This is a genomic window from Burkholderia sp. BCC0322 (genome assembly GCF_902833045.1).
In the GTDB taxonomy this organism is placed as follows: domain Bacteria; phylum Pseudomonadota; class Gammaproteobacteria; order Burkholderiales; family Burkholderiaceae; genus Burkholderia.
In genome coordinates this window covers 286758-399024 of record NZ_CADFDU010000004.1, presented here as the reverse complement: position 1 = coordinate 399024, position 112267 = coordinate 286758, and the positions used below count along the sequence as shown (strand labels likewise).

Here is a 112267-nt window from a genome sequence, read left to right as displayed (position 1 = left end):
ACGTGCTGGCGGCCTCGTCGACGAACTGGGTGCCCCCGTCCTTGTCCTTGACCTTGAACATCGCGGTCGTCTGCATGCCGGCGTCCTTCGCCGCATACACGATCGGCAGCACGTTGATCTGCGTGGCCGCGCCGCCGCCGATCTTCAGCAGCTTGTCGCGCACGCCGTCGATCGTCGACAGTTTGTCCTTGTTGGTGAAATGCGTCTGCGTGTCGGTGGCGATGGACGGGTTCGACGACGGGGCGCCGGCGACGTCCGGCTCCATGCCGAGCGCGACGCCGATCAGGTTGCGCTGCTGTGTGTCGCTCAGCTTGCCGAAGTCGATGGTCGCGCCGTTGCCGGTGCTCGCGCTCGCCGCGTCGAGCAGCGTGTTCGACAGTTCGCTGCGATGCGCCTCGTAGAAGTCGTGCTGCGCCTTCTGGTAGTCCTTGTACGCGTCCGAATCCGGCGCGGCATAGCGCAGCCGCTCGTCGAGCCCCGCATCGAACTGGTCCAGCAACACCTGCTGGTGTGCCGACTCGCTCAGCAACTGCAGCCGCTGCACGGTGTTGTCGGCGTTCTGCGCGTCCTTTTTGGCCTGATCGAGCTGGCTCTGGTTCGGGTTCGGCAGCGGCGGCGTATACGCGGGCAGGATGTCGCCGTCGGCGAGTTTCCGAATGCGCAGCGGCGCCGGATGCGCGGCCTGCCAGTCGTCGTATTGCTGCTGGATCGTCGCGAGCGTCGCGTGTTTCTGCGATTGCTGGTTGCGCGCTTCGGTGAGCGCCGCGCCGGTCGCGCGCTCGTTGACCAGATTCGACAGCCGGTTGTCGGCGGCGCGGATGGCGCCCGCGGCGACGCGCAGGCGCTTCGCATCGAGCAGCGTCGGGCCGGACGGCGTGGCCGGGTTCGCGCCCGCATTCGCCGGCGGGAACGGGAGCGGGCCGTTCAGTAGCGGCGACGTGTTCCACAACGGCTGGCTGCCGTTCGGGGCGCCTGCGGCGTTCGTCGTCGGCAGCGGCGACGAAAACAGCGGCGCCGCGCCGGGCAGCTTCGACGTGCCGTTCGCGGGCGTGCCGGTGGTGTTCCACGGCGGCGGCGCGAACAGCTGCGACGGGTTCGCCGTGCCGAACGGCGAGGTTCGCGCGGGCGGCTTGACGGTGGCCTCGATCTGCGCGGCCTGGTCGTCGTACTGCTGCGCCAGCGATGTGCCGTACGCGACGACGAACGCGTCGTGCGCGATGCTCGCCTGCTGCTTCGCGAGCTGGAGCTGCCGGTACGGGTCGCTCGGATCGTCAGAGAGGCGCGCGAGCTTGCCGTTGTAGTTCGCCTGCAACGTGTCGGCCTGCTGTTGCGCGGCCAGCATCTGCAGATAGCTGCTGCTCGTGCCTGCCGCGACCTGCGCGTGATCGAGCGCCGTCTTGTCCTTCTCGATCGCGCCGGGCACGATCACCGTCGGGCCGTCCTTGCCGTTGTCGGCATCGGACTGCTGCTGCGCCTGCGAGAGCGTCACGTTGTCGTTCGCCGCCGCAAGCGCGGCATTCGCGTAGTTCGCATCCTTGGCGGCGGCCGTGACGGCTTTTTGTGCGGCATCCGCGGAATCCGGCGGGTCGGGCATCGACACCTGCAGGTCGAACGGCTGCAACGCATCGTTGAGCCGGCCGACGCCGGCGTCGAGCGCCGCCTTGTAGTCGGGGTCGGCGAGGGTCGACTGGAACTGCGCGTACGCGAGATTCGAGTTCGCGACGTCCGCGAAATATTTCGCCGAGCCGGCCGACGCATGCGCCTGCGCGGTCTGCCAGTCGTCGTATGCGCGGATCTGCAGCGGGTTCTTGCAGTCGCTCGCCTGCGGCACCCAGTTCGGATCATCCGGATGATCGGGGAACGCCGCGAGCAGCGTCTTGAGCTGCTGGTCGGCCGCATGCTGCGCGTCGCCCGGGTCCGTCACGTTGCCGGAATCGTCGATCTTCATCCCGGCCGGCATGTCGGCGTTTGCCTGTTCGCCGTACAGGATCATGTAGCCGGCGTCGGTCGTCACGTTGAGTTCGCGCTGCGCGGTATCGGCGGCCGTGCGTGCCTTCGCATAGTCGGCCTGCGCGGTCTTGCGCTCGTCGGCTGTCGTCTCCGGGTCGCGGTTCGCCAGGTGCAGCACGTTCTGCGCGCCCTGCAGCTCCTGTGACGCGTTGTCGTACTTTGTCTGCGCGTCCTGGATCGCCTTTTGCACGGCGGTCGTCTTGTCGTTCTCCACCGTGATGTCGGGCGGTGGCGGCGTGTACTGCGCGGCCATGCTCTGGATCAACGCCGTGGCCGACTGGATTTCCGCGTTGGTCGGCTTGGACGGATCGGTCGACGGCGTCGCGGTGACCGGAATCGGCGGCGTGACGGTCGGGTTCGCGGGCCCGGCCGCGGGATCGTCCTTCTTCGGCGGCGGGGGAGGCGGCGGCGCGACGACCGGATCCAGCGTTTCCGACAGGAAGCGCTGCCAGTTGACACCCAGTCCCAATCCGTCGATCAACAGCATGCTCGTCTCCGATGAACCGCGCGATGCGCGGCACCCACGGCGCGCTGCACGCCGCGCCGCGATCGTTCGAGTGTACGGACGCGTCCGGCGGCGGGAGCGCCGCTGTTTCGTAGCGACGACGGGCGGCCGGCGAACCGGCGCCGCGCCCGCTACGAGACGGGCGCGGCGTCGTTCGGGCCCCTGAAAGCAGTACGGGCGCGAGCCGATGGCGCCGCGCGCGATCTCGCGCTCACTGATCGAGACAGCGCACGCACAGCCGCTTCGCCTGGCTCGCCGGCAGCCCGCGACACATCATCACGACCGGGCGCGCATGGCACGACGGCGCGTCCGCGGAGGCGGCCGGCGCTGCCAGCCGGCGGGCGCGTTCGGGCGGCGTGACGGCCGCCGCGTCCATGCGCCGCTGCCGCGCGGGCGGCGGCACGTCGCGCACCACCGGAATCGGCTCGATGCCGCCTTCGCGCGCGTTGCGCTGCGCGCTGGCGACGACGCGGCTCACGTAGCCGGTCGAGAAACCGGTCGTGAAGTTGCCGCTGTAGTAGCACGACAGCGCCGCGCGCAACGCGGCCTGCGCGGCACGCCCGGTATTCGCGGAACGCGCGAAGCATTCGGTCAGGATCGCGCCGCCGGCCCGCAGGTTGCGGCACGGCTCGAACATCGTCGCCTCGTCGAGCCCGTATTTCGTGAAATTGCGCTCGTTCACCTGCGCGAGCCCGACGCTGTAGCTGAAGCCGCGTGCGGCCAACTCGCGCGCGGTCGCGCGCGCTTCGTCGAGCGACGCGGGCTGGCGTGCCAGATGGCCGCCGACCACGCCGATCGCATACGGATTGAAGCCGGATTCGGTGCGCACGAGCGCGGCGAGCGTATCGGGATCGACGTTCGGCGCGCACGCGCGCGCGAGCTGCGCGAAGCCTGCACCGCCGGCCGCATGCGCGACGCGCGGCTGCCAGCACGCGAACGCGAGCGCGACCAGCGCGCACAGGCACGCGGCGGCGTGGCGCAGGCGGTGCGCGTCCATCATCCGGCTCCCGTCACCCGGTACGACATCACGAGCCCGTGCACGAGCAGCGACCAGCCGTCGAGCGCGACGAACAGCAACAGCTTGAACGGCACCGAGATCGTGGTCGGCGAAATCATCTGCATGCCGAGCGCGAGCAGGATGTTCGCGACCAGCAGGTCGACGACGATGAACACGATATAGATCACGAAGCCGATCTGGAACGCCTTCGTCAGCTCGGCGAGCGTAAAGCTCGGCACCAGCACCAGCAGGTCGTCGTCCTTGATGCCGTCCGCACGGTTCTTCGGCCACACCGAGGTCGCGGTGCGCACGAAGAATTCGCGATCGCGCTGCCGCGTGTGCGACACGAGGAAATCCTTGATCGGCGGCAGCGCGGCATCGGCGAGCGCGCCGACGTCGGCGGTCGACAGTTGCCCCGACGCATCGAAGTGGCGCGCCTGCAGCGCGTCGCGGATCGACATCCCGACGGGCGCCATGATGAACAGCGACAGGATCAGCGCGATGCCGTTCAGCACGAGGTTCGGCGGCACCTGCTGGATCCCGAGCGCGGAGCGCAACAGGCCGAGCACGACGACGAGCTTCGTGTAGCTCGTGACCATCAGCGCGGCGAACGGCGCGATGCCGAGCGCGGCGATCACCGCGATCAGCGCGACCGGGTTCGGCAGGTTGCCCATCGTTCAGCGCTCGCGCGGCGCGGGCTGGGTCAGCGTGACGACCCGCACGCCGAGCTTCTGGCCGACCGCGATCAGGTGCCCCGTGCCGATCAGCATCCCGTTCGCGACGAGATGGATCACGCTCTGGTTGATCCCTTGCTGCAGCTCGATCACGGCGCCGGGTTGCAGCGCGCTCAGCTCGCCGAGCGGCATCGACGTGGGCGGCAGCTCGAAGCGCAGGTCGACCGCGAGGCCGTCGAGCGGGCGCGGCGCATCGGCGGGCGGCGCGTCGGGCGTCGTCGCGGACGCGATGTCGGTGCGGGTCGGTTCCAAGGGCATCTCCCTGATTCGTTCGACGGTCAGCCGGTTGCCCGATGGCCGTCCGGTAATCTCCCACGCCGGCGCGGCCGGCAGCCGTGCGACGCACAGCAGGTTCTGCTCGTGCGCGTGCCAGTGCTCGATCGCGATGATGTCGCCGCCGACGACGTCGGCCAGCTCGGCCGTCGTCAGCTCGGTGCGGCCGATCTCGAACACGAGCGGCACGGGCAGGTTCGCGTAGGCTGCGCGCGCGTCGGCGGCCGCGGCGGGCGCAGCCGCGAAGAACACGGCGAGCGCATCCGGCGCGTCGAACAGCAGCGCGCCATGGCAGCGCCATGCGGCGTCGGCGCGCCGCAGTTCGAAGCGCAGCGCGGCCGGCGACGCGCGCCAGGCGGGCACGTTGTCTGGCGGCGGCAGCAATTCCACGCGCTGCCGCGTCGCGGACTGCAGCACGGTCGCGAGCGGCGCGCCCAGATCGGCGAGCAGCGCCGCGCGGATCACGGCCGGCACGGCCGGATCGGCCGCGTCGCCCAGCCATGCCGCTTCCGCGACCGGGTCGATCCACAGCGTGCCGGCGGCCGGGCCGACGACGAAGCGGTATGCGTGCGCATCGGCGGCCGGCTCGGCGTCGACGCGCCAGCGCACGTCGTACGCGTGTTCGCCGAGCGTGACCGGAACGGCGCCGGGCGCGCAGTAGGCGTGCGACAGCCCGCGCGCGGCGGCAGCGGACAGGCGCGGCAGATGGGGCGACGCGTCGAGCGCGACCGCGGTCGGCGATGCGGCGGGTGGCGCGCAAGCGTCGGGCGTCTCCCGGTTCGCGGCATCGCCGGCGTCGGCATTCGTCAGGAACAGCGCAGGCACGGCGGGATCGGGGCGGATTCGGCGTAGGTTCGACGGGTTGTTCCGGGGCCCGCGGCACTCAGGGGCGCGCGCGGCTGCTGCGTCGATTGTAGGGACGGCCATGGCCGTGTGCCGCGCCGGAATCCGTAGTCGCGCGCATCGCGACACGGGCGCCGAAGCGGGGTGCTACGAAGCGTGGCGAAGCCGGCCGGCTGCATGCGCCGCCCAAAAGCAACCGCCGCCCGGAGGCGGCGGTCGGGTCGCGACTGGCTGGCGGGCCGGGCGGCGGGGAGGCCGCGCCCGACGGGCGGGCCGCGACGCGCTGCGGATCGGCCGCAGCGCGGTGGGGGGAGCGTGGCACGCGCGCCGCGAGCCGGCGGCGCGCGGGTGAGTCGTCAGGCGTAGTCGGCGGCCATCACGGCCTGCGGCGCCGTGCGCAGGATCGGCGCCGCGTCGTGACGCTCGACGTGCGTCATCGCCGCACCGAACAGCACCAGACGATAGCCGACCGCGTAGATCGGGATGATCCGCAGGTTCTTGTCGTGATCGAGTTGCAGCTTCGAGCGGATACGCGAGATATGGGTGTCGAGCGTGCGCGACGACACGCCGAGTTCACGGCCCCACACAGCTTCCTGGATTGCCTGCCGCGGCACGATCTTGTTCATGTTGTCGAGCAGGAATTCGACGACGTCGAATTCACGCGGCGTGACATCAATGATCTTGTTGTCGATTTCGATCGTGCGGCGCACGAAGTTGATTTTTATGTTGTCGATGTACAGGTATTTGCAATCCATGGTGGCCCTCGCATGTCCATAAAGGAGTGTTTGCGAGTCCTGTGCTGCAACTTCCGGGCCAGGGACAGGGTCGTCGGGGATCGGCAGGGGGAGGCATCGCTGCAGGCGGCGCGGCAGCCTTGAATTTAAAAGAATTTTTAACGGGAGACGCGAGCCAGACAGAAAAGGGGGCGGGACAACCGTGAAGGATTGTTACGTAGCATCGGCGGCTGACGTTACGGGCGTTACGTCCGCCGTAACGTGTGGGGCCAGGCGGGGAGCCGGGCGGGTGGCGCGCCGCCGCGGCCGGGTGGAGAACCCTGCATCGAACCCTGCGGGAATCGACGGGGTCTCCATACGGATCGATGGGTGACAGGCGATTTTTGCCGACATCGAACCCTGCATAGGCGCGTCCGGCCAAAAAACGCCAGCCGCAAGGCGTCTGCGCCCCGCGGCCGACGTTCCGGCTCCCATTAAGCCTTCGCGCTATCCGCCGAATCGAACGGCAGCACGTAATGCCGCTTGCCCGTCGCCGCGAAGATCGCGTTCGCGACCGCCGGCCCGATCGGCGCGACGCCCGGCTCGCCGACCCCGGTCGGTGCCTCGGCCGACGGCACGATATGCACCTCGACTTTCGGCATCTCGGCCATCCGCAGCACGTGGTAGCCGTCGAAGTTGCGCTGCTCGACCTGGCCGTCCTTCAGCGTGATCGCGCTGTGCATCGCCGCGCCGAGCCCGAAGCCGATGCCGCCCTCCATCTGCGCGGCGACGATGTCCGGATTGATCGCGATGCCACAGTCGACCGCGCACACCACGCGCTCGACCTTCACCTTGCCGTCCGCGTCGACCGACACCTCGGCGACCTGCGCCACATAGCTCTTGAACGCCTCGGCGACCGCGATCCCGCGCCCGCGCCCCTTCGGCAGCGGCTTGGCCGGATCCCAGCCGGCCTGCTGCGCGGCCAGGTCCAGCACCGCGCGCATGCGCGGCTCGTTCGCGAGCAGGTCGCGGCGGAACGCGTACGGATCCTTGCCTGCCGTGTGCGCGGCTTCGTCGATGAACGCCTCGACCGCGTAGGCCGTATGCGAACTGCCGACCACGCGCCACCACAGCACGGGCAGGCCGACCTTGGTGGTGGTGAGCTCGACCGACACGTTCGGCACCGCGTACGGCAGGTTCGCCGCGCCCTCGACCGAGGTGGCATCCACGCCGTTCTTCACCATGAATGCCTCGAACGGCGTGCCGGCGAGGATCGACTGGCCGACGATCCGGTGGCGCCAGCCGACCAGCTTGCCGTCCGCGGTCAGCCCCGCATCGAGCTTGTGAAAGTACATCGGCCGGTAGAAGCCGCCCTGGATGTCGTCCTCGCGCGTCCATTGCAGCTTGACGGGCTTGCCGTCCGCGCCGAGTGCCTTCGCGATCGACACGGCCTCGACCACATAGTCCGACCATGCGTTCGCGCGCCGGCCGAAGCTGCCGCCGGCGTACAGCGTGTGGATCTGCACCTGCTCGGGCTTCAGGCCTGCCGTCCGGGCCGCGTTGGCCTGGTCGACCGTCTGGAACTGGTCGCCGGCCCAGATTTCGCAGCTGTTCGCCGTCAGCTTGACGACCGCGTCGAGCGGCTCCATCGGCGCGTGCGCGAGATACGGGAATTCGTACGTCGCGCTGATCTTGCGCGACGCGCCCGTGATTGCCGCATCGGCATCGCCGTCCTTGCGCGCCGACGTGCCCGGCTTGTCGGCGAGCTGCCGGTATTCGCGCATGATCTCGTCCGAGCTGCGCTTTTCGGCGTTCGTTTCGTCCCATTCGATCTTCAGCGCGTCGCGGCCCTGCTTCGCGGCCCAGAAACCGGTCCCGACGACCGCGACGCCGCCGGGCACCTGTACGACCGAGACGACGCCGGGCACGGCCTTGGCCGCCGTCGCGTCGAACGACTTCACCGTCGCGCCGAAGCGCGGCGGGCGCTGCAGCAGTGCGACGCGCATGCCGGGGAAGGTGGTGTCGAGCGTGAAATGCGCGGTGCCGTTCGATTTGGCCGACGCATCGACGCGCGGAATCCGGTGACCGATGAGCTTGAAATCGGCCGGCTGCTTCAGCGCGACCTTGTCGGGCACCGGCAGCTTCGACGCATCGGCGACGAGCGTGCCGTATGCGGCCGTCTTGCCGCTCTTCGCATGCGTGACGAAGCCATTGGCCGTCGTCAGCTCGCCGGCCGGCACCTTCCAGCGGGCCGCCGCGGCCGATACCAGCATCGCGCGCGCCTTGCCGCCCGCTTCGCGCAGTTGCTGCCACGAGTTCGCCATCGCCGAGCTGCCGCCCGTGCCCTGCATCGTGCCGAACGCGAGGTTCGCGTAGCGTTTCGCATCGGCCGGCGCGCTTTCGACCCGCACGTGCGACCAGTCGGCGTCGAGCTCCTCGGCGACGATCGTCGCGATGCCCGTATAGGCGCCCTGGCCCATTTCGACGTGTTTTGCAATGACCGTGACGGCGCCGTCGGGCGTGATGCGCAGGAACGCGTTCGGCGCGAAGTCGGCGGCAGGTGCCGTCGCCGCAAGCGCGCGGCGGCCGAGGCCGGCCCATTCGAAGCCGATGGTCAGGCTGACGGCGGCCGCGGTGCCGGCGGCTTTCAGGAACGTGCGGCGCGACGGACGCATCGAACCGGGGTTGTCGAGTTCGATCGTCATGGTCAGGCTCCCAGCGTCGCGGCCGCGTCGTGGATCGCCGCCCGGATACGGGCGTAGGTCGCACAGCGGCACAGGTTGCCGTTCATCGCGGCGTCGATGTCCGCGTCGGTCGGCTTCGGGTTCTGTTCGAGCAGCGCGGTGGCCGACATGATCTGGCCGGACTGGCAGTAGCCGCATTGCGGCACCTGCAGCTTGACCCAGGCGGCCTGCACGGCCTGCGCGGGCTTGCTCTGCAGGCCTTCGATCGTCGTGACGTGCTTGCCCGCGATGCCGGCGAGCGGCAGCACGCACGAGCGGACGGCCTGTCCTTCGAGATGCACGGTGCACGCGCCGCACTGCGCCATGCCGCAGCCGAACTTCGTGCCGGTCAGTCCCGCGTGTTCGCGAATGGCCCAGAGGACGGGCATCGACGGATCGGCGTCGAGCGTGACGCTCTTGCCGTTCAGGACAAACGAGGTAGGCATTTTGATTGTCTCCGTGGGGAAAACCCGGCATGCGCCCGGTTAGCGGGGAGTGTGCGCGAGCGGCCGGTTTTTGCGTCTACCCAATCCTGCAAATTTATTGAACAATCCTGCAAATCCCCGGCACGTTCCGGGTGGTTTCGCTATGCTCCCGCGACATGCGGAAATCTACCGAGGAAGCGTCATGGACATGACCGATATCGTGGCGTCGCGCGAATCCGGGCGGCGCGAACTGGCGATGCTGATCAGCCGTTTCGCGCCGGCGGACGGCTCCCATTCGACGGCCGTGCCGGGCCTGATGCTGCATCGGCATACGCGTCCGGTCGATCTCGGCTGCGCCGTGTCGTGTGCCGCGCTCGTGATCGCGGGCCAGGGCGCGAAGCGCGTGATCGTGGCCGGCCACGCTTACGAATACGACACGCAGAATTGCCTGATTACGTCGATCGACTTGCCGATCCTCTCGCGCGTGACGCGCGCGTCGCCGGAGGAACCGTACCTGTGCCTGTCGCTGAGGCTCGATCCGCAGCGCATCGTCGAGCTCGCGGCCGAGATGCGGCTGCCCGAGCCCGACGCGGGCCCCGAAGGCGAGGGGATCGCGCTTGCCGAGCTGACGCCGCCGCTGCTCGACGCCGCGCTGCGGCTGCTGCGGCTGCTCGATACGCCGGCCGACATTCCGGTCGTCGCGCCGCTGATCGAAAAGGAATTGCTGTACCGGCTGATGACGAGCGGGCAGGGCACGCGGCTGCGGCACATGGCGATCGCGGGCAGCCAGACGCACCGGATCGCGCGCGCGATCGAATGGATCCGCGATCACTACGCGGAGCCGATGCGCGTCGAGTCGCTCGCGCAGGCGGTCAACATGAGCGTGTCGTCGCTGCACCACCATTTCAAGCACGTGACGACGCTGAGCCCGCTGCAGTACCAGAAGCAGCTGCGGCTGCACGAGGCGCGCCGGCTGCTGCTGCGGCAGGGCGGCGATGTCGGGTCGGTGGCCGCCGTCGTCGGCTACGAAAGCGCGTCGCAGTTCAGCCGCGAGTACAGCCGGCTGTTCGGCGCGCCGCCGATGCGCGACGTCGTGCAGTTGCGCAAGAAGGAGATGCTCGGCTGACGGCGCACGGTTGACGCGCCGTCGCTCCCGGCGCGTTTCACCTGGCGACCACCGTCGACTGCAGGAATGCGGGGGCGATCCGCCAGTCCGGCACGTAATGCGCCGGCCACGCGCCGGGCGTATCGACCGCGTTGAAATACACCACGGCCTTCAATAGCGGATAGCGCCACAGCGATCGCTGGAATTCGTCGAGTGCCTCGCGCTTGCGCGCATTCGACCCGTCGATGCCGAGCTCCGTGACCATCACCGGCAGCCCGTAGTCGGTTACCCGCTCGTACTTGGTCCGCAGGATGCTCGCGGCGGAGGCGTGGCCGCCGGCCGGCCAGATCGCGCAGCGCGGGCAGTCGAACACGGACAGGCCGACGTCGTCCACATAGCCGCGGCCCGGGAAATAGTCGTCCAGGTTCCGGTTGCCGGCCGGCGACCACACGAAGCGGATCTGGTCGGTCATCGTGCGGCAGGTGGTCACGACCCGCCGGTACGCATCCACGTAGGCGGACGGATCGCCGATGGCCCACGGATAGCGTCCGGTGTCGGCCTCCATCTCGTGACCCCAACGCACGAACACCGGGCCCTTCAACGCGGCGAGTGCCGAGCAGGTGGCCGCGATCTGCGCATCGTAGCGCCCGTGCACGATATCCTCGAGCAGCGCGCCCGGCCGCGTGTTGCCGGCCGCCCAGGGCTCGACGGTCAGCATCAGCGAGCGGTTGCGCGCCTGCGCGCTCCGGTACGCAGCGTCGATTTCCGCGCGGACATCGGGCGCGTTCCACGACACGAACACATGGTCGAAAGCGAGATCCCGCTCGCTCGCGAGCGTGTTTTCGGGATCGTATGCGCCGAGTTCGGGCTGCTTCACCGGTTCGCCCGGCACGGGCGCGACCACGGCCGGCAAACCCGAGCGCCACATCATCGCCTGCCAGCCTTTCGGCGTGCGCAGCCCGATGCCCGCCAGCAGCATCGCGAGCGCGATCACGAACAGCGCGTTGCGCACGGGCAGGCGGCTGAAGAACATCTGCCTGAACGCCGACCACTCGAGCCCTTGCTCTCTGCCGTGATTCACCGTGACGACGGCGGCGATCACGAGATACAGGATGCTCGTCAGCGTCGAGAACAGATAGAAGCCGGCGGCGTTGCGCGGATTCTCGACCGTGACGACGGGCAGGCTGCAGAACAGCGAGATCAGCAGATATGGGGCGACCACGCGCAGCGGCGCGTCCTGTTCGATCGTGCCGCCCTTCGGCGTGACCTTGAACGGAAATTCCTTGCCGCGCACGCAGTCGAACACCGCCGACGCGCAGCCGAGCACGACCCACGGCCAACGCGCGAACACGAACGACAGCCCTTCCCACGACAGCAGCTTCGTGTTCAGCGGGCGGCACGACCGGGTCGAACGCGTGACCCAGGTCACCACGCACAGGATCAGCACGGACAGCGGCAGTGCGTAGGTGAGATACGTGAGGAAGTCGACGTGCGCCCACACGCGGCCGGTGAGCAGCGCGACGACCGGAATCACGACGCTGCCGGCCATCGCGAGCGCGCACAGCGGATACCACAGCTGGCAGAACAGGAACTGCGCCTTCAGCTTCAGCGGCAGCCCCATGAAATAGTGGCGCGTGTAGCGCAGCATGATGATCATCACGCTCTTGGACCACTGGAATTCCTGCGTGGCCAGGTCGCCGAACGTGCGCGGCCCCTCGCCGTGCGCGATCGCGTTCAGCGCATGCATGCCGCGCCAGCCCTTCGAGTTGAAGATCATGGTGGTCGAGTGATCCTCGGCGAGCTCGGGCCCGAGCCCGCCGATCTCGCGCAGCGCGCGGCAGCGCACTGCGTAGTGCGAGCCGATGCACAGCGGCGCGAGGCCGCCCGCATAGCCGGCCTGCATCGTGCCGTGCAGCGGCCCCTCGACGTTCACGCGCCCGCGTGCGCTCCAGCTCTCGGCCGCGTTGCTGTCGCAGATGCTCGGCGCCGACACGTAGCCGACTTCCGGATCGACGAACGGCCGCAGCATCTCCTCGAGATAGGTGCGGGTCGGCACGTGGTCGGCGTCGAGCTGCGACACGAAATCGTAGTGGTCGTAGCCGACCATGTCATAGAAGTACGCGAGATTGCCTTCCTTGCACTTGGTCCGGCGCGGCCAGCTCGCCCGGTGGTATGCGGCAATGCCGCGCCGCGTCGACACGAATACACCGTGCTCGCGGCACCAGTCGAGCGTCTCGGGCGACGGGTCTTCATCGGCGAGCCACGTATCGTGCGGGTAGGTCTGGTCGAGCATCGCGAGCAGCGTCGTGCGGACGATGTCGAACGGCTCGGACGGCGCCTTGGTGACGACCATCGCGACGCGCCAGTCGCGCGGCACCGCCAGCGCGGGATTCGGCATGACCGCCGAGCGGATGATGAAGATGAAGTAGCCCGGGATGAAGGTGGTCCAGAACAGCACGAAGCAGTTGACGCCGAAGCGGAATGCGTCGACGTAGTGCTCGTCGCGCAACCACCAGCGCCAGAAGATGCCCAGCGCGACGAACCAGCCCAGCGCGAGGAGGTGGAAGACGATCCGGGTCCCGCCGTCCATCAACGGGACGAGGAGCGGGACTTCCGCATGCAGCGATGCGGTGCGATCCGCGCCGGCGTCGGCGGTGTCGGCGGTATCCGGCTCAGGGCCGCCCGCAAGCGACGCAACCAGCTTCTTCATGGTGTTCTCCCGTCGAGGTCAGACCATCAGTCTTGAAGCAGGCCGCGCTGCGGCCGGGGGTCCTCGCTGGCGTGCTGGTGTTCCGGGGCCGGGTCGGCCGGCGTGCGTTCGCCGCACGAGCGGCCCACGCGTTCGTAGCGGCGAAAGCCGCTGTCGACGGCCAGCCGTTCGCTGAACAGGTTGCGCATGTCGAGCATCACGGGATCGGCCATGTGATCCGCGAGGTCGGCGAGATCGAGCGCCTCGAACGCTTTCCATTCGGTCATCACGACCACGGCGTCCGCGCTGCGCACCGCGTCGATCGCGGAGCCCTCCATGAACACCTGCGGCAGCAGCCGCGATGCTTCGTGCGGACGCGCCGGGTCGTATGCGCGGATATGCGCGCCCGCGCCCACGAGCAACTGGATCACGTCGATGCTCGGGCTTTCGCGCACGTCGTCGGTCTGGCCTTTGAACGTGAGGCCGAGCACCGCGATGCGCTTGTCCTTGATCGAGCCGCCGCAGGCTTTCTCGATGCGGCGCAGGATCTGTTCCTTGCGCAGCGTGTTCGATTCGATCGCCGCACTGACGATGCGCAGCGGCACCGCATGCTCGGACGCCGTCGCCTTCAGTGCGCGCGTGTCCTTCGGAAAGCACGAGCCGCCCCAGCCGGGGCCGGCCTTCAGGAACGACGCGCCGATGCGGTGGTCGAGGCCCATGCCGTTCGCGACCAGTTCGACATCGGCGCCGACGGCTTCGCACAGGTCCGAGATCTCGTTGATGTAACTGATCTTCACCGCGAGGAATGCATTCGCCGCGTACTTCACGAGTTCGGCCGTTTCGATCTCGGTTGCGAGCACCAGATGGCCGGCCGCTTCAAGCGGCGCATAGATGGCCTTCATGATCTCGATCGCACGCGGGTGTTCGGCGCCGAACACGACGCGGTCCGGGTGCATGAAATCGTCGATCGCCGAGCCTTCGCGCAGGAACTCCGGATTCGATGCGATGGCCGCGTCGATGCCGTCCGGCGCGCAGCGTTCGATGATCTGCTTGACGATCCGGTTGGTGCCGACCGGCACCGTCGACTTCGTCACGACGACCGCGAAACCGGTGAGGTTCGACGCGATTGCGCGCGCGGCCGCTTCGACGTACTGCAGGTCCGCCTGGTCGGTGCCCGGCAGCGTCGGCGTGCCGACCGCGATGAATATCGCGTCGCGATCGCGCACGCTCGCCGCGAGGTCGCTGCTGAAGCGCAGCGTGCCGCGTTCGACGTTGCGTGCGACGACGGCGTCGAGGCCCGGTTCGTAGATCGGCATGCGGCCGTCGTTCAGCGCGTCGATCTTGCCGCGATTGTTGTCGATGCAGACGACCTCATGCCCGAGGTCCGCAAAGCACGCGCCGCTGACCAGCCCGACGTAGCCCGTGCCAACGATGGCGATCCGTACCTTCATGATGATTCCCCTGAGTGGCGTACAAGGAAACTGGCTCACTTGCCGGATGCGAATTGCAGTTCTTTCTGAAACCACGCCACCGCGTGTTCGACCATCGGTTCGATCGCGGTGAAACGCGGCCGCCAGCCGAGTACGAGCGCGGCTTTCGTGGCGTCGGCGTACAGCTCGGGTGGATCGCCCGGGCGGCGCGCGGCCGTGACCGTCGGTACGCGGCGGCCCGTCACGGCTTCGACGGCGTGCAGCGCGTCGAGCACCGACGTTCCTTGGCCGGTACCGAGATTCAGTGCGACGCTGTGGCCGCCGCCGCACAGATAGGCGGTCGCTTGCAGATGCGCGTCGGCGAGGTCGCTGACGTGCACGTAGTCGCGAATCGCCGAACCGTCGGGCGTCGGGTAGTCGGTGCCCATCACCTGGAACGCGTGACCGGTGCCGAGTGCCGCGCGGATCGCGAGCGGCAGCGCGTGCGTTTCCGGTTCGTGGCATTCGCCGATCTCGCCGTCAGGATCCGCTCCCGCCGCGTTGAAGTAGCGCAGCGCGACCCACTTCAGCCCGTATGCGCGCTCGAAATCGGCGGCCATCCGTTCCATCGCGTACTTCGTGAAGCCGTACGGATTGATCGGCCGTTGCGGCGTGCGCTCCGAGATCGGCAGTGCGTCCGGAATGCCGAACGTCGCGCACGACGACGACATCACGATCCGGCCGATGCCGGCCGCGTGCATCGCGCTCAGCAGCGTGCAGGTGCCCGTGACGTTGACCGTGTAATAGCGCTCGGGCGCGAGCACCGAATCGCCGACGTAGGCGAGGGCGGCGAAATGGATCACGACCTCGGGCCGATGCGCGGCGAGCGCCTTCGACAGCGCATCGCGGTCGAGAATGTCGGCCGTGACGAGCGGTCCCCATCGAACCGCGTCGCGATGGCCGGTCGACAGGTTGTCATAGGCGACGGGTTCGTGTCCCGCTGCCGCGAGTGCCTTGCAGGTATGGCTGCCGATATAGCCTGCTCCGCCGGTCACGAGCACTTTCATGTCGTGGCCCCGGTCAGGCGCAGCACGGGCTCGAGCCACAGTTCGCGGCTGAAATAGTCGACGGTCCGGCGCAGGCCTTCGTCGAGATCGACGGCCGGCCGCCAGCCGAGTTCGGCCGACGCGACCGAGATGTCGGGCTTGCGCTGGTGCGGATCGTCGATCGGCAGCGGCCGGAACACGATGGCCGATTTCGAGCCCGTCATCGTGAGCACTTTTTCTGCGAGCTCGATCATCGTGAATTCGCCGGGATTGCCGAGGTTGACCGGCGTGCCGATATTGCGCTCGGCGCTCATCAGGCAGAAGAAGCCGTCGATCAGGTCGCTGGCGAAGCAGAACGAGCGCGTCTGCCTGCCGTCGCCGTAGATCTCGAGCGGTGTGCCGTTGAGTGCGCTGACGATGAAGTTCGACACGACGCGGCCATCGCGCGGCGACATCCGCGGGCCGTAGGTATTGAAGATGCGCGCGACACGCACGTCGATGCCGTGCGTGCGGTAGTAGTCGTAGCACAGCGCCTCGGCCGCGCGCTTGCCTTCGTCGTAGCACGCGCGCGGGCCGATCGTGTTCACGTTGCCGCGATAGGTTTCCGTCTGCGGATGCACGTCCGGGTCGCCGTAGATCTCGCTGGTCGACGCCTGGAACACGCGTGCGCCGGTCTTGCGCGCGAGCGCGAGGCAGTGGTTCATGCCGAGCACGTTGGTCATCATCGTATGGACGGGATCGATCTGGTAAGTGGGCGGCGATGCCGCGCACGCGAGATTCCAGATCTCGTCCACCTGCAGTTGCGGCAGGCCGAGCGAGACGTCGCCCTTCACGAACGCGAAGCGGCCGGACGCTTTCAGGTCGGCGACGTTGAGCTTGCGCCCCGTCAGCAGGTTGTCGATGCACGTGACGGACGCGCCTTCCATGACCAGGCGTTCGCAGACGTAGCTGCCGAGAAAGCCGGCGCCGCCCGTCACCAGGACGCGCTGACCGGCGCGCGTCTCGAGCGCGACCCTGTCATTCATGGCTTTCTCCGTCGTCGTTCAGCTCCGGGAACCCCACGTCGATCAGTTCGACGGCGGCGCGCACGCGTTCCATCCCGCTGCACGGGTAGCGTTTCGGCAAGCGCCGGTTCGCACGGGCTGAGGTCGACGAAGCGCCGCGACAGGCGCTCCGGTTTCGCTGACTACCCCGTTGATGCTTGAACGACGCACGCGTCGATCGATCGGTGGTGATCTTCATCGCCTGTTCCCCGACATGCTGACTGACGAGCAGGCCGCCGCCGTGATCTTGTGCCCTGGCGTGCCGCTCGGTGAGAGTCGGACATCAGGCAATCGGCATGCCATGAACGATGCCGTCACGATGCGCACGGGCGCGATGGCGCGATAGCCGCGCGATTCACGCGCTTCTGTTTCATGTGTGTATCGTGGGGACAGGAAAGCGGGCGGACCCGTTGCCGGATCGATGCGATTCGATACGACGAAACGCACGATAAATCAGGCTTTTGCGGCAGTGGCTTCATCAAAAAGGTGTTGAGCGAAAATGTTTCATCAATGAGAAATGCATCGATAAAGGATTGAAAATGCCTCGCGAATGTGCTGCTTGTCGGGCGATTCGGTGCATGAAAGGCGCGGCGAATGAAAATGAAAAAGTGATGTGCCGGATCCGGAGCGGCGCGAGTTTTCATTTGTTTTAATTATTACGCTCGCATGCAAGTTTTCATTTTTATGGCCCATTTCGATGCTTGGGCGGCGTCTGATCCTGTCGATATTTTCACGGATGAATCAAATTCGTCCGGGTCGTCGGAGGAAATGCGCGCAGACGGCTTGCCGGACGTTGCGGTGTCGGGCTCCCGTGGCCCGGTGTCGGGCGAATCGATTCTCGTTTGTGATGGCGCGGGAAGGGGGCCCACACGCGGCGATCCGCGGTTGGCAAGCGGAAATGCCCGCGCGGCCGGCCCTGCGCGGATGTGTGCTTCTCAAGTTTGAAACACGCGTTCATCCGGCCGTTCCGCGCAGGCCTGCGGGCCGGATTCGTCCGTCTAATCCGGCAATTGCATCGCGGCGCTTGACGATCGCCGTGGGTGTCAAACTGTTATTACGATACATTCCTGAAACAAAAAATGTCGTTCCAGGCGCTGCATGCCGCCGTGGCGGCCGTTTGCCGAGCCCAATATGCGGTGGAATATCACGTGGCACGCTGCTTGCGGTACTGGACGCACCGGCGGGCGGTCGACACGAAGCAACGAAGAGGTGGGGCGGCCAACTCGTCAATAAGCAGTCGGGGAAACGGCGATGAAGACCATAAGCAGTAGCTCGATCAGCGCATACTTTGCGCTTCAGTGGGGTAGTCGGAAAGGCCGGGGTGACGCTCGCGACGCCGTGCCAGCTTCGCGGGTTGCTTTGTCCCGGTTTCTTGCCCTCCGCGCGCTTCGCGTGCTGGCGCGGTTGTCGCGCCGCACGACCGTCGGGCGACAGCGGTACTCGCTTTCATTCAGTTCACCCGGATGGATCAGGCTGTTCGTGCCGGACAGCTTGATGCCGATTCGTCTTCGGCCGCGCAGGGTCGCTTCGATCGCGCCTGGCCCATGCCGGCGCCGGCCGGATTAGATCGAACGTCGAACGCCCGTCGGCCGGATTATCCGGAAGACCTTTCGTCGATAGCTCAGGGAGAAGACATGCCACCTGGCTGCAATGCGGGCCCGTTGTCGCCCCGGTAACAGGGGTATTTTCAACGGCACTGCATTTGCGGTGGTTAATATATTCGCGAATTTCGATTCCGGAATGGAGTGTCGGTTGCCGGCATGCCGTCCGGCGAGGTATCGAATATCGCAAGCCTGAAATATGTGCGCATCGCTTTGGCATTTCAGGCAATGGTGTTTTTTGTATAAGGTGAATGTTCATAAAAATAATAGAAAACACCTACAAAAAAATTGGGATAACTAAAAATCTCGAAGCTAAGCTTCGTATTGCAAAAATATCGAGAAGTTAAGTTAAAAAAGGCATCTTGATTTATTGATTGAATAGTGATCCTTAATTTGTAGGATTGCTCAAGTCAGGAAGGTTGATGGCGTGCGATCTTCCTGACTCATTCCGTCCACGCCGTTTTGGAGTCGACCATGAAGAAGCTTCTGATTGCAGCAGCAGTTCTGGCGGTTTCGGGTGCAGCGTTCGCTGGCAGCGGCACTGTTTCGAGCAGCAGCTCGTCGAGCGGCGGCCAGACGATGGCAGGCGTTGCCGGCTTCGGCCATTTCACCGCAACGGATTCCGGCTCGGCACTCGGTGCAGCCGGCGCACTTGCCGGTGGCCCGGGCAGCGGCTCGATCTCGTACACGAGCCACACCCAATCGTCGTCGGTTGGCGGCTTCGGCTTCGGTGGCGCGCAAGCAGGCGGCACCAGCGGCGCGAATGCCGGTTCGATCGGCTGGACGACGCACCACTAAGCCGCGACGCGTAGCGTTCGTCATTGGCTGGCGGTACGGATGCCGGGTTCCGCTCGATGGGGGTTGACCCGGCTCCGCCACCGCCGAACTTACTCACAGCAAGGAATTGCTATGAAAGCCAAAGTCATTTTCGCGACAGCGCTCACCGTCTTATCGTCGGCTGCATTGGCAGCGGGTTCCTCCACGACCAACCAGACGCAATCCGTTGCGGCGGGTGTTTCCGGTTCGGTCCTGGTCGGCTCCGGCAGCTATACCAGCAATTCGACTTCGACGGCGGGCGCGAACGCGGGCAGTACGGTGACACCCGCTGGTTCCGCCGGCACGGCATCCGCCTTCCACAACACGACCTCGACGGCCAGCGGTTCGGGCACGAACGGGGGCGCGTTCGCGGCAGGCGGCGGTATCGGTGCCGCAGGCTCGTACGGTGGAAACAGCAGCACGAACGAGAACGCGAATGCGCTGTCGGGCGGGGTGAGCGCCACGATCGTCCTTGGTGCCAATCATTACACGGCTTCGAGCGCGAACGATCAGGGCGTTGCCAACGCGGGTGCCGCTGGGCTGACCGGCAGTGGCGGGTCAGGCGCGATCACGGGTTCGAATCACTACAACTCGTCGACCGTTTGGAGTACCGGTCCGGCTGGCTCACCGTCCGCATCGGGCGGAAGCCAGGGCAGTGCAAGTGCGACCGGAAGCAGTCATTAGTCAGGTGTGGGGGGGACCAGTTTCACAGCGACGCTGGTCTCTTTTCCCCACATTGTTGTCACGTAAGGAGTTGGCATGAAGCAGAAACTGATTGCCGCCGCTCTGATGCTCGCGTCTCTGACGGCGTATGGCGCTGACCGTATTGCCAACGACGTGCAATCGAATTTGCAGACGTCAAACAACCCTGACCAGACAACCAAACCGTCAGAACAACAAACGCTTTCTTCGGGCAGTGCCATCGGCGGACCCGATGCCCAGCAGTGGCAGGGCATGTCGGCCGGCTCATGGTCCCAGCTGGGTAACGGCTGGAAGCAGTTCGGGGAAGCAGGCAAAGCTGAAGGGAATCAGGGGAATTAGTACGGTTGCCTGGGTGGGAGGTCAAACCTCGTCCGGAGAGTGAAATGAACAGCAACAAGATCAAGGTGGCATGCGCGGCGATGTTCGCGATGACCACGATCGGCGCCCAAGCGCAAACCGCCGATTCGACTTCGAGCGCACAGTCCTCGACGTCGTCGACGGCAGTCAGCCAGGGGGGCGGCTCGAGCATGAACACGAACACCACGAGCTCGCGCGGCGGCAACGCGACCAGCGCCAGCGGGGTTCGCAGCAGCGGCAATTCGAGCGTGAACGTGAACGTGACGATGCCGTCGAGCACGAGTGGCGGCACGAACGTGACGCCGCAGTCGCTGCAGTCATCCGGCTCGCCAGGCACCAACCCGTACAACACCCAGTCATCGGAAAACGTCAATTACTCGGGTACGCAGACGATCAAGACCAACCCCGCGATCCAGGCGCCGGGCCTCACGACCACGCTGTCCGATACCTGCATGGGGTCGGTGAGCGTCGGCGTGTCGTTCCCGGGGTTCGGCGCGACGGGCGGCACGACGCTGGTCGACCAGGCCTGCGTCCGGCGTCTCGATGCGCGTGAATTCCGTGCGATGGGCCTGACCGACGTGGCGCTCGCGCTGCTCTGCCAGAGCGACGCGAACCGGCGCGCGGTGGAAGCGACCGGCCACCTGTGCCCGGGCACGACCGCGCCGCTCGCCCGCTCGAACGTGGCGCCGAGCGTAGAAGCAACGGTTGCCGACGACGTGAAGTATCGCGATCCGATCGTGCGCGACCGCATGGGCTTGCCGCCGCTGGGCGCTGCCGCGCCGGCACCGGCGCAACCCCGTCCGGTGGCGACGACCTCGGTGCAGGCGGCACCCGTGTCGGTGCCGGTACCGGTGCCCGTGCCGTCGATGGCACCGGTTGCCGCAGCACCGGCCGTCGCAGCACCGGCTGTGGCAGCACCGGCTGTTGCAGCTGCCGCACCGGCAGTAGCGGCGCCGGCTGTCGCAGCCGCATCGGCCGTCGCAGCCCCCGCCGTCGCAGCCGCGGCACCCGCCGCAGCAGCAGCGCCCGCAGTGGCTGCCGCGCCTGCTGTCGCCGCCGCGCCCGCGGCATCGGTCGTACCGGCGGCTGCGATCGCGGCCGTACCGGCTGCCGCCGTGATCGCCGCACCGGCAGTTGCGGACAAGGCATCGTCCGCCCCTGCCGTGCCGGTCGCCGACACGAAGGCGCCGGAGCCTGCACCGGCAGTCGCCGACAAGGCGCCGGAACCTGCACCGGCAGTCGCCGACAAGGCGCCGGAGCCTGCACCGGCAGTCGCCGACAAGGCGCCGGAACCTGCGCCGGCAATGGCCGACAAGGCGCCGGAGCCTGTACCGGCAGTCGCCGACAAGGCCCCCGAGCCCGTGCAGCCCGTCGCCGACAAGGCGCCGGAGCCGATGCCGGCCGCGACCGACAACGCAGCGCAGGCCGCTGCCGCGCCGGCTGCGGACACGACGCCGGCCGCTGCCGTCGTCGCGGTGCCCGCGGCCGAGACCGCGATGCCCGCACCGGCAGCCGATGCGAAGGCTGTCGAGCCGGCTCCGGTCGCTGCCGAAGCGCCCGCGCCGGAAGCCGCGCAGCCTGCCGCAGCCGCAGCCGCGGCGCCTGCCGACATGCCGGCTGCCGACGCGAAGGTGCCGGACGAAGCCGCTGCGCAGCCCGCCGCCATGCCGGACTTGTCCGATCCGGCGCAAGGATTGCCGCCGGCACCGGTCGACCAGCAGGCTGCCCCGGCTGCACCGGTCGTGCCGACGCCGGCTGTCATTTCGACGAGCACGTCGTCGTAAGCAAGCGGGTCGGACGCCCGTGCGATCGGAACGCAGGTCGCACGGGCGTCGTTCGAACCCGAAGCCCGACGGTCGTTTCCTGTTTGACGGGTGTTGATCCCATCCCCGAGGTCAACACCTCTTTTTGCCTGACGAGGATGCAAGGAGGCCTCAATCATGAGGATCTTTTTCGTCGCTCTGTTGTTGTACAGCGCGCAAGCCGCCGCGCAGGCGGTATTCCAGAACCCGGCGGTCTTCGTGATCCTGGGCGAGCAGACCGCCGCGAACGCGGTGAGCGTCGAGCAGGCGCTGACGACACTCGGTCGCGCCGACAACACGGCGTGCGCGCCGATGGTGATGATCGGCGATCCTCAGATGATCTACATGATGCCGGAGGAAGGTCACGCACCGTCGTGGCGATCGCCGGTGTACGGCCGCGGCGCGCCGTTCGAAGCGCAGAAAGGGCCGACGCCGACCGGCAAGACGATCGGCGCGATGCAGCATGCCGAGGATATGCAGACGCAGCCATGGAGCGACGGCAGCGCGATCACGCAGAAGATCGCCGGCGAGTCGACCGTGACCGCGGCGAGCCAGGTGAGCGGGTGGCAGCGCAACGGCCTCGACTCGATCGAGACGGCCCGTGCGGCGGAAGTGACGGTGAACGGCAAGACCTACCGGGCCTATCGTGACGACCTCAACGCTTCCACGAAGCCGGTCGCCGAACCGCAAATCTACACGCAGCGCGTCGTTTTCTGCCGATAACGAAACGTCAATCAGAGGGACGGCCCGGCACTGCGCGGCGGGACCACGATGCCCCGCCCTGCGCGATCAGGCAACGGCCGTTTCGACCACCCATCCAAGCGACGAGGCCATCGTGAACTATTGCTGCCAGATCAGGGTGTCGGGCCCGCAGGATCTCGAACGCGAGGCGGGTATGGCGCCGTTCGTTGCCGTCCGGCGCAACCCTGTCGTACCGTCGCGGCCAATCGTCTATCTGTCGCAGCAGCACGATGCGGCGCTCGTCGACTGTCTCGCGTCGCGCGGCTGGGACGTGTGGCGCGCGAAAACCGTTGCGGACGCACTGAATCTCGTCCGGGCGAACCGTCCGCATGCGGGCATCGTCGATTTCGGCAGCTTCGCGTCGCCCGACGTCACGTCGTTCGAGACGCTGCTGCGCGATCCGCGCGTGAGCTGGGTCGCGCTAGCCGACCATGAGCGGCTGCGGGATCTCACCATCGCGCGCCTGATTCGCCACTGCTGCTTCGACTACGTGCGCAATGCGAGCGCCTATACGACGATCGGCTATCTGGTCGGCCATGCATACGGGATGTTGAAACTCGCGGACGGCTGTCCGGACGGCGATGCGGCGCCCCTCGGCGGCACGATGATCGGCTCGTGCGACGCCATGCGCCGGCTGTTCGCGACGATCCGCAAGGTTGCGAACACGGACGCCACCGTATTCATCGCCGGCGAATCCGGCACCGGCAAGGAGCTGACGGCGGCGGCGATCCACCAGCAGTCGTCGCGCGCCGAGGCGCCATTCGTCGCCGTGAACTGCGCGGCCATTCCGTCGACGCTGCTGCAGGCCGAGCTGTTCGGCCACGAGCGCGGCGCGTTCACGGGCGCGCACCAGCGCAAGATCGGCCGGATCGAGGCCGCGCACGGCGGCACGCTGTTTCTCGACGAGATCGGCGACATGCCGTTCGAGAGCCAGGCGAGCCTGCTGCGCTTCCTGCAGGAAGGCGCGATCGAGCGGCTCGGCGGGCACACGTCGATCCCGGTGGACGTGCGGATCGTGTCGGCGACCCACGTCGATCTCGAGGCCGCGATGCAGGCGGGGCGGTTCCGTGCCGACCTGTACTACCGCCTGTGCGTGCTGCGCATCGACGAGCCGCCGTTGCGCGTGCGCGGCCGCGACATCATGCTGCTCGCCGACCACGTGCTGCAGCGCTATCGCGGTGACAGTTCGCACCGGATTCGCGGTTTCATGCCGTGCGCGGTCGAAGCGATCTACAACTATCCGTGGCCCGGCAACGTGCGCGAGCTGATCAACCGGATCCGGTTCGCGGTCGTGATGACGAACGGCCCGATGATCTCGGCCGCCGATCTCGAACTGCACGCGTACACGTCGCGGCGGCCGCCGACGCTCGCGGAAGCGCGCCGGCAGGCCGAGCGGCACGCGATCGAGGAAACGCTGATGCGCCACCGCCACCAGCATGCGGACGTGGCGGCCGAGCTGGGCATCTCGCGCGCGACGCTGTATCGGCTGATGACCGCGCACGGGCTGCACGGCTGACGCGCCGCGGCGCACAGCCGCTCAAGACCGCGCGACGTCGGCCGTTAAGACAGGAAACAGCCCGTCCGGATCGCCGGTGCAGCAATGCGCGCGCGGCCGGCACGCGGCGCATCACGCTTATCCGAGGTTACCGTGGCAGAGTGCAGTCACTGCGGCAGGACGTTCCTGGTCGGCGGTCGGTCGATCGACGGCCACCGCTATTGCCGTCCGGCATGCGCGCAAGCGCATCCGATCGTCGTCGAGGCGCAACGGGTGCCCGACGCGAAGGTCTGGGAGTATGTGCACGACTGGCGTTACGGGCCGTGCCCGATCTGCCGTCGCGACGACCAGCCGGTCGATGTCCATGCGTCGCATCGCGTCGTGTCGCTGCTGTTCGTCACGCGCTGGGCAACGCGGCGCCATGTGTGCTGCCGGCGTTGCGGCCGCAGGAAGCAGGCGGTCGCGCTGCTTGCGTCGGCCGCGTTCGGCTGGTGGGGCGTGCCGTGGGGCCTCGTGCTGACGCCGATCCAGCTTGTGCGCAACGCGCTCGGGCTGGCCGCGCGCGATCCGGCGGTCGCGACGCAGCAATTCGAGCAGCTCGTGCGGCGCAAGCTGGCGGCGCGCCGGCTGCGGCGCGCACGGCAGGGCGCCGGCGCCTGAGCGCGCGGCCCGGCGCGCCGTGCGCGATCAGGAGGCCGGCCGCTCGAAGCCCGATGCGACCCAGCGCTCGGCGCTGGCCTTGCTGAGCTTGAATCCGGCCGACACCTTCGCTTCGGCCAGCAGCTCGCCATACGGATCGAATGCCTTGAGCTGCGCATACGGCTCGAACTCGTCCGGCACGATGTCGAGCGTCACCGACACATCCTGGCCGTCGTCGCCCTGAACCGTCACTTCCTTGTGCAGCATCGCGCGCCGCTGCTGCTCGTGCCGCATCAGCACTTCGGTCGCGGTCTTCACGAGCGTGCGGAACGCGTTCGCGTCCATCGGCTTCGGGTTCTTCTTGTCGCGGCCCATGGTCCACGGCCCGACGAGCGCGGGCTCGGACTCGCCGTCCTTGATCATCTCGACGGCCCAGCCGTCGTCGTCTTCGTTCTTGATGATGCGGGCCGTCCAGCCGCTGTCGCGCCAGAGGCCGTCTTCGTGGATGGAGGTGTCGTCGGATTGCAGGTCGGAGTCGGTCATGAGGAAAGCGGGGGAGGTCGGGCAGCCGGCAAACGGGCGGTGGCGCGAGGCCGGCGTCGGCGCGTCGCTCGCCGACGGTGGCCCGGCGCAGTATGCAAAGGCGTCGATTTTACCTGCTGACCGGCCGCTTGGCCCGCATGGCCCGCCACGCTGGCCATCCGGCCGATGTCCGCAGAGGTCGTCCGCCCGGTGTCGAGCGCTCGAACTGGCGCAAATATCAAACTCGTATTACGTCCCGGACGGCCGATCCCGATGCCGTCCGATATCCCGTCCGTGCGCGGCTTCATAGAATCGACGTTCGGGCTAAAAATAGCCTGAACGTTCTTTCAACGCCAAACCGGCCGTGCGCGTTCCGCGTCGCGCGGCCGATGAACCACCTGGAACTGCGCATGAGGAAATTCAATGTTCGCGTCGTTGTCGCGTACGACTGGCCGTTGACGCTGGCCGGCATCGAGCAGGTCGCGGGCAGCGGCTGCTCGATCGAGATCGTCGCGGTCTACCGGAGCGTGGCCGAACTGGTCGCGACGCTCGGCGGCGTCGACTGCGATGTCGTACTGGTCGACTATGCGATCCGTGGAGACGAGCAGATGGACAGCCTCGCGCTGTTCGGCTGGCTGCGGCGCACGCGTCCGAACGTCGGGATCGTCGCGCTGGTCGCGAACGAGAACCCGCTGATCTTCGGATCGATCCTCGCGATCGGCGGCGTGAGCATCGTCAGCAAGTTCGACGAGGTCGGCCACATCGTCACGGCCATTCATTCGAGCTACAGCGGCGGGCGCTACCTGTCGCCGCTCGTCAGGCGCGCGGTCGACGCATTCGGCGAGCGCGGCGACGCGCCCGTGCGGCTGTCGGCGCGCGAGATCGAGGTCATTCGCCTGTACCTGGCGGGGGTGCCGATCAAGACGATCGCGCAGCGCCTGAGCAAGGGCAAGCAGACGGTCAGCGCGCAGAAGATCAGTGCGATGAAGAAGCTCGGCGTGAGCAACGACGTCGAGCTGATCCAGCGAGCGGCGGGGCTGGGGCTCGGTGGAGTGTCGGGCATGTCGACGGACGCTTTCTGAACATCTCGTGATCATGTATTGAGTCGGAGTGCGAATAAATATCGTATTAATCCTATAGACAAGAAAATTCTTACCGGTGAATGTCTACGGTCAATCGACGCCTAAGGTATCCGAGCCTATGACCCAAAGAGAACATGCCGAATGTCCGTACTTCCTTCATTCATCGATCAAGCTCTATACGGTGGTGCAGCAGCTATACACGTCACCGATCGATTCACCTGAGGTGATCGATCGAACGTACAACGGCAACATGCGGATGATCTGTACGCGTGATCCGTTCATTTGCACCTACCTTTCTCCACTTGATGCGGTCATGGGTTCCCGAGCGCTCACGCGCAACGACGGCCATTTTTGGCCGATCGACTTTCGGCACGTCGATACCCGTCATTTCATCGAGCAGCAAGGCCGATTGTCAGTCGCCGTGAACTATGCCTATGCGGCGACCGGAGGGCGTCTGGTCGTGTCCGATGCCGGCCCCCTGATGGTCTACTTTGCTTCTTCTTTCGACGTGCCGCTCGATCAGCGCGACCATTTCACGATCCAATTTCCGGATGACGTGGTCGAGCGAATCGAAATTGCCTATCGGCGCGCCGGGTTATCCGGCTTCGGCGCAACGCTTGACGCAATGCGCAAGTGGACGGCCGAGCAGATAGCCGACGCAGAGGCCGAAGCACTGACATGCAAGCCACCGACGATTGCAATCACCGGGGCCACAGTCGATCAATACGCGATCTACGATCCCGATTCCGGCGAATGGATCGTTACCGATTTCGATTGAGGACACACCATGAGCAAACGAGTAATCAGAGTTGGCGACATGACGACGACGGGTGGAATCGTTGTCGAAGGCACGTCGTCCATCGTCGTTAGCGACAGGCTCGCCGCATTAAACGGCGATAGGGCGACGTGCGGAAATTGCGAAGGTCTGTTCCCCATCGCCGGGAGTGCTGTCAGCGTTATCTCATCTAACCGATGCGTTGCGGTTGAAGGCGACCCGGTACTTTGTCCGTGCGGGAAAAACCGACTAATCGCAGGTGCCGACTGCACGTTTTTCATTGGCGGGGACGGCGGCCGCAATGACGCGATGCCGTACTTCGGTAGCGTCGCATACTCCCCCGAGCGGTTCGCGCCCGCTCGCGGCACCCACGACGATCAATTCGTCATCCGTGACGTTCGAACGAAGGAACCGTTAAGTAATGTGCGCTATTGGATCAAAGATCGATCTGGAAACGTGCTTGCATCCGGTGTGAGCGATGGGCGGGGTTGTACCGAGCGTGTGCGAACCGAGCGCGCGCAGACGTTGACGCTTGTAATCGAGGATTAAGAGGATGGGGAACCAAACCACCGTCGCTGAGACGACGACGAACACCATTGCAGGATCGCAGACGTTCGCGGATGTCGACCTACGACCGATCTGCGAGAACATGACCAACTCAGAATTTCGGGCCGTCTTTGCGACGGCGCAGGTTACGGCCGTTGAGAAGCTAGGCGCACGCATTACCGCATTGCAAAGATGGTCGCAGGCTGAAAGAAATCGCGTGTCCAAGTGGTTCGGTCGTAATGACGAAACCACGCGCATGCGCCTACTTACCGGCCTAACAAAAGTGCTTGCCGTGGTACGTGGGTTCAACGAACACAATGTCGTCCGTAGCGGCAGCGCGGGCGATCTGGCGACAGGCTGCACTCCTCACCCGCGAGGGACGGCAAACGAAGCCGCTCACGTATGCGCGCCGGACACGGCAACGCATACGATTGCAATCAGCGCGCGATTTTGCACGATGCGCCCGTGGACGGACGGCGCTGATTCTCACGTATCAACTATCATCCACGAAGCGACGCATTTTCACGACACCATGTCTTCCACTGACGACAAATACACCATCACACCGCTTCTAGCGCTTTGGGGCTGGTCGAATCCTGACTTGGCAATTAACAACGCCGATAGCATTGCGGGGTACGTTGTCGATGGCGATGACTAAATTCGCAGTTGCCGCCGTGCTCGCGTTGACCTGCGTACACGCATCTGCCGCATGTGACGGCGCATCGAACATGCCCGCCCACTACATCGATATTGTGTTCGATACGGATTCGAGCGCAATTTCGCCGGCCGAGCTATCACGGTTGTCCGAATGGTCGATCGACATGCACAAGCGCTTTCCGATCATCGATACCGTGTGGTTGAACGGGTTGGCCGAACGGACCGAACATGACGCACAACAGCTTGCGACGCGACGAGCCGAAAGCGTGATGTCGGTCTTGGATCAATATTCGGTCCACGGCGAGAATCGCGCCTTAGCTGGCAAAATCTTCAAGCCGGACAAGTTTGGTCAATCCGGGCGACGCGTCGAGGTCAACGTTAGTCCGGGGTGCCCGAATCACTGCTGCCCGAACCTGAACCCCGTACCGAAGGAGCAGTGACCTACCACGGGACACCAACACAAGCTCGCGCAATGCGGGCTTTCTTGTTCCTGCTTTTCCAGTGCCACCGACCACGATTGAGAGAATGCGCGGATGGTGTTCCCCAAACATCCAGACATCGGAACCCGTCACCCAGCACCGAACATCGTTACCGAGAGGGCCGAACAATGAAGCGACGCATTGCAGTTGTGGGCGACACGTTGTCAACAGGTGGACAGGTTCTGGCAGGCTGTTGAAATTGGGAACGATGTAAACGGGCTTTGCGGGCGGTGCGTTAGAGATAGCGTGTTCATGGTCTTGGTCGGAAGGGGGCGATGCGTGGAATGGACGAGATGCAAGAGCCGCTGTTCACGACGGTGAAGCTGGAGGACTTCGTGCCGGCCGATCACCCGTTGCGGCCACTGCGGCTGCTGGTCAATCAAGCTGAAGCGACTCGACGGACTGTTCGGCAAGCACACGCGTTTATTTGCGTGGCGACTTCGATAACGGGTGGCGCGTGGAAATTTCCTTCCTGCCCGATTGCCCCAACAAGTGCTGCACAGCGAATTGATATTGCGGGGCGCTGATAGATGCGATCGACGTGCAGACAAGAGGACATCCCGATCGATGCCGATCGAGCGTGCGGGCCACGCACAGGAAAACCGGGCCCGCACGCTTTCAAGTCCTACGCCGGCAACGCAAACCGCGTCACCGCATCCCGCAACGCCTCGGCCTGATCGCGCAGCGAATGCGCGGCGGCCGCGGCTTGCTCGACGAGCGCCGCGTTCTGCTGCGTCACCTGGTCCATCTCGCCCACCGCGCGATTGACCTGCTCGATCCCGGCGCTCTGTTCGCGCGATGCATGGCTGATCTCGTCGAGGATCTCGTTCACGCGCCGCACCGACTGCACGATCTCGGCCATCGTCTCGCCCGCGTGCGTGACGAGCGCCGCGCCTTGCTCGACGGTCTCGTTCGACGACACGATCAGCGACTTGATCTCCTTCGCGGCCGTCGCCGAGCGTTGCGCGAGCGAGCGCACCTCGGCCGCGACCACCGCGAAGCCGCGGCCCTGTTCGCCCGCCCGCGCGGCTTCGACCGCCGCATTCAGCGCGAGGATGTTGGTCTGGAACGCGATCCCGTCGATCACGCCGATGATGTCGCCGATCTTGTGCGAGCGGCCGGTGATCTCGTTCATCGTGCGCACGACGTCGTCGACCACCGCGCTGCCGCGCGTCGCGACCTGCGCCGCCTGGCCGGCGAGCGACGCGGCCTGCGCGGCGCTGTCCGCGTTCTGCTTCACGTTCGCGGTCATCTGGTCCATGCTCGACGCGGTCTGCACGAGCGCGGCGGCCTGTTCCTCGGTGCGCTGCGACAGGTCCGTGTTGCCGGACGCGATCTCGCTCGCGCCGACGTTGATGTTCTCGGTGCCCATCCGCACACGCGACACCATGTCGATCAGCCCGACCTGCATCGTGTGCAGCGCGTGCAGCAGGCTGCCGCGATCGTCTTGCTTCACGATGACGCGCGCGGTGAGGTCGCCCTGCGCGATGCGTTGCGCGGCGTCGAGCGCCACTTCCAGTTCGCCGCCGAGGTTCGCGCGCACGCTTTTCAGCACCAGCACCATCACGGCGGTCGCGATCCCGCCGAGCACGGTCGTCATCGCGAGCCAGCGGCCGACGCTTTCGAGCACGGCCGAGCGCACGTCGTTCATGTACATGCCGGTCACGAGATACCAGTCCCACGGCGCGAAGCGCTGCACCGCGCTGGTTTTCTCCTGCGGCTTGTCGGCGCCCGGCTTCGGCCACAGATACTCGACGAAGCCCTTGCCGCCTTCCATGTTGCCGGCCTTCACGATCTCGACGAACAGGTGCTTGCCGTTCGGATCGGTGAAATTCGACACGTCCTTGCCGTTGAGCTCGGACTTGATCGGATGCATCACGATCACCGGCTTCGAGTCGTTGACCGAGATGTAGCCGTCGGCGCTGGAGCGCATCGCGGCGATCGCTTCGAGCGCCTTCTGCTTCGCGTCGGCTTCCGGCAGCGCGTTCTGCTGCGACAGCTTGTAGTAATGGTCGGCCACGCTCGCGGCCTGCGCGACCAGCGACGCGAGCTGGTCACGGCGGTCCGTGATCATCGATGCGCGCGTCTGCCATGCGCCGAGCCCGGCGATCACGAGCAAGCCGAGCCAGAGGATGACGATCATCGAGGCGAGTTTCTGATTCAGGGAAAGGTTGCGCATGGTGTGTGGTCGGTCGGTCGTGGAAGCTCGCCTTGACGGCGTGACGGGATAAGTGTCTTGTCGGCGCCCGACCTGCGTTGCCGTAGGCGGGTTATCCCTAGGAACCGGTACCGTGGACGCATGCCTTTGATGCCGACACGGGTATCTATGCATATGCATAACGGGTGTCGCTATACTCACGGGGCAATGGCGCGTGCGCCGCACGTCCGGCTCGGCGGTTCGGCGGCTCGGCGGCTCGGCGGCGAATGAAACCGAAAGGAGGCAACGATGCGAATTCTGGTGGTAGGGGCCGGCGCGGTCGGCGGATATTTCGGCGGCCGGCTGGCCGCGGCGGGGCGCGACGTGACGTTCCTGGTGCGGGACGGCCGCGCGGCCGCGCTGGCGCGCGACGGGTTGCTGATCCGCAGCCCGCGCGGCGACCTGACCCTCGCGAACGTGCAGACCGTGCGCGCGGGCGATGCGGGCGCCGGCGTCGCGCCGTTCGACCTCGTGCTGCTGAGCTGCAAGGCGTACAGCCTCGACGACGCGATTCTGTCGTTCGCGCCGTTCGTCGGCCCGCAGACGCAGATCCTGCCGATGCTCAACGGGATGCGTCATCTCGACGTGCTGCGCGACCGGTTCGGCGCCGCGCAGGTGCTCGGCGGGCTGTGCGTGATCGCGGCGACGCTCGATCGCGAGCAGCGCATCGTGCACCTCAACGACACGCACGGGGTCACCTTCGGCGAACTCGCGGGCGGCGAGTCGCCGCGCGTGCGGGCGCTGGCCGAGGTGCTCGGCGGCGCGGGTTTCGACGCGACGCTCAGCGACAACGTGGTTGCGCGGATGTGGGAAAAGTGGGTGTTCCTCGCGACGCTCGCCGCGAGCACGTCGCTGTTCCGCGGCTCGGTGGGCGACATTCTCGCCGCGCCGGACGGCCGCCGCCTGCTCGAGACGATGCTCGGCGAATGCAGCGCGATTGCCGAGCACAACGGCCACCGGCCCGACCCGGCCGCCATCGAGCGGATGCAGCGGATGGTGCTGACGCCGTCGCCGCTGACCGCGTCGATGCTGCGCGACGTCGAGAACCATGCGCGCGTCGAAGCCGATCACGTGATCGGCGACCTGCTCGCGCGCCGCGACCCGCAGGCGGCCGATGCGCTGTCGCTGCTGCGGATCGCGTACAACCACCTGAAGGCATACGAAGTGCGCATGGCGCGCGAGCACGCGGCCGCGTAAGCCACGGAGCGGGCGGTCGCCCAGCCGTTCCGCGCTGCACAAATTTGCCGTCCGGCGCCGTAACTGGCCGGAACGCGCAAAAAAGTATCGGAAATCAGGCGTAAAGTTGGTGGAGCCGCGCGCTCGATCGACCTACATTGCTTCCCATGTGACCGGTCGCGTCGCCGCCTGGAATACGCGGCGCACGCGCGCAACGAACCGGCCAGCGAGACATGGGAATGGAGACGCCAGCAATGATGCACCCCGATCTGGAAGTGGTCGACGTGCGACGCGACGAGTCGTTCAAGGCCTGGTCGCACGGCTATCCGTATCGCACGATCCGCTGGCACTTCCATCCCGAATTCGAACTGCACCTGATCGTCGCGACGCGCGGCAAGTACTTCGTCGGCGACCACATCGGCTCGTTCGGCCCCGGCCATCTCGTGCTGCTCGGCCCGAACCTGCCGCACAACTGGGTCAGCGACATGGCCGAAGGCGAAACCGTCGAGCGCCGCAATCTCGTGATCCAGTTCGACCCGGCGTTCGTGCGCCGCTGCATGGACGCGTTTCCCGAATGCCGCGACGCCCAGGCGCTGCTCGACGATGCGCGGCGCGGGGTCGGCTTCGACGCGGCGACCAGCGCCGCGATCGCGCCGCTGTTCGACGAACTGCTGACCGCGCGCGGCATGCGCCGCATCGCGCTGTTCATGACGATCCTCGAACGGCTTTGCGGGGCGGCCGAACGCACGCTGCTCGCGAGCCCCGCGTACGACCAGGCCGACGTCACGCCGACGCGGCTCAGCCATGCGCTGTCGTACATCGGCAAGCACCTCGCGTCCGAGCTGCGGGAATCCGATCTCGCGCAACTGACCGGGCAGAGCGTCAGCGCGTTCTCGCGTGCGTTCCACCGCCAGACGGGCATGCCGTTCGTGCAGTACGTGAATCGCCTGCGGATTGAGTCCGCGTGCCAGATGCTGCTCGCCGACGACGCGAGCATCACCGACATCTGCTTCCAGGCCGGCTTCAACAACGTGTCGAACTTCAACCGCCAGTTCCGCGCGGTGAAGGGGATGGCGCCGTCCGAATTCCGCGCGCTGCAGCGCCTGAATGCGCGCAGCCGCGAGCTCGCGCTGCACGCGGCGCCCACCGGCAATCCGCTGCCGCCGCGTGTCGTCACGCCCGGCGTCCCCGCGCGCGCGCCGCAGCCCGGATGACCGCCGGGCCGTTGCCCGCCCGAGTTTCCCCCGCCGTTTTACCCAGCCGATCGCGCCGCTCACGTCGCGAGGGGCTCGTTCAACCACGAAAAAGCTGCACCGATAACCGGAGACACCGTCATGACGCACGCATCGCCCGCTTCGTCCACCCGCCGCGCCGCCCGCATGGCGGCGGTTGCCGCGCTCGCCGTCGCGGCCTGGCTGCCCGCCGCCGTGCGCGCTGCACCGCTGCGGATCGGCATGACGTTCCAGGAGCTGAACAACCCGTATTTCGTGACGATGCAGAAAGCGCTGAACGATGCGGCTGCGTCGATCGGCGCGCAGGTCGTCGTCACCGACGCGCATCACGACGTCAGCAAGCAGGTGAGCGACGTCGAGGACATGCTGCAGAAGAAGATCGACATCCTGCTCGTGAACCCGACCGATTCGACCGGCATCCAGTCGGCGATCACGCAGGCGAAGAAGGCCGGCGCGGTGGTGGTGGCCGTCGATGCGAACGCGAACGGCCCGGTCGATTCGTTCGTCGGCTCGAAGAACTACGACGCGGGCCTGATGTCGTGCGACTACCTCGCGAAGGCGATCGGCGGCAGCGGCGAAGTCGCGATCCTCGACGGCATTCCGGTCGTGCCGATTCTCGAACGCGTGCGCGGCTGCAAGGCCGGGCTCGCGAAATACCCGAACGTGAAGCTGGTCGATACGCAGAACGGCAAGCAGGAGCGGGCGACCGCGCTGTCGGTCACGGAGAACCTGATCTCCGCGCATCCGAACCTGAAGGGCATCTTCAGCGTGAACGACGGCGGTTCGATGGGTGCGCTCGCGGCCATCGAGGGATCCGGCAAGGACATCAAGCTGACGAGCGTCGACGGCGCTCCCGAGGCGATCGCCGCGATCCAGAAGCCGAATTCGAAGTTCATCGAGACGACCGCGCAGTTCCCGGCCGACCAGGTGCGCATCGCGCTCGGCATCGCGATCGCGCGCAAGTGGGGCGCGACGGTACCGAAGGCGATCCCGGTCGACGTGAGGGTGGTCGATCGCGGCAACGCGAAGGGCTTCAGCTGGTGAACGACGTGCGATGCGACGCGAAGGGCGGCGGTACAGCCGGCGCGCTTCGAACGGAGAAGCCGATGGACACGATACTCAGGCTCAGCCATATCACGAAAAGCTTTCCGGGCGTGAAGGCGCTGTCCGGCATTGATCTGGAGATCGCGCGCGGCGAGATCCACGCGCTGCTCGGCGAGAACGGCGCGGGCAAGTCGACGCTGATGAAGATCCTGTGCGGCATTCATCAGCCGGATGCCGGCACGATCGAGATCGACGGCACCGCGCGCCGTTTTTCCGACTATCGCGACGCGGTCGCGGCGGGCGTCGGCATCGTGTTCCAGGAATTCAGCCTGATCCCGCACCTCGACGCCGTCGACAACCTGTTCCTCGGCCGCGAATGGCGCACCCGCTGGGGCGCGCGCGACCGCAAGCGGATGCGCCGCGCGGCGGCCGGCATCTTCGCGCGGCTCGGCGTGGCGATCGATCTCGATGCGCCGATCCGCGCGCTGTCGGTCGCGCAGCAACAGTTCGTCGAGATCGGCAAGGCGCTGTCGCTCGACGCGCGCATCCTGATCCTCGACGAGCCGACCGCCACGCTCACGCCGGCCGAGGCCGAGCACCTGTTCGCGATCATGCGCGAGCTGAAGCGGCAGGGCGTCGCGATGATCTTCATCTCTCATCACCTCGACGAGATTTTCGCGGTGTGCGACCGCATCACGGTGCTGCGCGACGGCCAGTACGTGGCGACGACCGACGTCGCGCGCACGGACGTCGAACAGCTCGTGCGGATGATGGTCGGCCGCCGGATCGAAAGCAGCTTTCCGCCGAAGCCGGCGCGCGCGGCCGATGCGCCGAGGGTGCTGGAAGTCGATGCACTGCAGATCGAGCGCGGCGGCCCGGTGAACCGCTTCACGCTGCATGCCGGCGAGATCCTCGGCTTCGCGGGGCTGGTCGGCTCGGGCCGCACGGAAACCGCGCTCGCGGTGATCGGCGCGACGCGTGCGCATCGCAAGGACGTGCGGGTGCGCGGTACGGCGGCGAAGCTCGCCGATCCGGCCGACGCGCTGCGCGCGGGTATCGGCATCCTGCCGGAAAGCCGCAAGACGGAAGGGCTCGTCACGTCGTTCTCGATCCGCGACAACATCTCGCTGAACAACCTCGGCAAGTACCGGTCGATGCGCTGGTTGATCGACCGTCGCGGCGAGGCGCGCGCGACGCATGACGTGATGCGGCGCGTCGGCGTGAAGGCGCCGTCGATCCACACCGAGGTCGCGACGCTGTCCGGCGGCAATCAGCAGAAGGTCGTGATCGCGCGCTGGCTGAACCATCACACGTCGGTGCTGATCTTCGACGAGCCGACGCGCGGCATCGACGTCGGCGCGAAAGCCGAAATCTACGGGCTGATGCGCGAACTCACCGCGCGCGGCTACGCCATCATCATGATCTCGTCCGAGTTGCCGGAAATCGTCGGCATGTGCGATCGCGTCGCCGTGTTCCGGCAGGGCCGCATCGAGGCGACGCTGGAAGGCGGCGAGATCGATCCCGACACGGTCATGACCTATGCCACGGCCGGCACGCGAGGAGCGATCCATGAACCTGCCTGATTCTTCTTCCACGCCTTCCACGACGCTCGCGGCGACCGCCGGAAACGGCGACGCACCGCCGCCGCGCGCGATGTGGGCGCAGCTGCGGCGCTCGACGCTGTTCTATCCGCTCGTCGGCCTGATCGTCGTGTGCATCGCGATGATGATCGCGAGCCCGAGCTTCCTGTCTGCCGCGAACCTGGAAAACGTGCTGCGACAGGTGTCGATCAACGCGATCATCGCGGTCGGCATGACCTGCGTGATCCTGACCGGCGGCATCGACCTGTCGGTCGGCTCGGTGATGGCGCTGTCGGGCACGCTGGCGGCCGGGTTGATGGTGGCGGGCGTGAGCGCGGTTGCCGCGCTCGCGATCGGTATCGCGGTCGGCCTTGGTTTCGGCATCCTGAACGGTGTGTTCGTCGCGTTCGCGGGCATGCCGCCGATCATCGTCACGCTCGCGACGATGGGCATCGGGCGCGGCCTGGCATTGATCTACACGGGCGGCTATCCGATCGACGGCTTGCCCGACTGGGTCGCGTTCTTCGGCAGCGGCAAGGTGCTCGGCATCCAGGCGCCGGTGCTGATCATGCTGGTGGTGTACGCAATCGCATGGCTGCTGCTCGACCGGATGCCGTTCGGCCGCTACGTGTATGCGATCGGCGGCAACGAACAGGCGACGCGGCTCACCGGCGTGCGTGTCGCACGCGTGAAGCTGATCGTCTACACGCTGGCCGGGCTCACGTCGGCGCTCGCCGCGATCGTGCTGACCGGGCGGCTGATGAGCGGTCAGCCGAACGCGGGCGTGGGCTTCGAGCTCGATGCGATCGCCGCCGTCGTGATGGGCGGCACGTCGATCTCCGGCGGGCGCGGCGCGATCCTCGGCACGCTGGTCGGCGCGCTGCTGCTCGGCGTGCTCAACAACGGGCTGAACATGATCGGCGTGAACCCGTATGTGCAGAACGTGATCAAGGGCGGAATCATCCTGCTTGCGATCTATATCAGCCGAGAACGGTCACGGTAACGACCGATTCATCAGGTATCCGGATCATCAACGAAAGAGGCAACCCATGACGACACCCGAAGCCCCGCCGCGGATGACCGCGGTCGTTTGCCACGGCCCCGAGGACTATCGCGTCGAACAGGTCGCGAAGCCGCGCCCCGGCGCGAACGAACTCGTGATCCGCATCGCCGCTTGCGGGATCTGCGCGAGCGACTGCAAGTGCTATACGGGCGCGAAGATGTTCTGGGGCGGCCCGAGCCCGTGGGTAAAGGCGCCCGTGATTCCCGGCCACGAATTCTTCGGCCATGTCGAAGCGCTCGGCGACGGCGCGGCCGGGCACTTCGGCGTGGCGTTGGGCGACCGCGTGATCGCCGAGCAGATCGTGCCGTGCGGCAAGTGCCGCTATTGCAAGTCGGGGCAGTACTGGATGTGCGAGGTGCACAACATCTTCGGCTTCCAGCGCGAGGTCGCCGACGGCGGGATGGCCGAATACATGCGCATTCCGCCGACCGCGATCGTCCACAAGATTCCGCTCGGCGTGTCGCTCGAGGACGCCGCGATCATCGAGCCGCTGTCGTGCGCGATCCATACGGTGAACCGCGGCGACGTCCAGCTCGACGACGTCGTCGTGATCGCGGGCGCGGGCCCGCTCGGGCTGATGATGACCCAGGTCGCGCACCTGAAGACGCCGAAGAAGCTCGTCGTGATCGACCTGATCGACGAACGGCTCGAACTCGCGCGCGAGTACGGCGCCGACGTGACGATCAACCCGAAACGCGACGACGCGCGCGAGATCGTCGGGTCGCTCACCGACGGCTACGGCTGCGACGTCTACATCGAGACGACCGGCGCGCCGGTCGGCGTTAGCCAGGGGCTCGACCTGATCCGCAAGCTCGGCCGCTTCGTCGAATTCAGCGTGTTCGGCGAGGATGCAACGGTCGACTGGTCGATCATCGGCGATCGCAAGGAACTCGACGTGCGCGGTGCGCACCTGGGACCGTACTGCTATCCGATCGCGATCGACCTGCTCGCGCGCGGGCTCGTCACGTCGAAAGGCATCGTCACGCACGATTTCGCGCTCGAGGACTGGGACGATGCGATCCGCGTCGCGAAATCGCCCGAATCGATCAAGGTGCTGCTGAAGCCGGCCCGCTGACGGCCGGCGTGCGCCTCACCGGAGACATCATGGAATACGTCATAGGCGTCGATATCGGCACGCAGAGCACCAAGGCGCTGCTCGTCGACCGGCACGGCACGATCGTCGCGCGGCGTTCGGCCGGCTACCAGCCCGATACGCCGCGCCCGCTGTGGGCCGAGCAGTGGCCGCAGGTGTGGTTTGACGCGGTGCTCGAATGCATCGCCGGCTGCGTGAGCGATGCGCGTGCGCAGGGCGTGCCGGCCGATGCGATTCGCACGGTGTGCGTGAGCAGCCTCTACGGAGGCTCGGGCATTCCGGTCGACAGCGACATGCGGCCGCTCCATCCGTGCCTGATCTGGATGGACCGGCGCGCGACCGCGGAAGTCGACTGGGTCAACGCGAACCTGAACGTCGAGCGGCTGCGCGTGATCACGGGCAATGGCGTCGACAGCTATTACGGCTTCACGAAGATGCTGTGGCTGCGCGACCAGCGGCCGGACGTGTGGGCGAACGTGCGTTACTTCCTGCCGCCGAACGCGTACGTGATCTATCTGCTGACCGGCGAGGTCGCGGTCGATCACAGTTCGGCCGGCAATATCGGTGGCGTGTACGACGTCGCGCGCCGCGAGTGGTCCGACGACGCGCTCGACATGCTCGGCATTCCGGCGACGATGATGCCCGAGCGGCTCGTCGAATCGACGGACGTCGTCGGCGGGCTGCTGTCGCAATGGACGCAGCCACTCGGGTTGCCGGCCGGCACGCCCGTCGTCGCGGGCGGCGTCGATGCGGCCGTCGCGACCTTCGCGGCCGGCGCGACGCGCGCGGGGCAGCATGTCGCGATGATCGGCACCAGCATGTGCTGGGGCTACGTGAGCCGGCACGTCGATGCGCGTCACGGGCTCGTCAGCATGCCGCATGTGTTCGACGGGCAGCGCGACCTGTACGTGTTCGGCGGCGCGATCACGGCCGGCGCATCGGTCGCCTGGTTTCGCGACCAGTTCTGTCATGCGGAAATCGATGCCGCGCGGCTGCTGCCGCACGGCGATCCGCACGTGTTGCTCGAGGAAGCGGCCGAAAGCGTGCCCCCGGGCGCCGACGGCGTGCTGTTCCTGCCGTACCTGATGGGCGAGCGCAGCCCCGTGTGGGACGCGAAGGCGAGCGGTGCGTTCGTCGGGCTGAGTCTCGCGCATACGCGCGCGCACCTGTATCGCGCGGTACTCGAAGGCGTCGCGTTCGCGTTGCGGCACAACATCGAGGCCGGCCGGCGGGGTGCGGCGGCGCTCGACGACCGGCTGATCGTCGTGGGCGGGGCCGCGCATTCGGCGCTATGGATGCAGATCATCGCGGACGTGACGGGCTTCCCGGTGTGGACGATCGAGCAGGACGTCGAAGCCGCGATGGGGGCGGCCTTGCTCGCGGGCGTCGGGGCGGGGCTCGTGTCGCACGACGATGCGCAAGGCGGATGGGTCACGCTCGTCGAGCGCGCACGGCCCGATGCTGGACGTGCGCAAGCGTATGCGGCGCGCTTTGCGCGCTACACGGCGCTGTACCCGGCGCTCAAGCCGATCATGCACGGGTTGCAGACGCCATCATGAAGACACGATTCGATTTCGGCGGTACGCGGGTGCTCGTCACGGGGGCGTCGAGCGGGATCGGGCGCGCGTGCGCGGTCGCGCTGGCGCAGGCGGGCGCGCAGGTCGTCGCGGCCGGGCGCGACAGGGCCGCGCTCGATGCGCTGGCCGGCGAGACCGCGTGCGAGACGTTGCGCGTCGATGTCGGCGGTGACGAGCAGGCGATCGACGCGGCGCTCGCCGCGCACGATGCGTTCGACGGCCTCGTGAATTGCGCGGGGATTGCGTCGCTCGAACCGGCGCTCGACGTGAGCGCCGCGCATTTCGATCGCGTGATGGCCGTCAATGCGCGCGGCGCGGCGCTCGTCGCACGGGCCGTCGCACGGAGCATGATCGCGCGTGACGGACGCGGCGCCGCGCATGCGCGGGGCAGCATCGTCAACGTATCGAGCCAGGCCGCGCTCGTCGGGTTGCCCGCGCATCTGAGTTACTGCGCGTCGAAGGCGGCAATGGACGCGATTACGCGCGTGCTGTGCATCGAACTCGGACCGCACGGCATTCGTGTGAACAGTGTGAACCCGACCGTCACGCTCACGCCGATGGCGCAGTTCGCGTGGAGCGAACCGGAAAAGCGTGCGCCGATGCTGGCCGCGATTCCGCTCGGGCGATTTGCGGAGCCGGATGAGGTCGTCGAACCGATCCTGTTTTTGCTGAGCGATGCGGCGTCGATGATCAGCGGCGTGTCGCTGCCGATCGACGGCGGGTATACGGCGCGATAGGTCGCGTCATGCGGTAACGAGCGACGGGCGGCCGGCTGCCGTCGACCGCGCATGACGGGAAATGGGGGCGAATGCGCGGAGCGGCCGACGCGCAACTAGACCGGGTCTTTGCTCGGCGGTCCGTCCGGTTGCTGCGGGTTGTCGTGGTGGTGACCCGGAGGCGGCGACAGCGGGTCTTCTTCCGGATCGCGGTTCGGGTCGGCCGGTGGCTCGGGCGTCGGGGTCGTGTGATCGGTCATGGGGGGCTCGCGCAATGCGTGACGGCGGCGCGGAGGGCGCGCCTCGTCTTCGTTATAGCCAATCGGGCGAGCGTTTGCAGCGGGATTCTTGCGGCGGGTTGTCGGTCGTCGGAGAAATCCGTGAATCGACGATTGTCGATCGTCTGGCGGGATCCTGCAATGCAATGCAATGCAATGCAATGCGTGGCGTGGCGTGGCGTGGCGTGGCGTGGCGTGGCGTGGCGTGGCGTGGCGTGGCGTGGCGTGGTCCGCGCGATTGCGCTCAGCGCAGATCCTGCGGCGTGTCGATGTCGCGCAGGATGCCGGGATCGTTCACGTCGAGCAGTTTCACCGGCGCGCTGGCGAACAGCGCGCGGGCGCCCGTGTCGCCGTCGAGGGCGGCGAGCGCATCGAAATGGTGCGCGGCGAAGCCGACCGGATGGCCGCGCACGCCGCGATGCGCGGGCGCGACGATCGACGCATCGTCGCCGTCGAGCACGCGCGTGACGGCTTCGTAGGTCGATGCCGCGATCCACGGCATGTCGCCGAGCGCGACGAGCCAGCCGTTCGAATCGGGCGTGGCGCGCACGCCGGCCGCGAGGCTCGCGCCCATTCCGCGCGACGCGTCGGGCGCGTAGACGACCTGGCAACCGGCTTCGTTCAGCAGGATCGCGAGTTTTTCGGCGCCCGGACGGACGACGGCGATCACGTCGGCCGTGGCCGCCGCGAGGTGGCGGGCGGCCGCAACCGCGACCGGCGTGCCGTCGGGAAGCAGCGCGAGCAGCTTGCTTTGCAGACCACTTGGGTCGAAGCGTTGACCGAGACCGCCGGCGAGCAGGACGCCGGTGACGAGTGATGCATAGGACATCGGCGCGGGGGAGAGTGACGCAGGTGCTGCGATTGTGCGGGAGCCAGGGGGGATCGGCAAGTGAGGATGTTACCGGGTCGCGCCCGTCAGACCGGAAAGACTGTCATCACGCACCTTCGTCGAGCATGTTTTCCTCGACGGGGCCGTAAATCGCGTGCGATTCCCGCTGCATGACGGCCCAATAGCGGTCGCCGAACGACCAATGCCACCATTCGGACGGGTAATTCGTGAAGCCGGCGCCGGTCAGCGCGGCGATCAGCACGTGGCGGTTGCGCGCGGCAGTGCGGGCGTGCCCGGTTGTACCTGCAAGTGATAATCGATCTGGTCAGACGAATTACCAACATGTCGGAGTTGGCGTGGGCGTGCGGTTTGGATTGGCCGGCGGCTGCGCGACGCTTACCAGAGCGTCTTCACGTGCGCGTAAGCGCGGATTTTTTCGTCGCGAGTGACGAGCGGTGCACCGAGCCGCCGCGCGGTAGCGACGATCATGCGGTCGGCCGGATCCTTGTGGAACGTGCCGGGCAGCGCGGTGGACTTCGCGGCGATGTCGGCATCGATGGGCAAGAAGCGCATGCCGTCGATCTGCGCGACCGTGGCGAGCCACGCGTCGACATCCATCGTCAGCGCGAGGCGGTCGTTGCGCACCAGCATCGCAATCTCCCACGCGGAGATCGCCGATGCGGCGAGCGCGCCTTCGTTGCGCGCGCGATCGATCGCGCTTCGCGCTTTCTTGCTGAGCGACGGATCGCCCGCCACCCACCACACCAATGCATGCGTATCCAGCACGATCACCGCGACGCCTCCCAATCATCTTCCGCAATCGGATCGAGAGGATTGTCGTAGCGCATGACCGAGCCGCGCAATATGTCCAACGGCTGAGCCTCGCGTGCGTGATACGGCCGGATCTCGAGCGTCGGCTTGCCGTGATCGGTGACGATCAGGCTTTCGCCCGACGACTCGACGAGCCGGAAGTATTCGAGTGCGCGTGCCTTGAACTCGGATTTCGAAACGGGATCGTGCGGCATCATGATAAGGACCTGGTCATGTGACGATAGTCATTTTATGGCGGTGCGGCGGCGGGAGGCAAGTCGCGACGGTCAGGCGTCACCGGATGCATGCAAAGCGCGACAAGGTGCGTCGATGCCGGGGGGCGGACGACGCTGCCAGCCTTGCTCGCGTGCTTGCCGTGACCTAGATTTTTTCTATCGGGGTTCTCGGGCGGGAGGGACTGCCATGGAACTGAGCGTAGAACGTGTCGATGTCTGGGCGGCGAACATCGACGACAAGCCGGGTGGCCTCGCGACAGTATTAGGCGCCCTGCGGACTGCCGGTGCAGATTTGCAGTTCATCGTCGCACGCCGCACATCGGAGGCGCCGGGCAAGGGCGTCGTGTTCGTCGCGCCGCTGCAGGGAGACGCGGTGATTCGCGCGGCCACGCAGGTGGGGTTCAGCGTCACCCCGAGCGTTCACTCCGTCCGCGTAATGGGTCTGGATCAAATGGGCATCATCGGGCAACTGACCCAGATGCTCGCGGACGGCGCGATCAATCTCCGTGGCGTCTCGGCCGCCGTGCTGGGTTCCCAGTTCATCGCGTATTTCGCGGTCGATTCGGTGGACGATGCAGACAAGGCGATCGATATCCTGCAGCGGGCATGAGGCGGCCGCGTTGGGCGGTGGACTGGCTTGGCCGGAAGTGGGCCGCGTTTCAGGACGGTGCGGAGCCCGCCGCATGGCTCAGGTATCGGCCCACCGTCTCAGCAGGTTGTGATAGATCCCGGTGAGCGCGATCACGCCCGGGTCGTGCGCGCCTTTGTCCGCGGAGAGCTGCTGAATCTGCGTATCCAGCTGAAACAGCAGCGTGCGGTCGCCGTCGTCGCGCACCATGCTCTGGATCCAGAAAAACGACGCGACGCGCTCGCCGCGCGTCACGGGCGTGACGTGATGCAGGCTCGATGCCGGATACAACACGAGGTCGCCCGCCGGCAGCTTCGCGCGATGCGTGCCGTACGTATCGTCGACGCACAGCTCGCCGCCGTCGTACGCATCGGGTTCTTCGAGGAACAGCGTTGCCGACAGATCGCTGCGCACGCGGAAATCCGTGCCGCGCAGCAGCCGGATCGCGTTGTCGACATGCGTGCCGAACGTCTCGCCGCCTTCGTAGCGATTGAACAGCGGCGGAAATACCTTGAGTGGCAGCGCCGCCGAAAAGAACAGCGGATTGCGTGCGAGCGCGTCCTGGATCGCGTCGCCCACCGCGCGTGCGGCCGGCGAGCCTTCCGGCAATTGCCGGTTGCGTTTCGCGAGCGCCGACTGCGTGCCGGACGTCGCATTGCCGTCGACCCATTCGGCTGCATCGAGCCGTTCGCGACATTGCGCGACCTGCGCCTTCGTCAGCACGCCGGGGATATGAAGCATCATGATGTGGATTCCATGCAGTGCGGTTGCAGTTCCGGTTGCATCTGCAGCGCCGCCGCGCGAAACGCGTCGATCGGCGACGACGCGAGATACGCGTGCATCTTCGCGACGAATGCGGGGGTCGCGGTGGCCGGCACGCGCGCGAGCCATGCGAGCGCTTCGTCGATGCGCCCGCGCTCGGCGAGCAGCCGCGCAAGGTTGAACTGGCCGCGAAAATCGCCGGCCTCGGCGGCGCGGCGATAGTGGTCGAACGCGGCGTCGCGATCGACCGGTACGACCCAGCCGTCCTCGTAGAAGCCGCCGATCAGGTTGATCGATTTCGCGTGGCCGAGTGCGGCCGCGCGCTGGAACCAGGCGAGCGCATCGGCGCGATGCTCGTCGATGCCGTTGCCGAGCGCGAGCACCGTCGCGTAGTTGTACATGCCCCAGTCGAGCCCCGCCTGCGCGGCGAGCCGGTACCAGTACACGGCGACCGGCGCGCACGTGGCCGTGCCCCAGCCGAATTCGTAGCAGCGGCCGAGCATGTTCATCGCCATCGCGTGGCCGGCGCGCGCGGCGTGCCGGAACCAGTTGAACGCGGCCGCCGTATCGCGCGCGACGCCATGCCCGTCGAGCAGGTATTGCCCGTAGACGGCCTGCGCATCGACGATGCCGTGGTCGGCCGCCGCCGCGACCCACGCGGCGGCGCGCTCGGGCGGCCCGGCCAGGATGTCGGCGAACTCGCGCGGCGAAACCGACGCGAGCGCCTTCAGCGACACGGCCTCCATCGATCAGTAGCGCGCGTTCAGCGTGACGAACGCCGAGCGGCCCGGTGCGATCGACGCGTAGTGCGCCGGATACGCCTGGTCGAAGTAGGTGCGGTTGAACAGGTTGTTCACGTTCAGCTGCAGGTCGAGCTTCTTGTTGATCCGGTACTGCGCCATCGCATCGAAGCGCCAGTACGACGGCACCGCGTGCTGGTTCGCGGTATCGCCGAACACCTGCGACATGTAGAACGCACCGCCGCCGACGGTGAACTTCGGCGTCACGTCGTAGTTCGACCACATCGTGAAGCTGTGCTTCGGCGTGTTCGGGAACTGGTTGCCGTTGTTCGCCGTGTCCTTGCCGTTGTCGCGCAGCTCGCTCTTCATGTACGTATAGCCGCCGAACAGCTGCCACTGCTTCGTGATCTGGCCTGCGACGCCGAGTTCGAGCCCCTGCACGCGCTTGTTGCCGACCATCGCGTACTGGTTGTTCGGCAGCGTCACGCGCGCGTTCGTCGTGTCGATCTGGAACAGCGCGGCGGTCAGTGCGAGCTTGTCGTTCAGCACGTTCCACTTCGTGCCGAGCTCGATGCTGCGGTTTTTCTCCGGCGACAGCTGATCGGCGTTCGAGCCGACGCCGCCGCGGCCCGGCGTGAGCGACTGCGTTTCGCTGCCTTCGCCGAGCAACATCCCGGCCGGCGTCGACGACGTCGCGTAAGACGCATAGATGCTGCCGTTCTGCGCGGGCTTGAACACGAGGCCGGCCTGCCAGTTCACGAGCGTGTCGTCACGCGTGGTGGTCTTGCCGCCGTTGGCCCGGGTGTCGGTGAAGCGGGTCGAGTAGTCGTCGATGCGTACGCCGCCGTTGACCTGCCAGCGCGGCGTGATCTCGATCGTGTCGAAGCCGTAGATCGACTTCGTCACGGTGCGGGCACGCGAATAGTCGTTGTTGGGCGTGATCGAGCCGGCCCACGGGTCGTTCGGGTTCGGCGACCACAGGCTCGTGCAGTTGTAGCCCGACGCCGCGCCGATGCCGTTCTGGCAGATCTTGCCGTTCGCGGCGGCGACGTTGTACGTGTCGCGCTTGCCCCATTCGCGCGACAGCTCGATGCCGGTCGTGAAGCTGTGCTTGAACGGGCCGGTGCGGAATTCGCCGAACAGCTCGGTCTGGTTCGCGATGCTGTTGATCGCGCTGTTGCGCGTGTTCGCGCGCCGCCAGACCTTGCCGTTGACCACGTTGCCCTGGCTGTCGTCGGGCTGCGTCCAGATGTAGTCCTGCGTCGATTCCGTGTAGCGCGTGGTGTTGCGGATCGTCAGCGACGACGTGATGTCGTGCTCGATCCTGAGGGTGCTGATGTCCGACGTCGTCTTGCGGAAGTCGCGGTTGGTCAGGCCGTAGAAGTTGTGGCGGTCGACGGGCGCCGGGCCGTCGGTGGCGACGCCTTTCGGGAGATTGAAGCCGTAGTAGTACGGAATGCCGCCGTCGGGCAGGTCGTCGGTGGACAGGTGGTAGTAGCTCGCGACGACGCGCGTCGACGTGCCGAGGCCGAACGCGATCGACGGCGCGACGCCCCAGCGCTCGTTGTTGACCGCGTCGCGGCCGGCCACGTCGTTGTTGTGGCTCATCAGGTTCAGGCGGAACGCAGCGTGATCGGCGAACTGCCAGTTGCCGTCGGCGGTGAAGCGGCGATAGCGGTCGGTGCCGAGGCCCGCGCTCGCGGCGGCGGTGGTGCCGAGGTGCGGGGCCTTCGTGATCAGGTTGATGCTGCCGCCCGCGCCGCCGCGGCCGCCGTACGCGCCGTCGGAACCCTTGGTGATCTCGATGCGCTCGGTGTTGAAGATCTCGCGGGTCGTGGCGCCCGTGTCGCGCATGCCGTCGACGAACATGCTGCCCTGCGTGTCGTAGCCGCGGATGAACGGACGATCGCCGAGCGGGTTGCCGCCTTCGCCGGCGCCGAACGTGATGCCCGGCACGGTGCGCAGCGCTTCGGTCAGTGTCGACGCGCCGCTGTTCTGGATCAGTTCCTGCGGGATCACGGTGACGGATTTCGGCGTGTCGACGAGCGGCGCGGTGAATTTCGCGGAAGCGGAGAAGTCGGCCTTGTAGCTGTGCTCGGCCTTGCCGTGGACCTCGATCGGTGCGAGATGGCCTTCGGTGCCGGCCGGGGCAGGCGGCGGCGTGCCGTCCGCCGCGAACGCCGGGCTCGCGGCGAGCACGCCGCACAGGGTGGTGAATTTGCCGAGCTTCAGCTCGTCGGGACGTGACTTCATGGTGCGCTTCGACCTCGCGGTATGGCCCCGGGGGCGGTGCGCTGCGGGAATGTGCATGCCGCCGGGAATTATTACGATTTGTTTTCAGGCGGCATTCTATGTAATTTCTGAGTAAATGAGAAGCGTTCTTGTTTGTGTTTGTAAGGGGATTGTTGACGAATGTTGCGGGGTGGTTGTAGCGCGGTTGAGGCGTGGGAGACGGCCGAATGGCCGAGTATGGCGGGCCCGGCGGGCGGGTTAGAGTGATCGCGTCGTGGTGCCATCCGTGTGACAGCAAAATGCTAATATGACTGCATTGGAAGCATATTAATGGAGTGCATCATGCCGGTGATCACCGTTCGAAATTTGCCCGACGAGGTCCATCGTGCCCTTCGGATCCGCGCGGCCCAGCATGGGCGCAGCACCGAAGCCGAGGTGCGCGACATCCTCGAGCAGGCCGTTCTGCCGGGTGGGCGTCTCAAGCTTGGCACGCTGCTGGCGGAAATCGGGCAGGAGGCAGGCGGTGTCGATCTCGACGTCCCGCGCGACAAGACGCCAACCGATCCGATGAGCTTCGAATGATCCTTGTTGATACCAACGTCATTTCCGAGCCGCTGCGGCGCGAGCCGAGCGCGGCCGTCATCACGTGGCTCGACGCCCAGAATGTTGAAACACTGTTTCTGGCCGCGATCAGCCTCGCCGAAATGCGGTTCGGTGTCGCGATGTTGCCGGCAGGGCGCAGGCGGGACTGGCTGCATCAAAGCATCGAGCATCGTGTCATGCCGGTGTTTCGAAGCCGGATCCTGCCGTTCGACGATGCGGCAAGCAAAGCGTACGCGAGCATTCGCGCGCGGGCCCGCGCCGCGGGCAACGCGATTGCGCCGGCCGACGGCTACATTGCCGCGACCGCGGAGGCGAACGGCTTGATCGTCGCGACGCGCGACGTCGCGCCGTTCGAGGCGATGGGGCTTCGGGTGATCGATCCGTGGGCGGCGTAACCGTCGGTCGCCAAATCGTTCGGCGCACATGAAAAAAAACGCGCCGGGCAAGCGGCGCGCTTTTTGTCGGGCGAGACGCCCAGCCGGGGGCGCCCGACGGGCAGCGCCTCGATTACTCGGTCTTAATCGACCCCGTGAAACACCGCGTCCTCCGGCCCGAGATACGCCGGCGGGCGCCACGTCGCGTCGCGCATCGAATGCTGGACGAGGTTCTCGACGCCGAGCAGTACCGCGAAGATCGCCATCCGCACCGGAATGCCGTTGTCGGTCTGGCGGAAGATCGCGAGGCGCGGGTCGCGGTTCAGGTCGACCGACAGGTCGTTCGCGCCGGGCCGGCTGTCGCGCGGCAGCGGGTGCATGATCAGCGTGTCCGGTTTGCACACCGTATCGACGAGCGCCTGGTTGATCTGGAAATCCGGCGTGTAGCCTTCGAACGACTCGTCGGTGAAGCGCTCCTTCTGGATCCGCGTCGCATACACGACGTCCGCGCCGCGCAGGCCGGCCGCGAGGTCGGTCGTCTGCTCGATCACGTGGCCGTTCGTCGCGATCTGATCGACGATGTAGGCCGGCATCTCGAGCGTCGGCGGCGACACGAGCGTGAACTTGAGCCCGCGGTACAGCGCGAGCAGTTTGACGAGCGAGTGCACGGTGCGGCCGTATTTGAGGTCGCCGACCAGCGCGATGTGCGCGCCGTCGACGATCTTGCCGAGCCGCGAGAACTCGCGCTGGATCGTGTAGAGATCGAGCAGCGCCTGGCTCGGGTGCTCGCCGGGGCCGTCGCCGCCGTTGATCACGGGCAGGTTGGTCGCGCGCGCGAACTCGGCCACCGAGCCTTTCTCCGGATGGCGGATCACGAGTGCGTCGACGTAGCCGGCCATCACGCGGCTCGTGTCGTAGATCGATTCGCCCTTGGCCATCGACGAGAACGTGAAGCCCGTCGTGTCGCACACCGAACCGCCGAGCCGGCAGAAGGCGGCACCGAACGACACGCGCGTACGCGTGCTGGCCTCGAAGAACAGGTTGCCGAGCACCGCGCCTTCCAGCACGCGCGAAATCTTGTGGCGGCGCGCGATCGGCTGCATCACGTCGGCCACGCGAAACAGCGCTTCGACCGATTCCCGCGAGAACTGGTCGACCGACAGCAGTTGCGGCTTGCCTTCGAAAAAGAACTGCTTGGCGAGACCCTGGTTATCTACGCTTTGCGTATAGCCTCCACCTTCCGGTACCGAGCGCTCGACGATTTCCGACACGAAGCGCTCGACGATCTCCGGCATCCCGCGCGATTCCTGCGAGTCGTCAGGCAGCAGCCAGGTGTCGAGCGCGCGCCGGCTGACGCCGATGCGATTGGCGAACGCTTCACGCGTCATGTTGAGGCGGCGCATGGCGTCGCGGAGGAAGGCTTGCTGGGGAACGGTCATCGGCGGCTCCTGACGGAAAATATACGCGGTGCGTATATTAGTTCGTGGCGCAGTGAAGTCAAGGAAAATCTGCCCGATTGGGCAGTGTGGCGCACGTGACACTCGACGGATTCGTACTGGCGTGCCGCGTTCGTCTCCGTATAATCTGGTCAGGCCCCGTGCCCTGCATCTTGCCGGGCACCACGCCGCAAACGATTCGCCCGTCGGGCTTGTTGATTTCAAGGAGAATGAGAATGACGCGTACGATTGCTGCAATGCTGCTGCTGGTAACCGCCGCGCTTGCCGGTTGCAACACGGTCGCCGGCGTGGGACAGGACATTTCGAAGGGCGGCCAGGCGATCAGCGACACGGCTGAAAAAGCCAAGTAAGCCGGCCGGTTCCGGAATGCAGAAAGCGCCGGGCCGCCCCGCGATTGCGGGGCGGCCCGGCGCTTTTTTTGCGGCCGACGCTCGATGCCGGCGGCGTCAGGCGCGCTCGACGAACGCGTAACGGCCTTCGACCTTGCGCGGCGTAAGCCAGCCGTAGTCGGGGAACAGGCGGTTGCGGACGAACCAGACATAGCCCACCAGCAGGACCGTGATCGCGAGGCTCGGCAGTGCGGTCGACGGATCGCGTCCGAGCTCGGCGATGGTCTTCGGCAACTGCAGCAGCGACAGCAGGATGAACGCGTGGTACGCGCCGACACGATGGGTCGCAAAGCCCCAGATGAACAGCAGCGACAGCGGGACGGTCAACGCAAGGAACACCAGCACGAGGCCGTTGGCGGCGCCCGTTGCGAAGAAGTAGTACGCGAGCATGAGGCTGATCGCGAGCTGGGCGATACCGAGCGCGACCAGGATCCGGATATGCAGCTTGTTCTGGCGGCAGCGTTCGGGATCGGGGCGCGACGCGATCAGGTGCGCGAGCACGCGATCCTTGAGTCCCTGTCCGGACAGTTCGGCCAGTGCGTCGGCCTTCCTCGTTCCCGCGGACAGCAGCACCGCGATTCTTGTTTTGGCTTCCTTCCTGTTCATTGCGTGGCGGATTGTCGTTCGATGGTTGTCAAAGATCCCGGCCACGCGAATATTGCATCTTGCGGGGTGGTGCGCAACGGTTTTGCGGTGCGCGGACACATTCCTACAGTCGCCGGCTGCATGGCGTGATCGCGAGGATCGACGAGCTAGGCGGCGCGCAGCCGCGCGGTTTCCGCCACGACGCGATGAGCGCGAGTCAGTCGGTGGCGGCCTGCGCGGCGGGCGCGGGGCCGGCCGGCCGACCCGGATTCGCCGGGTGCGTATCGCGTGCTTCGACTGGCGGTTCGCGCCGCCGCGTCGCGCCGACGAGCATGCCGGCGACAACGAGCGCGATCCCCGCGATCCGCGTGCCGTTGAGCGTTTCGCCGAACAGCGCGACCGCGAACAGCACCGCCGAAACCGGCGCGACAGCCGTGAACAGCGCGGCCTCGGTGCCGCTCGTGCGCGCCGAACCCGCGTACCAGCACAGGTAGCCGAGCACGGTCGGCACCAGCGCGTAGTAGGCGATCGCCGACACGGCACCCACGGTCCAGCCGCTCGCCACCGCGTGCCATTCGAACGCGGCTGGTACGAGTGCGAGCACGAAGCCGAGGCCGGACATCGCGGTGGACAGCGCCAGCGGCGGCAACGGTGCGGCCAGCCGCCGGTTGAGCAGGATGAATACGGCTTCGCACGCGACGGCGGCCAGCACCAGCGCATCGCCGGCAAGCGTCTGGAGCGACGGCAGCGCCTGAGCGGGCGCAAACGTGACGAACAGCACGCCGGCCGTGGCCAGCGCGGCGGCCACCCAGTCACGCGGCGTCTGCCGCTCGCGCAGCACGACGGCCGCGATCAGCGTCGACATCGCGGGCAGCGTGCCGAGCATCACACCCGCATCGAGCGGCGACGACAGCTTCGTGCCGCAGATCAGCAGCACCGTATAACCGACACCGCCCGCCGCCGCCTGGATGACGAGCAGTACGGCGTCGCGCGTGGACAGGCGCGGCCAGCGCATTCGCTGCGCGCGCATCAGCGCGAACAGCAGCGGCGTCGCGATCAGGAAGCGCAGCGCCGTGGCCGCGAACGGCGGCAGGCCGCCCGCCGCGAGGCGGCTCGCGATGACGGTGCTGCCGACGCCGGCCATCGCGGCGGCGAGATAGAGATAGCCAATCAGTCGTGTCTTCATGCGCCGCATCGTCGCGTACGGCGGCCGTGCGCGTCTTGAACGAAATTGCAGCGTGCAGGCGGGGTGTCGAATCCGGCGTGCGCGCAACTCGGCATGCCCGGCATGCTTGTGCCAAGGGAGTGGGCGACAGTTGCCGCTGCTGTCGATGGGGCCGCTGCCTTCGAAGTCGGTGCGCCTGGCGGCGCGTCCCGCCGGATGGCGGCGGCGTCAAACGGCCTGCGTGAACCGCCCGGGCGTGATCCCGAACTGGCGCGCGAACGCACGTGTCAGATGGCTCTGGTCGGCAAAGCCGGCTTCGGCTGCGGCATCGGCGATCGGCAGGCCACTGGCGAGCAGCGCGCGCGCCAGCCGCGCACGCGACTGGATCAGGTAGGCGTGCGGCGTGATGCCGAGTTCGCGGGCAAACCCGCGCAGCAGCTGGAAGCGGCTGACGCCGCTCAGGTCGGCCAGCTCGGCGAGCGAAACGGGGGCGGCCGGCGCCGCGTCGAGCCGTTCCCGGGCGATGCGGATCGCCGGTGCGACGCCCGCCGGCGGCAGCGTGCGGCTCGCGTGCCGGGCGAGTAGCCCGGCGACGAGCATCACGAGCGCTTCGTCGCGTGCGAGCGGCTGGGATTCCCCCGCGACGATACGTGCATGCAGCCGGCCGACGGCGGCCGCGAGCCGCGCATCGCGCACGGCCGGGTGCGCCAGTTCGACCCCGCCGAGCCCTTCTTCGGCCGCGACGCCCGCGACCAGCGCGGGCGCGAGGTACAGCATCCGCCAGCGCCGGCCCGTGCCGGCCTCGATCGGCGAGCCGTCGTGCATCTCGCCCGGGTTGACCATGATCGCGTCGCCGGCCAGTGCGTCGACCTGCCCGCGGCCGCTCCACGACCGGTGCGCGCCGCTGACGATCACGCCGACCCCGAATTCGTCGTGCGCGTGGCGCGGAAACGCGCGATCGGATTCGAGGCTGATTGCCTCGATGCCTTCGCCGGTTCGTCGGTAATGGGTGACGCGGTGCATGTGCGCTCCTCGCGCCGGTCGCGGCGCGGATTTCGTGCACTTTAGCGTGTTCCGGCGCCGTGCGCCCTTCATCCTTTTGGCCGATACCGCGCGGCGCGCGCAGCCCGCACCATGTGCACATGAGCAGCGTACACGGCCCGCCGGGCCTGAAGCTGCGCGGGAGGCGGCAGGTGGAACGACAGGATCCGGTATTCATTCAGGTTGGCGCGCTCGCGGACGGCTTTGCGCCGGACGCGAACATCCTCGCATCCGTCGACGCGCTCGCCGGGCGTACGCTGGCGCTCGGCGATGCATCGGGCGCGTGGCGCGTCTATACGTTCGAGCCCGGCGCGCTGCAGTGGCGCGACGCGGCGACCGACACGGGCGGCCGCGAGCCGTGCCGCGTGACGCGGCTGCGCGACGGGCTGTACTTCGTCGACTACATCGATTCGGCCGCCCGCGCGACGTCGGTCAGTCTCGTGATCGATCTCGACAACGGGGTATGGACCTCGGTCGTCGGCGTGCTGCCGACCGAAGCCGACACGCGCATCGACGCGTTCACACGGGTGGCGCGCGGGCTGCCGCTGACGGGCGTCGAGGCCGGGTTCCGGCACGGCACGCTCGGCGGCCACACGCAGCCGGGGCCGCTGCACGGGCCCACGCGCGAGCTGATCGGCAAGCGGACGATGTATCGCTACAGCCCGACCGAATGCTACGAGCACATCTACCTGAACGAGAATTTCTACGCGTGGCAATGCCTGCAGGGTGTCGAAGGCGGGCTGGCCGACGTCGACCGCTGCCATTACTTCAGGATTGCAGATGGACTGTATCTGTTCGTGTGGCGCGAAAAGGTGGTGCCCACGCTCGGCGTCGTGCTGATCGACCTCGCGCAGCGCAAGACCGACGGCAAGATCTTCGGCTACCAGGGTGGCGATTTCGGCACGCTGTCGAACTTCCCGATCGGCGCCCACGCGCAGGTGCTGAACGACACCGTGCATCCGTTCGGCGGCGAGGCGCGGCGATGAATGCCGCGCCGGGCAGCGGCCGCTTGCGCGCGGATTTCAGCGGGCGTGTCGTGCTCGTCACGGGCGCCGCGCAGGGGATCGGCGCGGCGATCGCACGCCGATTCGCGGAATCCGGCGCGTTCGTCGCGCTTGCCGACCTGAACGGCGAGGCCGCCGCCGCGCAGGCCGATGCACTCGCGAGCACGGGCGGCGAGGCGCGCGCCTATCGGGTGGATGCCGCCAGTCGCGATGAACTGGGCGCACTGGTCGCGGCGGTCGAGCGTGACGGCGGCCGGCTCGATGTCGTCGTCCACAATGCCGCGTATTTTCCGCTGACGCCGTTCACGCAGATCGACGAGCCGACACTCGACCGGACGCTGTCGGTCAACCTGTCGGCGCTGTTCTGGCTCGCGCAGGCCGCGTTGCCGCCGTTCGAGCGCGCGGGAGCGGGCCGGCTGCTCGTCACGTCGTCGGTAACGGGGCCGCGCGTCGTCTATCCGGGGCTCGCGCATTACGCGGCGTCGAAGGCCGGCGTGAACGGCTTCATTCGTGCGGCGGCGCTGGAGCTCGCGCGCCGCAACGTGACGGTCAACGGCGTCGAGCCGGGCATGATCCGCACGCCGGCGGCCGGCAATCTCGGCGACGCGTCGGTCGCGGCGCAGATCGCGCGCGACATTCCACTCGCGCGGATGGGCGAGCCGGAAGATATCGCGAACGCGATGCTGTTTCTCGCCTCGGTGGATGCCGCATACATCACGGGGCAGACGATCGTCGTCGATGGCGGAGCGACGTTGCCCGAGAGCGGGGCGGTGCTTGGCGGTGAGTGACGGTGGCGCGGGCATTGGCCGGCGGAACCGGGCGGCGTCGGCGGTCCGCTGCGAGTTCGCGCAGCGGGCTCGGCGTGTCCCGTCGGGAGCCTCGTCGCGTGCGTCAGTCCGGCATTCCGTCATGGCCCCCGAGCGGCCTGTCGGGCCAGTCCACCCAGCGGTCCGCGCGCGTCAGCTCATACGCCTCGTTCATCGGGTAGCGGATGCGGTTGTCGTCGCGCGGACGCTCACCGATCACCATCAGCCTGACTTCGTCCTTCGTGTTGTTGATGAAGGTGTGGCAGATGCCGGTGCCCGCCGGAAACGCGACGGAATCGCCTTCGACAACGGGGTAAAGCACGCCGTCGATCCAGACGTCGGGCTTGCCTTCGAGCACGTACACAAACTCCTGCTCGGTGCTTTCGGCATGCGGGTAGGAGGTTCGCCGGCCCGGCAGAAGCCTCACGTGATGAATCCCGATACGCGTGATGCCGAGCTTGGCGGACAGCGGTGCGTCCAGCCCCATCGGCTCGGTATCGCCGCGATAGCAACCCGCTTCCGGTTCTTCGAGTTCGGTCCAGTGCTTGATGAAATCGGGGCGGGTCATCGGTTGCTCTCCTGTCGGGGGATGTCGAGGGTAGCGGTTCAGGCGCCGACGCTGGCGGTGACGCGCGCCCCATCTCGGCGAATGAACCTCGGTCAACAACTTACCAGCGAATGGGGACGGACGATTGCGCGTTGAATCTCTCGACCGGCGAATTGGCGCCCCCCGGGCAGGCCGGCGTGATCCTGACCGCCGGCCATGCGGCACGTCGGGTGCCGATCGGCGCGATTCAGGGCGGCCCGGATATTGCCGATCGGCCGGTCGACGACATCCACGGAAATCAGCACCGAACCGCTTCATGCGTTGCGCAAAAAAACGTCTGCTACGCGGCGCACCGGTGCCGCCCGCCGCGTAGCGCCGCGACTACAGCCAGCCGTTGCGGATGAACTCGACGATCGAATAGCGGCGGTGCTCGAGATCGTTCTGCCGAACGGCGTCGACGATGCGAGACACACCGTCCGCGTAAGGTGTCGCGCCCACCACGCGCGATTCGAACTGCAGGCTGCACGCACCGTCGTCGATGCGGATCCGGTGAATCGCGTGGCGGCCGAGCTGATCGTCGGCGACCGCGAATTCGCTGCGCTGCACGTTCGGGTCGCGCACGGAGCGGATATCTTCCGGCCGCACGCCGAGCGACTGGCCGATCCCGACGGCCGTGCCGGGGACGGACGTCTTGCCGGCCTGGTGCGACTCCGTCAGGCTGATCCGGCAGTCGTGAAACAGATGGCCGCTGGTTTCCAGCATGCTCATGAACTTGAGCATCAGGATGTTCGTGTTCGGACACAGCACGACCGGGAAAGCGTGCGAGCCGGTTTCGAGCTCGGAGCCGGTCGATAGCTCGACGAGCGGCGATCCGGTGGCCTCGCAGAACGCGATTACAGCGGGGAGTTCGCGGCCGGAGCCGGCATGCACGACGATCGTTCTTGCGTCGCTACGCTGCGCATCGTTGCGCGCGCTGTCGGACCACGGGATCACGCGACAGGTTGCCGGGTCGAGCCGGTGTGCGTCGAGCAACTCGCTGGCCAGCTTGCCGGTTCCTACGACGAGTACTTGCATGGAATTGACGGGTTGAGGTTCAGGATTCGGAACGGGAGCGGCGTCGGCCGTCGGGTGGCACGGCACGGTCGCCGCGCGGGGCGCCGGAGCGGCCCCGAGCATTATGCCCGGCCGCCCGCGTGCGTGCCCGCCGGGCTTCGCAGGTGGGCAGCCCGGTGCGTCAGCTGGCCGACACGGTCGGCAGCCACGCATTCGCCGCGTTCTGCGTCGCGAGTTGCTTTGCGATCGAGCGCGCGAGGCGGTCCGTATCGGACGCCACCGTGTCGTGCTTCACTTCCGATACGCCATGCAGGCCGGCGCCAACCGCTGCCGACGTCGCGAGGCGGCCGGCCGCCGCGCCGACCCCGGCGGTTTCCACCATGCCGGGCAGGTGGCCGCTGTTCGCGCTGGACGAGAACGTGCCGAGCGGCTGCGGTGCGCCATGCGCCGGCTGGAACAGCACGGTGACCGATGCCTTCACTTCGCTCTTGCCCGCGCCGAGCCCGATCAGCGTGCGGCGGCGATTGCCGGCGTCGATCGACTCGAACCGGCCTTCGACGACCAGCGCGTCGCGTCCGTCGGGCGCCGGGCCGCGCAGCGCGGGGATGCCTTGCGACCGGAGTTCGCGTACGAGGGCGTCGGCGAGTTGCTCGCGGGTCTTCAGCGTGCTCTGCTGGCGCTGCACGTCGGCGGACGAACCGCTCGCGAGGGTCGCGATCTTGCTGATCATCCCGCCGTCGACCTTGACGTCGGTCGTGTCCACGTCGAACGGCGACACATAGACGACGTCCGCGCGAACCTGCGGCAGCGTGCGGGCTGCCGGCGCGGCGCTCATGGACGTGGTCGCCGTCGATGCGCAGCCGGTCATCGCGAGTGTGCCGGCGATCAGCGCGACACTGGTCAGACGTTTGGCATGGGCAGCAAGTGCGTGAAGGGAAGAAAACATGTCGATCTCCGTGGCCTGGGTGAAGTTGCCGATACTGTCGCGGCATTCAGGAACGCGAACGATCGGAAGCGGGGCGTGATCGCTGGCTGGGGAGAGGTTTCATGCCGTTGCGCAACACGCAGGCGCAAGTATGCGGAGGTCGGGCGCGATGCACCACGCAGGAATTATGTCGGCGCATGTCACGTGCCGCCGTGTGCGGACATGTACGGCAGGCAGGCCGTCGTGCAGACGGGCGAACGAACGGGCGAGCCGTCAACCAGTCGATCAGCCAGTCAGTCAGGCGGACAGGCGGACAGGCGGACAGGCGGACAGGCGGACAGGCGGACAGGCGGACAGGCGGACAGGCGGACAGGCGGACAGGCGGACAGGCGGACAGGCGGACAGGCGGACAGGCGGACAGGCGGACAGGCGGACAGGCGGACAGGCGGACAGGCGGACAGGCGGACAGGCGGACAGGCGGACAGGCAAACAGGCAAACAGGCAAACAGGTCCCCACACAGCCAGCCCGTCAGGCCGACAACGACCGCCGCACCGCCGCCGACGCATCGAGCGGCAACGCGACGACGGCCTCCAGCCCGCCGCCGTCGCGGTCGCGGAACGTGAGCGAGCCGCCGTGCTGGCGGGCGATCCGCTCGACGATCGCGAGGCCGAGGCCCGTGCCGCCCGCATGGCTGCGCGCGTTCGAGCCCCGGCTGAACGGCGCCTTGAGCCGCTCGAGTTCGGCCGCGCCGATGCCGTTGCCGCGATCGCTGACCACCGCGTACGCGATGCCGCGTTCGGCCCACGTACGCACGCCGAGGCCCGTCCGGCCGTAGACGACCGCGTTCTGCATCAGGTTCATCAGTAGCCGCATCAGGCTGATCGGCCGGAATGCGAACGCCGGCACCTCGCCTTCGTCGAAGTCGAATTCGTGGCCGAGCCCCGCGAAATCCGCGACGAGCTGGCCGATCAGCGCGTTCAGGTCGCCGGTTTGCGGCGTTTCGCGCTCGCCGCTGCCTGCGTAGTCCATGAATTGCTGCAGGATCGTATCGATCTGGTCCAGGTAATGCTCGGACGATGCGGTGAGCGCGTCGTGCGTGCCGCGCGGCAGCGCCATCGCGATCGCCAGGCGCAGCTTGGTGAGCGGCGTGCGGATGTCGTGCGACACGCCGGCCAGCATCAGCGAGCGGGTCGCTTCCGCCTGTTGCAGCGCGTCGGCCATCTGGTTGAACGCGCGGCTCACGTCGGCGATTTCGGTCGGGCCGTCGGTGGGCAGCGGCGGCGGGCGCTCGCCCGCGCTGACGCGCTGCGCCGCGCGCGCCAGTGCGTCGAGCGGCCGGTTCAGGTGGAGCTGGATCAGGTAGCCGGTCAGCGCCGCGAGCAGCGCCAGCCCGACCGACAGCACGAGCGCCGTCGTGATGCCGCTCGCCTGCGCGTCGGCGGCCATCGGCAGCGGCACCCAGACAGGCGAGCCGGTCACATGCAGGCGGATCCACAGGCGCTCGTCGTCGCCCGATTGCCAGCGCGCCGGGAGGTCGGGCGGCAGGTGGCGTTCGAGCGCTTGCATGAACACGTCGCGCTGCCAGGTGCGAAAGAAGGCCGCCAGGTTCGGTGCTTGCGGCGGCGCGGCGGGCGGCAGCGTGGCCTGTCCGCCGAACTGCGCGATGACCGCGCGGCCGGCGTCGGGCGGCAGGCTGGCGAGCGTGCGGTCAAGCAACTGCACGTAGTCGGAGAAGACGATCGAGGCCCGTTCGATGCGCGGGCGCTGCACGTAGTGCAGCAGCACGGTGAGCGAACAGGCGAGCGACAGCGCGACGAGCGCCACCAGCAGCGCGATGTTGCGCGCGAGCAGCGAGCGCGGCAGCGGGATGCGCATCACGGCTCGATGCCGGCCACCAGCATGTAGCCGATGCCCCAGACGGTCTTGATGAAACGCGGCTTGCCGGGATCGTCCTCGACGATCTGGCGCAGCCGCAGGATCTGCACGTCGACGCTGCGGTCGAGTGCGGCATGGTCACGGCCGCGCGCGCGGGCGAGCAGGTTCTCGCGGCTCACCGCGCGGTTCGGCGACGAGCCGAGCGCGTGCAACAGCAGCATCTGGGCCGAATGGATCTCGACGGGCGTGCCGTCGCGCATCAGTGTCTGCTGGCCGACGTCGAACGTGAATGCGCCGAAACGCAACCGCTGCGACGTGACCGTCGGCTCGCCGGCCGCCATCTTCTGCCGCCGCAGCAGCGCGCGGACGCGGGCCACGAGTTCGTCGGGGAGAAACGGCTTCGCCAGGTAGTCGTCGGCGCCCGTCTCGAGGCCGACGACCTTGTCCGCGGCGTCGCCTTTCGCGGTGAGCATCAGGATCGGCAGCGTCTGGCCTTCGGCGCGCAGGCGCCGGCACACGCTCAGGCCGTCCTCGGGCTCCATCATCAGATCGAGCACCAGCAGGTCGTACGGTTCGCGCTGCAGCAGACGGTCGAGCCGCTTGCCGTCGGCGACCGCGCGGACCTGGAAGCCATGGCCGGTCAGGAAGCGCTGCAGCATGTTGCGCAGCTCGGCTTCGTCGTCGAGCACGACGATCCTGCAGGACTGTTCCATCGCTTGCCTCCCGGTGCGTGCGCGGCCGGATTGTCGTGCGGGTTCAACGGGCCGCCATGCGCTGGCGCATGAAACCCGCGAGCTGCTCGAGCGTGACGTAGCCGTTGTGCTGCGTATCGATTTCGTCGAAATGCTGCGCGACCATCGGCATGCCCGCGGCGGCCTGCTCGCGGGTGAGCTTGCCGTCGTGCGTCGTGTTCGCGCTGGCGAAGCGGGTCTGCAACTGCATCAGCGCACGTTCGACGCGTGCCCCGCCGTTCGCCGCGCCGGGCGGCATCTGCTGGGCCGATGCTGCTGCTGAGACGATACACAAAACGACGACGGCAATCATCTTCTTGATGGACTTCATGGGGTTTCTCCTTGCGTGGCCAGCGGTCTGCGCCGGCCGGGTGGTTGATGAAACGGATGGAAAACGAAACGAAGCAAAAGGGGCGCCGGGTTACGCCCAGTGCGCAGGCACCCACACGCGGCCGGCCCAGTGGGCGGGCACCCAGATGACGGCTCGCGGCGGGTGAGCGACATACACGGCGCGCGGGGCGACGTAGACGGCGCGCGGCAGCGGCGGCGCGAGGTACAGGACCTTCGGCGGCGGCGGTGCGACGTAGACGACGCGCGGCGCGGGGGTCACGACGACAGCCTTCGGCGGCGCAGCATGCACGACCGTCGGCGGGGGCGGCGGCGCGACGACGACGGCGGCGGGCGGGGGCGTAACCACGACTGCGGCAGGCGCAGGCGCAGGCGCTGCGACAGCGACGGTGGCGACAGGCGGTGGGGCCGTCACGACCACCGCTGCGGGCGGGGGCGCCACGACGGGCACCGGCATCGGGACAGGAACCGGCACCGTCCCGCCGGCCACGACGACCGCGCCGCCTGCCGTCGTGCTGCCGTGGATCACGGTCGTGCCACCGGTCGAGACCGTGCCACCGTGCACGACCGTGGAGCCGCCCGACGTCGTCACGACACCCGGCGCCACGCGCGTCGCGCTGCCGGAATGCGTGACGGTTCCGCCGTCGGTGCTCGTCACGGTGCCCGAGCGCGAGCAGGTCGAGCCCGCGCAATTCGTCGATGCCGTGTGGCTGGCCGTGTTGCCGTTCGAACCCGTGATCGTGCCGCTCGACGAGTACTGGCCCGGGCCGCTGCGCGTCACGTTGCCCGACGTCGTTGCGCTGCGGCCGTCCGAGCCTGTCAGCGAACCGGTGTGCGAGCAGGTGCCGCCCGCGCAGCTCGTGTCGCCGCTGTGTTCGACCGAGCGCCCGTTCGGGCCGACGGCCGTGCCGCTGTTCGAGAACTGGCCGGGCGCGGTGCGCGTGACGGTGCCCGTGTTAGTCGCGATACGGCCGCCGGGGCCGATCACGCCACCCGCATGCGAGCAGCTGCCGCCGCCGCACGAGCCGGCATGCGCGCCGTTGTAGGTGCCGCGCGGCGTGTACGCGGTGCCGTGGCCGGTCCAGCCGGCGAAGGCCGGTGCGCAGACGAGGGTGAGGGCGGCGGTGGTGACGAGGAAGCGGGTTTTCATCGGGTGTCCTTGCGGTTCGTTTCGGGGCACGCAGCGGCGTGGCGACGGGACGAACTTTAGAGGCGATGACCCGCGCCCGTCGCGTCATAAAAGATGTCGCGGTGTTACACGTGTCGTGCTGTTTCGAGGTACGACGAATGTGCAACTCGGCCACGCGGATAGCGGACATGCCGCGCCGGGCAAGGCTGTTGGCGATCCAGCCGCGTGAGGGCCGGTGCCGCGGCGCGGGGGCGGAACGCGTCGTGCGCGGCGCGAACGTATGTCGCGGCGACATGCGGCGACATATTTCCCGCCGGACACACTCACGCGCGGCCACCAACCGGCCCGGCGCCAGCCCGCAAGCGCCCGCGCCCGCCACGCGCCGCTTGACGCTTTCCGCGCGACATACGGCGACATATTTCCCGCGTGGCCTTTCCGTACCGCGCCCACTACAGTGCGTTCCATTCGACGCGATGGCAGCCCGTGCAGCCGATGACGCGTCCGTCTCAACCGAAGGAAAGGCCCATCATGCTCACCACTACAGGAAAGCTCGCGTACTACGTCACGCTCTTCATCGTCGCCGTCTCGCTCGTCGAGGCGGCCGTGCTCACCTGGCGCCGCGCCCGCGGGCCCGAACCGTTCGACTGGAACGAGGTGTGGCTGTCGCTCGCCGATCTCGCGGGCCGCAAGCTGCTCGCGCTGGTGCCGCTGTCGCTCGCCACGCCCCTGTTCGACCTCGCGTGGGCACATCGGCTCTTCACGATCCCGCTCCACAGCGTCGCGCTCGCGCTGCTCGTGTTCGTCGGCCAGGAGTTCTGCTACTACTGGTATCACCGCGCGTCGCACCGCGTGCGATTCTTCTGGTCGACCCATGCGGTGCATCATTCGCCGAACCAGTTGACGCTGTCGTCCGCATTTCGCCTCGGCTGGACCGGCAAGATCGCCGGCGCCGCGATGTTCTTCACGCCGCTCGTGTGGCTCGGCGTGCGTCCGGAAGCCGTGCTCGCGATCCTGTCGTTCAACCTGATGTACCAGTTCTGGCTGCACAACACGTGGATGCCGAAGCTCGGCTGGCTCGAATACGTGTTCAACACGCCGTCCGCGCACCGCGTGCACCACGCGTCGAACCTCGACTACCTCGATGCGAACTACGGCGGCGTGCTGGTCGTGTTCGACCGGCTGTTCGGCACCTATGTCGCCGAGCGCGCCGACGAGCCGTGCCGTTTCGGTCTCGTCACACCGACCCGCTCGCGCAATCCGTTCGTCGTCGAACTCGAACACTGGGCGAGCCTGGCCCGCGACATCGCCACGGCCCGCGACGTGTGGACCGCGATCCGCTTCGTGCTGCTGCCGCCGGGCTGGCGCCCGGACAACCAGGGCGAAACGACGGAGGAGCTGCGCCGCCGCAGCCTCGTCGCCGTGCGCACGGATGCGTGAACGGCGCTACGCTGTGGCGCATTGCCGGTCGCGCACGCAAGTCGCGGCCGGCATGACCCATGCAACACGCATCATCAAGCAACCCTCGATCCAGGAGAAAACATCGATGGAACACGATTTCAAAGGCAAGGCAGTCGCGATCACCGGCGGATTCGGCCATCTGGGCGTCGCGACGGCCGCGTGGCTCGGCGAGCGCGGCGCACGCGTCGCGCTGATCGGCCGCGGCGCGGCCCCGGCGGCGCAGGCGCTGCCCGGCGTGCCGGCCGACGCGCTGCGCATCGGCGGCATCGATCTCGTCGATCCGCAGGCCGCCGTGCAGGCGCTCGATGCCGTGCAGCGCGAATTCGGCCGGGTCGATGCGCTGCTGAACATCGCGGGCGCGTTCGTGTGGCAGACGATCGCCGACGGCGACGCCGCCACGTGGGACCGCATGTACGAACTGAACGTGAAGACCGCGCTGAACGCATCGAAGGCCGCGCTGCCGCACCTGCTGGCGAACCCGTCCGGGCGCATCGTCAACATCGGCGCGGGCGCGGCGTTCAAGGCCGGCGCGGGGATGGGCGCGTACGCGGCCGCGAAGGCCGGCGTCGCGCGGCTCACCGAGGCGCTGGCGGCTGAACTGCTCGACCGCGGCGTGACGGTGAACGCGATCCTGCCGAGCATCATCGATACGCCGCCGAACCGCGCGGACATGCCGGACGCGGATTTCACGCGCTGGGTGCGGCCCGAGCAGATCGCCGCGACGATCGGCTTCCTGCTGTCGGCCGACGCGCAGGCGATCACCGGCGCGTCGATTCCGGTGACGGGCCGCGTGGCGTAGCGCGGCGCGCAGGGGCTCGCGCCGCGGCCGGTCGTGCGTACAATGTCGCACCGGAAACGCGCGAGCCCAGCCTGAGACCATGCATCAGCCCAATATCCTGATCGTCGAAGATGAAGTGGCGATCGCGGACACGATCATCTACGCCCTCGGCACCGACGGCATGCAGACCGTCCACTGCACGCTCGGGCAGGCGGCGCTCGACCACCTGCGCGACACGCGCTTCGATCTCGTGGTGCTCGACGTCGGCCTGCCGGATCTCAGCGGCTTCGAGGTGTGCCGGCGGCTGCGCACGTTCTCCGACGTGCCGGTGATCTTCCTCACCGCGCGGCACGATGAAATCGACCGGATCGTCGGGCTCGAAATCGGCGCCGACGATTACGTGGTCAAGCCGTTTTCGCCGCGCGAGCTGGCGGCACGGGTGCGCGTGATCCTGCGGCGTTTCTACCGGACGGCCGCACCCGAAGCGACACCCGTACCCGCGCCGGCTGCGGCCATCGCACCGGGTTTCACGCTCGATACCGACGGCGCGCGCGTGTCGTGGCTCGGCCACGCACTCGACCTCACGCGCTACGAATTCGGGCTGCTGGCGCTGCTGATCCGCCATCCGGGGCGCATCTATTCGCGCGAACAGTTGATGGACCTCGTGTGGCACGAGGCATTCGATTCGGCCGACCGCACGGTCGACACGCACGTCAAGACGTTGCGCGCGAAGCTGCGCGCGATCGACCCCGAGCGCGACCCGATCCGCACGCATCGCGGGATGGGTTATTCGCTGCAACCGTAACGACCGGCACCGCCATGCATATCGGCCTGCGCATCTTCTTCGGCTTTTTCCTGATCGTCGGCCTGGCCGCGCTGATCACGCTGCGCGTGTTCGTGCAGGAAGTGAAGCCGGGCGTGCGCGAGGCGATGGAGGACACGCTCGTCGATACCGCGCAAGTGCTCGCGACGCTGGCCGCCGACGACATGGCGAACGGCCACATCGCCGACGGCGCGTTCGCGCGGCAGCTCTCGAACCTGCACGAACGCCCGGTCAGCGCGAACGTGTGGGGCGTGCAGAAGAGCGCGATCGGCTATCGTCTCTACATCACCGATGCGCACGGCATCGTGCGCTACGACTCGTCCGGCAAGGCGGTCGGGCAGGACTATTCGCGCTGGAACGACGTGTACCGGACGCTGCGCGGCGAGTACGGCGCGCGCAGCACGCGCAGCGATCCGAACGACGACAGCAGCACCGTGATGCACGTGGCGGCGCCGATCCGGCGCGGCAACGAGATCATCGGCGTGCTGACGATCGCGAAGCCGAACCAGACGGTCGCGCCGTTCATCGCGCGCAGCCAGCGCAAGATCATGCTGTACGGCGCGCTGCTGATGGGCGGCGCGATCCTGATCGGCGTGGCGTGCACGTGGTGGCTGGTGGTCGGGCTGCGGCGCCTGCAGCGCTATGCGCGCGCGATCGCGGCGGGCGAGCGGGCCGACATGCCGCTGCAGGGCGCGAGCGAACTGGCCGAGCTCGGGCGCGCGGTGGAAAGCATGCATCAGCGGCTGGAGGACCGGCAGTACGTCGAGACCTACATCCATACGCTCACGCACGAGATGAAGAGCCCGCTGGCGGCGATCAGCGGCGCGGCCGAACTGCTGCAGGAAGAGATGCCGGTCGCGAACCGCCGGCGCTTCACCGAGAACATCCGCCGCCAGGCCGGCCGCCTCGAACAGATGATCCGCAAGCTGCTCGCGCTGGCCGAAGTCGAGCAGAAGCAGCGCCTGTCGGTGCGTGAACCGGTCGCGCTGCGGCCGGTGCTCGAACAGCTCGTCGACGATCTCGAGCCGCGCGCGCGGCAGCGCGGCGTGAACCTGGCGATCGACGCGCACGACGCGGCCGCCCCGGCGGTTGTCGAAGGCGATCCGTTCCTGCTGCGCCAGGCGCTCGTCAACCTGCTCGACAACGCGCTGGATTTTGCGCCGCAGGGCAGCACGATCCGCATCGCGCTCGAGCGGCAGCCGGCGGGCAGGGCGCAGGTCGCCGTCGTGCGCGTGGCCGACGACGGCCCCGGCGTGCCCGACTACGCGCTGGCGCGTGTATTCGAGCGCTTCTATTCGCTGCCGCGCCCCGACGGGCAGGATCGCAGCACGGGCCTCGGGCTGTGTTTCGTCCGCGAAGTCGCGATGCTGCACCGTGGCCAGGTCGCGCTCGCGAACCGCGACGAAGGCGGCGCGTGCGCGACGCTCACGCTGCCGTCGCCGGGCTGAGCGCGCTTCACGTTCGCCACACATTCGCTTCACACCGGCTTCAATCGCCCTTCACCGGGGCCGCTCATGCTGACCGTACCCTTTTACTCCGGTACCCGTCGGCCATGAATCGAGTCCTGTTGTTCAAATTCGCGATCACCGCGTTTCTCGCGCTGCTGATCCTGATCCCGCTGCAGATGGTGCAAAGCATCGTGCAGGAACGCTCCGCGTATCGCCGGGATGCGCTGCAGAGCATCTGGTCGAGCTATGCGGGGCCGCAGACGGTGGCGGGCCCCGTGCTCGTCGTGCCCTACACGGAAGTCACGCGCGTGCGCGACGATTCGCCGGCCGGCGGCGCGACGAAGACGAGCCTGCGAAGCGAGACGAAGCGCCTGCTCGTGTTTCCGAAGACGCTGAACGTCGACGGCACGCTGACGACCAGCGTCCGCTATCGCGGCATCCACAAGGCGCTGGTGTACGAGCTGGCGAGCCGGTTGACCGGCACGCTGCCGTTGCCGGACCTGAAGAAGCTGCCGCAGGCGGACGGCCACGTGAGCTTCAAGGTCGACGAAGCCTATGTCGCGATCGGCATCGGCGACATTCGCGGGCTGACCGCGCAGCCTGACCTGCGCATCGGCGGCGCGCACTTCGACGTCGAGCAGGGCACGCGGCTGGACAGCCTGCGCCAGGGCGTGCACGCGAACGTCGATCTCGCAGCGCTGGCGGACGCAAGCGCGGGCGCGGCCGTGCCGTTCAGCATCGACCTGCCGCTGCGCGGCGCGGATTCCGTCGCGTTCGCGCCGGTGGGCGACCAGAACGATTTCTCGCTGAAATCGACGTGGCCGCACCCGAGTTTCGACGGCGCGTTCCTGCCGAACAACCGCACGGTCGATGCGCGCGGCTTCACCGGCAACTGGCGCGTGACGTCGTTCAACACGAAGGCGCGCGAGCAGATCATCTCGGGCAACGGGGAAGGTGCGATCGAAATGGCATCGGTGTCGGTGATCGAACCCGTGAACGTGTACCTGCAGGCCGAGCGCGCGACGAAGTACGGCGCGCTGTTCGTGATGCTCACGTTCGCGAGCTTCTTCATGTACGAACTCGTGAAGCGGCTGCGCATTCACCCGATCCAGTACGCGCTGGTCGGCCTGTCGCTCGCGCTGTTCTTCCTGCTGCTGCTGAGCCTGTCCGAACACATCAAGTTCGCGTATGCGTATCTCGCGGCGAGCGGCGCATGCATCGGGTTGCTCGCGTTCTACCTGGCGTTCGTGCTGCACAGCGTGAAGCGCGGCGCGGTGTTCGCGGTGCTGCTCGCGGTGCTTTATGCGGCGCTCTACGGGCTGCTGCTGTCGGAAGACAACGCGCTGATGCTCGGTTCGTTGCTGCTGTTCGCGATTCTTGCCGGCATCATGACGCTCACGCGCCGCGTCGACTGGTATTCGCTCGGTGCCGCGTGGCAGCCGCTGGCCGACAAGGCGGGTGCCGTGAAGCCGGGCGCGCAGCCGAAGTAAGCGCGCGGGTGGCGAGCAGGCGCGCCGGCCGGGAATGTCACGACCGGCGCGTCATGCGGCGCATACGGCGCGATATCGCGCCGCCGATTCACGCGCGCGATGCAGGCCGGCGAAACCGCGCCAGCGGAATCTCGGCAACGGCGGCGATCTCGATCAGCAGGTCGGGATGGTAGAGACGCTCGACCTGGACGGTCGTCGTCACGGGATAGGGCGCGGCGAAGTAGGTTCTGCGAATATCGCCTGCCTGCATGAAGGCATCGATGTCGGTCGCGTAGTGAACGAGCGAGATCACGTCCTGCATCTGTCCGCCGATCGTGTCGAGCACGGCGCGGAGGTTGTCGAGCGACTGCCGCACCTGCGTGCGCATGTCGCCGTGGCCGACCACCTGGCCGTCGCGGTCGAGCGCCACTTGCCCCTTCAGGTGCACGATCCGGCCATCGCCCTGGATCACGGCCATCGAGAACGCGCCGAACGGCGCCCAGACTTCCGGCGGATTCACGGCTTCGGCCATCGTGCGGCTCCTGTGGGGCGATGAGGCGGATGCGGCGGCAGGGTGGGCGGCGGGCGTCGCGATGAATCCGGGCCGAGAGCGCCTGCCGGAAACGCAATGAAAGCGGGACATCGACAGCGTCGCCGGGTTCGCCGACAATCGCGCCATTATGGATCAACGCCCGGCGGCGCGTCGGCGACGCGACGGCGGCAACGACGACACCCCATGGACGATATCCGGATCATCAAGGATCTCGCGGAAATCGAGGGCACCGCCTGCATCGAACTCATGGGCGGGCCGTATGCGCGCAAGTGCTGGAATGAAGGATCGCTGTTTTTCAGGGAGGACGTCTTCGGCCTGCTCGAAGCGGCGATCGCGCGACAGATCCCGCAGTACGATCATGACGCATTCAACGGCATCGGTATGCCGGACTGGCTTCGGATCATCGGCGAGCTGGACGACACGCGCAGACTGCTCGGCGACGCCGCGCAGCGAATGACCGCACTCGACCGGCTCGGCTTCGTGTTCCGTGATTCGCGGGAGGCTTTCGTCGACCGTCTGGACGCGCGCTGCGCCGAGCTTGCCGAGGTGATCGCCGGAATCGACGCATGGACGCGCGAGGTCCGGATTCGTCACGACCCGGTGACGATGCCGGGGATATGACGCAGCATGGAATGGCCCGCGCGCCACGCATGTCGTGCAGCATCCGCTTATACTGAACCCGTCTCTTCATTCGATTTTCGCCGTGCCCGACACCGCCTCTCTGGAATCGTCCGTCGACGATCCCCGTCCGACCCCGCCCATCCAACCCGAACTGGAAGACTGCTGCAACAGCGGCTGCTCGCCTTGCGTGTTCGATCTCTACGACGAAGCACTCGCGCGCTATCGCGTCGAGCTGGCCGAATGGGAAGCGCGTCAGGCGCAACGCAAGCATCACGCGTGAGCCGGACGCCAATGAGTGGCTGCACCCGCACCGTTTCCGCGTCAGGTCCTGCCGTCGCAACGATTCCCGTCGCGCTTACGCTCCCGCATGCAGCCGCCGATGCAGCGGCCCGAGCATGGCCGACAACGCGACGCACACGAGCAGCACGGCCGTCAGCGCGAACATCGACGTCCTGAAGCCCTGCACATAATCCACCGCGGCCGGATGCGCGCCGAGCCGGGCGAAGAACACGCCGCCGAGCGTGGCCGCGCCGACGGCCGCGCCGATCTGCAGCATCGCGGTGACCATGCCGGATGCGACACCCGCGCGCGCCGTGTCGACTTCCGCGAGCACGATCCGCACGACCGACGGCAGCACGAGGCCCTGGCCGATCCCGATCGCCGCGATTCCCGCGTAGAAACCGGGGCCCGGCGCGGCGGCGCCCGCAAGCGTGGCGGCCGTCGCGACGCCGGCCGCGAGCATCGCGAAACCGAGCGTGAGCACGCGATAGCCGCCGAACCGGCCGACGAGGCGCGGCATCAGCAGCGGGCTCGACAGGAAACCCAGCCCGAGCGGCAGGATCGCGAGCCCCGACGCGAGCGGCGACCAGTTCAGGCAGCCCTGCAGGTAGATCCCGTAGCTCAGGAAGAACGCGCTCAGCGTATAGAACAGGAACGCCAGCACGAGCCCGAGCGCGACGACGGGGTTGCGCAACAGGCGCACGTCGAGCAGCGGATCGTGTCCGCCTGCGAGACGGCGCGCTTCGACCTCCAGCAGCGCGCCGAGCATCGGCAGCGCGCCGACGAGGCCCGCGATCATCCACAGCGGCCAGCCCGCCTCGCGCCCATGCGTGAGCGGGTAGACGAGCATCAGCAGGAACAGCGACAGCAGCGCCATGCCCGGCACGTCGATGCGCTGGCCTTTCGGCGGCCGGCTTTCCGGGATGAAGCGCCAGCTGCCGATCAGCGCCAGGATGCCGATCGGCAGGTTGACGAGGAAGATCGCGCGCCAGCCGAGCCCGAACGGATGCAGGCTGATCAATGCGCCGCCGCCGAGCTGGCCGATCACGGCCGCGAGGCCGAACACGAAACCATAGAAACCCATCACGCGCACCTGCTCCTGCGGACTGAACACGCTGCGGATCGTCGCGAGCACCTGCGGCGCGAGGATCGCGGCGAACAGGCCCTGCAGCACGCGGCCGCCAACCAGCACCACGCCGCTGCCGGCGAGCCCGCACAGCGTCGACGCGACGACGAAGCCGGCCATCCCGATCATGAACATCCGCTTGCGGCCGTACAGGTCGCCGAGCCGGCCGCCGGTGATCTGCACGACCGCATTCGCGCACGCGTACGCCGACACGACCAGCTGCAGCTCGGCCGGGCGCGCGCCGATGCCGTCGCGGATGGCCGGCAGCGCGAGATTCACAATGAAGTAGTCGAGCGGCGGCAAAATCGCGCCAACCAGCAGGACCACCAGCGCCCAGCCGTGGTGGCTGCGCGGCGTCGCCGCGGCGGCCGTGCCGGCCGGCACGCAGGGAGCAAGGGTGTCGTTCGTCATGGAAGCAGATCCGAAAGAATGAGTGCCACATTCACGTCGGGCGCGCCGGTTCGGCCGTGGACGGGCGATTGACCCCCATTCTGGTTCGTGTCGACGAATCGGAAAAGCGGGAATTGGTGGTAGCATCCATCGGGTAAATCGATGGATGGAGAATGACGATGCGCGGTTTCGACCTGGATCAGTTGCGTACTTTCGCGGCGGTCGCGGACGCCGGCAGCCTGACGGCCGCCGCGCCGCTGCTGCACCTGTCGCAGTCGACGGTCAGCGAGCAGGTGCGCAAGCTCGAATCGCGCGCCGGCGTGCCGCTGTTCGTGCGCAGCAAGCGCGGGGTCGAGCCGACGCCCGCCGGCTCGCGGCTGCTGCAGCATGCGCGGCGCATCGTCGCGCTGAACGAGGCCGCGTTCGACGAAGTGCGCGGGCAGGCGATCAAGGGCGAGCTGCGCGTCGCGATCACCGATTACTACCGGACCAACGAAGTCGCGGGCCTGCTCGCGCGGCTGCGGGAGTGCTACCCGCAACTGAGCCTGCACGTCAGCGCGATGAAGAGCGCGGATATCGAGGCGGCGCATGCGCGCGGGCAGGTCGATCTCGGCGTGGTGATGAACCTGTCGAGCGGGCCGTTCCGGCCGGCGTCGGCCGATACGCGCTGGGTGCTGCGGCGCGAGCCGCTGTCGTGGGTCGCGTCGCCGGCGCTCGCCGAGCAGTTGCCCGAGCCGCTGCCGCTCGTGCTGCTGCCGGACGACTGCATGATGCATCAGGTCGCGGTGCGCTCGCTCGACGAGCAGCACATGCCGTACCGGCTCGTGCACAGCGCGTCGGGGGTGGCCGGGCTGCAGTCGATGCTGGCGGCGGGGCTCGGGGTGGGCTGCCTGTGCGCGTCGGCGATCGGCGAGGGCATGATGCGGCTCGGTGCGAAATACCGGCTGCCGCCGCTGCCCGACGCGGTGTTTTCGCTGACGCCGCCGATGCCGGGCGAACGCGAAACCGTCGCGCAGGCGCGCGAGGTGCTGTCGCGGCAATTGCTGATGTAAAACCGGGCCGCACGACAGGCGGCAGCGCGTAACTGAGAGGCGCGCCAGGGGACAAAAAATGAACGACGAACTGAAAAGCCAGATGGCCGAGAGGCTGCAGGACGCGCTGGAGCGCGTGGTCGACGAACGCTCGCTGATTCATTTCCTGCGCGTGCTCGGCCACGACTGGAACAAGGAGCGGCAGCTCGAGGCCGACCTGCCGCCGTCGCCGTACGCGCGCGCCGCGCTCGGCTGGGAAAACCGCTCGATCGGCGAGTACCTGGAAGCGATGGTCGACTGGGCCGAGGCGTCGGAGGAAGGGCTGCGTTTTTACGACGTGCCGGACAATCCGTGGCGGCGCATGGCGGACATCCTCTTTGCCGGGAAAATCTACGAATAGCGGCGCTCGGGCGATGCGTTCGCTTCGTTCGTGTCCGCCGCCCCAAACCGTCTATTCGACGATTTCGCCGTTCACGTACGCACGCAGCCCGTCGGCCAGCGCGTCGAACACCGCGCGGCAGCGCGGGCTGGACCGCTGGTCCTCGTGCATCACGACCCAGGTTTCCAACTGCATCGCGAGCCTGTCCGCCAGCACGCGCACGAGCCGCGCGTCGCGTTTCGCGAGTCCGCTCTGGCAGAAGCCGATCCCGTAGCCGGCGCGGATCATCGCGAGCTGCGCGACGTTGCTGTCGGTGCGTAGCGAGAACGCATCCCGCTTCCACTGCGGCATGCTGCGGCTCGCCGAACGGATGAACGGCGTGATGGTATCGAAGCCGATCAGCACGTGATGCGCGAGTTCGTCGACCGTCTCGGGCGTCCCGTTGCGCGCCAGGTAGTCGTCGCGCGCATACATCCCGACTTCGATCGCGCCGACGCGCCGCGCGACGAGCGCCTCCTGCGCGGGCGGCGCCATCCGCACCGCGATGTCGGCCTCGCGGTTCAGCACGTCCTGGATGCGGTCGGTCGGCACCAGTTCGATGACGAGCCCCGGATGGTCGCGCCGCAATTGCGCGAGAATCGGCGGCAGCACTTCGACGGCGATGACGTCGCTGGCCGAGATCCGCACGATGCCGCGCACGCCGGCGCCATGACTCGCGGCCGCGCGTTCGAACGCGGCCGCCGCGCTGCGCAGTGCTTCCGCGTGGCCGCGCAGCGCGAGCGCCGCCTCGGTCGGCAGCAGGCCGGACGGTGAGCGCGTGAACAGCGTCTGGCCGAACGCGGCCTCGAGCGCCGCGACATGGCGGCCGGCGGTCGGCTGCGTGATGCCGAGCGCGCGCGCCGCGCCGGACAGCGAGCCTTCCGTCAGCACGGCGAGGAAGGTGCGATAGCGTTCCCAGTTCAGATCGATGGTCATACATAAATGTATAGCTGATCTATCAGGTTAAGCAATTCCTTGATAGCAGAAGGCGCGCCAGAATGTGGGTCATCACGGTTCATTCAAGGAGAGCGCAATGACGACCCACGCAGGCGGGACGCAACGACAGGCACTCGTGCTCGGCGCGAGCGGCGGGATTGGCGGGGAAGTCGCGCGGCAGTTGCGCGATGCGGGCTGGCAGGTGCGTGGGCTCAAGCGCGGGCTCGACGCCGAGGTCGTGGAGCGCGACGGCATCGTATGGATGCGCGGCGACGCGATGGACCGCGACGCGGTCGTCCGGGCCGCGCGCGGCTGCAGCGTGATCGTGCATGCGGTGAATCCGCCGGGCTACCGGAACTGGGCAGGGCAGGTGCTGCCGATGATCGACAACACGATCGCGGCGGCGAGGGCGGAGCGTGCGACCGTCGTGCTGCCGGGCACGATCTACAACTACGGCGCCGATGCGTTTCCGGTGCTGTACGAAGATGCGCCGCAGCATCCGTCGACGCGCAAGGGCGCGATCCGCGTCGAACTGGAGCGCCGGCTTCAGGATGCGGCCGCGCAAGGCGTTCGCACGATCATCGTGCGCGCCGGCGATTTCTTCGGGCCGAAGCTCACCGGCAATAGCTGGTTTGCAGCGGGGTTCGTCAAGGCCGGGCAGCCGGTTGCGGCCATCAGCGTGCCGGGGCGGGACGGCATCGGGCATCAATGGTCGTACGTGCCGGATGCCGCGCGCGCGATGGTCGAGCTGATCGAGCGGCGCGACACGCTGGAACCGTTCGCGCGCTTTCACCTCGGCGGACATTGGGATGCGGACGGCACGCAGATGGCGGAGGCCGTACGGCGCGTCGCGCGGCGGCACGGGCTGCGCCCGACGGTGCGCAAGTTCCCGTGGTGGTTCGTGTGGGCCGCGGCGCCGTTCGTCACGACGCTGCGCGAATTGCTCGAAATGCGCTACCTGTGGCGCGAGCCGATCCGGCTCGACAACACGCGGGTGACCGCGGTGCTCGGCCGTGAGCCGGTGACGCCGCTCGACACGGCGGTGGAGGCGACGCTGGCGGGGCTCGGGTGTCTCAAGTGAGCAACGGCGGTCGCGAACGCAATCGCGTTCTGCTATGATCCGCGCTCCCTTCCTCGACGCTGCTGCAGGAAGGTACCCACGACCGCCGCAAGGCCGGAGGTCGCGTCGTACCTTTTTCATTTTCAGCAGCGATGTCTACTTTCCCTCGCTTAAAAAAGGCCTTGCAACGGCAAGGCATCCATGTCGACTATCACGTCGGCATCTATCACCTGCGCAATGAACTGACGCAGGCGTCCGTCCTGTTGCCCGATTCGCTCCCGCTCGAGGAGAAGGCCGTTCGGCAGTTGCTCGCGTTCGCGGCCGTCCGTTCGCCGGATGGCCATCAGGGTGTGTGCAAGGCGTGCGCGACGCCCGATTTTCATCCGGGCGGCGTCGCGCCCGTCGGCTCGATCGTCGCGACCGACGACGCATTCGTGATTCCCGCCGCGATCGGCACCGATATCAATTGCGGGATGCGTCTCGTTACCACGGGCCTCAAGCGGTCGGCGCTCGCGCCGTTCGAGACGGCGCTCGTCGAGCGGCTGACGCGCGCGATTCTCGCGGATCGGCGCGACGTGCCCGTCGCCAGCGACGCATTTCGCGCGCTGTTCGATGCGGGCCAGGCGGCATTCGTCGATCGCGTCGCGCCGCAGGGGCTCTGGCAGCACGTCGACCGCGACCGGCTGATCGACGAACTGTCGTCGTGCATCGGTCTCGACCGGTTCGACGGCAGCGCGAAATATGCGCCGGACGCCCACGTCGGGTCGCGCGAGGTATTCCGCGATCCTTGCCTCGGCACACCCGGGTCGGGCAATCATTTCGTCGAACTGCAGGTGGTCGACGCGGTGTTCGATCGGCATGCGGCCTACCGTGCGGGACTCGCGAAGGACGATGTCGTCGTGATGATCCACAGCGGCTCGCGCGATGTCGGTTTCTACGTCGGGCGGCGCTGGATGGACCGGGCGCGCGCGGCGTGGCCGGCAGGCGTCAGGCATCCGGAAAGCGGCCTGTACGGCCTGTCCGGCGAGCTGGCGCGCGAATACCTCGTCGCGATGGGCACGGCCGCGCGCTATGCGTGGCTCAACCGTGTCGTGCTTGCCGAGATGGTGCGCAAGGAACTCGCGGAACTCACCGGCGAGACCCGCTCGGCCCTCGTGGTCGACGTGCCGCACAACGTCGTGCTGCGCGAACACGGGATGAACATCCATCGCAAGGGGGCGACACCCGCTCGCGACGGCGACTTCGCGCTGATTCCCGGATCGATGGGCGATGCGTCGTTTCTCGCGACCGGGCTCGGCCATCCCGACTGGTTGTGGTCATGCAGCCACGGCGCCGGTCGCAGCGTGCGCCGCCAGGCGGTGCGGCGGATGCGCACGGAGCAGGCGCCGGGCACGTGGCGCTGCGTCACGCTGCGCGACGAGCGCCGCATCGAGGAAGCGCCGGAAGCCTACAAGCCGATCGGGCCCGTGATCGATGCGCAGGAGCAGGCCGGCCTCATTCGCAGCGCGGTCCGGCTGAAGCCATGGATCACGTTCAAGGCGTGACGGGCGGCGGCGTGCTCCGTGGCCGCCGTCGTCGCTTGCGCCGGGGCCGGCGATACACCGTTCGTCTAGCCGTGCCTCGGGCTGCGCCCGGGCACGGGAAGGCGTCACGGCGAACCGACGCACTCGCGGCGCAACAATTTTCCACATACCGGGGCGCGTCCGATGAGCATCATGGCGGTCAACGTCGAAATAGCGAAAACGGGGGCGCAATGCTGCATTTCGGATGGAAAGTGTCGGTTGCGGGCGCCATGATGTTCGCATTGAGCGGGTGTACCAACCTGGTTGGCGTCCTGTATTGCGGCAACTCGCAGTTCGACTTTCCGGACTATCACTGCTTCCAGCCCTACTAGCAGCGGCATGGGCGGCGACAGAACGCTGTCGCCCCCGTGTTCCGCGCCTCGTGGTTCGTTAGGCCACGACCGGCAACACCTCTACTGCATAGCGGTGCCGAAGGCTGCGCCCGAGCACCGGATCGTGCAACTCCATCTCGAACGCATCACCGTCGCCCATCGCCGCGATCGCGCCATGCACCGCCACCGTGCCGCCATACATCGCGCCGCGCGCGGGCACCGTGCGGCGGCCGTCGAAGCGCTGCCACAGCACCTCGGGCGCCAGCAGGCCTCTCACCGTGCCGTGCTGGTAGGCCGACCGCTGTTCATCGCGCGAGATCAGCCACGAACGCATCTCGATCGCATCCCAATGATCCTTGACGTCCGCGTAAAGCCACGCGTCGTGGCCGAGCGGCTTCGCGCATACCTGCTTCGACACCGCTACACCGTAAGCTTCAACCTCGCGATCCGTATGATCGGAGCCGACGGTCACGAGCGTGCCGGCCGGGCTGTCGACCAGCACGCATTCGATCTCGCCGCCCGAGTGCGCACCCAGTACGCCGATCGACGGCGCCTGCGTGAGCAGCGCGGCCGACACGCGATAGAAGCAGGGCGTGGTCGACGGCGGTGCAACGCCGAGTGCCGCGAGTTCGTCGATATGTGCCTGGATCGCGGCCGGGTCGCGGCCGGCCCAGCCGGCGATCACGACGCGCTCGATCTCGACGTCGACGGTGGCCGGCGCGCGTTGCCGGGAAATCACGTTGAACGACAGGATTGGCATGCGGGTATCCGTTTGAAGTGCGAAGGAATGAAGCGGCAGGCGGCGGCGCTCAATCCGCGAGCGGCTGGTGTGCGGTTTCGCGTGCGACGAGGAGTGCGGCCGACGTGACGACGAGCGCGGCGGCCACGTACAGCGATACGGCCGTCGTCGTGCCCGTCTGCCGGAACAGCGTGGCGATCACGAGCGGCGCGAAGCCGCCGCCGACGATGCCGGCGAGCGTGTATGCGAGCGACGAGCCCGCATAGCGCACGCGGGTCGGGAACTGTTCGGTCACGAACGCGCCCTGCGGGCCGTACATCACCGCGTGGATCACGAGGCCGATCGCGACGGCCGCGACGATCGCGACGGGGCGCGCCGAATCGAGCAGCGCGAAGAACACGAACGCCCACACGATGCCGGCGAGCGCGCCGGCGAGATACACGGGCCGGCGGCCGAAGCGGTCCGACAGCGCGCCGAAGAACGGTACCGCGAGCGCGTTGCAGGCCGTGCCGATCATCACGGCCGTCAGTGCGACGGGGCGCGACAGGTGCAGCACGGTCGTCACGTAGGTGAGCGTGAACACGACGATCAGCGCATACAGCACGTCCGAGCCGATCCGCGATCCGCCCGCGATCAGCAGGCGCTTCCAGTGGAACTTCAGCACGTCGGCGACGGGCACCTCGGCGGTCGCGTGCGATTCGGCGAGCTGCTCGAACTGCGGCGTTTCGTCGACGCCGCGCCGCAGCCAGAACCCGAACACGACGAGCAGCGCGCTGGCCGCGAACGGTACGCGCCAGCCCCACGACAGGAAATCACCCGACGTGGTCGACAGCGTCACGAGCGCGATGCAGCCGGTGCCGAGCAGCGTGCCGAACGACGGGCCGATCTGCGTCCACGACGCGGACAACCCGCGCCGCTTCTGGTCGCCGTGCTCGACCGACAGCAGCACCGCGCCCGCCCATTCGCCGCCGAGCGCGACGCCCTGCACGAAGCGCAGCGCGACGAGCAGGATCGGGCTCAGGATGCCGGCTTGCGCATAAGTCGGCAGCGCGCCCATCAGCGCGGTCGTCGCGCCCATCAGTACGAGCGTGAGCATCAGCACCGCGCGGCGGCCGATGCGGTCGCCGAGATTGCCGAACACGAAACCGCCGAGCGGGCGCGATACGTAGCCGACCGCATAGGTCGAGAACGCGAGGATCGTGCCGGCCAGCGGATCGACCGACGGGAAGAACAGGTGATTGAAGACGAGTGCCGCGAGCGTGTTGTAGATCGTGAAGTCGTACCACTCGAGCGACGTGCCGATCATGCTCGCGGTCGCGAGTCGGCTGTTGCGGACGCGGCGGGGCGCGTGGGCGGCGGGCTGGGCGAGAGTGTTCATGGTGTCGGGCATGTCGTGGCGGGAACGGGGTCAAGTGCCGGGCCGATTCGCTGGCGTGCATCGCGCCTGCGGTGCGGCCGGCGCGGGCGATCAGGCGGGCTGGGCGGCGGCGGCAGCAGCGGGCTCGGTTTCGGCGTCGCCGCGTGCCGCATGCCGCGGTGCGGCGGCGCGCCACAGCAGGTCGAAGGTGCGCACGTCGTCGTGCCCGGCGAGCGAGGCGGCCACGCGGCGCGTCGCGGCCGCATCGCTGCCCTCGATCAGCACGAGCGCATCGGCGGCCGGGCGCGCGGCCGCGTCGACGCCGATCGGCGCGGACAGCTCGGGCGCGGTGCAAAAGAGCCGTGCGGCGTGGATGCCCGGTTCGTGCAGGATGGCGTCGAAGCGCTCGCGCAGCGTCGGCACATCGATGCGATCCGGCGGCAGCACGAACAGCGCAAGATGCGCGCCTTCGCCGTCACCGGCCTCGATCGTCAGTTCTCCGACGCGTCGTTGCGTGCCCGTCATGCGCGCGAAGTTCGCGAGCGACCATGCGGTCTGCTGCGTGAACGCGCGCCGGTATGCGTCGCCATGGAACACGTCGAGCGCGTCCGTCACGTACAGCGCGAGGTACTGGCGCGGGCCGCGATCGGTCGCGCGAAAGCGCCGCGCATGCGTGAAGCCGGGGATCGCGATACGTTCCTGCATGTGCTCGCGGTCGTACCACGCGTTGAAATCGGCTTCGTACGCGGGGTCGATATCCGTCCAGACGCAAAGCTGGCCGTGCGGAAGGGAAAGGCGGGTCATCGCGGGGTTCCTCGTGACGGGGGGATGTCAGGAACCGCAGTGTCCCGAAGACGGGCCGCGCCCGTCCAACAAGAAAACAAATTCGCGGTGAACAGGTTTTCTTATGAGCGGCGCGGGCGGCGTTTCGCGGGGGGCGTGGCGGCGGGTTGCACGGATGTCGACGCGCGCTTCGCTGCCGTCTTCGTGTTTGTCTTTGTTTTGGCCGCCGTACGGGCGGGTGATACGTCGACGGTATCGGGGCTGGCCGGTGCGGCCGGCTTCGCGACGCTCGCGGCGGCCGACATCGCGCGCGCGACTTCGCTGGCGAGTTCCGCGATGCGCGCGGCGACCGGCAGGCCCTGGCTGCGGTAGGTCGCGACGAGCGGCAGCGCCGGGAATTCGGGTTCGACGTCGAGCAGTTCGAGCGCGCCTTCGTGCAGCTCGCGCCCGATGATCGCGGGCGGCAGCGCGGCCACGCCGAAACCGTCGGCGACGAGACGGATCATCGCGGCGACCGACGTGATGCAGTTGATGCTGGCCGGCCGCTCGACGGCCGCGAACAGCCGCTCGATCGTTGCGTGCGGCCCCGAGTGGCGCGAAAAGCTGATGATCGGGAATGCCGCCAGGCGCGCGGCGTCGAGCGGCTGGCCGCCGAGCCCGAGGCGCGGGCTGGCCGCCCAGCGCACCGGGAATTCGCACAGCGGCAGGTTCGTGAAATCGGGGCCCGGCACCGGGTCGGTCTGCAGGATCAGGTCGACGCCGTCGGTGCTGAGCAGGCGGATCAGGTGCAGCGTCGTGTCGCTCGTGATCTCGACGTCGAGGCGCGGATAGCGCTCGCGCAGTTGCGCCATCAGCGCCGGGAACCAGCTGTGCACGATCGATTCGATCACGCCGATCCGGATCAGGCCCGCGTCGCTCGCCGCATCGATGTCGCGGCGCATTTCGCCGTCGAGCCGCACGATCCGCTCCGCGTACGCGAGCATGCGGCGCCCGGCGGGCGTGAGCGTCGCCGAGCGTGTGTTGCGATCGAACAGGCGCACGTCGAACGCTTCCTCGAGCGACGCGATGCGGCTCGACACGGCGGCCTGCGTCGTGTGCAGTTTTTCGGCCGTGAGCCGGAAGTTTTCCAGCTTCGCGAGCCAGACGAAGGTTTCAAGAAACCGGATGTTCATCGACGTTCGAACAGTGAGGCGGTGCCGGGCGGGGCGGCGGGATCGGTCGATGGTAGCGGATTTTCGGCGGCGGGAAGCGAGCGGGCGGCGCGGTGCGCATGCGGCGGGGGCGAGGACCGGCAGTGGAGGGCGGCGAGTGCACGAAACGCCGCCCGCGACGCGTGCGTCACGCGAGCGGCGCACCCGTGCGCATCAAAGCTTGTCGAACGCGAGCGTCGGCACGTCGACGACCATCGCGCCACCGTCGGCGACGAGCGTCGCGCCGGTCACGAACGATGCGTCCGGCGACGCGAGGAACGCGCACACCGCCGCGATCTCGTCCGGGTCGGCCGCGCGCCGCAGCGGCACGTCGGCGCTGACGCGTGCATACGCGCCGTCGAGCGTGTCGCCATGCGCCGACATCAGCGGCGCCATCTCCGCATCGGCCATCGGCGTGCGGACCCAGCCGGGGCATACCGCATTCGCCCGCACGCCGTGCGGCCCGTAGTCGCGCGCAAGCGACCGCGCGAGCCCGAGCAGCGCGTGCTTGCCGACCGTATAGCCGCACACGCCGGGCCCGGCCGCGAGCGCGGCGATCGACGCGACCAGCACGATGCTGCCGCGCTGCGCGATCAGGTCGGGCAGGCACGCGCGCGCGCTGACGAACGCGGTGTCGAGGTTCGCGTGCATCGCGTCGTGCCACTGCGCGTCGTCGGTTTCGTCCGCGCGGCCGAGCCCGTGGCCGCCCGCGCACGCAACGAGTGAGTCGACGCGGCCGAAGCGTTCGGCGATCCGCGGCAGGAAGCGGGCCCAGTCGGCGGTGCTCGCGGCGTCGCCGGCCAGCGCGAGGCCGCCCGTTTCCGCGGCCAGCGCATCGAGCGGCGCCCGGCGCCGGCCGATCAGCACGACGCGGTCGCCGCGGCGGGCGAAGCGGCGCGCACACGCGGCGCCGATACCGGTGCCCGCGCCGGTGATCGCGATCGTGCGGGGTTGCGGGTGTGTCATGTCGGGCTCCGGAAAGGTGTCGATTCCGGTCACTTTAGGCGGCGTCGGCGAGCGCCGGTATCAGCCGAAAGGATGAACGGGAGCGGCATCCGGACGGCCGGGACGGCAGCGGGCCATTTTGCAAAGGCTGACGTTCTCCGGCGCCGAATCGCTCTATCCTCCACATTTTTGCGATAAGTCACGAAAGCCCGGCAGAATAGCGCGGGCGGGCCGCGCATCGACGCGCGGCGCATCGGCCGGCCGATTCCGTCGTGCGAGCGGAGCGGCAGGCGGGCGGTCCCGGCAGCGGCGCACACTCGGTGCGCGGGCATTGCATCGGCCGAGGATCGTGCCATGACACCTTATCGCCCGGTTGCGCGCTCGCGCGCCGGACCATCGACAAGAACAGGGAGGGCCGGCTATGAGGCTGGACGACGAAAGGGAAAGCACGAACGTCGAGGATCGCCGCGGCGCCGGCGGGTTCGGCGGTGGGCGCGGCGCGACGATCGGCATCGGCACGATCGTGGTCGCGTTCGCCGCGTCGTATTTCTTCGGGATCGACCCGCGCGTGATACTCGAAGGCGCATCGGCGCTGCAGGGCCGCCAGCAGCAGGCGCAGCCCGCGCCGGGCCAGCGCCAGGGTGCAGCGGCGAACGAACCGAGCGTGGTGTTCACGCGCAAGGTGCTTGGCAATATCGAGCGCACGTGGTCGGGCATTTTCTCGACCCAGTTGCATGCGCAATACCAGCCGCCGACGCTCGTGATGTTTACGAACTCGACGCCGACCGCATGCGGCACGGGCCAGACGGCGATGGGGCCGTTCTACTGCCCGGGCGACCGCAAGGTGTATATCGATCTCGGTTTCTACGACGAACTGCGCAAGCGTTTCGGCGCGGGCGGCGATTTCGCGCAGGCTTACGTGATCGCGCACGAAGTCGGCCATCACGTGCAGAACCTGCTCGGCATTTCCGACAAGGTCGACGCCGCCCGCCGTCGGGCGAGCCAGGCGCACTCGAACGCGCTGTCGGTGCGGATGGAACTGCAGGCCGACTGTTTTGCCGGCGTGTGGGCGAACAATGCGCAGCGTGCGAACCAGCAGCTGATGGAACCCGGCGATTTCGAGCAGGGGCTGAAGGCGGCCGCCGCGATCGGCGACGACCGGCTGCAGCAACAAGGGCAGGGCTATGTCGTGCCGGAAAGCTTCACGCACGGCACCAGCGACCAGCGCGTGTACTGGCTGCGGCGCGGGATGGAATCGGGCGAGCTGAGCGCCTGCGACACGTTCGCCGCGAACGCGCGCTGAAGGCGGCGCGCCCCGTCGCGCGCCTGCATCGTCCCCGCCGAACCCGCGATGCCGGCCGGGCCGGGACGATTTGCCGATTTGTGCTCACCGGCGCTTTTCGGCGCCGGTAGGCTGGCCCGGACTTCGAGCTTCGATCCGTTCGCCCGCCCGCCGATTCCGCCATGCCGACCTCATCCGTTCCCGCCGACCCGGCCGCCGCCGACTGGCCACGCGCGCTGCGCGCGTGCGTGGATGCGTTCGACGCGTTCGCGAGCCCTTCAGCGATCGTGTTCTACCGGCTCGACCAGAGCGGCGAGCCGGCCGATTTCGAGCTGTTCGGAATGCCGGAATCGATGCATCGCACCTATGTCGCGCGCTACCGGATGCTCGATCCGTTGCATCCGTCGCGCTGCGCGGCGGGCGAGCGCGCGGTCGTCACGCTTGCGTCCCAATTGCCTGACGAAAGACGCGACGCGTCCGCGTACTGGACCCGTTTCCTGCGGCGGCACGACGTGGCCGACGTCGTCGAGATCTGGCTGCGCGACGCGGGGCGGACGGTCGGCGCGTTCTCGCTGCTGCGCTTCGGGGCGGGCGAAACGTGCGGCGGTGTGGCCGCCAACCGCACGGCCGGGCGGTTCGCGCCCGGCGAGATCGACGCGCTCGCGCGGCTGCAACCCGTGGCCGAAGCCGCGCTGAGCCCGTTGCTGCGCATGCGGCGCGGGATCCACCGGATCGGCTGCGAGGAGCGGCTGACCTATCGAGAGGAGCAGATCGCGCGCCTCGTGCGCGACGGCCGCTCGAACAAGGAGATCGCCCGCGATCTCGCGCTCGGCCAGCCGACCGTCAAGACGCACCTGATGCGCATGTTCCGCAAGCTCGGCGTGTCGAACCGCACCGAACTGGTCGGGGCGCTGTTTCTGTAATTCGTCGGATAATTGCGGTTCGGACTTCGAACCGGTGGCGCATGGCTTCAGAAACTAGCCTTGCAATGACCGGGCGCTAACCCGGTACCGGCGCGGGCATGGCCGCCCCGGTCGAGCGCGCCGGCCTGTCTGCCCGTGCGATACCGGGCCAGTTTCCGGACGCGGCGCGTGCCCCGTCTCCGCAGGGTTCGAACCCGCCCCCTTAGCGCCCACGCGCTGCCAATTTGCGCTCACCGGGCGCGATCCCTCGTCGATACAGTGGAACGACGCCCGCGTGCCCGTGCGCACGCGGTCCAGCCACGACAATCCTCGAGACGCCCATGAGCACCACGAATTTCGTCGCTGTCAGCGACACCGTGCGCACCTTCGTTGCGCGCGACTTCGGCCTCTTCATCGACGGTGAAACGCAGCCCGCACACGCGGCCGCGCGGCTCGACGTGTACGACCCCGCGACGGGCGAGCGGCTCGCGACGGTCGCGGACGCCGACGAACGCGACGTCGACCGCGCGGTCGCCAGCGCGAAGCGCGCATTCGACACCCGTGTGTGGAGCGGCCTGCGCCCGGCCGACCGCGAACGCATCCTGCTGAAACTCGCCGACCTGATCGAGCGCGACGCCGAAACGCTCGCGCAGCTCGAAACGCTGAACCAGGGCAAGTCGATTCACGTGTCGCGCGCGATCGAGGTCGGCGCGAGCGTCGAATACGCGCGCTACATGGCCGGCTGGGCGACCAAGATCACCGGCCAGACGCTCGACGTGTCGATCCCGTTCCCGCCCGGCGCGCGCTATACGGCCTATACGCGCAAGGAGCCGGTCGGCGTGGTCGCCGCGATCGTGCCGTGGAATTTCCCGCTGATGATCGCGGTGTGGAAGCTGATTCCCGCGCTCGCCGCCGGCTGCACGATCGTGCTGAAGCCGTCGCCGGAAACGCCGCTCACCGCGCTGCGCCTGGCCGAACTCGCGCGCGAGGCCGGGGTGCCGCCCGGCGTGTTCAACGTCGTCACCGGCGGCCGCGTGTGCGGCGCCGCGCTCGCGAGCCACCCGTCGATCGCGAAGATCTCGTTCACGGGCTCGACCGCGACCGGCAAGCAGGTCGGCGCGGCGGCCGTGCAGAACATGACGCGTTTCTCGCTCGAGCTGGGCGGCAAGAACCCGATCGTGATGCTCGACGACATCGACGTCGCGCAGGCGCTCGACGGTGTCGCCGCCGGCGCGTTCTTCAACCAGGGACAGGTGTGCGCGGCCGCGTCGCGCATCTATGTGCACCGCAGCAAGTTCGCGCAACTCGCCGACGGCCTCGCGGGCGTCGCGCAGTCGATGAAGCTCGGCGCGGGCCTCGACACGACCGCGCAGATCAACCCGCTGGTGTCCGCGCACCACCGCGAGAAGGTCGTCCAGCACATCGAAGGCGCGCGCCGCGCGGGCCTGACGTTCCTCGCGGGCGGCACGCCGGCCGACGACCTGCCCGGCTACTACGTGAAGCCGGCCGTGATCGCCGATCCGCATCCGGACAGCGCGATCGTGCGCGACGAAGTGTTCGGCCCGGTGATCGTCGTCGTGCCGTTCGACGATGCGGCCGACGCGGTGCGCCTCGCGAACGCGTCGCCGTACGGCCTTGCCGCGAGCATCTGGAGCAACGACCTGAAGCGCGTGATGAACCTCGTGCCGCAGATCGAAGCCGGCACCGTGTGGGTGAACTGCCATATCCCGCTCGACCCGTCGATGCCGTTCGGCGGCTACAAGCAATCGGGCATCGGCCGCGAGTTCGGCCAGTACGCGATCGAAGGCTTTACCGAAACCAAATCCGTCTGCATCGCGCACTGACGCGCGGCGCCAACCACGACAACCTCGAACCTCGGCGATCGAGGTTCAACCGATCCGACAGTGGAGACTGCAATGAGCTACAACGAAGCGAAATTCTGGCATCCGATGGTGCACCCGAACGACATGAAGCAGCGCAAGCCGATCCGCATCGTGCGCGGCGACGGCTGCTACGTATTCGACGAACAGGGCCGGAAACTCGTCGACGGCGTCGCGGGCCTGTGGAACGTGAACGTCGGCCACAACCGCCAGGAAGTGAAGGACGCGATCGTGCGCCAGCTCGACGAGCTCGAATACTTCCAGCTGTTCGACGGCATTTCGCATCCGCGCGCGGAAGAGTTGTCGAAGAAGGTGATCGACATGCTCGAACCGGAAGGCATGCGCCGCGTGCTGTACAGCTCGGGCGGCTCCGACTCGGTCGAGACCGCGTTGAAGATCGCGCGCCAGTACTGGAAGGTGCGCGGCCAGGCCGACCGCACGAAGTTCATCTCGCTGAAGCAGGGCTATCACGGCACGCACTTCGGCGGCGCGTCGGTGAACGGCAACACGGTGTTCCGCCGCAACTACGAGCCGAACCTGCCGGGCTGCTTCCATGTCGAGACGCCGTGGCTGTACCGCAACCCGTTCACGCAGGATCCGGAGGAACTCGGCCGGATCTGCGCGGAAATGCTGGAACGCGAGATCCAGTTCCAGAGCCCCGACACGGTCGCCGCGTTCATCGCGGAGCCGATCCAGGGCGCGGGCGGCGTGATCGTGCCGCCGGCCAACTACTGGCCGCTCGTGCGCGAAGTGTGCGACCGTTACGGCGTACTCCTGATCGCCGACGAGGTCGTGACGGGTTTCGGCCGCAGCGGCAGCCTGTTCGGCAGCCGCGGCTGGGGCGTGCGCCCGGACATCATGTGTCTCGCGAAGGGGATCTCGTCGGGCTACGTGCCGCTCGGCGCGACGGTCGTGAACGCGCGGATCGAGGACGCGTTCGCCGCGAATGCCGATTTCGGCGGCGCGATCATGCACGGCTACACGTATGCGGGCCACCCGGTCGCATGCGCGGCCGCGATCGCAAGCCTCGACATCGTCGTGAAGGAAGACCTGCCGGCGAACGCGGCGAAGCAGGGCGCGTATCTGCTCGAAGCGCTGCAGCCGTTCGCGGAACGCTTCGCGGCGGTCGGCGAGGTGCGCGGCAAGGGGCTGATGCTCGCGCTCGACCTCGTCGCGAACAAGGACACGCGCGAGCCGATCGACCCGCTGTCCGGCTATGCGAACGCGGTCGCGGAAGTCGCGCGGGAGAACGGCGTGCTGGTGCGTCCGGTCGGCACGAAGATCATCCTGTCGCCGCCGCTCGTGATCCAGCGCGAGCAACTCGACCGGATCGTCGACGCGCTCGCGGCGGGCTTCGAGGCCGTGCCGTTCGCGTGATCGCGTGACGGCACGCCGGCGGCGGGCAGCACGTCCGCCGCCGGTTTGCCGATTTGCGCTATGACCGGATTATTTTGCCTGCGTATTTTTTCGACATCGGATCAACGTGTGATCGACAAGGGGCCCGGGTGCGCAAGCGCGGGTTCGGGTCAACAAAGCAAGGAGACGAAGATGTCGGAATGGTCTGGAGTTACCGGCGCAGCGGGCGGCACGCCCGCCGGCACGCCGGCCGAAGCGGGTGGCGGCACGGCGCTGAAGGCGGGCGCGGTCGGTTTTCCGACCGCGCTGGCGAGCGCCGTCGGCCTCATCATGGCAAGCCCGGTGATCCTCACCGCGACGTCGGGCTTCGGGATGGGCGGCTGGGCGTTCGCGGTCGCGATGATCATCGCGTTCGTGATGATGCAGGCGCAGGCGACCACGTTCTCGGAAGCCGCCGCGATGCTGCCGACGGCCGGCTCGGTTTACGATTACCTGTCGTGCGGGCTCGGCCGCTTCTGGGCGATCACCGGCACGATCTCCGCGTATTTCCTCGTGCACGTGTTCGCCGGCACGGCGGAAACGATCCTGAGCGGCATCATGGCGCTCGTCAATTTCGAGTCGCTCAACGCCGCGCTCGAGAAGCACAACAGCTCGTGGCTCGTCGGCGTCGGCCTCGTCGTCACGTTCGCGATCACCAACATCATCGGCATCAAGGTGTTCAGCAAGCTCGAGATCATCCTGACGGCCGGCATGTGGCTGTCGCTGATGATCTTCGGGATCCTCGGGCTCGCGGCCGCGCCGGCCGTCCATCTCGACGGCTGGTTCGGCGGCTCGGAGGTCGGCACGTCGATTCCGGCCGTGCTGTCACTGGTCGGGATGGCGATGTTCATGTTCGTCGGCTGCGAGTTCGTCACGCCGCTCGCGCCGGAAATGAAGGCGCCGGGCAAGACGATTCCGCGCGCGATGGCGCTCGGCCTCGTCGGCGTCGCGATCTGCATGTTCCTGTACGGCGCGGCGATCCGCCGCCAGGTCGCGAACGTGCCGGTGAGCCCCGACGGCCTCACGCACCTGCTCGACACGCCGGGCGCGATTCCCGCGTTCGCGCTGCAGGTGCTTGGGCCCTTCGGCCGCGTGTGGTTCGGCATCGCGTTCCTGTGCGCGGGCGCCGCGACGATCAACACGCTGATGGCCGGGTTGCCGCGCATCCTGTACGGGATGGCGATCGACGGGGCGCTGCCGCGCTGCTTCGCGTACCTGCATCCGCGTTTCAAGACGCCGGTGGTCGGCATCGTCGCGGCGGCGATCGTGCCGATCTTTCACGCGTGGCTGATCAACGGCAATCTCGACAGCATCCTGCACCTCGTGCTCGCCGCGACCTGCGCGTGGGGCACCGCCTACCTGCTCGTCACCGCGTCGGTCGTGATGCTGCGGATTCGCCGCCCCGACCTGCCGCGCCCGTACCGTTCGCCGCTGTTCCCGCTGCCGCAGATCGTATCGAGCGCCGGCATCATCCTGGCGATCTGGTACATCACGCCGCCCGGCATGAACGCGCGCGACATCTACGTGCCGTTCGGCGCGATGCTCGGGCTCACCGCGCTGTACGCACTGTTCTGGACGCTCGTCGTGCAGCGCCGGCATCCGTTCAAGCCGGTGCCGGTCGAGGAAGTGCTGCGCAACGAGCACGTCGCATCGTGAAGCTCGCGCTTGCCCGCTGGCGCGCAGCGCCCGATGCGCCGCCGCCCGGCCATCGGCCCGGCGCGATCGCCGCGCGCGTGCTGGCCGACCTGCGCGCCGAGCGCGATGCCGATGGGGGCGGCAGTCTGACGGCGCGGCTGCCGAACGGCGTGCGCGTGAGCGTGGATGAGCGCGTCGATCGCCAGTTCCTGATGCATACGGTCAGCGTGAAGGTGACGGCAACCGCGTGCGGCCCGGCTGCGCAGGGCAGCGCGCGCGTGCGCCAGACCGGCTGGCTGCGCCGCACGGGCATCGATGCGGCGGCCGTGCCGGGATGCAGCCCCGGATTCGTCGACACCGTGGCCGCGCTGGTCGCCGAGCCGTCGCTGGCCGACGCGCTGCGGCCGCTGCACCTGACCGACTGTACGATCGATGCACGCGACGGCCGCTGGACGCTCGCGATCGTGCCGTTCGGCGGCAGCGAGGTCGTGAACCGGATGCCGTCGTTGCGCCGCTACGTCCGCCTGACGGGCGAGCAGGCCGCCGCGCTGTCGGCGGCCTGTCTTGCGTTCGAAACCGCACTACGCAGGATTTTGCACGGGTAAGCTATGGCGTTGCGCGCCGGGGGAACCCGGCGGCCGCGTTTAGGGGTTTTACCGGAGATGCCGATGCTGTTCCAGTCACGCTCACACGAAGACGTGCACGATCACGGGCTCGCGATCGCGGGCTGGCATCAGGTCTACCGGCAGATGACGCCGGGCCGCTTCAAGGGCACCGTCACGCAGGTGCTGTACGACGATTTCCACTTCTTCCGCGAGACGACCAACCGGCGTGTCGCGCAAACCGGGCTCGCGCCGGCCGGGCGCACGTCGCTCGCGGTGCCGCTGTCCGTGCCGCTCGCGGGCACGTTCCAGGGCCAGCCCGTCGACGGCTATGCGCTGCTCGCGCTGCATGCCGGCGAGGATTTCGAATTCCACACACCGGAAGGGATGGGGCTGGTCGGGATCAGCGCGTCGTCCGATATGGTCGACGAGCTGTGCGAAGCCGAATTCGGCGCATCCGGCGCGCGCAAGCTGCGCCACGTGACGCGGCTGTCCGACGAGCAGGGTGTCGCGCTCGGCGTGCGGCTGTCGGCGCTGATCGACGATGCGCAGCGCAATCCGGGCCACCTCGAATATGCGGCCACTCGCAAGATGTTCCGCGACGCGATGCTCGGCATGTTCCTCGATGCGCTCGAGCAGGGCATCGGCGTCGAGCGCCGCGACATCACGCACGCCACCTACAGCGACATCGTGAGCCGTTGCGAGAAGCATCTGCGCGATCGCCCTGAAGAACCCGTCACCGTGCTCGAACTGTGCCGCGCGCTGCGCTGCAGCCGCCGCACGCTGCAAACGAGCTTCCAACGCGTGGCCGACGTCACGCCGGTCGGCTACCTGCGCACGATCCGGCTGAACGCGGTGCGCCGCATGCTGCGCACGACGTCGGTGCAGCAGCTCGGCGTCGGCGAGGCCGCCGCGAGCTGGGGGTTCACGCATCTCGGCTATTTCGCGCGCGAGTATCGCGACCTGTTCGGCGAGTTGCCGTCCCAGACGACGCGCCCCGCATGATGCACGCGCCGCGCGACGCCGCCGCGAGGCGCCGTCGCGGGCAATGCGTGCCACGGTTTGCCGATTTGCGATAGTGGTCCTGAATTTTCGCTGGATAGAGTCCTGTCACCCATATCGATAACTCCATCGATCTGCACTGCGAATCGATGAACACAGAGGGGCGGGACATGAAGATCGGACGACGACTGGCCGCGGCCGCGGCTACGCTGGGTTGCATGCACGCGCATGCGCAGACCTCGGGCAGCGTGACGCTGTACGGCACCGTGGACACCGGCATCATCTACTCGACGAACCAGCAGTTCACGCGCGCCGACGGCAGCACGGGCGGCGGCCATGCGTGGCAGATGGGCGGCGGCAACCTCGTGCCGTCGCGCTTCGGCTTCCAGGGCGCCGAGCCGCTCGGCGGCGGGCTCGATGCGGTGTTCACGCTCGAGCAGCAGTTCCTGTCCGCGAGCGGGCAGGCGCTGCAGGGCGGCACGGCCTTCAGCCGGCAGGCATGGGTCGGGCTGCGGCAGGACGGGATCGGCACGCTCGGTCTCGGCCGTCAGTACGACTCATACACCGACATGCTCGGTGTGTACGTATCGAGCAACAACTGGGCGACACCGTACGGCTCGCACCTCGGCGACGTCGACAACCTGAACGCCGCATTCAACTTCAACAACGCGGTGAAGTTCACCAGCGCCGACTTCAACGGCTTCACGTTCGGCGGCACGTTCAGCTTCGGCGGGCAGGCCGGCGATTTCTCCGCGAAGCGCGGCTATGCGGTGGCCGCGACGTACACGCGTGCGCCGGTCGCGTTCTCGGTCGGCTACCTCGACCTGCACCAGCCGCTCGATGCGGCGCTCGGCGGCGCGAGCGGCTATATCGGCGATTTCGCGTGCAGCAATCCGGGGGCGATGTACTGCCTGCTGCAGGATGCGGGCTCGATGCGCGCGTTCGGCGCGGGCGGCTCGGTCACGTTCGGCGAGGCGACGATCGCGCTCACCTATACGCATACGCGCCTGGGCGACAGCCGCTATTTCTCGACCACCGCGCAGCCCCGCACGCAGGCGTTCACGTTCGACATCGGCGAACTGAACGCCACGTACATGTTCACGCCCGCGCTGCAGGGCGGCGTCGCCTATATCTACAACGCCGCGCACACCGACGGGCGCGGCACGGCCCGGTTTCACCAGGTGAACGTCGGCACGAACTACAGCCTGTCGAAGCGCACGGCGCTGTATGCGGTCGCGATCGGCCAGATCGCGAGCGGGAAGGGGCTCGGCACCGATGCGGCCGGCAACGCGGTGAACTATGCGCAGATCCCGGTGCTCGCGAACAGCAACGCCAGCCGGCAACTGGCGGTGATGGCCGGGATCCGCGTGAACTTCTGACGGTGCCGGGGCGATCGGGCGGGCGGGGTGGCCGGGCCCGGCGGCTGCCTCTTCCGCCGCGTGCCATAAATTCTTAACGATCGGCGTGAACAATGGCGTTCGCTACAGGCGGCCGGAAGTATCCCCCGCGTTGCACACGTGTGCAACGCCCGGCCGTCCCGCCACCACGCCGAACGAGAGAGACCTCATGACCTTGCTGAGCCGCCTGCGCGCGCTGTCCGCCGCCCTTGCGCTGTCCTTCGCCGCCACGCACGCCGTTGCCGCGGATCTCGTCATCGCGGGCCGCGACGATATCTACGGCAAGGGGCTGGCCGACGCCGTCGCCGGCTTCAACAAGCTGCACCCGGGCACCGAGATCGAACTGCTCAAGCTGCCGAACGCGAACCTGTACCAGAAGCTCAAGCTGTCGATGCGCGAAGGCACCGGCGCGTACGACCTCGTGATGATGGACGACACGTGGGCGCCCGAATTCATCGGCAACGGCTGGTTGAAGCCGCTGCCCGCGTCGCTCGCGGACGCCGATCTCGTGCCGTCCACGGTCGCGCTCGGCCGCAACGCGGCCGGCGCGCTGTACGCGCTGCCGATCGTCGGCAACGTCGAGATGTTCGCGTACCGCAAGGATCTGCTCGCGAAGTACAAGCTGCAGCCGCCGCGCAACTGGGACGACGTGCTGAAGATCGCGCAGACCGTCGGCGGCGCGGACAAGAGCGTGTCGGGCGTCGTGTTCCGCGGCACGAAGGGCAACCCGGTCGTGACGGGCTTCCTGCCGATCCTGTGGGCCTACGGCGGCGACGTGTTCGACCATGCCGGCAACGTGACGATCGATTCGCGCGAAGCGCAGGCCGCGCTGAAGACCTTCCTCGCGCTGAAGGCGTCCGCGCCGAAGGATGTCGACGTGTACGGCGCGGCGGAAGTGCGCGATGCGTTGCAGCGCGGCACGGCCGCGCAGTCGATCGAGGTGTGGCCGGCATGGGTGCCGGCGCTCGACGATCCGAAGCAGTCGCGCGTGGTCGGGCAGATCGCGCTGCAGCCGCCGCCCGGGCAGACCGCGGGCCCGGCGCCGATGCTCGGCATCTGGCAGATGGGCATTCCGAAGGACGCGCCGCACGCGAAGCTCGCGCAGGATTTCCTGGCGTACCTGACCAACCGCGACACGCAGACGCGCCTCGCCGGCATCGGCATTCCGCCGACCCGCCGCAGCGTGTTCAACGATCCGGCGCTGGTGCGCCAGTACCGCTGGTATCCGGATCAGCTGAAGGCGCTCGAAGCGGGCCGGGCGCGGCCGCGCGTGAAGGACTGGCAGCAGGTCGAGAGCATTCTCGGCGACCAGCTGCAGCTCGCGCTGACGGGGCAGGCCGCGCCCGACGCCGCGCTACGCCAGGCGCAGCAGAAGATCGCGCAGGCGACGGTCGCGGCCGGCAAGTGACGGCGCGCCTCGAACCCTCGCCGGGGCACAGCGCATGAAAGCCTTCGGCCGCAGCCTGCCGTTCGTCGCGCTGCTCGGGCCCGCGCTGCTGGTGCTCACCGCGCTCGCGCTGTATCCGGTCGCGCAGGTGCTGATCGACTCGTTCTGCCAGGTCGACTACTCGGCCGGCCGGCGCGCGTTTGCCGGGCTCGCGAACTATCGCGCGGTGCTCGGCGACGACGGGTTCACGGCCGGCTTCGGCAATACGCTGCGCTTCACGATCGTGGCATCGCTCGCCGAAGTCGCGCTGGGCTTCGGCCTCGCGCTGCTGTTCGTGCGCGCGTTTCCGGGTCGGCGCATCGCGCTGCCGCTCGCGATCCTGCCAATGATGCTGTCCACGCTCGTGTGCTCGGCGATCTGGCGCAACTGGCTCAACTTCGACGGCTTCCTGAACGCGCTGCTCGCGGCGTTCGGCATCGAAGGCGTGCGCTGGCTGTCCGATCCGCATCTCGCCCTGTGGTCGCTCGCGCTCGTCGACGTGTGGCAGTGGACGCCGATGGCGTTCCTGATCGTGCTCGCCGGGCTGCAATCGATTCCGCAGGAACTGTACGAAGCCGCGCGCACCGACGGCGCGAGCGAGTGGCAGTGCCTGCGCGACATCACGCTGCCGCTCGCGGCGCCGCAGATCGGCCTCGCGCTGCTGCTGCGTTCGATCGACACGTTCAAGCTGTTCGACAAGGTCTATGCGCTGACGGGCGGCGGCCCCGGCAACGCGACGCAGACGCTGTCGACCTATATCTACGACACGGGCTTCCGCTTCTTCAACGTCGGGCCGGCGAGTGCCGCGTCGGTGCTGATGCTCGCGGCGTCCGCGCTGCTGGTCTCGGGGTACGTATGGCAGACGGTTCGCAAGCGGCGCGCATGACGGCGCAATCGGCAGGCATCACGGGCGCACGAACGGGCGCCGCTCTCGGTCGCGCGATGCCGTGGGTGCTGCGTATCGTCGCGCTCGCGCTATTGCTGCTGCCGTGCCTGTGGATGGCCGGCGCGGCGTTCATGCCGTCGCTCGAACGCCTCGATCATCCGTTGCGGATCTGGCCGGCCGCGCCGACCTTCGAGCATTTCGCATCGGTATGGTCCAACGGCATCGGCGCGCCGCTGTTCAATTCGCTGCTGGTCGGCTTCGGCACGACGCTGCTCGCGCTGGCGTTCGCGTTTCCGGCCGCGTATGCGCTCGTGCGGCTGCGCTTTCCGGCGCGGCTCGACCTGCTGTTCCTGGTGCTCGTGCTCGCGTTGAAGCTGATGCCGCCGATCACGATCGCGGTGCCGCTGTTCGCGCTCGCGAAGCGGCTGCACCTGCTCGATTCGACGCTCGGGCTGATGCTCGCGTATCAGATCTACGCGCTGCCGATGGCGATCTGGATGCTGCTTGCGTTCGTGCGCGACGTGCCGATCGAATACGAGGAAGCGGCCTGCATCGACGGCGCGGGGCTCGCGCGACGGCTCGTGCAGATCGTGCTGCCGCTGTGCGCGCCGGGGCTGATCGCGACCGCGATCTTCGTGTTCATTGCCGCGTGGAACGAATTCCTGATCGCGTTGCTGTTCGTGTCGACGCCGAGCCGCTTCACGCTGCCGCTCGCGATTGCCGGCTACGTGACGGAGAACGGCATCGACTGGGGCGACCTGATGAGCGCGGGGCTGATGGCGTCGCTGCCCACGCTGGCCGTGGCCGGCTATGTGCAGCGCTACCTGTTGCGCGGGTTCGCGGGCGGGCTGAAGTGACGCGCGGCGCCGCCGCGCCCGATCTCCCCTCGTTATGCGCAGCTGGCCCGCATCACCTGCGTGACCGGTACGATGCGCGTGCGCGACGGGCCGTCGAACGTCTGCATCCGGTCGGCGAGCAGGTCGACCGCCGCCTGCGCAAGGCCGCGCGTGTCCTGCCGGAGCGTCGTGAGCCGATACGCGTCGTATTCGGCGGCCGGGATGTCGTCGAAGCCGATCACGCGCACGTCGTCCGGTACGCGCAATCCGAATTCGCTGCGTGCGACGTCGATCACGCCGAGCGCGAGCAGGTCCGACGAGCAGAACACGCCGTCGGGCCGCTTGGCGTTCGCGAACAGTTGCCGCGCGGCTTCGATGCCGCTTGCATGGGTGTCGGACGGCGTGTCGAGCACGTGCGCGAGCGTTGCATCGAATACGTCGCCGCGCCCGATCGCCTGTTCGAACGCGGCGGCACGCGACTGCGCGCTGTAGCTCGCGCCGCGCGGCCCGACGAACGCGAGCCGGCGCGCGCCGGCTTGCACGAGCCGCTGCGCCGCATGGACGGCGCCCGCCGCGTTGTCGCTGACGACGATGTCCGCGCCCGGCAGGTTCGCCTCGCGGTTGATCATCACGACCGGGATACGGTGTTCGAGATACTGCTGCGCGACCGACAGCGGCGGCGACGCGGACGTCATCACGAGGCCCGCGATCCGGTAGCTGAGCAACTGTTCGAGCGATTGCCGGACCTGGCGCGGATCTTCCGCATTGGTCACGAGCGGCGTGAGCGCGCGCTGCCCGAGCGCGGCCATCAGGTCCGACAGCAACCGCGCGCGAAACGGATTCTCGAACCCGGCCGTCACGACGCCGATCATGCTGCTGCGCTGCGTGATCATGTCGCGTGCGATCAGGTTGACCTGGTAGCCGAGCGCGCGCGCGGCGACCATCACGCGTTCACGCGTCTGCGGGGCGATGCTCGCCGTCGGCGAGAATGCACGCGATACCGCGGAGCGCGACACGCCGGCGCGTGCCGCGACATCCGACGCCGTGACCCACGGCTTTCTTTCCTTGTCATTCATCGATTCATGATCCCTTCGAGCCACGATACGTGCACGCCGCTCGCCGACTGGATGTCGGCGCTCGACGATGCGCGGCTGCTGCATACGCTGACCCTACCGGGCAGCCATGACACCTGTGCGTATACCGTCGACGATTTGCTCGTGCGCACCCAGCGTGCGCCGCTCGATGCGCAACTCGCGCATGGCGTGCGGCTGCTCGACATCCGCTGTCGGCACGTGCGCGATGCATTCGACATCCATCATGGCGGCATCGCGCTCGGCATGACGTTCGACGACGTGCTGGCAACCTGTGCGCGGTTTCTCGAAACGCATCCGCGCGAATGCATCGTGATGTCGGTGAAGGATGAATGGCCGGCGCACGCGTGTACGCGCAGTTTCGATGCGACGTTCGACGCGCATCGCGCGCGGCATCCGCGGCTGCGCTGGCATGCCGGCGGCACGTTGCCCGCGCTCGGCGACGTGCGCGGCGCAATCGTGCTGCTGCGCCGCTTTCGCAGCGGCCGGCCGCTCGGCATCGACCTGACCGCGTGGCCCGACAACGCGACGTTCACGATAGACCATCCCGATGGCGGATTCGTGATCCAGGACGAATATCGCGTGCCGGTGGCCGCGTCGATCGGCTGGAAGTGGCGTGCGATCGACGCGCTGCTGACGGACCTGCCGTCGCCGGACAGCGGCCGCTGGGCGATCAACTTCTGCAGCGGAACCGGGATGGGTGCGAATCCGTCGGTGGTCGCGCACGGCGACGGCAGGGTGCGGGGCATTCATGCGCGGCTGGCCGAACGGCTGCGCGAGCAGCGCGGCCTGGTTGGCGCGATGCTGCTCGACTTCTGCGATGACGACGACTGGGCGCTGGTGCGCGCGCTGATCGCGTGCAACGACCATGCGCCGGTGCCGGGCGTCTGGCGCAAGACGTTTCGCTGCTAGCGGAGATTGGCGCCGAAGAACGCGAGCACCTTCGCGTCGAGCGTCTCGTGGAATGCCGCGCGATCGAATCCCTTCGCATCGGTGCAGATTTCAGGCGAGGTGTGCGCCAGTTGTTCGGGGCACGGCGCGAGAAACGCGAAATGCGCGGAATTCGGCACGACGTGGAATTCCGGTCGTTGCGGCAGCATGCTGGCCAGCGCGGGGACCGTTTCCGGTTCGACGCCGTCGCCGCCGGCTTCGGACCCCCAGAGCTGGATCGGCGCGTGCACGTCCTTCAGCGAATCGGCGGTCGGGAATTCGTTCATCGGGTCGGCGATCACGTAGGCCTTGATCCGCGGGTCGTGCGTCAGCGGTTGGGGCGGCAGGTCATGGTCGCGTATCTGCTTGCAGATCAGCCAGGTCGGGTCGGGGCAGGCGATCCGCGCATGGACGAAATCCGGATTGGCGCCGGCCAGCACGAGGCCCGTATAGCCGCCGCGCGAAAAGCCGAAGAAGCCGATCCGCGCGGGGTCGATATGCGCGGCGTCGGGCCCGTTTGCCAGCATGTAGTCGACGAGACGCTTGATGTCCTCCGGCCGCTCGGCGAGCTCCCGAATGTCGGCCGCGCGGCTCATGTCGGTATGCGTGTCGCCGGGATGGTTGATCGCCGCGACGACGTAGCCCGCGTCGGCCAGCGTTTCGGCGAGGTCGTGATGCCCGAGGTACGTGCCGGCATGGCCGTGCGAAATCACGACGAGCGGCAGCTTGTCGCCGACGGTCGGACAGTTGCGTTGCCCTTTCAGCAGGAACGGGCCGATCGTGAGCGATTGCGCGGGTGCCGCGCATGGTGTCCAGATGGCCGCGCGCAGCTCGGGGCCGGCTGCATCGGCCGGGATGCTGACGAACTTGATACCGGCCGCGTGCGCGACCGTGGTGGCCAGGCAGAGCAGGACAGCGGGGAGCCAGGTTTTCATGTCGATTCCCTTCCGGTGCGGTGAGCGGACTTCCGTTCGGGTTTGCTGGTCAGGTACGGCCGCGCGAGCGCAGCGATTCGGGCGTGCCGCCGATCGTTATGCAGAAATGCAGTGTGTCCGTCGTTCCGGGATTTTCGACCTGCCACATCTCGGCGTCGGACACCATCGTGCGGCGGCAGAATTCGGCCGCGTCCTCGAGCGGCCAGTCTGCGAGGCAGACGGTGCCTTGCGGCGCGCTACCGTGTCCGACCCGTCCGTCGGCGGTCAGAACCCAGCCTTCCCAGCCGTAGATCGGGATGCGATGCAGTACACAGAAGTCGATGCATGCGAGCGCGGCGGCGAGCGGGAGCACGATTTCGCGACGGGAAATCGACTGGGCGGCGAGTTCGGGAGGCAGTGCGCCGAGTTGTGACATGGCGGGCCCTCAGGCGATGCCGTGGCGTGCGGCGGGGCGCCGTTCAGCGTGTCGCGATCGCTACCGCCGCACCAGCCATCGCGGTCGCGCTCGTGCGGTTGGCAATGCGTTTCGCGCGCGCCGACGTCAGGAATGCCCGTGCGCGTGACGCAAGCAGCGACCAGAAGCAGTCGGCCAGGATCAGGACCGTGAGCATCGTGCCGACCAGTTCGGCCCACGCGGTCACCCCCACGTGCGTGAGGTCGACGAGGGTCGGCAGCAGCGCGAGATAGAACACTGCGATCTTCGGATTGCCGAGCGTGACGGCCATGCCCGCGACGAACATGCGCCACGGCGACTGGCCGCGCGGCAACGCGTCGGCGTCCGTTTCCGTCGGCGCGGCCCACATCTTCCACGCGAGGAACAGCAGATACGCGACGCCGAGCAGCTTCAGCACGATCAGCCCCGTCTCGAACGTGCGTACGAATGCGGACAGCCCCGCGACCGCGAGCGTGAGCCACAGCGCTTCGCCTAGCCACATGGCCGCGAGGAACGGCAGCACGTCCCGCACGCCGTTCGTGAGCACGCGTGCGACCAGCGCGGCGACGCTCGGGCCGGGCGTGCCGGCGGTGACGAGCAGGGTGATGGCGAAGACGGCGAGCGCGGACAACGTCATGACGAACCTCGTGGGTGGGGCGTTCGAAACGTATGAGGTTTCGATTATAGTGACGGCCGTTCCAGACTGTCTGCCTGAATTGCCGTCATGACTGCATCGATCCTGATCCGTCCCGCCACGCGGGAAGACGCGGCCGCGATGGCCGCCGTGGAAGTCGCCGCCGCGCAGCGTTTTCGCGACATCGGCATGGCCGAGATCGCCGACGCCGAGCCGACCGACACGGCCGCCGTGCTCGCGCGCATCGACGACGCTCGCGCGTACGTGGCGGTCGATGCGCGGGGCGCGTGCGTCGGCTTCGCGTTTTACCGGCTGCTCGATGCGCAGCGGCTTTATCTGGAAGAACTGGATGTCGCGCCGTCGCATGCGGGACAGCGGATCGGCGCGCGCCTGATCGAACAGGTGACGGCGCGCGCCGCGCAGGAAGGTATCGCGGAGGTCGTGCTGTCGACGTTTCGCGATGCGCCGTGGAATGCGCCGTACTACGCGCGCCTGGGTTTCGAGGTGCTCGACGACGCGATGCTCGACGACATGCTGCGTACCATTCGCGCGTATCACGTGTCGCTCGGGCTCGACGAGACACAGCGCGTATTCATGCGGTTGCGTGTTCCGGGCTGACGCAGGCCCGGCGAATCACGGTGCCGGCCGCGGCCCAGTCCGGCGTCAGCGCAAAGCCGTGCTTCCGGTAAACGGCAGCGATGCGAACGCGGCTTCCACGTGTGCAAGAAAGTCGGCCGCGGGCCGCGTCAGTTGCAGCCCCGGCGGCGTGAGCCGGTACAACTGCAGCGGTGGCGGCGACATCGGTAACGGCAGCGGCGTCAGCTTCTGGCCGAACACGGTTTCCGCGAGCGAGAGCCGGGTCCACGAGAAAATCGCATCGTTGGTCATCATCAGGCTGTAGAACAGCGCATACGACGTGCAGCGCGTGATGCAGCGCGGCGGGGGCAGGCCCGCGTGCGCATGCAGGTCACGGATATACGCGGGGAAGTTGTCGCTCGCATCGGCGTGGATCCATTCCGCATCGCGCAGCGCGTCGAGCGATGTCGCGCCCGCAAAGCGTCCGTTCTCACGGGTGACGAACGCGGTGTCGAACGTGCGGATCGCCTTGATGTCGACCGACTCGGCAATGGGGCCCGTGACGGCGACGAAGGCGAGATCGAGCGTGCGATTGCGCAACTGTTCCGAGAGCAGGTTGAACGTCAGTTCACGCAGTTCGCACTCGACGTTCGGCCAGCGGCGGCGAAACGCGGCGTAGGCCTCGGCAAAGCCCGTCACCGCGACGATCGGTGTGAAGCCGATCACGAGCCGCCCATCTCGCAGCCCCTTCATGTGCGCCATGTCCTCGCTCGCCCGTTCGAGCTCGCGCACGACAGCCTGCGCGCGCCCCAGCAGCGCGTCGCCTTCCGGTGTCGGCACGACGCCCCACGGCTTGCGCTCGAGGAGCGGTAGGCCGAACTCGTTCTCCAGTTCCTGGATCGCCTTGCTGATGGCCGGCTGCGTGACGTGCAGGGTCCGGGCCGCGGCCTTGATGCTGCCGGCCGTCGTGACTGCGACGAGCGCGCGCAATTGATGAATTTTCATGATGCGGAAGATATTACCAAAAGTTATCTGCATCAAAATTCGTGAGTTTTTTGACCCGAAACGCGTCTCTATGCTTGGTCGGGACGGTCGCGAGGCGGCCGATTCCACGGAGCCATTCATGACGCAGAACCTTGCTCACGTACTCGCGGCGATTCGCGAGTCGGAGTCCCGATTCGTGGCGATCCGCCGCGACATCCACGCCCATCCCGAACTCGGTTTCGCCGAGACCCGCACCGCGCAGCTCGTCGCCGAACAGCTGGCCGCATGGGGGTACGACGTCACGACGGGCGTGGGCGGCACGGGTGTCGTCGGCCAATTGCGTCGCGGCGCGGCGGCGCGCACGCTCGGCCTGCGCGCCGACATGGACGCGCTGCCGATCGAGGAGGCGACGGGGCTGCCGTACGCGAGCACGGTTGCGCACACGATGCACGCGTGCGGACACGACGGCCATACGGCGATCTTGCTGGCCGCCGCGCACTATCTCGCCGAACAGGGCCGATTCGACGGCACGCTCAACGTGATTTTCCAGCCGGCCGAGGAAGGGCTCGGTGGCGCAAAGCGGATGATCGACGATGGCCTGTTCGAACGTTTCCCGTGTGAACGCGTGTATGCGCTGCACAACGCGCCGGGCGTGCCGGTCGGCCATTTCGCGTTGCGCTACGGGCCGATGATGGCCTCGTCCGATTCGGTGACGATCACCGTGACGGGCAAGGGCGGGCACGGTGCGATGCCGCAGTTCGCAAGCGACCCGATCGTCGCGGGCGCGCAAATCGTGACCGCGCTGCAATCGATCGTCTCCCGCAACGTCGATCCGCTGAAACCGGCCGTCGTGACCGTCGGCACGTTCCATGCGGGCACCGCGCCGAACGTGATTCCGGAAACCGCAACGCTGCAGTTGTCCGTGCGTGCGCTCGATGCGGCCACGCGCGACGAAATCGAGTCGCGCATCCGCCGGATCGTCGACGCGCACGCGCAGGCTTACGGGATGACCGCGCAGATCGAATACCAATCGATCTCGCGTGTCGTGGACAACGACCGCGCGGCATCGGATCTCGCGGTCGAGACGATCGCGGCGCTGGCCGGCGAAGGCGCGCTCACGCTGTTACCCGACGGCGTGATGGGCAGCGAGGATTTCTCGTGGATGACCGAATGCGTACCGGGCTGCTACGTGCTGATCGGTAACGGCGTCGATTCCCGGGGCGGGTGTTCGGTGCACAACCCGGGTTACGACTTCAACGACACCGCGCTGAGCTGGGGGGCGGCCTATTTCGCCGGTATCGCCGAACGCTTCCTGAAGGCAGGCTGACCACGGCGCAGAGAAGAAGCGCCGGCCGGACATGAATTGAATTGACGATAAGGATAACAAATGAAAAAGCGATTTGCACTTGGTGCGGCCTGTCTCGCGCTCGGCGCCGGCAACGCGCGCGCCGTGCCCTATCAGGACGTGTTGCTGGCGGCAGTGCCCGAGTACAACGGACGACTGACGGAGGGCGTCGCGCTGTACGGCTCGGTCGACATGGGGATCAACTACCAGACGGTCGGTGGCCGTTCGCTGTGGCAGACGCAGAGCGGCGGCGAGTGGACCTCCAAATTCGGCTTCTTCGGCCGCGAGAACCTCGGTGGCGGCTGGCGCGCCGAGTTCAACCTCGAAAGCGGTTTTCTCGCGAACAACGGGGCGCAGCAGGACAATCAGTCGACCTACAACCGGCAGTCGTGGGTCGGCCTGTCGTCGGACAGCTACGGGCGGCTGCGTCTCGGCAAGCAGATCGGCACGGGGCTGCCGCTGTTCATCGACGTATTCGGCACGGTGGGCACGAACTCGGTCTATACGTGGCTGGGCGCGGCAGCCGTGCAGACGAGCCGCGGCGTCGGCTACAACTCGGACCTCGGGCCAGGCGCGACGCAATTGCCGGCGCGCATCGACAACGCCGTCACGTACCGTACGCCGATCGTTGCGGGCACCACGTCGCTGATGCTGATGTATGCGCCGAGCAACGTTGCCGGGCGCGCGCCCGCAGCGTCCGCGCAGGGCGCGCTGCTGCAGTGGTACAACGGCACGACCTATCTGGCCGCGAGCTACAACCAGGTGTGGGGCGTCAACGGGGCGAGCACGGTGCGCAACGACCTGTACGGGCTCGGCGCCGTGTACGACACGGGGCGGATCGTGCTGTCCGCATCGTTCAACCAGTACGCGCCGAAGCTGGCCGGCGACGGCATCGCGCGCGTCTACACGGTCGGCGCGATCGTGCCGTTCGGTGTCAATGCGATTCGCGCGTCGGTCGTCTATCGCGACACGTCGGGCGTACGCGACGCGGCCGGCCAGCCGGCCAAGGACTCGGCGCTCGGCGCGATGCTCGGCTACGACTACCTGCTGTCGAAACGCACGGGCCTCTATGCGCGTGCCGGGTTCATCCGCAACTACGGCATCTCGACCGTGCTGCTGAACGGCAACCCGCTGCCGACCGAGCCGGGCGGCACCGCACCACGCAGCGGGACGCCCCCCGTGACGCTGTCGCTCGGCATGTACCACAACTTCTGAACGGGGATTTTCCGATGCATACCCTGAATCGCACGGCCGCCGCACCGGTCGATGCCGCGCCGCGCGTGACGCGCCGTACGGTCGTTGCGGCCGCACTCGGCAACGGACTCGAGTTCTTCGACTTCACCGTCTACAGTTTTTTTGCCGCCCTGATCGGCAAGCTGTTCTTTCCCGCGTCGAGCGACGTCGGCGCGCTGATGCTGTCGCTGGCGACGTTCGGCGTCGGGTTCGTCGCGCGGCCGCTCGGCAGCGTCGCGATCGGCGCCTATGCGGACCGTGCCGGGCGCAAGCCTGCACTCGTGCTGACGGTCGCGTTGATGGCGCTCGGCACCGGAATCATCGGCTTCGCGCCGACCTATGCGCAGATCGGCATCGCAGCGCCGCTATTGATCGTCATCGGGCGCTTGCTGCAGGGCTTTTCGGCGGGGGGCGAAGTCGGCGCCGCGACGACCTTGCTGATGGAGTCGGGCGACACCGGCCGGCGCGGCGAGCGGGTGAGCTGGCAGATGGCGAGCCAGGGCGGCGCGACGCTCGTCGGCGCGTTCGTCGCGCTGACGCTGTCGCGCGCGCTTGCGCCCGAAGCGCTGCACGCGTGGGGGTGGCGCGTACCGTTCGTGCTCGGTCTGCTGATCGGCCCGGTCGGCTTCTATCTGCGGCGTCACCTCGACGATACGCTGCCGCACGCGGCGGCCGGCGCACCGCGCGAGCGTGCGCGTGTTCCGTGGCGGCAGGTCGTGGCCGGCACGCTGCTCGTGATCGGCGGCACGTCGACCACCTATACGATCGTGTTTTTCCTGCCATCGTTCCTGACGCTGACCGTCGGCATGCCGGCGTCGGTGTCGTTGCTGTCGGGTTGCGCGGCGGGTGCCGTGCTGCTGATCGGTTCGCCGCTCGCGGGACGGCTCGCGGATCGCGTGCGGCGTCGCAAGCGGCTGGTGGGCGTGACGTGTGTCGCGTCGGCCGTGCTCGTACTGCCGGCGTTTTACGCGATGAGCCTGTGGCCGTCGGTGGTCACCGCGGTCGCGGTCGTGATCGTGCTGATCGGCTTGATGACGCTGTCGAGTCCCGCCGGCTTCGTGATGATTCTCGATGCATTTCGGCCCGAAGTGCGGGCGATGTCGCTCGGGATGATCTATGCGCTCGGCGTGACGATTTTCGGCGGGTTCGCACAACTGATCGTCGGTGCGATGTGGCGCGCGACCGGCAGTTTTTACGCGCCGGCGTGGTATGTGCTGGGATGCAGCGCGGCGAGCCTGGTCGGTCTGGCGTTGTTCGTGGACGCGCCCGCCGTGGACGGCAAGCGGTGAGCGGGAGGGGCGAACGTGTTGCATGCCCGCCCGGAAGTGTGCACGACGAACGGACGGGCGAGGCCGGTCCATTCGTCGTGCATGGCTTGCTGCGCGATCAGGCCGCGTCACTCAGCGCCGGGTAATCGGTATAACCCGTTTCGCCTTCCGCGTAGAACGTTTCCGGCACCGGCGCGTTGAGCGGCGCACCGAGTTCGAGGCGGCGCGGCAGGTCGGGGTTCGCGATGAACAGCTTGCCCCATGCGATCGCGTCGGCGCTGCCGCTTGCAAGCGCGGCCTGTGCGGTGTCGAGCGTGAATTGCTCGTTAGCGATCAGCGGGCCGCCGAACGCTTCCTTCAGGCGCGGGCTCAGGTGGTCGCCCGAATACGACTCACGCGTGAAGATGAACGCGATCTTGCGGCGGCCGAGTTCGCGTGCGACATAGCCGAACGTGGCCGCCGGATCGGAATCGCCCATCGTGTGCGCGTCGCCGCGCGGTGCAAGGTGCACGCCGACGCGGCCGGCGCCCCACACGTCGATCGCGGCGTCGACCACTTCGAGCAGCAGGCGTGCGCGGTTCTCGATCGGGCCGCCGTACGCATCGGTGCGGCGATTGGTGCTGTCCTGCAGGAACTGGTCGAGCAGGTAGCCGTTCGCGCCATGGATCTCGACACCGTCGAAGCCGGCGGCCTTCGCGTTCTCCGCACCCTTGCGGTACGCGGCGACGATGCCCGGGATTTCGTCGAGTTCGAGTGCGCGCGGCGTCACGTACGGGCGTTGCGGACGCACGAGGCTCACGTGGCCGCCCGCGGCGATCGCGCTCGGCGCGACCGGCAGGTCGCCGTTCAGGAATATCGGGTCGGAGATCCGGCCGACGTGCCAGAGCTGCAGCACGATGCGCCCACCGGCCGCATGCACGGCCTGCGTCACCTGTTTCCAGCCCTCGACCTGCTCGTCGGACCAGATGCCGGGGGTGTCCGCGTAGCCGACACCCTGCGGCGTGACCGACGTTGCCTCGGTAATGATCAGGCCGGCCGTTGCGCGCTCGGCGTAGTAGCGGGCCATCAGTGCGTTCGGCACGCGCGTCGCACCGGCACGGGAGCGGGTGAGCGGCGCCATCACGATGCGGTTCGGCAGGGTCAGGTCGCCGAGGGTGACGGGATCGAACAGGGTGGGCATGGCAAATAACCTCTTCACGAAAGGCGGGCGCGCCGTCGCGTCATGCGCAACGCGGGCCCGCGTGGCCGATACGGCCGGTTGGCTAGAGATCGCGGCGCAAAGCGTCGTGAAATGCGTCGATGACGGCCTCGTTGCGCTGGAAGAACGCCCACTGGCCGATCCGCGTCGACGTCACGAGCCCCGCGCGCTGCAGCGTCGCGAGGTGCGCGGAAACGGTCGACTGCGACAGCCCGCAGCGCGCGTCGATCTGGCCCGCGCAGACGCCGTGTTCATACGGCAGCGCCTGGTTCGGGAAATGCTCGCCCGGCGTTTTCAGCCAGTTGAGGATTTCCCGACGCACGGGGTTCGAGAGCGCTTTCAGGATCGCGTCGATGTCGATTTCGGTCGGCATGGGTGGAGCAGATGTTCCGGTCGGGCAGACGGGTATCGTCGATGGGCGAATCATATATCGGAATTCGACGATATGTTTGAAAGCACTGTTGGCTATGGGGTTGATAGCTGTCGACCGAGGCGTTGCTTCGGCGCAGCCTCCGCGGAGACTGTCGGGACGGTCCCGATCGTGACGTATCCTCGGTCAGGCCGGAACTGTTCACTTGATGTTTCGTGCGTGCTGCAATCCAGGATTGCGAATCACGCAGTCCCTTGTTTCATTCACCGAGCTGCGCGTGCAGCTTGGCGAGCGCTTTCGGGGCGTCGCTCGACATGCCGCCCGCTCCGCCGGCTGCCGCGCTCAAACGGTTGTGCTGACATCGATGCGGCGATCGCCGGTGTGCGTTCGGCATGGCGTTCGCGGTGGCGGCCGCATACTTGAAGCAGCACGTGCTGCAGTACGGACGTCCGCACTTCGATATGCAACCGTTCGCGGAGTTCTTTGCCTATGCGGTGCAACGGTCTGCGCGTCGCGCGCCGGCCCTTCTTGTTTGAGGAGACCTTTCATGCCTGTTCGAGCCGTCATCTTCGATTTCGATCTGACGCTGGCGGATTCGTCCGCCGCGATCATCGAATGCACGGAGCACGCGTTGCACCAGCTTGGCGCAGCCGGCGCGACGCCTGCGCAGATCGGCGCCGTGATCGGGTTGCCGCTGCACGAGATGTTCCGTTCGTTGACAGGCGAAGCCGACCCGGAGCGGGCCGATACGTTCGCGCGGCACTTCGTTGCGCGCGCCGACGAGATCATGGTGCACGGCACCCGCATCTACCCTGAAGTCCCGCCGCTGCTCGCGCGTCTGCGCGAGCAGGGTCTCGCGGTCGCGATCGTTTCGTCGAAGTTTCGTTATCGAATCGAGGCGATCCTCGCGCTGAACGGATTGCAGTCGCTGGTCGACGTGCTGATCGGCGGGGAGGACGTGCAGCGTCACAAGCCCGACCCGGAAGGGCTCGTGACGGCGCTCGCGCGGCTTGGTCTGCCTGCCGCCGCGGCGATCTACGTCGGCGATCATGCGGTGGACGCGCAGGCGGCCGAGCGGGCCGGCATGGCGTTCGTCGGCGCGGTGAGCGGGATGACGTCGTTCGACGGATGGGCACGAGCGGGCAAGCAGGCGGTGGCCGTGCATATCGGCGAACTGGGCGCGATCGTGCAACGGATGCAGCGTGCTTCGGGCAACGCCCGCGTCGACGCCGAACGCGGCGCGAAACCCGCCGACTGACCCATTTCCCGCAACAGTCCGGCAGCGCGCGACGGATTCTGCGACCATCGCCGTTAAAGTCATACCCGCCACTCGATCCGTCGCCATGTCGCTCATTTCCGTCGCCTTCGCCAGCCTTCGGTGCTCGCGCGTGCCGCCGGCAGCACGAACCCTGTCATATGCCGTTGCGCTCGCAGCCGCTTGCGCCGTGCTCGGCGTGCCGGGCGGCGCGCGTCCGGCCGAAGCCGCCACGCCCACGCAACGCGAACGCCTCGAGGCGCCGGTCAAGGCCGTCGCCAGCCAGCGGGTGGCCGTCGATACGCCGCAGGGAAGCGCGGTGTTGCCTGTCTATGCCGACCGTCCGCTCGACCAAGCCGCGCCGGATATCACCCGCGTCTTCGTCGTGATTCACGGCACGCTTCGCAACGCCGACGCGTACTATGCGTCGGGGCTCAAGGTCGTCGAGACGGCCGGAGCGGCCGGGAAGGGCACGATGGTTGTCGCGCCGCAGTTCCTGACGCGTGCCGATACGCGCGCGTTTTCGTTGCCGGCGCAAACGCTGGCGTGGACGCAGGAAGGATGGAAAGGCGGCGAACCGGCCCGCCAGCCGGGCCCGATCAGTTCGTTCGCCGTGCTCGACGCATTGCTTGCGCATTTCGCCGACCGCAGCCTGTATCCCGCGTTGTCGAGCGTGGTGGTGATCGGCCATTCCGCCGGTGCGCAGTTGCTGCAGCGCTATGCGGTGGCCGGGCACGAAGGCGATGCGCTGGAGCGGGCCGGCATCGCGGTGCGCTATGTGGTCGCGAACCCGTCGAGCTACCTGTATTTCGACGACGAACGGCCGGATGGCCAGGCGATCGCAGGCGGAAACTGCCCGAGCGCGACGGAGTGGAAATACGGGCTGAAGTCGGCGCCGCCTTATGTCGCGTCGCAGGACGTGCGCGATCTCGAAACACGCTATGTCGCGCGTCATGTCGTGTACCTGCTCGGCCAGGCCGACACGAACCCTTACACCCATTTCATCGATCGCTCGTGCGCGGCGATGGCGCAAGGCCCGTACCGGCTCGCGCGCGGGCTCGCATATTTCGATTACCTGAAGAAGCGGCATCCTGACGATCTCGCGCAGCATGTCGTCGAAGTGCCGGGCGTCGGGCATGACGGCCTCGGCATGTTCACGTCCGCTTGCGGGCTGGCGGTGCTGTTCGGGCAGGCGTTGCCGCAATCGTGTCCGGTCGTTGCCGGTACGGCGCCGGACATGCGAGCGGCACGGCAGTGAGCGCCCGCGCGAAGTCCGCGTACGGCGCAAATCGATCGGTCGGAAAAACGCGGGAATCGGCAAGATAAATCCATTTCCCGGCGAAGCACTCCCGGATCAGGATGACGGCGTTGCCAGGAGCGCCTCCTGAACGTCACGATCCTCGACGATTATTTCGACACGCTGCGCACGCTGCCGTGCTTTCGGCGCACTGTTGCGGGGCTGCACGTCACGCCGGGCTTTCCGGGATGGGCGGCGCGCTTGCGTCGAATACCGCCAGGCCTTCCATCGGGTCCGTCGGCGTATCCCACGGACGTGCCGCGATGGCGCGTTGTGCCGCTTCGTAGCCGGCCTGCCGGCGGGCGGCGATGCCGTCCGGCGTGAAATCGATGTCCTTCAGCTGATTGTCGCCGGCGAGTCGCGGCGCCGCGAGCTTGATCAGGTGCATCGTGGTTTCGCATCCCCACGCGGCGAGCCGGCGCACGGCCGGCGATGCGCGTTCGGCTTCCGGCACGTGGCGGGCCAGTTCGCGGATCACGTGGCGCAGCCGGTGGATCTGCTGCTGGCGCGCGATGTGGCTGTCGGTGCGGCTCGCATACTGGATGTCCTTCTGTCGCTCCGACACCTGCCAGATGCTCTCGGGCTCGGGGCCGGCAGGGTTCCACATCTGGACGGAGAAGATGATCGAGCTGCGGCGCGGGTTGTCGTCGAGCACGACTTCGACCGGCGTGTTCGAATACACGCCGCCATCCCAGTACGGTTCGCCGTCGATCCGGATTGCCGGGAACGCGGGCGGCAGTGCGCCCGAACTCATGATGTGCTCGATTCCGAGCCGCGTGTCGCGCGAATCGAAATAGCGCATCGTGCCGGTGCACGCATTGACCGCGCTGACGGTCAGGCGCGGGTGGCCCGCGTTCAGCAGGTCGGGATCGATCAGCGACATGAGCGTGTCGCGCAGCGGCGCGATCCGGTAATACGACGCGCGATCGACCCCGAGGCGGACCATCGGGCCGAGCCATGATGCCGGATTGGGCTGGAAGAATCCCGCGATGCCGCCGCCGATGATCATCAGCTCGGCCAGCGTCCGGTCCCAGCCGGGCAACAGCGGCGCGGTGTCGAAACGGGTCCGTTCGGTCACGCGGAGCCAGAATGCCGACAGTTTCTCGACGCGCAGCCCCGGCGGGTTCCCGGCGATCAGCGCCGCGTTGATCGCGCCGATCGATGTCCCGACCACCCAGTCGGGCCGGATACCGGCTTCGTCCATCGCCTGAAAGACGCCGAGCTGGAACGCGCCCAGTGCGCCGCCGCCCTGGAGCACGAGCACGACTTGCCCAGGGAGATCCATGCGTGCCGGCTGGCTCGCGGTCATGGCTTGCCTCGCTGCGTGTGAAGGTGAGTCGGATCCGAACGGATCGATTCAGTTTAGGCGATCCGCGGTGGTGGGCCGCTCGCAGTGCAACGTGCGGCGGCGTTTGCTTCGCCCATCGCTTCCGACCCTCAAGTGCATCGACGGGGGGCGCGCTTGCGGCCGCTCGCGCGCTGCCTGGCCGCACACGGCGCGTCGAACGGCGCGGACAAGCCGCTGCCGCGGCGTTCGGGCACGGCGCCGAGGTCGATCCTGGGCATGGGCGGCGCCGTCGGCCACGCGGGCGAATGGGGGGGAGGCGTTGCAGGCGGCCCGCTGTCCGCCATTCGTCCGCTTGGGTGATGCGCCGCGTCATTCGACCGTGATGGTCTCCTTCATGTACGGGTGAATCCCGCAGAACACCTTGTAGACGCCCGGCTTGTCGAAGCGGAACGAGTACGTCTCGTCCTGGTCGAGCGCCTTCGAATGAAAGATGCCGGCGTCGTTGACGACGGTGTGCGGTTCCGCGTCGAGGTTCTTCCACGTGATCGTCGTGCCGGCCTTGATCGTGGTCGACATCGGCGAAAACATGAAGTTGTGGATCGTCACGAGCGAGCCGTCCGGGCCTTGCGCGAACGCGGCGAGCGGGGCGGTGGCGCACAGGATCAGCGCCGCGATGAGGCTGGATTGCTTGAAGCGGGTCATGTCGGTTTCCTTACGATTCGGTGCGTCACGCCAGCGTCGTGTCATGCAGCGACGACGCGACGGGATGGCCGGCGAATTCGACGGTCGTCACGCCGAGCATCGACGGCAGCCGGTCGCGCGGCACGGTGAGCGGCACGGGGCCCGAGCCGTTGCCGGCCGTCGGCTGCGGGAACGCGGTGGAGCGCGCGGTGTGGAACGTCACGTTGCCTTCGACCTTCGACACGATCTGGTGGATGTGTCCGTTCAGCACGGTGACCGAGCCGAAGCGGCGCAGCAGCGCCATCGTCTGCGGCGCATCGCCGGTGCCCCAGCCCCACGGTTCGTAGATGGTCCACATCGGCATGTGCGAGAACACGACGATCGGCGTGCTCGACGAGCGGCCCTTCAGATCCTGGGCGAGCCACGCGAGCTGGTCGTCGCCGAAGCTGCCGAGCCCGTTCGGCTTGAAGTGCATCACGTTGACGAGGCCGATGAAGTGCACGCCCGCGTGATCGAAGCTGTAATACCCGCGGTTGTCGGACGCCTTGCCGAACCGGTCGAAATATTCGGCGCCCGAACCGTCGGTGACGTCGTGCTCGCCGGGCACCGTATGCAGTTCGGGCACACGCAGCGCGGAGAGCAGTTGCGACGCGTGATCGAACTCCTCGGGCTTGGACAGGTGCGTGATGTCGCCGGTATGGATGGCCAGCGCGGGCATCGCCGGCATGCCGTTGACGAGGTCGATCGTCTGCTTCAGCGTGGCCGATACGTCGGGGTTCGCATCCTTGTTGAAGCCGATGTGCGTGTCGCTGATCTGCACGAACAGCGGGCGGCCCGCGTTGGCGGGAAGCGTGTCGCCGGCCTGCGCGAGCGCGAGGTCGAACGGCGTCAGGATGCCGCCCGACAGCGTAAACAGCGTGCCGAGGCCGCCGAAGGCCATGCAATGCAGGGCCTTGCGGCGCGACGGGTTGATGGGGGGCGATGAAGACATGTGAGCCTCGCATTCATGTGAGGAAACCGGACGGCCGGAGCGTCCTGGAATAAACCGGCGCCTTCGCGTGCCATACCGGCGCAGCGGCGGATTTATTCCCGTGCATGACGAGGTCGAACACCCGTGTTCGCGGCTTGGCGGGCGTTGCACGACTTTTGAAGGATGACCTGTCAATGTCTTGTAAGTGACACGTCACATTTGCGTCACGACCGATCGATAGCCTGCCACTCCGAGTCACCTCTCCGGAGCCCCTTCATGCCGAATCTCGCGGCAACGGAAACCAGCGGTGCGGTCAGCCACCGCACGCGTACCATCAGCCTCGCGCTGTTTTTCCTGATCATTGCCTGCGGGATCGTCTACGTCGGCATTCATCTCAGCGCCGACCTCAGTCCCGTCAAGGAAAGTTCGGCCCTCCCGTTCCTGCTGCTGATCGTCGCGCTGCTGATCGCGCTCGGCTTCGAGTTCGTGAACGGCTTCCACGACACCGCGAACGCGGTCGCAACCGTCATCTATACGCATTCGCTCGACCCGCACCTCGCCGTCGTGTGGTCGGGCCTCTGGAACCTGTTCGGCGTGCTCGTGTCGAGCGGTGCCGTCGCGTTCGGCATCCTGCAGTTGCTGCCGGTCGAGCTGATCCTCCAGGTGGGCAGCGGCTCGGGCTTCGCGATGGTGTTCTCGCTGCTGATCGCGGCCGTCACGTGGAACCTCGCGACCTGGTATTTCGGGTTGCCGTCGTCGAGTTCGCACACGCTCGTCGGCTCGATCATCGGCGTTGGCCTGATGAACCAGTTCGTCAGCGGCCCGTCGGCCACGAGCGGCGTCGACTGGAACCAGGCGCTCGGCGTCGGCAAGGCGCTGCTGTTCTCGCCGCTGATCGGCTTCGTGCTGTCCGCGCTCGTGCTGCTGCTGCTGAAGGCGCTCGTGCGCGTGCCGGCGTTGTACCAGGAGCCGAAGGGCAACAAGCCGCCGCCGTTCTGGATTCGCCTGCTGCTGATCCTCACCTGCACGGGCGTGTCGTTCGCGCACGGCTCGAACGACGGGCAGAAGGGCATGGGGCTGATCATGCTGATCCTGATCGGCGTGATGCCGACCGCGTATGCGCTGAACAAGGCCGTGACGCCCGACCAGACGAGCACCTTCGTCGCGGTGGCGCGCCACGCGTCGACGACGCTCGTCAAGTATGCGGACCCGGCCGCGCAGTCGGCCGCGCCGCGCGCCGACGTCGAGGCGTACGTGCGCACGCACAAGCTGACGCCCGCGACGATTCCGGCGCTGGGCAAGCTCACCGACACGATCGCCGACCAGGTCGCGCAGGCCGGCGGCATCTCGAGCGTGCCGCAGAACCTCGTCGACAACGTACGCAACAACATGTACGTCGCGTCCGAGGCGATCCGGCTGATGGAGAAGGCGAAGGCGCCGGCGTTCTCGGTCGAGGACGCGAGCGCGCTCGAAGCGTTCAAGAAGCAGATGGACCGCGCGACGAAATTCATCCCGACCTGGGTGAAGGTCGCGGTGGCGATCGCGCTCGGCCTCGGCACGATGGTCGGCTGGAAGCGGATCGTCGTGACGGTCGGCGAGAAGATCGGCAAGTCGCATCTCACATACGGGCAGGGCGCGTCGGCCGAGGCCGTCGCGATGCTGACGATCGGGATGGCCGACGCGTACGGGCTGCCGGTATCGACGACGCACGTGCTCGCGTCGGGCGTGGCCGGCACGATGACGGCCAGCGGCGCGGGCCTGCGCTGGGATACGGTGCGCAACCTCGTGCTCGCGTGGGTGCTGACGCTGCCCGCATCGATCGCGCTGTCGGCCGCCTTGTACTGGGTGCTGCACGGACTGTTCTGACCCGCGCCGGGGGGGCGCGACGTCCGGCCGCGCGATGCGCGGCCGGTCCCATCGATTTTCAATTCAACACAAGACGCTACCGATGGATATCAGTTTCGATCCGAACCGCACCGCGAACGCTTCGGCGTGGCGCGTGCTGCCCAACCGCTGGGATGCCGTCGCGTTTCCGCTGATCATCTGCCTGCTCGCGATGGCGATCGTCGGGTTCCACCAGACGATGGCGCCGATCGGCGTGCTGCAGACACAGAAGATCTCGCTCGATCCGTCGAACCTGCCCGAATACGCGTTGCGCACCACGCTGCGGATGCTCGCCGCGATGGTCGCGTCGCTCGTGTTCACGCTCGTCTACGGCACGCTCGCCGCGAAAAGCCGCCGCGCGGGCATGGTGCTGATTCCGATCCTCGACATCCTGCAGTC

General features: G+C 67.8%; 110 protein-coding genes and 2 pseudogenes (2 of these 112 only partly in view). 60 read left to right on the top strand and 52 right to left on the bottom strand.

The features are described from left to right. The 7 genes from HWX39_RS15060 to HWX39_RS15030 form a co-directional block, all read right to left on the bottom strand. On the bottom strand, positions 1-2497 hold the start of the coding sequence (locus tag HWX39_RS15060; RefSeq protein ID WP_175968817.1) for an LWXIA domain-containing protein. The gene continues 10937 nt to the left of window position 1, outside the view; only the first 2497 of its 13434 coding nucleotides appear in the window; the start codon lies at positions 2495-2497; its stop codon lies off the left edge, out of view. Positions 2498-2726: 229 nt separating this feature from the next. Then, positions 2727-3512, bottom strand: coding sequence for a lytic transglycosylase domain-containing protein (locus tag HWX39_RS15055; protein WP_069260400.1), 786 nt, complete (start codon positions 3510-3512; stop codon positions 2727-2729). Beyond that, positions 3512-4186, bottom strand: coding sequence for a type III secretion system export apparatus subunit SctR (gene sctR / locus HWX39_RS15050; protein WP_069260399.1), 675 nt, complete (start codon positions 4184-4186; stop codon positions 3512-3514). Before sctR ends, HWX39_RS15055 begins: the two co-directional genes overlap by 1 nt. Positions 4187-4189: 3 nt before the next feature. Further along, positions 4190-5344, bottom strand: coding sequence for a type III secretion system cytoplasmic ring protein SctQ (gene sctQ / locus HWX39_RS15045; protein ID WP_175968816.1), 1155 nt, complete (start codon positions 5342-5344; stop codon positions 4190-4192). Between the two features lie 374 nt (positions 5345-5718). After that, a complete protein-coding gene (locus tag HWX39_RS15040; protein WP_175968815.1) occupies positions 5719-6117 on the bottom strand; it encodes a winged helix-turn-helix domain-containing protein in 399 nt (132 codons plus the stop codon). A gap of 452 nt (positions 6118-6569) precedes the next feature. Further along, the gene (locus HWX39_RS15035) at positions 6570-8780 is read right to left on the bottom strand and encodes a xanthine dehydrogenase family protein molybdopterin-binding subunit (RefSeq protein WP_175968814.1); all 2211 of its coding nucleotides are present in this window, start codon (positions 8778-8780) and stop codon (positions 6570-6572) included. Between the two features lie 2 nt (positions 8781-8782). Then, positions 8783-9244, bottom strand: coding sequence for a (2Fe-2S)-binding protein (locus tag HWX39_RS15030; RefSeq protein WP_175953316.1), 462 nt, complete (start codon positions 9242-9244; stop codon positions 8783-8785). Positions 9245-9425: 181 nt separating this feature from the next. Here HWX39_RS15030 and HWX39_RS15025 point away from each other — a divergent pair, with 181 nt between their 5' ends. Beyond that, a complete protein-coding gene (locus HWX39_RS15025) occupies positions 9426-10349 on the top strand; it encodes an AraC family transcriptional regulator (RefSeq protein WP_175968813.1) in 924 nt (307 codons plus the stop codon). A 37-nt stretch (positions 10350-10386) separates the two neighbouring features. Here HWX39_RS15025 and HWX39_RS15020 read toward each other — a convergent pair whose 3' ends face one another. The 6 genes from HWX39_RS15020 to HWX39_RS14995 all read right to left on the bottom strand — a co-directional run bounded on the left by HWX39_RS15020 (position 10387) and on the right by HWX39_RS14995 (position 17159). Further along, the gene (locus HWX39_RS15020; protein ID WP_175968812.1) at positions 10387-13038 is read right to left on the bottom strand and encodes a glycosyltransferase family 2 protein; all 2652 of its coding nucleotides are present in this window, start codon (positions 13036-13038) and stop codon (positions 10387-10389) included. A 26-nt stretch (positions 13039-13064) separates the two neighbouring features. After that, positions 13065-14468: a UDP-glucose/GDP-mannose dehydrogenase family protein gene (locus tag HWX39_RS15015; protein ID WP_175968811.1), complete on the bottom strand. Its 1404-nt coding sequence runs from the start codon at positions 14466-14468 to the stop codon at positions 13065-13067. A 35-nt stretch (positions 14469-14503) separates the two neighbouring features. Then, positions 14504-15493 carry a UDP-glucose 4-epimerase GalE gene (gene galE / locus HWX39_RS15010; protein WP_175968810.1) on the bottom strand — a complete coding sequence of 330 codons (990 nt, stop codon included), beginning with the start codon at positions 15491-15493 and terminating at the stop codon, positions 14504-14506. Continuing rightward, positions 15490-16497 (bottom strand): UDP-glucuronic acid decarboxylase family protein, encoded by a 1008-nt coding sequence (locus HWX39_RS15005; protein ID WP_175968809.1) that lies wholly within the window; start codon positions 16495-16497, stop codon positions 15490-15492. The genes galE and HWX39_RS15005 overlap by 4 nt, the downstream gene beginning before the upstream one ends. After that, the gene (locus HWX39_RS15000) at positions 16490-16714 is read right to left on the bottom strand and encodes a hypothetical protein (RefSeq protein WP_244135006.1); all 225 of its coding nucleotides are present in this window, start codon (positions 16712-16714) and stop codon (positions 16490-16492) included. Before HWX39_RS15000 ends, HWX39_RS15005 begins: the two co-directional genes overlap by 8 nt. A gap of 115 nt (positions 16715-16829) precedes the next feature. After that, complete coding sequence (locus tag HWX39_RS14995; protein WP_175968530.1) at positions 16830-17159, bottom strand: hypothetical protein; 330 nt, start codon at positions 17157-17159, stop codon at positions 16830-16832. Positions 17160-18590: 1431 nt separating this feature from the next. Here HWX39_RS14995 and HWX39_RS14990 point away from each other — a divergent pair. The 7 genes from HWX39_RS14990 (at position 18591) to HWX39_RS14960 (ending at position 24689) form a co-directional block, all read left to right on the top strand. After that, positions 18591-18914 (top strand): hypothetical protein, encoded by a 324-nt coding sequence (locus HWX39_RS14990; protein WP_175968808.1) that lies wholly within the window; start codon positions 18591-18593, stop codon positions 18912-18914. Between the two features lie 111 nt (positions 18915-19025). Continuing rightward, positions 19026-19616 carry a hypothetical protein gene (locus tag HWX39_RS14985; protein WP_174937039.1) on the top strand — a complete coding sequence of 197 codons (591 nt, stop codon included), beginning with the start codon at positions 19026-19028 and terminating at the stop codon, positions 19614-19616. 75 nt (positions 19617-19691) lie between these two features. Then, positions 19692-19973 (top strand): hypothetical protein, encoded by a 282-nt coding sequence (locus tag HWX39_RS14980; RefSeq protein WP_011354481.1) that lies wholly within the window; start codon positions 19692-19694, stop codon positions 19971-19973. Between the two features lie 44 nt (positions 19974-20017). After that, positions 20018-21775, top strand: coding sequence for a chemotaxis protein CheA (locus HWX39_RS14975; RefSeq protein ID WP_175968807.1), 1758 nt, complete (start codon positions 20018-20020; stop codon positions 21773-21775). 156 nt (positions 21776-21931) lie between these two features. Next, entirely contained in the window at positions 21932-22516 is a 585-nt protein-coding gene (locus tag HWX39_RS14970) for a hypothetical protein (protein WP_175968806.1), read from the top strand. Between the two features lie 172 nt (positions 22517-22688). Next, positions 22689-24050 (top strand): sigma-54 dependent transcriptional regulator, encoded by a 1362-nt coding sequence (locus tag HWX39_RS14965; RefSeq protein ID WP_244135018.1) that lies wholly within the window; start codon positions 22689-22691, stop codon positions 24048-24050. A 132-nt stretch (positions 24051-24182) separates the two neighbouring features. Continuing rightward, complete coding sequence (locus tag HWX39_RS14960; RefSeq protein WP_175968804.1) at positions 24183-24689, top strand: hypothetical protein; 507 nt, start codon at positions 24183-24185, stop codon at positions 24687-24689. 27 nt (positions 24690-24716) lie between these two features. On the opposite strand, the gene HWX39_RS14955 is transcribed toward HWX39_RS14960, so the two are convergent. Further along, positions 24717-25211: a hypothetical protein gene (locus HWX39_RS14955; RefSeq protein ID WP_175968803.1), complete on the bottom strand. Its 495-nt coding sequence runs from the start codon at positions 25209-25211 to the stop codon at positions 24717-24719. Between the two features lie 389 nt (positions 25212-25600). Here HWX39_RS14955 and HWX39_RS14950 point away from each other — a divergent pair, with 389 nt between their 5' ends. The 6 genes and pseudogenes from HWX39_RS14950 to HWX39_RS14925 all read left to right on the top strand — a co-directional run. Then, positions 25601-26272, top strand: a complete 672-nt coding sequence (locus HWX39_RS14950; RefSeq protein ID WP_175968802.1) for a response regulator transcription factor — start codon at positions 25601-25603, stop codon at positions 26270-26272. A 118-nt stretch (positions 26273-26390) separates the two neighbouring features. After that, the gene (locus HWX39_RS14945; RefSeq protein WP_175968801.1) at positions 26391-27050 is read left to right on the top strand and encodes a hypothetical protein; all 660 of its coding nucleotides are present in this window, start codon (positions 26391-26393) and stop codon (positions 27048-27050) included. Between the two features lie 9 nt (positions 27051-27059). Then, positions 27060-27596: a PAAR domain-containing protein gene (locus HWX39_RS14940; RefSeq protein ID WP_175968800.1), complete on the top strand. Its 537-nt coding sequence runs from the start codon at positions 27060-27062 to the stop codon at positions 27594-27596. Positions 27597-27600: 4 nt separating this feature from the next. After that, on the top strand, positions 27601-28251 hold the full coding sequence (locus tag HWX39_RS14935) for a M35 family metallo-endopeptidase (protein ID WP_175968799.1): 651 nt from the start codon (positions 27601-27603) through the stop codon (positions 28249-28251). Beyond that, entirely contained in the window at positions 28244-28690 is a 447-nt protein-coding gene (locus HWX39_RS14930; protein ID WP_175968798.1) for a hypothetical protein, read from the top strand. The genes HWX39_RS14935 and HWX39_RS14930 overlap by 8 nt, the downstream gene beginning before the upstream one ends. Before the next feature lie 323 nt (positions 28691-29013). Then, a pseudogene (locus HWX39_RS14925) lies at positions 29014-29140 on the top strand (IS5/IS1182 family transposase); the annotation flags it as partial. 214 nt (positions 29141-29354) lie between these two features. On the opposite strand, the gene HWX39_RS14920 reads toward HWX39_RS14925, so the two are convergent. Then, positions 29355-30908 carry a methyl-accepting chemotaxis protein gene (locus HWX39_RS14920; protein WP_175968797.1) on the bottom strand — a complete coding sequence of 518 codons (1554 nt, stop codon included), beginning with the start codon at positions 30906-30908 and terminating at the stop codon, positions 29355-29357. 267 nt (positions 30909-31175) lie between these two features. Between HWX39_RS14920 and panE the strand changes: the two genes are divergently transcribed. From panE to HWX39_RS14880, 8 genes are all read left to right on the top strand, one after another. Next, the gene (gene panE / locus HWX39_RS14915) at positions 31176-32123 is read left to right on the top strand and encodes a 2-dehydropantoate 2-reductase (protein ID WP_175968796.1); all 948 of its coding nucleotides are present in this window, start codon (positions 31176-31178) and stop codon (positions 32121-32123) included. A 233-nt stretch (positions 32124-32356) separates the two neighbouring features. Continuing rightward, a complete protein-coding gene (locus HWX39_RS14910) occupies positions 32357-33316 on the top strand; it encodes an AraC family transcriptional regulator (protein ID WP_175968795.1) in 960 nt (319 codons plus the stop codon). 120 nt (positions 33317-33436) lie between these two features. Further along, on the top strand, positions 33437-34378 hold the full coding sequence (locus tag HWX39_RS14905; protein ID WP_175968794.1) for a substrate-binding domain-containing protein: 942 nt from the start codon (positions 33437-33439) through the stop codon (positions 34376-34378). Between the two features lie 62 nt (positions 34379-34440). Further along, on the top strand, positions 34441-35961 hold the full coding sequence (locus HWX39_RS14900; protein ID WP_175968793.1) for a sugar ABC transporter ATP-binding protein: 1521 nt from the start codon (positions 34441-34443) through the stop codon (positions 35959-35961). Continuing rightward, entirely contained in the window at positions 35948-36961 is a 1014-nt protein-coding gene (locus tag HWX39_RS14895) for an ABC transporter permease (protein WP_175968792.1), read from the top strand. Before HWX39_RS14900 ends, HWX39_RS14895 begins: the two co-directional genes overlap by 14 nt. Positions 36962-37007: 46 nt before the next feature. Next, the gene (locus tag HWX39_RS14890; protein WP_175968791.1) at positions 37008-38096 is read left to right on the top strand and encodes an alcohol dehydrogenase catalytic domain-containing protein; all 1089 of its coding nucleotides are present in this window, start codon (positions 37008-37010) and stop codon (positions 38094-38096) included. A 29-nt stretch (positions 38097-38125) separates the two neighbouring features. Then, a complete protein-coding gene (locus HWX39_RS14885) occupies positions 38126-39673 on the top strand; it encodes an FGGY-family carbohydrate kinase (RefSeq protein WP_175968790.1) in 1548 nt (515 codons plus the stop codon). After that, positions 39670-40428, top strand: a complete 759-nt coding sequence (locus HWX39_RS14880; RefSeq protein WP_175968789.1) for an SDR family oxidoreductase — start codon at positions 39670-39672, stop codon at positions 40426-40428. The genes HWX39_RS14885 and HWX39_RS14880 overlap by 4 nt, the downstream gene beginning before the upstream one ends. Before the next feature lie 95 nt (positions 40429-40523). Here the strand turns inward: HWX39_RS14880 and HWX39_RS14875 are convergent, their stop codons facing one another. From HWX39_RS14875 to HWX39_RS14855, 5 genes and pseudogenes are all read right to left on the bottom strand, one after another. Beyond that, positions 40524-40667, bottom strand: coding sequence for a hypothetical protein (locus HWX39_RS14875; RefSeq protein WP_172902971.1), 144 nt, complete (start codon positions 40665-40667; stop codon positions 40524-40526). A 262-nt stretch (positions 40668-40929) separates the two neighbouring features. After that, positions 40930-41514 carry a nucleotidyltransferase family protein gene (locus HWX39_RS14870; RefSeq protein WP_175968788.1) on the bottom strand — a complete coding sequence of 195 codons (585 nt, stop codon included), beginning with the start codon at positions 41512-41514 and terminating at the stop codon, positions 40930-40932. A gap of 106 nt (positions 41515-41620) precedes the next feature. Beyond that, positions 41621-41788 (bottom strand): annotated as a pseudogene (locus HWX39_RS14865) (M15 family metallopeptidase); the annotation flags it as partial. Between the two features lie 122 nt (positions 41789-41910). Further along, positions 41911-42306, bottom strand: coding sequence for a type II toxin-antitoxin system VapC family toxin (locus HWX39_RS14860; protein ID WP_175968987.1), 396 nt, complete (start codon positions 42304-42306; stop codon positions 41911-41913). Further along, the gene (locus HWX39_RS14855; RefSeq protein ID WP_175968786.1) at positions 42303-42542 is read right to left on the bottom strand and encodes a type II toxin-antitoxin system Phd/YefM family antitoxin; all 240 of its coding nucleotides are present in this window, start codon (positions 42540-42542) and stop codon (positions 42303-42305) included. The genes HWX39_RS14860 and HWX39_RS14855 overlap by 4 nt, the downstream gene beginning before the upstream one ends. 205 nt (positions 42543-42747) lie before the next feature. On the opposite strand from HWX39_RS14855, the gene HWX39_RS14850 reads away from it, so the two are divergent. After that, complete coding sequence (locus HWX39_RS14850; RefSeq protein WP_096473850.1) at positions 42748-43170, top strand: amino acid-binding protein; 423 nt, start codon at positions 42748-42750, stop codon at positions 43168-43170. A 78-nt stretch (positions 43171-43248) separates the two neighbouring features. On the opposite strand, the gene HWX39_RS14845 is transcribed toward HWX39_RS14850, so the two are convergent. The 3 genes from HWX39_RS14845 to HWX39_RS14835 are packed head-to-tail and all read right to left on the bottom strand — an operon-like array spanning position 43249 to position 46943. Continuing rightward, positions 43249-43932, bottom strand: a complete 684-nt coding sequence (locus HWX39_RS14845) for a Fe2+-dependent dioxygenase (RefSeq protein ID WP_175968785.1) — start codon at positions 43930-43932, stop codon at positions 43249-43251. Next, entirely contained in the window at positions 43929-44696 is a 768-nt protein-coding gene (locus HWX39_RS14840) for a tetratricopeptide repeat protein (RefSeq protein WP_175968784.1), read from the bottom strand. Before HWX39_RS14840 ends, HWX39_RS14845 begins: the two co-directional genes overlap by 4 nt. 3 nt (positions 44697-44699) lie before the next feature. Beyond that, positions 44700-46943 carry a TonB-dependent siderophore receptor gene (locus tag HWX39_RS14835; protein WP_175968783.1) on the bottom strand — a complete coding sequence of 748 codons (2244 nt, stop codon included), beginning with the start codon at positions 46941-46943 and terminating at the stop codon, positions 44700-44702. Between the two features lie 321 nt (positions 46944-47264). Here HWX39_RS14835 and HWX39_RS14830 point away from each other — a divergent pair, with 321 nt between their 5' ends. Both HWX39_RS14830 and HWX39_RS14825 read left to right on the top strand, forming a co-directional pair. After that, positions 47265-47504: an Arc family DNA-binding protein gene (locus tag HWX39_RS14830; protein ID WP_175968782.1), complete on the top strand. Its 240-nt coding sequence runs from the start codon at positions 47265-47267 to the stop codon at positions 47502-47504. Beyond that, positions 47501-47920 (top strand): type II toxin-antitoxin system VapC family toxin, encoded by a 420-nt coding sequence (locus HWX39_RS14825; protein WP_175968781.1) that lies wholly within the window; start codon positions 47501-47503, stop codon positions 47918-47920. The genes HWX39_RS14830 and HWX39_RS14825 overlap by 4 nt, the downstream gene beginning before the upstream one ends. A 122-nt stretch (positions 47921-48042) precedes the next feature. Here the strand turns inward: HWX39_RS14825 and HWX39_RS14820 are convergent, their stop codons facing one another. Further along, on the bottom strand, positions 48043-49338 hold the full coding sequence (locus tag HWX39_RS14820) for an aspartate carbamoyltransferase (RefSeq protein ID WP_175968780.1): 1296 nt from the start codon (positions 49336-49338) through the stop codon (positions 48043-48045). 233 nt (positions 49339-49571) lie between these two features. Between HWX39_RS14820 and HWX39_RS14815 the strand changes: the two genes are divergently transcribed. Continuing rightward, positions 49572-49706, top strand: a complete 135-nt coding sequence (locus HWX39_RS14815; protein ID WP_175968779.1) for an entericidin A/B family lipoprotein — start codon at positions 49572-49574, stop codon at positions 49704-49706. A gap of 96 nt (positions 49707-49802) precedes the next feature. On the opposite strand, the gene HWX39_RS14810 is transcribed toward HWX39_RS14815, so the two are convergent. The 3 genes from HWX39_RS14810 to HWX39_RS14800 form a co-directional block, all read right to left on the bottom strand. Further along, positions 49803-50351: a permease gene (locus HWX39_RS14810; RefSeq protein ID WP_175968778.1), complete on the bottom strand. Its 549-nt coding sequence runs from the start codon at positions 50349-50351 to the stop codon at positions 49803-49805. Positions 50352-50547: 196 nt separating this feature from the next. Then, the gene (locus HWX39_RS14805) at positions 50548-51516 is read right to left on the bottom strand and encodes a DMT family transporter (RefSeq protein ID WP_244135005.1); all 969 of its coding nucleotides are present in this window, start codon (positions 51514-51516) and stop codon (positions 50548-50550) included. Between the two features lie 207 nt (positions 51517-51723). Next, complete coding sequence (locus tag HWX39_RS14800; RefSeq protein ID WP_175968776.1) at positions 51724-52518, bottom strand: AraC family transcriptional regulator; 795 nt, start codon at positions 52516-52518, stop codon at positions 51724-51726. Between the two features lie 170 nt (positions 52519-52688). Here HWX39_RS14800 and HWX39_RS14795 point away from each other — a divergent pair, with 170 nt between their 5' ends. Both HWX39_RS14795 and HWX39_RS14790 read left to right on the top strand, forming a co-directional pair. Then, on the top strand, positions 52689-53522 hold the full coding sequence (locus tag HWX39_RS14795; protein ID WP_175968986.1) for a molybdenum cofactor biosynthesis F family protein: 834 nt from the start codon (positions 52689-52691) through the stop codon (positions 53520-53522). After that, complete coding sequence (locus HWX39_RS14790; RefSeq protein WP_175968775.1) at positions 53519-54328, top strand: SDR family oxidoreductase; 810 nt, start codon at positions 53519-53521, stop codon at positions 54326-54328. Before HWX39_RS14795 ends, HWX39_RS14790 begins: the two co-directional genes overlap by 4 nt. Before the next feature lie 103 nt (positions 54329-54431). On the opposite strand, the gene HWX39_RS14785 is transcribed toward HWX39_RS14790, so the two are convergent. Then, positions 54432-54914 (bottom strand): cupin domain-containing protein, encoded by a 483-nt coding sequence (locus HWX39_RS14785; protein ID WP_175968774.1) that lies wholly within the window; start codon positions 54912-54914, stop codon positions 54432-54434. Between the two features lie 131 nt (positions 54915-55045). Here HWX39_RS14785 and HWX39_RS14780 point away from each other — a divergent pair, with 131 nt between their 5' ends. After that, positions 55046-55297 (top strand): hypothetical protein, encoded by a 252-nt coding sequence (locus HWX39_RS14780; RefSeq protein ID WP_175968773.1) that lies wholly within the window; start codon positions 55046-55048, stop codon positions 55295-55297. Here HWX39_RS14780 and HWX39_RS14775 read toward each other — a convergent pair. From HWX39_RS14775 to HWX39_RS14750, 6 genes are all read right to left on the bottom strand, one after another. Further along, positions 55275-55967 carry a dihydrodipicolinate reductase gene (locus tag HWX39_RS14775; RefSeq protein ID WP_175968772.1) on the bottom strand — a complete coding sequence of 231 codons (693 nt, stop codon included), beginning with the start codon at positions 55965-55967 and terminating at the stop codon, positions 55275-55277. The genes HWX39_RS14780 and HWX39_RS14775 overlap by 23 nt on opposite strands. Positions 55968-56127: 160 nt before the next feature. Then, a complete protein-coding gene (locus tag HWX39_RS14770; RefSeq protein ID WP_175968771.1) occupies positions 56128-56892 on the bottom strand; it encodes a DUF4410 domain-containing protein in 765 nt (254 codons plus the stop codon). 508 nt (positions 56893-57400) lie between these two features. Beyond that, positions 57401-58747 (bottom strand): ATP-binding protein, encoded by a 1347-nt coding sequence (locus HWX39_RS14765; protein WP_175968770.1) that lies wholly within the window; start codon positions 58745-58747, stop codon positions 57401-57403. Next, entirely contained in the window at positions 58747-59460 is a 714-nt protein-coding gene (locus HWX39_RS14760; protein WP_034198023.1) for a response regulator, read from the bottom strand. Before HWX39_RS14760 ends, HWX39_RS14765 begins: the two co-directional genes overlap by 1 nt. Before the next feature lie 43 nt (positions 59461-59503). Next, entirely contained in the window at positions 59504-59809 is a 306-nt protein-coding gene (locus HWX39_RS14755) for an EF-hand domain-containing protein (RefSeq protein WP_089442017.1), read from the bottom strand. Between the two features lie 90 nt (positions 59810-59899). Beyond that, on the bottom strand, positions 59900-60976 hold the full coding sequence (locus tag HWX39_RS14750; RefSeq protein ID WP_175968769.1) for a hypothetical protein: 1077 nt from the start codon (positions 60974-60976) through the stop codon (positions 59900-59902). A gap of 507 nt (positions 60977-61483) precedes the next feature. Here HWX39_RS14750 and HWX39_RS14745 point away from each other — a divergent pair. The 5 genes from HWX39_RS14745 to creD all read left to right on the top strand — a co-directional run bounded on the left by HWX39_RS14745 (position 61484) and on the right by creD (position 66952). Next, positions 61484-62392: a sterol desaturase family protein gene (locus HWX39_RS14745; RefSeq protein WP_175968768.1), complete on the top strand. Its 909-nt coding sequence runs from the start codon at positions 61484-61486 to the stop codon at positions 62390-62392. Positions 62393-62498: 106 nt separating this feature from the next. Further along, complete coding sequence (locus HWX39_RS14740) at positions 62499-63212, top strand: SDR family NAD(P)-dependent oxidoreductase (protein ID WP_175968767.1); 714 nt, start codon at positions 62499-62501, stop codon at positions 63210-63212. Between the two features lie 79 nt (positions 63213-63291). Continuing rightward, positions 63292-63996 carry a two-component system response regulator CreB gene (gene creB / locus HWX39_RS14735; RefSeq protein WP_175968766.1) on the top strand — a complete coding sequence of 235 codons (705 nt, stop codon included), beginning with the start codon at positions 63292-63294 and terminating at the stop codon, positions 63994-63996. A gap of 14 nt (positions 63997-64010) precedes the next feature. Next, positions 64011-65462, top strand: coding sequence for a two-component system sensor histidine kinase CreC (gene creC, locus HWX39_RS14730; RefSeq protein ID WP_175968765.1), 1452 nt, complete (start codon positions 64011-64013; stop codon positions 65460-65462). A 104-nt stretch (positions 65463-65566) separates the two neighbouring features. After that, a complete protein-coding gene (gene creD / locus HWX39_RS14725) occupies positions 65567-66952 on the top strand; it encodes a cell envelope integrity protein CreD (RefSeq protein WP_175968764.1) in 1386 nt (461 codons plus the stop codon). Positions 66953-67040: 88 nt separating this feature from the next. Here creD and HWX39_RS14720 read toward each other — a convergent pair whose 3' ends face one another. Beyond that, the gene (locus HWX39_RS14720; RefSeq protein ID WP_175968763.1) at positions 67041-67463 is read right to left on the bottom strand and encodes a RidA family protein; all 423 of its coding nucleotides are present in this window, start codon (positions 67461-67463) and stop codon (positions 67041-67043) included. A gap of 204 nt (positions 67464-67667) precedes the next feature. Here HWX39_RS14720 and HWX39_RS14715 point away from each other — a divergent pair, with 204 nt between their 5' ends. Next, positions 67668-68105: a hypothetical protein gene (locus HWX39_RS14715; RefSeq protein ID WP_175968762.1), complete on the top strand. Its 438-nt coding sequence runs from the start codon at positions 67668-67670 to the stop codon at positions 68103-68105. Between the two features lie 82 nt (positions 68106-68187). Continuing rightward, positions 68188-68385 carry an oxidoreductase-like domain-containing protein gene (locus HWX39_RS14710; protein ID WP_175968761.1) on the top strand — a complete coding sequence of 66 codons (198 nt, stop codon included), beginning with the start codon at positions 68188-68190 and terminating at the stop codon, positions 68383-68385. 75 nt (positions 68386-68460) lie between these two features. Here HWX39_RS14710 and HWX39_RS14705 read toward each other — a convergent pair whose 3' ends face one another. After that, entirely contained in the window at positions 68461-69921 is a 1461-nt protein-coding gene (locus HWX39_RS14705) for an MFS transporter (protein WP_175968760.1), read from the bottom strand. A 158-nt stretch (positions 69922-70079) separates the two neighbouring features. Between HWX39_RS14705 and HWX39_RS14700 the strand changes: the two genes are divergently transcribed. Both HWX39_RS14700 and HWX39_RS14695 read left to right on the top strand, forming a co-directional pair. Further along, positions 70080-70952, top strand: a complete 873-nt coding sequence (locus tag HWX39_RS14700) for a LysR family transcriptional regulator (RefSeq protein ID WP_175968759.1) — start codon at positions 70080-70082, stop codon at positions 70950-70952. Between the two features lie 58 nt (positions 70953-71010). Continuing rightward, complete coding sequence (locus HWX39_RS14695) at positions 71011-71331, top strand: hypothetical protein (RefSeq protein ID WP_175968758.1); 321 nt, start codon at positions 71011-71013, stop codon at positions 71329-71331. 51 nt (positions 71332-71382) lie between these two features. On the opposite strand, the gene HWX39_RS14690 is transcribed toward HWX39_RS14695, so the two are convergent. Beyond that, a complete protein-coding gene (locus HWX39_RS14690; protein ID WP_175968757.1) occupies positions 71383-72285 on the bottom strand; it encodes a LysR family transcriptional regulator in 903 nt (300 codons plus the stop codon). A gap of 97 nt (positions 72286-72382) precedes the next feature. Here HWX39_RS14690 and HWX39_RS14685 point away from each other — a divergent pair, with 97 nt between their 5' ends. Further along, entirely contained in the window at positions 72383-73366 is a 984-nt protein-coding gene (locus HWX39_RS14685) for an NAD-dependent epimerase/dehydratase family protein (protein ID WP_175968756.1), read from the top strand. A gap of 131 nt (positions 73367-73497) precedes the next feature. Continuing rightward, positions 73498-74889 carry an RtcB family protein gene (locus HWX39_RS14680; protein WP_175968755.1) on the top strand — a complete coding sequence of 464 codons (1392 nt, stop codon included), beginning with the start codon at positions 73498-73500 and terminating at the stop codon, positions 74887-74889. A 408-nt stretch (positions 74890-75297) separates the two neighbouring features. Here HWX39_RS14680 and HWX39_RS14675 read toward each other — a convergent pair whose 3' ends face one another. The 5 genes from HWX39_RS14675 to HWX39_RS14655 form a co-directional block, all read right to left on the bottom strand. Further along, the gene (locus tag HWX39_RS14675; RefSeq protein ID WP_175968754.1) at positions 75298-75999 is read right to left on the bottom strand and encodes a DUF2848 domain-containing protein; all 702 of its coding nucleotides are present in this window, start codon (positions 75997-75999) and stop codon (positions 75298-75300) included. A 49-nt stretch (positions 76000-76048) separates the two neighbouring features. After that, positions 76049-77368 carry an MFS transporter gene (locus HWX39_RS14670; protein WP_175968753.1) on the bottom strand — a complete coding sequence of 440 codons (1320 nt, stop codon included), beginning with the start codon at positions 77366-77368 and terminating at the stop codon, positions 76049-76051. A gap of 78 nt (positions 77369-77446) precedes the next feature. After that, positions 77447-78139 (bottom strand): DUF4286 family protein, encoded by a 693-nt coding sequence (locus HWX39_RS14665; RefSeq protein WP_175968752.1) that lies wholly within the window; start codon positions 78137-78139, stop codon positions 77447-77449. A gap of 101 nt (positions 78140-78240) precedes the next feature. Next, on the bottom strand, positions 78241-79290 hold the full coding sequence (locus HWX39_RS14660) for a LysR family transcriptional regulator (protein WP_175968751.1): 1050 nt from the start codon (positions 79288-79290) through the stop codon (positions 78241-78243). A 192-nt stretch (positions 79291-79482) separates the two neighbouring features. Further along, a complete protein-coding gene (locus tag HWX39_RS14655; protein WP_175968750.1) occupies positions 79483-80274 on the bottom strand; it encodes an SDR family oxidoreductase in 792 nt (263 codons plus the stop codon). Between the two features lie 400 nt (positions 80275-80674). On the opposite strand from HWX39_RS14655, the gene HWX39_RS14650 reads away from it, so the two are divergent. The 11 genes from HWX39_RS14650 (at position 80675) to HWX39_RS14600 (ending at position 93517) form a co-directional block, all read left to right on the top strand. Further along, positions 80675-81556 carry a neutral zinc metallopeptidase gene (locus tag HWX39_RS14650; RefSeq protein ID WP_175968749.1) on the top strand — a complete coding sequence of 294 codons (882 nt, stop codon included), beginning with the start codon at positions 80675-80677 and terminating at the stop codon, positions 81554-81556. Positions 81557-81717: 161 nt separating this feature from the next. Then, the gene (locus HWX39_RS14645) at positions 81718-82458 is read left to right on the top strand and encodes a LuxR family transcriptional regulator (protein WP_175968748.1); all 741 of its coding nucleotides are present in this window, start codon (positions 81718-81720) and stop codon (positions 82456-82458) included. A gap of 320 nt (positions 82459-82778) precedes the next feature. Continuing rightward, positions 82779-84281: an aldehyde dehydrogenase family protein gene (locus HWX39_RS14640; protein ID WP_175968747.1), complete on the top strand. Its 1503-nt coding sequence runs from the start codon at positions 82779-82781 to the stop codon at positions 84279-84281. A gap of 72 nt (positions 84282-84353) precedes the next feature. Continuing rightward, the gene (locus tag HWX39_RS14635) at positions 84354-85694 is read left to right on the top strand and encodes an aspartate aminotransferase family protein (protein ID WP_175968746.1); all 1341 of its coding nucleotides are present in this window, start codon (positions 84354-84356) and stop codon (positions 85692-85694) included. 171 nt (positions 85695-85865) lie between these two features. Beyond that, positions 85866-87368 carry an APC family permease gene (locus HWX39_RS14630; protein WP_175968745.1) on the top strand — a complete coding sequence of 501 codons (1503 nt, stop codon included), beginning with the start codon at positions 85866-85868 and terminating at the stop codon, positions 87366-87368. Continuing rightward, complete coding sequence (locus HWX39_RS14625; protein WP_175968744.1) at positions 87365-87952, top strand: DUF3156 family protein; 588 nt, start codon at positions 87365-87367, stop codon at positions 87950-87952. Before HWX39_RS14630 ends, HWX39_RS14625 begins: the two co-directional genes overlap by 4 nt. Before the next feature lie 63 nt (positions 87953-88015). Further along, entirely contained in the window at positions 88016-88954 is a 939-nt protein-coding gene (locus tag HWX39_RS14620; protein WP_175968743.1) for a helix-turn-helix domain-containing protein, read from the top strand. A 167-nt stretch (positions 88955-89121) separates the two neighbouring features. Next, complete coding sequence (locus HWX39_RS14615) at positions 89122-90330, top strand: porin (protein ID WP_175968742.1); 1209 nt, start codon at positions 89122-89124, stop codon at positions 90328-90330. A 187-nt stretch (positions 90331-90517) separates the two neighbouring features. Then, positions 90518-91756 carry an ABC transporter substrate-binding protein gene (locus tag HWX39_RS14610; RefSeq protein ID WP_175968741.1) on the top strand — a complete coding sequence of 413 codons (1239 nt, stop codon included), beginning with the start codon at positions 90518-90520 and terminating at the stop codon, positions 91754-91756. 34 nt (positions 91757-91790) lie between these two features. Further along, the gene (locus HWX39_RS14605) at positions 91791-92660 is read left to right on the top strand and encodes a sugar ABC transporter permease (protein ID WP_175968740.1); all 870 of its coding nucleotides are present in this window, start codon (positions 91791-91793) and stop codon (positions 92658-92660) included. Then, positions 92657-93517, top strand: coding sequence for a carbohydrate ABC transporter permease (locus tag HWX39_RS14600; RefSeq protein WP_175968985.1), 861 nt, complete (start codon positions 92657-92659; stop codon positions 93515-93517). The genes HWX39_RS14605 and HWX39_RS14600 overlap by 4 nt, the downstream gene beginning before the upstream one ends. Positions 93518-93549: 32 nt before the next feature. Here HWX39_RS14600 and HWX39_RS14595 read toward each other — a convergent pair whose 3' ends face one another. After that, positions 93550-94572, bottom strand: a complete 1023-nt coding sequence (locus HWX39_RS14595; RefSeq protein WP_175968739.1) for a LacI family DNA-binding transcriptional regulator — start codon at positions 94570-94572, stop codon at positions 93550-93552. A gap of 6 nt (positions 94573-94578) precedes the next feature. Here HWX39_RS14595 and HWX39_RS14590 point away from each other — a divergent pair, with 6 nt between their 5' ends. Then, positions 94579-95499: a phosphatidylinositol-specific phospholipase C gene (locus HWX39_RS14590; protein ID WP_175968738.1), complete on the top strand. Its 921-nt coding sequence runs from the start codon at positions 94579-94581 to the stop codon at positions 95497-95499. Here the strand turns inward: HWX39_RS14590 and HWX39_RS14585 are convergent. The 3 genes from HWX39_RS14585 to HWX39_RS14575 are packed head-to-tail and all read right to left on the bottom strand — an operon-like array spanning position 95496 to position 97522. Continuing rightward, positions 95496-96452: an alpha/beta fold hydrolase gene (locus tag HWX39_RS14585; RefSeq protein WP_175968737.1), complete on the bottom strand. Its 957-nt coding sequence runs from the start codon at positions 96450-96452 to the stop codon at positions 95496-95498. The genes HWX39_RS14590 and HWX39_RS14585 overlap by 4 nt on opposite strands. A 49-nt stretch (positions 96453-96501) precedes the next feature. Then, on the bottom strand, positions 96502-96867 hold the full coding sequence (locus HWX39_RS14580) for a hypothetical protein (RefSeq protein ID WP_175968736.1): 366 nt from the start codon (positions 96865-96867) through the stop codon (positions 96502-96504). Between the two features lie 43 nt (positions 96868-96910). Beyond that, complete coding sequence (locus HWX39_RS14575) at positions 96911-97522, bottom strand: LysE family translocator (protein WP_175968735.1); 612 nt, start codon at positions 97520-97522, stop codon at positions 96911-96913. Between the two features lie 87 nt (positions 97523-97609). Between HWX39_RS14575 and HWX39_RS14570 the strand changes: the two genes are divergently transcribed. Continuing rightward, a complete protein-coding gene (locus HWX39_RS14570) occupies positions 97610-98137 on the top strand; it encodes a GNAT family N-acetyltransferase (RefSeq protein ID WP_175968734.1) in 528 nt (175 codons plus the stop codon). 45 nt (positions 98138-98182) lie between these two features. Here the strand turns inward: HWX39_RS14570 and HWX39_RS14565 are convergent, their stop codons facing one another. After that, entirely contained in the window at positions 98183-99100 is a 918-nt protein-coding gene (locus HWX39_RS14565; protein WP_175968733.1) for a LysR family transcriptional regulator, read from the bottom strand. Between the two features lie 118 nt (positions 99101-99218). Between HWX39_RS14565 and HWX39_RS14560 the strand changes: the two genes are divergently transcribed. From HWX39_RS14560 to HWX39_RS14550, 3 genes are read left to right on the top strand one after another with little or no spacing between them, the layout of a single operon-like run. Beyond that, a complete protein-coding gene (locus tag HWX39_RS14560; RefSeq protein ID WP_175968732.1) occupies positions 99219-100406 on the top strand; it encodes a M20 aminoacylase family protein in 1188 nt (395 codons plus the stop codon). Between the two features lie 60 nt (positions 100407-100466). Continuing rightward, the gene (locus HWX39_RS14555; protein ID WP_175968731.1) at positions 100467-101639 is read left to right on the top strand and encodes a porin; all 1173 of its coding nucleotides are present in this window, start codon (positions 100467-100469) and stop codon (positions 101637-101639) included. A 14-nt stretch (positions 101640-101653) separates the two neighbouring features. Next, positions 101654-102946, top strand: a complete 1293-nt coding sequence (locus tag HWX39_RS14550) for an MFS transporter (RefSeq protein WP_175968730.1) — start codon at positions 101654-101656, stop codon at positions 102944-102946. Between the two features lie 97 nt (positions 102947-103043). Here the strand turns inward: HWX39_RS14550 and HWX39_RS14545 are convergent, their stop codons facing one another. Both HWX39_RS14545 and HWX39_RS14540 read right to left on the bottom strand, forming a co-directional pair. Further along, positions 103044-104105: an alkene reductase gene (locus HWX39_RS14545; RefSeq protein ID WP_175968729.1), complete on the bottom strand. Its 1062-nt coding sequence runs from the start codon at positions 104103-104105 to the stop codon at positions 103044-103046. Between the two features lie 82 nt (positions 104106-104187). Then, complete coding sequence (locus tag HWX39_RS14540; protein ID WP_175968728.1) at positions 104188-104496, bottom strand: helix-turn-helix transcriptional regulator; 309 nt, start codon at positions 104494-104496, stop codon at positions 104188-104190. A gap of 544 nt (positions 104497-105040) precedes the next feature. On the opposite strand from HWX39_RS14540, the gene HWX39_RS14535 reads away from it, so the two are divergent. After that, entirely contained in the window at positions 105041-105751 is a 711-nt protein-coding gene (locus HWX39_RS14535) for an HAD-IA family hydrolase (RefSeq protein WP_175968727.1), read from the top strand. A gap of 85 nt (positions 105752-105836) precedes the next feature. After that, the gene (locus tag HWX39_RS14530) at positions 105837-107006 is read left to right on the top strand and encodes an alpha/beta fold hydrolase (protein WP_175968726.1); all 1170 of its coding nucleotides are present in this window, start codon (positions 105837-105839) and stop codon (positions 107004-107006) included. Between the two features lie 208 nt (positions 107007-107214). Here the strand turns inward: HWX39_RS14530 and HWX39_RS14525 are convergent, their stop codons facing one another. From HWX39_RS14525 to HWX39_RS14515, 3 genes are all read right to left on the bottom strand, one after another. Then, on the bottom strand, positions 107215-108354 hold the full coding sequence (locus HWX39_RS14525; RefSeq protein ID WP_175968725.1) for a patatin-like phospholipase family protein: 1140 nt from the start codon (positions 108352-108354) through the stop codon (positions 107215-107217). Between the two features lie 348 nt (positions 108355-108702). After that, positions 108703-109035 carry a cupredoxin family copper-binding protein gene (locus HWX39_RS14520; RefSeq protein WP_175968724.1) on the bottom strand — a complete coding sequence of 111 codons (333 nt, stop codon included), beginning with the start codon at positions 109033-109035 and terminating at the stop codon, positions 108703-108705. Positions 109036-109060: 25 nt separating this feature from the next. After that, positions 109061-110005, bottom strand: coding sequence for a metallophosphoesterase (locus HWX39_RS14515; protein WP_175968723.1), 945 nt, complete (start codon positions 110003-110005; stop codon positions 109061-109063). 255 nt (positions 110006-110260) lie between these two features. Between HWX39_RS14515 and HWX39_RS14510 the strand changes: the two genes are divergently transcribed. Further along, complete coding sequence (locus HWX39_RS14510) at positions 110261-111850, top strand: inorganic phosphate transporter (protein ID WP_175968722.1); 1590 nt, start codon at positions 110261-110263, stop codon at positions 111848-111850. Between the two features lie 82 nt (positions 111851-111932). Continuing rightward, positions 111933-112267: the beginning of an ABC transporter permease subunit gene (locus HWX39_RS14505; protein ID WP_175968721.1), read on the top strand. It continues 1417 nt past the right edge of the window; 335 of the gene's 1752 nt are visible here — the first part of the coding sequence; its start codon is at positions 111933-111935; its stop codon lies beyond the right edge, outside the window.

Excerpts from the sequence above, each read along its gene's own strand:
- HWX39_RS15055 (WP_069260400.1), bottom strand. The coding sequence starts at position 3,512 with ATGGACGCGCACCGCCTGCGCCACGCCGCCGCGTGCCTGTGCGCGCTG.
- sctR (WP_069260399.1), bottom strand. The coding sequence starts at position 4,186 with ATGGGCAACCTGCCGAACCCGGTCGCGCTGATCGCGGTGATCGCCGCG.
- HWX39_RS15040 (WP_175968815.1), bottom strand. The coding sequence starts at position 6,117 with ATGGATTGCAAATACCTGTACATCGACAACATAAAAATCAACTTCGTG.
- HWX39_RS15035 (WP_175968814.1), bottom strand. The coding sequence starts at position 8,780 with ATGACGATCGAACTCGACAACCCCGGTTCGATGCGTCCGTCGCGCCGC.
- HWX39_RS15030 (WP_175953316.1), bottom strand. The coding sequence starts at position 9,244 with ATGCCTACCTCGTTTGTCCTGAACGGCAAGAGCGTCACGCTCGACGCC.
- HWX39_RS15025 (WP_175968813.1), top strand. The coding sequence starts at position 9,426 with ATGGACATGACCGATATCGTGGCGTCGCGCGAATCCGGGCGGCGCGAA.
- HWX39_RS15020 (WP_175968812.1), bottom strand. The coding sequence starts at position 13,038 with ATGAAGAAGCTGGTTGCGTCGCTTGCGGGCGGCCCTGAGCCGGATACC.
- HWX39_RS15015 (WP_175968811.1), bottom strand. The coding sequence starts at position 14,468 with ATGAAGGTACGGATCGCCATCGTTGGCACGGGCTACGTCGGGCTGGTC.
- galE (WP_175968810.1), bottom strand. The coding sequence starts at position 15,493 with ATGAAAGTGCTCGTGACCGGCGGAGCAGGCTATATCGGCAGCCATACC.
- HWX39_RS15005 (WP_175968809.1), bottom strand. The coding sequence starts at position 16,497 with ATGAATGACAGGGTCGCGCTCGAGACGCGCGCCGGTCAGCGCGTCCTG.
- HWX39_RS15000 (WP_244135006.1), bottom strand. The coding sequence starts at position 16,714 with ATGAAGATCACCACCGATCGATCGACGCGTGCGTCGTTCAAGCATCAA.
- HWX39_RS14995 (WP_175968530.1), bottom strand. The coding sequence starts at position 17,159 with ATGAAAACTCGCGCCGCTCCGGATCCGGCACATCACTTTTTCATTTTC.
- HWX39_RS14990 (WP_175968808.1), top strand. The coding sequence starts at position 18,591 with ATGAAGAAGCTTCTGATTGCAGCAGCAGTTCTGGCGGTTTCGGGTGCA.
- HWX39_RS14985 (WP_174937039.1), top strand. The coding sequence starts at position 19,026 with ATGAAAGCCAAAGTCATTTTCGCGACAGCGCTCACCGTCTTATCGTCG.
- HWX39_RS14980 (WP_011354481.1), top strand. The coding sequence starts at position 19,692 with ATGAAGCAGAAACTGATTGCCGCCGCTCTGATGCTCGCGTCTCTGACG.
- HWX39_RS14975 (WP_175968807.1), top strand. The coding sequence starts at position 20,018 with ATGAACAGCAACAAGATCAAGGTGGCATGCGCGGCGATGTTCGCGATG.
- HWX39_RS14970 (WP_175968806.1), top strand. The coding sequence starts at position 21,932 with ATGAGGATCTTTTTCGTCGCTCTGTTGTTGTACAGCGCGCAAGCCGCC.
- HWX39_RS14965 (WP_244135018.1), top strand. The coding sequence starts at position 22,689 with ATGGCGCCGTTCGTTGCCGTCCGGCGCAACCCTGTCGTACCGTCGCGG.
- HWX39_RS14955 (WP_175968803.1), bottom strand. The coding sequence starts at position 25,211 with ATGACCGACTCCGACCTGCAATCCGACGACACCTCCATCCACGAAGAC.
- HWX39_RS14950 (WP_175968802.1), top strand. The coding sequence starts at position 25,601 with ATGAGGAAATTCAATGTTCGCGTCGTTGTCGCGTACGACTGGCCGTTG.
- HWX39_RS14945 (WP_175968801.1), top strand. The coding sequence starts at position 26,391 with ATGACCCAAAGAGAACATGCCGAATGTCCGTACTTCCTTCATTCATCG.
- HWX39_RS14940 (WP_175968800.1), top strand. The coding sequence starts at position 27,060 with ATGAGCAAACGAGTAATCAGAGTTGGCGACATGACGACGACGGGTGGA.
- HWX39_RS14935 (WP_175968799.1), top strand. The coding sequence starts at position 27,601 with ATGGGGAACCAAACCACCGTCGCTGAGACGACGACGAACACCATTGCA.
- HWX39_RS14930 (WP_175968798.1), top strand. The coding sequence starts at position 28,244 with ATGACTAAATTCGCAGTTGCCGCCGTGCTCGCGTTGACCTGCGTACAC.
- HWX39_RS14920 (WP_175968797.1), bottom strand. The coding sequence starts at position 30,908 with ATGCGCAACCTTTCCCTGAATCAGAAACTCGCCTCGATGATCGTCATC.
- panE (WP_175968796.1), top strand. The coding sequence starts at position 31,176 with ATGCGAATTCTGGTGGTAGGGGCCGGCGCGGTCGGCGGATATTTCGGC.
- HWX39_RS14910 (WP_175968795.1), top strand. The coding sequence starts at position 32,357 with ATGATGCACCCCGATCTGGAAGTGGTCGACGTGCGACGCGACGAGTCG.
- HWX39_RS14905 (WP_175968794.1), top strand. The coding sequence starts at position 33,437 with ATGACGCACGCATCGCCCGCTTCGTCCACCCGCCGCGCCGCCCGCATG.
- HWX39_RS14900 (WP_175968793.1), top strand. The coding sequence starts at position 34,441 with ATGGACACGATACTCAGGCTCAGCCATATCACGAAAAGCTTTCCGGGC.
- HWX39_RS14895 (WP_175968792.1), top strand. The coding sequence starts at position 35,948 with ATGAACCTGCCTGATTCTTCTTCCACGCCTTCCACGACGCTCGCGGCG.
- HWX39_RS14890 (WP_175968791.1), top strand. The coding sequence starts at position 37,008 with ATGACGACACCCGAAGCCCCGCCGCGGATGACCGCGGTCGTTTGCCAC.
- HWX39_RS14885 (WP_175968790.1), top strand. The coding sequence starts at position 38,126 with ATGGAATACGTCATAGGCGTCGATATCGGCACGCAGAGCACCAAGGCG.
- HWX39_RS14880 (WP_175968789.1), top strand. The coding sequence starts at position 39,670 with ATGAAGACACGATTCGATTTCGGCGGTACGCGGGTGCTCGTCACGGGG.
- HWX39_RS14875 (WP_172902971.1), bottom strand. The coding sequence starts at position 40,667 with ATGACCGATCACACGACCCCGACGCCCGAGCCACCGGCCGACCCGAAC.
- HWX39_RS14870 (WP_175968788.1), bottom strand. The coding sequence starts at position 41,514 with ATGTCCTATGCATCACTCGTCACCGGCGTCCTGCTCGCCGGCGGTCTC.
- HWX39_RS14855 (WP_175968786.1), bottom strand. The coding sequence starts at position 42,542 with ATGATGCCGCACGATCCCGTTTCGAAATCCGAGTTCAAGGCACGCGCA.
- HWX39_RS14850 (WP_096473850.1), top strand. The coding sequence starts at position 42,748 with ATGGAACTGAGCGTAGAACGTGTCGATGTCTGGGCGGCGAACATCGAC.
- HWX39_RS14845 (WP_175968785.1), bottom strand. The coding sequence starts at position 43,932 with ATGATGCTTCATATCCCCGGCGTGCTGACGAAGGCGCAGGTCGCGCAA.
- HWX39_RS14840 (WP_175968784.1), bottom strand. The coding sequence starts at position 44,696 with ATGGAGGCCGTGTCGCTGAAGGCGCTCGCGTCGGTTTCGCCGCGCGAG.
- HWX39_RS14835 (WP_175968783.1), bottom strand. The coding sequence starts at position 46,943 with ATGAAGTCACGTCCCGACGAGCTGAAGCTCGGCAAATTCACCACCCTG.
- HWX39_RS14830 (WP_175968782.1), top strand. The coding sequence starts at position 47,265 with ATGCCGGTGATCACCGTTCGAAATTTGCCCGACGAGGTCCATCGTGCC.
- HWX39_RS14825 (WP_175968781.1), top strand. The coding sequence starts at position 47,501 with ATGATCCTTGTTGATACCAACGTCATTTCCGAGCCGCTGCGGCGCGAG.
- HWX39_RS14820 (WP_175968780.1), bottom strand. The coding sequence starts at position 49,338 with ATGACCGTTCCCCAGCAAGCCTTCCTCCGCGACGCCATGCGCCGCCTC.
- HWX39_RS14815 (WP_175968779.1), top strand. The coding sequence starts at position 49,572 with ATGACGCGTACGATTGCTGCAATGCTGCTGCTGGTAACCGCCGCGCTT.
- HWX39_RS14810 (WP_175968778.1), bottom strand. The coding sequence starts at position 50,351 with ATGAACAGGAAGGAAGCCAAAACAAGAATCGCGGTGCTGCTGTCCGCG.
- HWX39_RS14805 (WP_244135005.1), bottom strand. The coding sequence starts at position 51,516 with ATGAAGACACGACTGATTGGCTATCTCTATCTCGCCGCCGCGATGGCC.
- HWX39_RS14800 (WP_175968776.1), bottom strand. The coding sequence starts at position 52,518 with ATGCACCGCGTCACCCATTACCGACGAACCGGCGAAGGCATCGAGGCA.
- HWX39_RS14790 (WP_175968775.1), top strand. The coding sequence starts at position 53,519 with ATGAATGCCGCGCCGGGCAGCGGCCGCTTGCGCGCGGATTTCAGCGGG.
- HWX39_RS14785 (WP_175968774.1), bottom strand. The coding sequence starts at position 54,914 with ATGACCCGCCCCGATTTCATCAAGCACTGGACCGAACTCGAAGAACCG.
- HWX39_RS14775 (WP_175968772.1), bottom strand. The coding sequence starts at position 55,967 with ATGCAAGTACTCGTCGTAGGAACCGGCAAGCTGGCCAGCGAGTTGCTC.
- HWX39_RS14770 (WP_175968771.1), bottom strand. The coding sequence starts at position 56,892 with ATGTTTTCTTCCCTTCACGCACTTGCTGCCCATGCCAAACGTCTGACC.
- HWX39_RS14765 (WP_175968770.1), bottom strand. The coding sequence starts at position 58,747 with ATGCGCATCCCGCTGCCGCGCTCGCTGCTCGCGCGCAACATCGCGCTG.
- HWX39_RS14760 (WP_034198023.1), bottom strand. The coding sequence starts at position 59,460 with ATGGAACAGTCCTGCAGGATCGTCGTGCTCGACGACGAAGCCGAGCTG.
- HWX39_RS14755 (WP_089442017.1), bottom strand. The coding sequence starts at position 59,809 with ATGAAGTCCATCAAGAAGATGATTGCCGTCGTCGTTTTGTGTATCGTC.
- HWX39_RS14750 (WP_175968769.1), bottom strand. The coding sequence starts at position 60,976 with ATGAAAACCCGCTTCCTCGTCACCACCGCCGCCCTCACCCTCGTCTGC.
- HWX39_RS14745 (WP_175968768.1), top strand. The coding sequence starts at position 61,484 with ATGCTCACCACTACAGGAAAGCTCGCGTACTACGTCACGCTCTTCATC.
- HWX39_RS14740 (WP_175968767.1), top strand. The coding sequence starts at position 62,499 with ATGGAACACGATTTCAAAGGCAAGGCAGTCGCGATCACCGGCGGATTC.
- creB (WP_175968766.1), top strand. The coding sequence starts at position 63,292 with ATGCATCAGCCCAATATCCTGATCGTCGAAGATGAAGTGGCGATCGCG.
- creC (WP_175968765.1), top strand. The coding sequence starts at position 64,011 with ATGCATATCGGCCTGCGCATCTTCTTCGGCTTTTTCCTGATCGTCGGC.
- creD (WP_175968764.1), top strand. The coding sequence starts at position 65,567 with ATGAATCGAGTCCTGTTGTTCAAATTCGCGATCACCGCGTTTCTCGCG.
- HWX39_RS14720 (WP_175968763.1), bottom strand. The coding sequence starts at position 67,463 with ATGGCCGAAGCCGTGAATCCGCCGGAAGTCTGGGCGCCGTTCGGCGCG.
- HWX39_RS14715 (WP_175968762.1), top strand. The coding sequence starts at position 67,668 with ATGGACGATATCCGGATCATCAAGGATCTCGCGGAAATCGAGGGCACC.
- HWX39_RS14705 (WP_175968760.1), bottom strand. The coding sequence starts at position 69,921 with ATGACGAACGACACCCTTGCTCCCTGCGTGCCGGCCGGCACGGCCGCC.
- HWX39_RS14700 (WP_175968759.1), top strand. The coding sequence starts at position 70,080 with ATGCGCGGTTTCGACCTGGATCAGTTGCGTACTTTCGCGGCGGTCGCG.
- HWX39_RS14695 (WP_175968758.1), top strand. The coding sequence starts at position 71,011 with ATGAACGACGAACTGAAAAGCCAGATGGCCGAGAGGCTGCAGGACGCG.
- HWX39_RS14690 (WP_175968757.1), bottom strand. The coding sequence starts at position 72,285 with ATGACCATCGATCTGAACTGGGAACGCTATCGCACCTTCCTCGCCGTG.
- HWX39_RS14685 (WP_175968756.1), top strand. The coding sequence starts at position 72,383 with ATGACGACCCACGCAGGCGGGACGCAACGACAGGCACTCGTGCTCGGC.
- HWX39_RS14680 (WP_175968755.1), top strand. The coding sequence starts at position 73,498 with ATGTCTACTTTCCCTCGCTTAAAAAAGGCCTTGCAACGGCAAGGCATC.
- HWX39_RS14675 (WP_175968754.1), bottom strand. The coding sequence starts at position 75,999 with ATGCCAATCCTGTCGTTCAACGTGATTTCCCGGCAACGCGCGCCGGCC.
- HWX39_RS14670 (WP_175968753.1), bottom strand. The coding sequence starts at position 77,368 with ATGCCCGACACCATGAACACTCTCGCCCAGCCCGCCGCCCACGCGCCC.
- HWX39_RS14665 (WP_175968752.1), bottom strand. The coding sequence starts at position 78,139 with ATGACCCGCCTTTCCCTTCCGCACGGCCAGCTTTGCGTCTGGACGGAT.
- HWX39_RS14660 (WP_175968751.1), bottom strand. The coding sequence starts at position 79,290 with ATGAACATCCGGTTTCTTGAAACCTTCGTCTGGCTCGCGAAGCTGGAA.
- HWX39_RS14655 (WP_175968750.1), bottom strand. The coding sequence starts at position 80,274 with ATGACACACCCGCAACCCCGCACGATCGCGATCACCGGCGCGGGCACC.
- HWX39_RS14650 (WP_175968749.1), top strand. The coding sequence starts at position 80,675 with ATGAGGCTGGACGACGAAAGGGAAAGCACGAACGTCGAGGATCGCCGC.
- HWX39_RS14645 (WP_175968748.1), top strand. The coding sequence starts at position 81,718 with ATGCCGACCTCATCCGTTCCCGCCGACCCGGCCGCCGCCGACTGGCCA.
- HWX39_RS14640 (WP_175968747.1), top strand. The coding sequence starts at position 82,779 with ATGAGCACCACGAATTTCGTCGCTGTCAGCGACACCGTGCGCACCTTC.
- HWX39_RS14635 (WP_175968746.1), top strand. The coding sequence starts at position 84,354 with ATGAGCTACAACGAAGCGAAATTCTGGCATCCGATGGTGCACCCGAAC.
- HWX39_RS14630 (WP_175968745.1), top strand. The coding sequence starts at position 85,866 with ATGTCGGAATGGTCTGGAGTTACCGGCGCAGCGGGCGGCACGCCCGCC.
- HWX39_RS14620 (WP_175968743.1), top strand. The coding sequence starts at position 88,016 with ATGCTGTTCCAGTCACGCTCACACGAAGACGTGCACGATCACGGGCTC.
- HWX39_RS14615 (WP_175968742.1), top strand. The coding sequence starts at position 89,122 with ATGAAGATCGGACGACGACTGGCCGCGGCCGCGGCTACGCTGGGTTGC.
- HWX39_RS14610 (WP_175968741.1), top strand. The coding sequence starts at position 90,518 with ATGACCTTGCTGAGCCGCCTGCGCGCGCTGTCCGCCGCCCTTGCGCTG.
- HWX39_RS14605 (WP_175968740.1), top strand. The coding sequence starts at position 91,791 with ATGAAAGCCTTCGGCCGCAGCCTGCCGTTCGTCGCGCTGCTCGGGCCC.
- HWX39_RS14600 (WP_175968985.1), top strand. The coding sequence starts at position 92,657 with ATGACGGCGCAATCGGCAGGCATCACGGGCGCACGAACGGGCGCCGCT.
- HWX39_RS14595 (WP_175968739.1), bottom strand. The coding sequence starts at position 94,572 with ATGAATGACAAGGAAAGAAAGCCGTGGGTCACGGCGTCGGATGTCGCG.
- HWX39_RS14590 (WP_175968738.1), top strand. The coding sequence starts at position 94,579 with ATGATCCCTTCGAGCCACGATACGTGCACGCCGCTCGCCGACTGGATG.
- HWX39_RS14585 (WP_175968737.1), bottom strand. The coding sequence starts at position 96,452 with ATGAAAACCTGGCTCCCCGCTGTCCTGCTCTGCCTGGCCACCACGGTC.
- HWX39_RS14580 (WP_175968736.1), bottom strand. The coding sequence starts at position 96,867 with ATGTCACAACTCGGCGCACTGCCTCCCGAACTCGCCGCCCAGTCGATT.
- HWX39_RS14575 (WP_175968735.1), bottom strand. The coding sequence starts at position 97,522 with ATGACGTTGTCCGCGCTCGCCGTCTTCGCCATCACCCTGCTCGTCACC.
- HWX39_RS14570 (WP_175968734.1), top strand. The coding sequence starts at position 97,610 with ATGACTGCATCGATCCTGATCCGTCCCGCCACGCGGGAAGACGCGGCC.
- HWX39_RS14565 (WP_175968733.1), bottom strand. The coding sequence starts at position 99,100 with ATGAAAATTCATCAATTGCGCGCGCTCGTCGCAGTCACGACGGCCGGC.
- HWX39_RS14560 (WP_175968732.1), top strand. The coding sequence starts at position 99,219 with ATGACGCAGAACCTTGCTCACGTACTCGCGGCGATTCGCGAGTCGGAG.
- HWX39_RS14555 (WP_175968731.1), top strand. The coding sequence starts at position 100,467 with ATGAAAAAGCGATTTGCACTTGGTGCGGCCTGTCTCGCGCTCGGCGCC.
- HWX39_RS14550 (WP_175968730.1), top strand. The coding sequence starts at position 101,654 with ATGCATACCCTGAATCGCACGGCCGCCGCACCGGTCGATGCCGCGCCG.
- HWX39_RS14545 (WP_175968729.1), bottom strand. The coding sequence starts at position 104,105 with ATGCCCACCCTGTTCGATCCCGTCACCCTCGGCGACCTGACCCTGCCG.
- HWX39_RS14540 (WP_175968728.1), bottom strand. The coding sequence starts at position 104,496 with ATGCCGACCGAAATCGACATCGACGCGATCCTGAAAGCGCTCTCGAAC.
- HWX39_RS14535 (WP_175968727.1), top strand. The coding sequence starts at position 105,041 with ATGCCTGTTCGAGCCGTCATCTTCGATTTCGATCTGACGCTGGCGGAT.
- HWX39_RS14530 (WP_175968726.1), top strand. The coding sequence starts at position 105,837 with ATGTCGCTCATTTCCGTCGCCTTCGCCAGCCTTCGGTGCTCGCGCGTG.
- HWX39_RS14525 (WP_175968725.1), bottom strand. The coding sequence starts at position 108,354 with ATGACCGCGAGCCAGCCGGCACGCATGGATCTCCCTGGGCAAGTCGTG.
- HWX39_RS14520 (WP_175968724.1), bottom strand. The coding sequence starts at position 109,035 with ATGACCCGCTTCAAGCAATCCAGCCTCATCGCGGCGCTGATCCTGTGC.
- HWX39_RS14515 (WP_175968723.1), bottom strand. The coding sequence starts at position 110,005 with ATGTCTTCATCGCCCCCCATCAACCCGTCGCGCCGCAAGGCCCTGCAT.
- HWX39_RS14510 (WP_175968722.1), top strand. The coding sequence starts at position 110,261 with ATGCCGAATCTCGCGGCAACGGAAACCAGCGGTGCGGTCAGCCACCGC.